Here is a 114,406-nt window from a genome sequence, read left to right as displayed (position 1 = left end):
TCCTGTGCGGGGATGTCGCCGCCCCGCGCGACCCGGAGCGCTACTGGCGCGACATCCAGCGCAGCCGGACCCGGCATCCGCTGTTCGGCCCGCTGACCAACAACGTCACTCCGTGCGCCTTCTGGGACCGCCCGCGCGAGCGGCCCACGCGGGTGCGGCACGACGCCCGCGCGCTGATCGTGGCCGCCACCGGCGACCCGCGCGCCCCGTACGAGGGAAGCGTCGCGCTCCGGCACCGGCTGCCGGGCTCGAAGCTGCTCACCCTCAAGGGCGCCAACCGCCACGGGATTTACGGGGAGTACGGCAACACCTGCGTGGACTCCAAGGTCAACGCCTATCTGGCCACGGGGCGGCTGCCCGCGAAGGACGAGACCTGCGCGCGGTGACCGCCGCACGACGCCGACACGGGAGCGGGCCCCCACCCCGCGAAGGGGTGGGGGCCCGCCTGCCGCGGCTGACGGCCGCCGTCACAGCGCCCGGTGCCAACCAGGGGAGCCCGCGAAGGCCTTACTTGGCGGCGCGCTCGCAGGCCATGGTGGAGCTGCCGGCCGACACCTGCGAGACGTAGCGCAGGCCGACGGGGCACACGACCTCCGACAGCACCGGGATCTTGGCAGCGCCCACGCCGCAGAACACGTTGCCGTCGGTGGTGCTCCGCCCGAGCGGGTCGGACAGGAAGGTGGCGCATTCGGGGCCGGTGGCCTGGGCCGCCGGAGCGGCGACCAGCATGCCGCCCGCCAGGAGGGCCACGACGCCAGCGGAGGCAGCGAGACGGGCCCGGAGATTGCGGTTCACAGAGTTCCTCACCGTAGAGGGATCGAAAGAGCCGGAGAGCCGGGCGAGAATTCGGAATATCTTCTTCCGGTCTGCCCGACCGGTCCTGTAACCCGCTCATGCGACTTTCGGTTACGGCTCCTCAGAGGGACGTTTCCCCACCTTCTCCGGACGCGGTTACTTCAGGGCCCACTTGATGGGCTCGTTGTAGAAGCCCTGGGAGTAGGTGACGGCCTTGACCGTGGCGTCGGCGGGGATCAGGTAGGGCTCGCACACGGTGCGCTCCTCGCCCTTCTTCCAGATGTCCTCGCCGCCGAGCGTCCTCTTGCCGTCGTTGCCCACGCAGTCCTTGGGCTGGCTGGAGAGGGTGCCGATGAGGATGAACTTCGTCGCCGGGTTGCCGTCGCTGGTCTCGGCGTTGACGTTGGTCATCACGATCGGCTGCTTCACCGCCTCGCCGCCGACGTGCTTGGCCTTGACGTAGATCCAGGCGACCTTCTTGCCGCCGTACTTCTTCTCGTCGTCCAGCTCCTTGAGGTCCCCGGGCTTGCCGAGCGTGACCTTCGTCGGCGTGATCGAGAACTTGCCGGTCTTGTTGTACTTGGTGATCTCCTGCGCCGGGCCCGGCTGGCCGACCTTGAGGTTCTTCGGCGCCTCGCTCGCCTCGGCCCCGGACTTCCCGTCCTTGCCCTTGCCGGAGTCGTCGGAGCCGCCGCAGGCGGTCATGGTGACGGCGGTGGCGGCCGCGACGGCCACGAGGCCGAGGCGTCGGCGGTACTGGGGTGCTCGCTGAGTGCTCATGCGCTGTGCTTCCTGATCTGTGCCGGGTGGGGGCTGTCCTGGTGGACGGGCAGCGCAGGGAGCCGGGCGCGGCGGTGCTGCATGACGGACACTCCCCCGTGTCGTTGTGCGTGTCGTTGTACGTGTCGTTGTGTGAAACGGCGGTCAGCCTAGAGAGCCGCTGATCCGGGGCGCCAACCGGTCCCCCCTCTACAGTCACTTCGTGACCCTTGGGATGATTTGCGCGCTTGGTTCGGCGGTCTGCTTCGGTACGGCCTCCGTGTTGCAGGCGGTCGCGGCGCGCTCCACGGCGCCCGGCACCGGGTCCGGCGTCGATCCCGCGCTGCTCCTGCGCGCCGTGCGGCAGTGGCGGTACGTCGCCGGACTCGCCCTGGACGGCGTCGGGTTCCTGCTCCAGATCGTGGCCCTGCGGTCGCTCCCCATCTACACCGTCGGCGCCGCGCTCGCCGCCTCGCTCGCCGTGACGGCCGTGGTCGCGGCGCGGCTGCTGCGGGTGCGGCTGAGCGGGGCGGAGTGGGGTGCCGTCGGCGTCGTCTGCGCCGGGCTCGCCATGCTCGGTCTCGCGTCCGGCGGCGAGGGCGACAAGGGCGGGTCCACGGGGCTGCGGTTCGCGATGCTCGGGATCGCGCTGGCCATCCTGCTGCTCGGCGCCGTGGCCGGTCGCCTGCCGGACCGGGCGCGGGCGGTGGTCCTCGGGCTCGGCGCGGGCTGTGGCTTCGGCGTGGTCGAGGTGGCCGTCCGCCTCATCGACGACGTCTCGCCGGGGGCGCTCGTCGCCAACCCCGCCGTGTACGCGCTCCTGCTCGGCGGGGGCGCCGCCTTTCTGCTCCTCACCTCCGCGCTCCAGCGCGGGTCGGTCACCGCCGCCACGGCGGGCATGGTCATCGGCGAGACCATCGGTCCCGCCCTGGTGGGCGTGGTCTGGCTCGGCGACCGCACCCGCGAGGGCCTCGGCTGGCTGGCCCTCCTCGGCTTCGCGGTGGCGGTGACCGGCGCCCTGGCCCTGGCCCGCTTCGGCGAAGCCCCGGAGGCCTCCCCCTGAGCCCCATCGTGAACAGGGCCGCCCGGAAGCCCACAGAATGGCGCCTCCGGGGCGGAAGTCAAGGGCGCCCTCCGGGCGTCGGCTCCGCCGATTCCGCTGCGCTCCACCCTTGACTGCCACCCCTCCAGCGCTAGGTGCAGTTGTCCGGGCGGCCCGGGGCCGGGGCGGCGGGGGGCCGCCCTGCTCCCTTCCGCTTCGTCGCCGGGTGCGGACCGGCCGCCCCCCTTCCCCTTTCCTTCTTCGAAGAAGTTGTGCGTGGCGCGCGGAGGTGGTGCGCCCCCACTATTCACGCCCCCCTGCACAACCAGCCCCTCCGGCGTTTGAGGAGCGGGGGTGCGGGGGCGGAGCCCCCGGAGCGGGAAGGGGTGGGCCTGGGGCGCCCCGCGAGGGCCGGTCCCAGTGGGATCAGCCCGTGCCCGTCAGGAGGCGGCGGGTGCGTTCCGGGGCCCATTCCGGGATTTCGGAGAGGAGGTCGGCCAGGGTCACCGCGGCGAGGCTCGTGCGCCAGGACGCGTGGGCTGCGGCCATCTTCGCCGCGATCGGGCAGGCCGCGCGGCAGTCCTCGGCGGGCAGCGCGCCCCGGCCCTGCTGGCGGATCTCCCGGCACTCGTAGGGCGGTGCCGTGCCGTCGACCGCCTCGACGATGTCCAGGAACGTGATGTCCGCCGCCGGGCGGGCCAGCCGGAAGCCGCCCCTCGGGCCCGTCGTGGCGGCGAGGACGCCCGCCTTCACCAGCGGCTGGAGCTGCTTGGCCAGATAGGCCTGGGGCACGTCGAAGTAGCCCGCGAGCTGTCCGGCCGACGCCGTCGCCCCCGGCTCCAGCTGCGCCAGCGACGTGGCGCAGTGCAACACCCACTCCGTACTCACAGGCAGCTTCATGGCGTCGAGTCTATCCCGGACATCCGAGATCCGGGATATTGCGGATAGTTTTAGTCCGAGATATGGTTCCGGTGTCGGACGGACCGTGAGAGACATCAGGGAGATCGTCATGCGCATCGCCGTCGCCGGAGCCACCGGGAGCATCGGGGCCCGCACCGTCGCCGTACTGGAGAAGGCCGGTCACGACGTCGTGCGCGTCAGCCGCTCGCTGGGCGTGGACCTGACCACCGGCGAAGGGCTCGACGCCGCCCTCGTCGGCGTGGACGCGGTCGTGGACACCACCAACTGCACCGCGAGCGACCCCGCCGAGACCGTCGCGTACTTCGGCACCACCACACGGAACCTGCTCGCCGCCGAGGAGAAGGCCGGGGTCAAGCACCACGTCCTGCTCTCCATCGCGGGCATGGACCGCGTCGAGGGCAACGCGCACTACGTGGGCAAGCGCGAGCAGGAGCGCCTGGTCGCCGCGGGCCCGGTGCCGTGGACCATCGTCCCGGCCACCCAGTTCCACGACTTCGCCGCCATGGTCGCGGGCTGGACCGAGCAGGACGGCGTCGCCACCGTCGCGCCGCTGCTCCTCCAGCCCGTCGCGCCCGACGACGTGGCGGGCGTCCTCGCCGAGGTCGCGGCGGGCGCGCCCCTGGGCCGCCACCAGGACGTGGCCGGGCCCGACCCGCAGGACATGGTCGACATGGCCCGGCGCACCCTCCAGGCCCAGGGCCGGGCGGTGAAGCTCGTCCCGACCTGGTCGGGCCTCTTCGGCCCGGACATGGCGGGCGACGCGCTGCTGCCCGGCAAGGACGCCCGCATCATGCCCACCACCTTCGAGGAGTGGCTGGCCTCGCAGGGCTAGGCCGGGGCGCCGCTCAGGGCAGGGAGCGGCAGAGCGCGTCCAGGGCCGGGGCCCAGGTGTGGTCGGTCGGCGTGCCGTAGCCGACCACCAGCGCGTCCTGGCCTGCCGCTGCCGCCTCGGGGTGGCGGAAGCGGGACAGGCCCTGGACCGCGAGCCGCTGCCAGCTCGCGGACTGCACCACCACCTGCTCGGTGCCGGGCGGCAGTTCGAGCACCGCGTGCAGGCCCGCCGCGATGCCGGTGACACGGACGTCGGGCGCGCGCTCGGCCAGGGCGGCGACCAGCTGGTCACGGCGGCGTCGGTAGCGAAGCCGCACCGAGCGCACATGGCGGTCGTACGCCCCGGACGTCAGGAACTCCGCGAGCGTCAACTGGTCGAGGGCGCCGCCCGACGCCCCTGCCCGGTCCTTCAGCTCGGCCACCTCCGACGCGAGCGCGGCCGGGAGCACCATCCACGCGATCCGCAGGCCCGGCGCGAGGGACTTGCTGGCCGTGCCCAGATAGACCACCCGGTCCGGGTCCAGGCCCTGGAGCGCGCCGACCGCCTGCCGGTCGTAGCGGAACTCGCCGTCGTAGTCGTCCTCCAGGATCAGCCCGTCCGCCCGCCGCGCCCACTCGACGGCCTGCGCCCGCCGGTCGGGATGCAGCGGTACGCCCACGGGGAACTGGTGGGCGGGCGTCATCAGGACCGCCCGGTGCGCGGCCAACCCGTCGGTGCGCGTGCCGAGTTCGTCGAGCCCTAGCGGGCAGGTCCTCAGGCCCACCCGTGCGAGCCGTTCCCAGTGCAGGTCCAAGCCGTACGACTCTACGGCGATCCGGCGCAGGCCGCGCGCGCCGAGCAGCTCGCCCAGCAGTGTCAGGCCGTGCACGAAGCCCGGTACGACGACGATCCGGTCCGGTTCGGCGTGCACGCCCCGGGCCCGTGCGAGGTACGCGGCGAGGGCGGCGCGCAGCTCGATCCTGCCGCGCGGATCTCCGTAGCCGAGCGCGTCGTTCGGAGCGGCGGCAAGCGCGCGCCGCGCCGCCTTCAGCCACTCCCCGCGCGGGAAGGACGCGACGTCCGGCGTGCCCGGCGTCAGGTCGTAGACGGGGGCGCCGCCGGTGCGCGGCGGGCGCGCGGGCGCCACCGGGCGCGGCACGTCACGGGCGGCGACCCGGGTGCCCGAGCCCTGCCGGGCTGTCAGCCAGCCCTCCGCGACGAGGTCCGCGTACGCGTCGGCGACCGTGTTGCGCGCGATGCCCAGATCGACGGCGAGCGTACGGGACGACGGCAGGCGCGTGCCCGGCGCGAGGCGGCCGCCGCGGACCGCGTCGCGCAGCGCGTCCGTGAGGCTGCGGCGCACGCCGGAACGGGAGCCCTTGCCGGGCGCATCGAGGTGGAGGTCCACGCTCCAGGCCCCGCTGCGACCGGCGCCGCCTCCTTCGCCTTCGCCCGAAGTGGCCCAAGATTTCTCCATGGGAATGGACCATACCGGCGGGCAAATCGCCTCGTAGGTTCAAGCCATGACGCACACGACGCAGGCCACCGCCCCGCACGCGCCCTCCCCCGCGCACGCCCACGACGAGCGGCTGCCCGAGCACACCCCCCGCCTCAACATGGCCGAGCTGGCCCCGGAGGCGTACAAGGCCATGATCCGGTTCGCCGCGGCGGCCAAGCGCGGTGTCGACCCGGTCATATTCGAGCTCGTCCAGATCCGGGCCTCGCAGATCAACCACTGCGCGTTCTGCCTCGACATGCACACCAAGGACGCGCTCGCCGCGGGTGAGAGCGTCGAGCGGATCGTGCAGCTGTCCACCTGGGAGGAGTCCAAGCACTTCTACACGGCCCGGGAGATCGCCGCCATCGAGCTGACGGAGGCCGTGACCGTCCTCACCGACGGCTTCGTCCCCGACGAGGTGTACGAGCGCGCCGCGCTCCACTTCGACGACAAGGAGCTGGCCCACCTCATCGCCACGATCACCCTGATCAACGGCTGGAACCGGTTCGCCGTGACCACGCGCATGGTGCCCGGGCACTACACGCCCGGGTCCACGGCGCACCGACCCGCCGAGTAGCACCGACGCCTCGCGTTCCCGTAGCCCCGAGAGGAAGAGCACCACCCATGAGCACGTGCACCGCCGAGGCCTTCGGCGCCCTCCACCACGGGCGGGCGCCGGGCGACCCGCTCGTCCTGCCCGGCCCCTGGGACGCGGCCAGCGCCCGCGTCTTCGAGGAGGCCGGGTTCCCCGCACTCGCCACGCCCAGCGCGGGCGTCGCCGCCGCCCTCGGCCACGCCGACGGATCGGTGCCGCCCCGCGAGATGTTCGACGCGATCGGGCGCGTCGCGCGGGCCGTGTCCGTGCCGGTCAGCGCGGACGTCGAGGACGGGTACGGGCTGCCCGCGCGCAAGCTGGTGGGGCGGCTGCTCGACGCCGGGGTCGTCGGCTGCAACCTGGAGGACTCCTGGGGCCGCAAGGACGCGCCGGCGGGCACGCTGAAGGACCCCCGGGAACAGGCGGACTACCTCGCGGCGGTGCGGGAGGTGGCCGGGCGCGAGCTGTTCGTCAACGCGCGCGTCGACACGTATCTGCGGGGGGCCGCGGACTTCGACGAGACCGTGGCGCGGGCGCGGCTCTACGTCGAGGCCGGGGCGGACTGCGTCTACGTCATCAAGGCCCCGGTGGAGGTACTGCCCGCGCTGCGCGCCGCGATCGGGGCCCCGCTGAACGTGCTCTGCCCTCCCGGCGGGCCCTCTCCCCAGGAGCTGGGGCGGCTGGGCGCCACCCGTGTCACCTTCGGGCCGGGGCTGCACCACCGGGCGATGGAAGCCTTGAGCGACATCGCGAAGGAGCTGGCCTAGCCCTCGCGGTGCGCCCCGGAGGGGCTGAAGGATTCAGCCCCTCCGGCGTTTGAGGAGCGGGGTCTGGGGCGGAGCCCCAGGTCGTTACCCGCGGGGCAGCCACGCCTTCCACTTGGCCTCGTTATCCGCGAGCCAGCGCTTCGCCGCGTCCTCGGGCGACATCTTCTTGTCCGCGATCATCAGGGAGACCTCGTTCTGGTCGGCCTCCGACCACTTGAAGCGCTTCAGGAAGGCCGCCGCGTCGCCGCCGTTCTTCGCGAAGTCCGCGTTGAAGTACTTCTGGAGCGGCGTGTGCGGGTAGGCGCACTTGATCTTCTCGGGGTCGGCGTCGCAGCCCTCCTTGTAGGCGGGCAGCTTGACCTCGGTCATCGGCACCTTCTTGAACAGCCACTGGGGCTTGTACCAGTAGGTGAGGAAGGGCTTCTGCTGCTTGGCGAACTGTTCGATCTGGGTGATCTGGGCCGCCTCGGAGCCCGCGAAGACGACCTTGTAGTCCAGGTCGAGGTTCTCGACCAGGGCCTTGTCGTTGGTGACGTAGGACGGGGAGCCGTCCATCAGCTGGCCCTTGCCGCCGGACTCCGGGGTGCGGAAGTCCTTCGCGTACTTGTTGAGGTTCTTCCAGTCGGTGACGTCGGGGTGCTTCTTCGCGAAGTACGTGGGGACGTACCAGCCGATGTGGCCGGTGACGCCGACGTCGCCGCCGGGGACGATGGTCTTCTTGTCCTTGATGTAGCGCTGTTCCTGGTCCGGGTGGCCCCAGTCCTCCATGATCGCGTCGACGCGGCCCTGGCTGAGCGCGTCCCAGGCCGGGATCTCGTCGATCTGGACCTTGTCGACGCGGTAGCCCAGCTTCTCCTTGAGGATGTACTCGGCCACCGCGACGTCGGCCTGCGCGCCCACCCAGGACTGCACGGACAGCGTCACGGTCTTGGCGCCCGCCGCGTTGGCGTACGGGGACGCCTGCTTGCTCATGTCGGCCTTGCCGCAGCCGGAGAGGGCGAGCAGGGCCGCGCCCGCGCCGACCGAGGCGATGACGCGCGTACACGTCGTACGTGTCGTACGCGTACCCATGTCAGGCTCCCTTCTTCGCGCGGCGTTCCGTCGGCTGCGTCACCCGGTCGAGCATCAGGCCGAGGCAGACGATCGCGATGCCGCCGACCAGACCGGTCGCCAGGTCGCCGCGGGCGAGACCGGCGAGGACGTCGTAGCCGAGCGCGCCACCGCCGACCAGGCCGCCGATGACGACGACGGCGAGGACGAGCACGACGCCCTGGTTGAGGGCGAGAAGCAGCGCCGGGCGGGCGAGCGGCAGCTGGACCTGGCGCAGGACCTGCCAGTTGGTGGCGCCGAGGGACTTCGCGGACTCCATCGCGGCGGGGCTGACCTGCCTCAGGCCCTGCGTGGTGATGCGGACGACGGCGGGCAGCGCGTACACGACGGCGGCGAAGACCGCCGGGGCGCGGCCGACGCCGAAGAGCGCGACGACCGGGATCAGGTACACGAACTGCGGCATCGTCTGGAAGACGTCGAGGACGGGGCGGAGCAGACGTTCCAGGCGTCGGCTGCGGGAGGCCGCGACGCCGATCGCGAAGCCGAGGACCAGCGTCACCGCGACGCCCGCGAGGACCTGCGAGAGCGTGTCGAGGGAGGCGTTCCAGACGTCGAGCACGCCGATCGCCGCCATCGCGAGGACGGCCGTGAGCGCGGTCTGCCAGGTGCCGATCACCCAGGCGAGGGCCGCGACGATCAGGAGCAGCGACCACCACGGCAGGCCCTGGAGGCCGTCGCGCACGGGGTCGAGCACGTACGTCGTGAAGTGCGCGGCCCAGTCGGCGGTGCCGCCCACCACGGGCACGCCCGTGTAGAGGTGGTCGACCATCCAGTCCTTGGCGGTGTTGACCGGCTCGGCGATCTGCACGACCCAGCTCGTCGGCCACTCCAGACGGTCGGCGAACCGGGAGGCGAGCGCGGCGGCGAGGGTCACGGCGGCGGCCAGGGACCAGCCGCGCCAGCCGCGGAACACGGAGGTGTCTTCCGTCTGCGCGCCGAGGCGTTCGCCCGCCGCGCCCGTGACGCGGTCCAGGACGACGGCGAGCAGCACGATCGGGATGCCCGCGGCGAGGGCCTGGCCGACGTCGACGGAGGCGAGCGCCTGGTAGACGCGGTCACCGAGGCCGCCCGCGCCGATCACGGAGGCGATGACGGCCATGGAGAGCGCCATCATGATCGTCTGGTTGAGGCCGAGGAGGAGTTCCTTGCGGGCCAGCGGAAGGCGCGCGGAGAGCAGCCGCTGGCGGCCGGTCGCGCCGAGCGAGGCCACGGCCTCCATCACGCCGCCGTCGGCGCCGCGCAGGCCGAGCGCCGTGAGGCGGGCCATCGGCGGGGCCGCGTACACGACCGTCGCGAAGACGGCGGCGGGCACGCCGATGCCGAAGACCAGGACGACCGGCAGGAGGTAGGCGAAGGCCGGGAGCACCTGCATGGTGTCGAGGACCGGACGCATCATGCGGAAGACCCGGTCGTTCAGACCGGCGGCGAGGCCGAGCAGCATGCCGAGGACCACGGACGCGAGGACCGCGACGGTCATCAGGGCGAGCGTCTGCATCGTCGGCACCCACATGCCGAGCAGACCGCAGATCCCGAAGGCGGCGGCCGCCGTCGCGGCGAGCTTCACGCCCGCCACGCGCCACGCGACCACGGCCGCGGCGGCGGTGACGCCCGCCCAGCCCGCGGCGAGCAGCACCAGGTAGACGCCGCGCACGGACAGCACGACGGCGTTGGAGACGTGGCCGAGGAAGTAGACGAACAGCGGGTGGCTGTCGCGGTTGTCGATGATCCAGTCGCTGGCCTTGCCGAGCGGCTCGGACAGGTCGACGGTGAGCGCGTCCGGCCAGGCCCCGGAGGCCCACTTGGCGTTGACGATCGGCACGGCGACCGCCGCGACGACGGCGAGCAACAGGAGCTTGGTGACCGCGCGGTGGCGCAGCAGGGCCCCGATGCCGGTATCTCGTACGGGAGTCGACGCGGTGGCGGTGGCCATTACTTGACCACCTCGCCGGTGGCGCCCCGGGCCGGTACGCCCGCGACCACGCCGAGCAGGTGCTCCTGGTCGACGACGCCGAGGCACCGCCCGTCGTCCATCACGCGCGCCGGGAAGCCGGTGCGGGCCACGGCCTCGATGGCCTCGGACACGGTGGCGTCGGGTGCGACCGCGGGGCCCCGCTCGTCGTCGCTGGAGGCGGGGTCGACCGGGCGCATGGCGCTGCGGACCGTGATGACCTGCTCGCGCGGCACGTCCCGGACGAAGTCGCGTACGTAGTCGTCGGCCGGGGAGCCGACGATCTCCTCGGGCGTGCCGAGCTGGACGACGCGGCCGTCGCGCATCAGGGCGATGCGGTCGCCGAGCTTGAGGGCCTCGCTGAGGTCGTGGGTGATGAAGACCATCGTGCGGCCCTCCTCCCGGTGCAGGCGGACGACCTCCTCCTGCATGTCACGGCGGATCAGCGGGTCCAGGGCGCTGAACGGCTCGTCGAAGAGCAGGACTTCGGGGTCGGCGGCGAGCGCGCGGGCCAGGCCGACGCGCTGCTGCTGGCCGCCGGAGAGCTGGCCGGGCTTGCGCGCCTCCAGGCCCTCGAGGCCCACCTTGGCGACGACCTCGGCGGCCCGCTCGCGCCGCTCGGCCTTGCCGACGCCCTGGATCTCCAGGCCGTAGGCGACGTTGTCGAGGACCGTGCGGTGCGGAAGCAGACCGAAGTGCTGGAAGACCATGGACGCGCGGTGGCGGCGCAGTTCGCGCAGGCGCGCCTTGTCCATGGCGAGGACGTCCTCGCCGTCGATGGCGACGGAGCCGGAGGTGGGCTCGATGAGGCGGGTCAGACAGCGCACGAGCGTGGACTTGCCGGAGCCCGACAGGCCCATGACGACGAAGACCTCGCCCTTGTTGACCTCGAAGGACACGTCCCGCACGGCGGCGGTGCAGCCGGTGCGCTCGCGCAGCTCGGCGGGGTCGAGGGCGGTCAGCTCCGGGTCGCCCGGTACCTGCTCGCACTTCGGCCCGAAGACCTTCCACAGGTTCTGGACACTGAAGACGGGGGCCGCTGACGTGGCGGGCTCTGGCACGGATCCGGTCCGGGGGGTCGTGGCGGCTTCGCTCATCGGCCGTCACCCCCAAGGATCTCGGCACATTTCTCCCCGACCATGAGCACTCCGATCATCGGGTTCACGGCCGGCATCGTCGGGAAGACGGATGCGTCCGCGATACGGATTCCGTTGAGGCCCCGGATCTTCAACTCCGGGTCCACCACCGCGAGTTCATCACCGGAAGCACCCATTCGGCAGGTGCCCGCCGGGTGGTAGACGGTGTGCGCGGCCTTGCGGACGAGCTCGCTGATCTCGGCGTCGTCGGTGATGTGCGGGCCGGGGAAGACCTCCCGCTTGAGCCACTTCTTGAACGGCTCGGCCTCGGCGACCCTGCGGGCCAGCTTGATGCCGTCGACGAGGGTCTGCCCGTCGTAGTCGCCCTCGTCCTCGAAGTACTTGAAGTCCAGGGCGGGCTTGACCTCGGGGTCCGCGGACGTGAGGTAGAGGCGGCCGCGCGCGCGGGACTTGGGGATGTTCGGGGTCATCGACACGCCGTGCTCGGGGCGTTCGTAACCGAGGCGCTCCGGGTTGTCGGTGAAGGGGATCTGGTAGAAGTGGAACATCAGGTCGGGGCCCTTGTGCTCCGGGTCCCGCTTCACGAACAGGCCCGCGTCGGAGTCCATCGCGGAGTTGCCCGGGATCGGCCCGTCGGTCTCCCAGACGATGACCGACTCGGGGTGGTCGATGAGGTTCTCGCCGACGCCCGGCAGATCGTGCGCGACCGGGATGCCGAGGGCCTCCAGGTCCGCCTTCGGGCCGATGCCCGAGTGCATGAGCAGCCGGGGCGTGTCCACGGCGCCCGCGCAGACGAGCACCTCGCGGCGGGCGGTGAGCAGCCGCTCCGCGCCGTCCTTGGTGCGCACGTGGACGCCGCGCGCGGTCTTGCCGTCGAGCTCCAGCTTGTACGCCCACGTCTCCAGGAACAGGTGGAGGTTCGGGCGGTCCCCGGCCTCCATGTGCGGGTGGAGGTAGGCGACGGACGCCGAGGAGCGCTTGTTGTTCTCCGGGTGGTACGCCAGGTCGAAGAAGCCGACGCCCTCGTCGAAGGGCTGGTCGTTGAAGCCGATGACCTCGGGGACGTCGAGGGCTTCCTTGACGGCCTCGATCCAGTCGCTCGCGATCTGGTTCTGGTCCTTCTTCGCGACGCGCACCACGTTGTTGCGCAGCTTGCCGTAGTAGGGGTCCATCGCCTCGGCGTTCCAGCCGGTGGCGCCCGCGGCCTCCCACTCGTCCCAGTCGGACGGCAGCGGCTTGAAGGAGATCAGCGTGTTGTGCGAGGAGCAGCCGCCGAGGACCTTGGCGCGGCTGTGCAGGATGTGCGAGTTGCCGCGCGGCTGCTCGGTGGTCGTGTACTCGTAGTCGAGCTCGCCGCCGAGCAGGCCGAGCCACTTGCGCAGCGTCAGGACGTCCTCGCGGTCGATGTCGCTCGGGCCGCCCTCGATCACCGCGACGGTGACGTCGGGGTTCTCGGTGAGCCGGGACGCGATCACCGATCCTGCGGTGCCGCCGCCGACGATCACGTAGTCGAACTCGGCGGGGGCCTGGGGGTTGTCAGACGTTCCAGTCATGGGGGTACTGCTCCTCGTCGCTGCCAAGGTGCTTGCGCGTAAGGGGGGATTGCGGTCGTACGGAATCGGGGGTGGGGCCCGCGGCCGGGACCTCCTGGGTCCCGGCCGGGGCCCTGGGCCTCAGCCCTTGAACCAGCGGACCGGGGCGGGCGCCAGGTTCTCGTAGACGTGCTTGGCCTCGCGGTACTCGGCGAGCCCGGCGGGGCCCAGTTCGCGGCCGACGCCGCTCTTGCCGAAGCCGCCCCACTCCGCCTGCGGCAGGTAGGGGTGGAAGTCGTTGATCCAGATGGTGCCGTGGCGCATCCGGCGCGCCATGCGCCGGGCGCGGCCCGAGTCGGTGGTCCACACGGCGCCCGCGAGACCGTACTCGGTGTCGTTGGCGAGGGCCAGGGCCTCGTCCTCGGTGCGGAAGGTCTCCACGGTCAGGACCGGGCCGAAGACCTCCTCGCGCACGACCTTCATCTCGCGGTGGCACTGGTCGAGCACGGTCGGCTCGTAGAAGTAGCCCTCGGCGGGCCGCGCGTCGCTCGGCTCGGGGCGCTTGCCGCCGCAGCGCAGCGCGGCGCCCTCGGCCAGGGCGGAGGCCACGTACGCCTCGGTCTTCTCGCGCTGCTCCTTGGAGACGAGCGGGCCGACCTCGACGCCGTCCTCGGTGCCGCGGCCGAGCTTGATCTTCTCGGCGCGGCGGGCGAGTTCGGCCACGAAGCGGTCGCGCACGGACTCCTCGACGATGAGGCGGCCGCCCGCCGAGCAGACCTGGCCGCTGTGGATGAACGCGGCGTTCAGTGCCTGGTCGACGGCCGTGTCGAAGCCCTCGTCGGTGGCACAGGCGTCGGCGAAGACGACGTTCGGGTTCTTGCCGCCGAGTTCGAGGGCGACCTTCTTCACGCCGAGGGCCGCGGCCTGGGCGACCTTGGTGCCGGAGGCGAGCCCGCCGGTGAAGGACACCAGGTCCACGTCGGGGTGGTCGGCGAGCCGGGCGCCGACGGTGTGGCCGGGCCCGGTGACGATGTTGGCGACGCCCTCGGGGAGACCGGCCTCGACGAGCAGCTCGATGAGCGCGACCGTGGTGAGGGGCGTGATCTCGCTGGGCTTGATGACGAAGGTGTTCCCGGCCGCGAGGGCGGGCGCGATCTTCCAGCTGGCCTGGAGCAGCGGATAGTTCCAGGGCGTGATCATCGAGCAGACGCCGATGGGCTCGTGCACGACGACGCTGTGGATGTCGTCGGACCCGGCGTCGACGACGCGGCCCGCGCCCTCGCCGATCACGAGGTCGGCGAAGTACCGGAAGGCGTCGGCCACGCAGTCGACGTCGACGCGGCCCTCCTCCAGGGTCTTGCCCGCGTCCCGGCTCTCCAGGAGCCCGATCTCCTCGCGGTCGCGGACCAGCAGGTCGGCGACGCGACGCAGGAGCGCGGCGCGCTCGGCGACGGGCGTGCCCGGCCAGGGGCCCTGGTCGAAGGCCCTGCGGGCCGCGGCGATCGCGGCGTCCGCGTCCTCGGCACCGCCCTCGGCGATGAGGGCGAAGGGCTTGGCGTCCGCCGGGTCGAGGATCTCGCGCGTTGCGCCGTTCGCGGCCGCGCGCCATTCGCCGCCGACGTGGATGGTCTGTTGTGCGGACACGTCCCTGTTGCCTTCCGTTCCTGGCACTCTGCTGCCTTGCGCCCCCCTGATCACTCGGGGTAGCCGGGTGCACCTGCCCTGGCCCTGGCAAAGCATGCGCATTCGATGGCCGAAAGTGCGCTGTGTCACTGCGTATGCGGGTACGCGAGGGGAAACGTACGCTCGAAGCACGTTCTGTCACCGGAGGTAACGTTATGAGGCGAATGTCTCTTAAGTCGGGGCGGGCCGCTACCGGGGTCTGCGCGGCGGCGGCCCTGGCGCTGCTCGTTCCCGCATGCTCGTCGGACGACGACGACGGCGACAAGAAGGACAAGACCTCGGACCTCAGCGCCCAGGAGATCTCGGACAAGGCGAAGCAGGAGCTGCTCGACGCCACGTCGGTGCACATCAAGCTGGAGGAGAAGGGCACCGACGCCGAGAAGGACGATCCGGCGTCGATGGACCTGACGCTCGACCGGGACGGCAACTGCACCGGCAAGCTCACGTTCGCCGCGGGCGGCGGCTCCGCCGACCTGGTCAAGCGGGGCGACAAGGTGTGGATGAAGCCCGACAGCGCCTTCTGGAAGAACCAGGTGCCGGGCGGCGACGGCGCGGCCGCCGCCGAGCTGTTCAAGAGCCGCTACGTCCACGGCAGCACGAGCGACCCGCTGCTCAAGGGCCTCTCCGAGGTCTGCGACCTCAAGAAGCTGCAGAAGTCGGTCGACGAGGACTCCGACGACGACACGGACAAGCTGAAGAAGGGCGAGGTCACCACGGTCGACGGCACCAAGGTCATCCCGCTCACGTCCACCGAGGACGGCAAGGAGAAGACGCTGTACGTGGCGTCCGAGGGGAAGCCCTATCTGATCCGCGCCACGGAGAAGGGCGACGGCGAGGACAAGACAACCACGCTGAGTGACTACGGCGACCCCGTGCCGACGAAGACGCCTTCGGCCGGCGAATCCGTGGACATCGGGAAGCTCCAGGAGCAGCTGCAGAAGACCTGACCTGCGGGTTCGTCGTGGCTGAGCGCGCAGTTCCCCGCACCCCTCCGGGGCGCGCTCAGCCCGCGGCCCCCGCCGCGACGTCGTCGGCCTCGTCGAGGGGCTCGTCGCGGGCCGTCAGGCCCGCTATCCACAGGGGCATCAGCCACTGGGCGATGAAGACGCAGAACGTCACCTGGAACACCAGCGCCTTGAAGTCCACGCCCGAGAACCCGGCGAGGCCCGTGCCGACCACGGCGGCGAGCAGCAGCCAGGTCATGGCCTGGTGGGCGCGGGCCCGCACCCGCTCGCGCTCGCCGCGCTGGCGCTCGTCGAGGGCGCGCGGCCGCAGCTCGAGCAGGCCGCGCGTGGCGCCGTTGATGACGCCGGTGGCCACGCACCAGGGCAGCAGCAGGCCGAGCATCGCCCACATCGCCCAGGACGACTCGCCGACGACCGTGCCGAGCCAGGCGGCGACGGCGGCGACGGTCAGCGCGATGTGCGCGACGACCACGGCGCGGCGCCGCCCGGCCGTGCGGTACAGCGGCTCCCCCTCGGTGCGGTTCATCAGGGCGTGCATGCGCCGGTCGTGCGGGGTCAACTGCTCCTGCTGTGCCATGACTTACTGATCCCTCCCGTACAGCTGGTCCGTGAGCGGGCGAAAGGGCTCCAGGGAGAACAGCGCCTCGACCGGCAGCCCGAAGTACTTCGCGATCTTCAGGGCGAGGTCGAGGCTCGGGTTGTACTGCCCGCGCTCGATGTAGCCGATGGTCTGGTAGTGGACGCCCACGGCCTCGGCCAGGCTCTGGCGCGACACCTTCCGCTCGGCGCGCACCACGGCCAACCTGTTGTGGACTTGCTCGCTCATGTATAAGAAGTACTACATTCGCGAGCAGGGGGGCAACAGTCGACGGCCCCTTTCCGGACGGATCCTCGAAGGTCACCCCCGGCGCGGCCACCCCGGCGCGAATCGTCCGGAAGCCGGGTTGACGCACCCTGGCGCACGCCGGGGCCCGCCCTCTACCTCGTACGCACGCGGGCCCGAAGCTCATGAAAAGCGAACCATGTCTTGTATAGGTTCCCTCACCCCGTCTCTCCGGTTTGTCCTGTTGTGCGGGTACCCAGAACGACGGGGCGGTACAAGGGTGTCGACCAGGCACCAGCCACTACGGCAAGCCCGAGAAGGCCCAGAGCCCGAGAGAAAGGGTGAAACAGGCATGACATCGTTCGCACCCGGCTTCAGCGGCGTCGGCACCTCGCCGCAGCAGCAGCACGGGCAGTCCCCGTTCCAGCAGCAGGGCCAGTCCCAGCTGCCGCCGCAACTCCAGCAGCAGCTCCAGCAGTTCGGTCAGCAGCAGCCCTTCCAGGGCCTGCTCCAGCAGATGGGCCAGCAGCCCGGCACGCAGCCGCAGACGCAGTTCCAGGTCGGCTACGCCCAGGCCGTCCGCGCCCCCATCGTCCCGTTCCCCGGCTACGAGCGCGCCATGATCCTGCTGGTCGACGGCCGCCCCGTGCAGCTGCTCGACCCGAGCGAGTTCGCCATCCAGTCCATCGTGTTCGCGATCCAGACCGGCCAGGCCGTCCGCGTCGCCTACGACGACCGGATGCTGGTGCGCGGCGTGGAGATCGAGGTGCCGCGAGGCGTCATCCAGCAGCACGCGCAGCAGATGCAGCAGTCGCAGCAATCCCAGCAGCCCCAGCAGTCGCAGCAATCGCAGTTCTGACAGCCCCCATCCCTCCGCGTGGACATCCGACCCGGGCCGCCCCCCAGCGGCCCGGGTCTCACCCGTCGCCCTGCCGCAGCCACATCAGGATCGCCAGGACGTACAGCGCGGCCATGAAGACCTTCACGGTCAGATACGTCAGCACGCAGCCCGCCGCCGCCAGGCTCACGCGCACCCCGCGCCGCTCCCGCGTCCGCGGCGCGAACCAGCTCCCGGCGACCAGCAGGAAGCCCGGCACACAGGTCAACGCGATCCAGAAGAAAGGCAGTTCGCCGTCGCCCACCCGCAGACACGCGCCGAGCAGCGCGGCGGCCGTGCCGACGGCGGGGGCCAGCCACCACCACTCGTCCCGCTCCGGGGCCCGCACGGCGTACCACGGCCGCTCGGGGGCCCGGACGGCGTACCACCGCGTGTCCTGGGTCTGTCGCATGCCTCCGAGTCCACCGCACGCGCGGCGCCCGGGACAGGGCGCGCGTACTCAGATCCGGTGCGCGCACCCGTACTCAGTCGCGTCGCACCAGGTCACGGACGCACCCGCGCAGCCACGCGTGGGCCGGGTCGGCGTCGTGGCGCGGGTGCCAGGCCATGGCCAGGCGCAGCGGCGGCAGCGGAAGGGGGATCGGGAAGCCGACGAGGCCCAGCTCGTCGGTCAGCGGCCGCATCCAGCCGGTGGCGAGCCCCACCAGGTCCGTGCGCAGCAGGATGAACAGCGACGCGGGGTACGTGCCCACGTTGCCGACCACCCGGCGCTCGAGGCCCCGCTCGGCGAGCGCCACGTCCAGCGGGCCCGCGAGGCGGCCCTTGCGGGACACCGTCAGATGGTCCGCCGCGGCGAACCTGCGGGGGGTCAACTCCCCTTCGAGGAGCGGATGTCCGGGCCTGACGAGGCCCATCATCGTGTCCTCCAGGAAGTGCTCGACCCGCACCTCGGGCGCGGTCGTGTCGATCACGCCGACCTCCAGGTCGGCGACGCCCTCGCGCAGCACCGGCGCGTCCAGATGGCTCTCCGACAGGAAGCGGAGCCGCACCCCCGGCGCCTCCGCCGCCGCGCGGGCGAACAGGTCCGGGGCGTAGGTGGCGGCCAGCGAGTCCTGCCCCACGATCGTGAGCGTCCGCTCGACGGTGCGCAGGTCCTGGGCGCCGGGCCCGGCGAACACCGCGCGGGCCCGGTCGAGGACCGCGCCGACCTCCGCCCGCACCGCGAGCGCGTACGGCGTGGGCACCATGTGCCGTCCCGCCCGCACCAGGACCGGGTCGCCGAGCGCCTTGCGGACGCGCCCGAGCGTGCGGCTCATCGCGGGCTCGGACAGATGGAGGCGCCGGGCGGCGCCGCGCACACTGCCCTCGTCGAGCAGCGCGTCGAGGGCGATCAGGAGATTGAGGTCGACGTCGGGGCGGCGCGCGGCGTCCGGGCCCGGGGAGTGCGGGGTGTCCGGGCTCGGCGGGTGCGGCGACTCGGGATCGCTGGATTGCGTCACACGCAATCACTCCTTGCAGAGATTGCACTGGAAAGCAGGTACGGGGCGAGCCTACGGTGGCCGTGCATCCCCCACCACACCCGCTCCGAGGAGGAGCCTTGTCTTCCCCTGCCCTCAGTGACGCGCCGGTCAAGGCCGCGTCGCCGCCGCAGCCGACACCCCTCAAGGGCATCACGCTCATCGTCCTGTGCGCCTGCGTCCTGGTCGCCCAGAGCATGGTCGCGGCCATCAACCTGCTGCTCCCCCAGCTCACTTCGTCGTCACTGCGCCCCGACGCGAGCGAACTGCTCTGGACCGTCGACGCGTACGTGATCGTGTTCGCGGGCCTGCTGATCCCGGCGGGCGCGCTCGGCGACCGCTACGGCCGCAAGGGCGCGCTGCTCACCGGGCTCGGCCTGTTCGCCGCGGGCGCCACGGTGAGCGCGCTCGCCACCACGCCCGCCCTGCTCATCGCCGGGCGCGGCGTCTCGGGCGCAGGTGCCGCCCTCGTCATGCCCGCGACCCTGTCCATCCTGATGCGCGTCGCGGCGCCGGCGGAGAAGCCCCGCGTCCTCGCCTACTGGGCGCTCTCGGCGGGCCTCGGCGGCCTCGCGGGCAACGTCGGCGGCGGCCTCATCGGCGCGTACCTGCCGTGGCGCGCCCTCTTCTGGATCATGCTCCCGCTCGGCGCGCTGCTCGCCCTCGCGGTGGCCCGCACGACGCCGCGCACGCCGGTGTCCCAGGAGGCCCCCGCCCTCGACCCGTTCGGCACGCTGCTGCTCATCACCGGTCTCGTCGCGGTCCTCTTCGGCATCATCGAGAGCCCGCTGTACGGCTGGACGTCGGCCCGCATCCTGTCCGCGTTCGCGGTGGGCGCGGCCCTGATCGCCGCGTTCGTCCTGCACGCGCTGCGGTCGAAGGCGCCGCTGTTCGACCCGCGCGTCTTCCGCTCCCGGCGGCTCAGCGCGGCGGCCCTCGGCACGGCCGCCAGCTTCTTCGGCCTCTTCTCGCTCTTCTTCGTCAACTCGCAGTACCTGCAGTACGTGAAGGGGTACGGGGCCGCGCAGGCGGGCTTCGCCATCGTGCCGCTGACCGTCGGCATGGTGCTCATCCCCCGGCTCGCGGCACGCTGGTCCGGCAGGCCGCGCCCGGTCGTCGGCGGGGGCCTGCTCCTCATCGGCACAGGCCTGCTCGCCACGTCGACGGTCGACGCCTCGACGCCCTACGCCCTGTACGCCTGCTGGCTCCTCGTCATCTCGGCGGGCACCGGCCTGAGCATGCCCGCCCTGACCCTGGGCGTCGTCACCTCGCTGCCCCCGCACCAGGCGGGCCTCGGCTCCGGCCTCAGCACGTCGTCGCGGGAGATCGGCGCGGCGCTCGGCGTGGCCGTCACGGGCACGGTCCTGGCCCACCACGGGGGCGACTTCGCCGGCGGCATGGAGTCCGCGCTGCGGGTGGTGGGCCTGGCCGTGGTCGCCGTCGCGGCCGTGGTCACCCTGTGCCTCGGCCGCCCGCGCGGCTGACCCCGCGCGGGCGCGGTCCGTCAGCCGGGGTCCTGGCAGACCGAGCCGGGCGGGCAGAACCAGGCCCGCGCGTTGCTGGCGAGCTGGCGCACCAGCGCCCGGTCCGTCGAGGTGGACCCGTACCCCACCACCGCGTACAGCTTGCCGTCGGCCGCCGTGAACCGGTCGTCCACCACGTACCACGGGCCGACGTCGGGCTCGTCCTCGATCCGGCCCGTGACGTACGTGAGCCGCTGGCCCTCGTCGATGGTCTCCAGGGAGAGCTTCTGGAACGAGGGTGACTTCGGCACCTTGGTGTCGTCCAGGAAGTCCCGGAACGACGCTTCCGGGGTCGGCTCGCTGACCTCGTACACCTGAAGCCGTTGCGACGCCCCGTAGTTGCGGTAGTTGACGACTCCTATGCCGCCCTGCCCGGCCGTCGAGGTGCGGCTCCAGCCGATCGGCAGGGCCACCCGGAAGCCCCGGGCGTCGGTCAGGGTCTCGTAGCCGGGCGGCAGCCCGTCGGCCACCGGGGACGGGCCGTCCGTCGGCGAGCGCTCCGCGGAATCGCCGCCCGCCCCCTGGCTGTTCTGGCTCTCCTGGCTGTTCGCCGAGGACTGCGGCGCCAGCAGGTACGCCGTCGGCTCCGGCTCGTCCTTCCAGCCGAGGGCCCAGGTGCCGAAGGCGAGCCCGCACACGGCGAGCACCGTGACGGCCCCGCGCCAGGCGGCCCGCTGGCGCGCCGCGTCCCGGTCGTGGAGCGCCACGGCCTGCCGCTCCTGCTCGTGCCCCACCCATTCCTGGCGGTCGTCGTCGAAGACGCGCACGTCTCAGCCCGGGAGCTGCGGCAGCTGGGCGAGGGCCTGGAGCACGGCCGTCACGGACGCGGCCGTCGCGGACGCGGGCGCGTACTGGGCGAGGCGGTCGCGCACCCGCGCGAGCCGCTCGGCGCGGCTGCGGCCCGTGCGGGCGATCTCGCCCTCCACGTCGGCCAGTTCGGCGTCCAGGGCCTCGTCCTCCGCGGCCCGCTCGCCCTGCTCCAGATCGCGGCGCAGGCGTCGTACGGACGCGAGGAGGTCGGCGTGGGCCGGACTCGCCACGACGGTCGTGGAGCTGCCCGACACGGCGATGCCGTCCTTGCCGAAGGCCTGCGAGCCTCCGCTGATCGTGTTGATGCTGACGTGCGAACCGCCGTCTGTGCTGACGCCGTTCCCCTGGTCGCTCATACCGTGCTCTTCTCCATGTGGGTGGCCTGGCCTTGGGCGCCGGTGGCGAGGGCGCCGCCGGACATCTCGTTGATGTAGACGCCGCTGTTGTTGATCTGCGTGATGTTCTGCTCCAGGCGGTCCGTGCGGTAGCCGCTGTCCTGCAACGCCTCGCGCACGCCTTCGCCGATGCGGTCCTGGAGGGTCTTCGTGTAGCGGGCGACGTCCATCTCCTGGAACAGGGACAGCTCGTCGGTGGCGGCGAGTTCGCGCAGGGAGACCAGCGGGGCGTCCGGGGGCGCGGTGCGCACCGGCAGCAGCCGGGCGCCGAGGGCGCGCAGCGCCCGCACGGCGCGCGGCAGCGGGCGCGCCCCGGCGTGCCGCGCGCCGTTCCCCGCCGGGCCCTGCGGGCCTTGCCCGTCCTGCTCGTCCGCTCCGGCCGCGCACCAGCGGCGTACCGCGGCCCCGAGCGACGGCAGCGCGCGCAGCGCGCCGATGCCGATCGCCACGCCGAACGCGGGCCCGTCCACGCACGCCCGCAGGGCGTCCCGCACCGGCCCCTCCGGCTCGCCCACCGCGACCGCGTCGGCCCTGCGGAACTCCGGCAGGACCGGACCGAGCACGTGCGGCACCACTTCGAGCACCAGCATGCCGCCCTGCGTGTGCACCCGGACCAGGAGCGAGACGACGACCTGCTCGTTCCAGGAGCCGACGCGCAGCCGCAGGAAGTGCCGCCGGGCCTCGCCGCCCTCGCCCACCGCGTCGACGAGGTGCCGCTCCGCCGCGCTCGCGTCGTACACCCGCGCGGTCTCGTGGCCGCGGCCGGTGTACAGCTTCTCGTCGCGGCCCGCCCCCGACGGCAGGTACACGAACTCGTCGATCTCCAGATGCCGCAGCCGGTCCTTGCTGGTGTCGCCCGCGGACCTGCGCAGCCCCTTGAGCCGGGGGTCGATCATGTCGATGACGTCACGCGCGGTCAGCGGCCCGCGAGGCCCCTGCGGCGGCACGCCCTTCGCGTCCGGGCGGTCGTCGCGCTTCAGCTCCAGGACGACCGACCACGGCTTGCGGGGCTTGCCCGCGCCGACGAAGGGGCGGTTGACGTCGTACAGGGTGAGCGGGGCCCGCTGCTCCCTGCGGACGCACTCGGCGATCCCGGCGTAGCGCGCGGGCAGCTCCGGCTGGTCGGTCTCGGCGAAGACCTGCCGGGCGAGCTGGGTGCGCAGCACGCGCTTGGCGCGGAACTGGTGGCGCCACACCACGACCGTGACGAGCAGCGGGAAGATCACCGGGTACGGCGTCTCGGCGATCCCGGTGAGCGCCGCGAACCAGTACGTGCTGCCGAACACCCAGGCCAGCACGGTCACCAGCCACCCGAACCTGCGCCGCAGCCAGACGAGCACCGCGGGCAGGCGCAGCGGTCGCAGCGGCTGCCCGGCACCGGTGTCCCGGCCGGAGACGATCCGCCCGCACCACAGCAGGAACACGACCGCCGCGAACCACAGGGCCCAGCCGCCGGGCAGCAGGGCACCGGACGCGTCGCCGGGTCCTTCCGCCGCGTCGCCGTCGAAGGCGAGCAGCAGGGTGTCGCCGAGGGAGAGTCCCGCGTCGCCGCCCGCACGGTCGTTCGCCGCGTCCCAGGCCATGACCGTATCGGCGGCGACGAACCCCGCCCAGACGGCGAACAGCAGCAGGGCGCTGACGATCTCCTCGCGCCGGGCGCGCAGCGCGTGCGCGAGCACCGGCAGGACGTCGGCGCCGAGCGGCGGCGCGACCGGGCGCTCGGCGTGGCCGACGAGTTCGCCGATGACACGGCGCCGGAAGTCCGCGTTCTGCCGGGCTCCGACGCTCAGCAGACGGGTCGATTCGGTGTGTTGGTACTCGCGTGGTGGGTCGCCTCGCATGGCGCGAAACCGTAGTGGCCGGGCGGCGGGGCTGTCCGGGGAATCGTCCCACTGCCCCTCGAAACAGTGACCGGAGGGGCGGCTGTTCCCTGAGGTCCTTGAGGAACGACGAACGCCCCCGGAGGCCGTGGTGAACGGCCGCCGGAGGCGCGGTGTGTCGGCTGTGCCGACCGTGTCGACTGTGTCGGCTCAGATGAGGCCGAGGGCGCGGACCGCCTCGCGCTCCTCCGACAGCTCCTTGACGGAGGCGTCGATGCGGGCGCGGGAGAACTCGTTGATCTCCAGGCCCTGGACGATCTCGTACTTGCCGTCCTTGGTGGTGACGGGGAAGGAGGAGATGATCCCCTCCGGAACGCCGTACGAGCCGTCGGACGGAATGCCCATGGAGGTCCAGTCGCCGGCGGCGGTGCCGTTCACCCAGGTGTGGACGTGGTCGATGGCGGCGTTCGCGGCCGAGGCGGCCGAGGACGCGCCGCGGGCCTCGATGATCGCGGCGCCGCGCTTGGCGACGGTCGGGATGAAGGTGTCGCCCAGCCACGCCTGGTCGTTGACGACCTCCGCGGCGTTCTTGCCCGCGATCTCCGCGTGGAAGATGTCCGGGTACTGGGTCGCCGAGTGGTTGCCCCAGATGGTGAGGCGCTTGATGTCGGAGACGGCCGCACCGGTCTTCTTCGCGAGCTGCGAGATGGCGCGGTTGTGGTCCAGACGGGTCATCGCGGTGAAGCGCTCCGCCGGTACGTCCGGGGCGGCGGCCTGCGCGATGAGCGCGTTGGTGTTGGCCGGGTTGCCCACGACGAGGACCTTGATGTCGTCCGCGGCGTGGTCGTTGATGGCCTTGCCCTGCGGCTTGAAGATGCCGCCGTTGGCCTCCAGGAGGTCACCGCGCTCCATGCCCTTGGTGCGGGGGCGGGCGCCGACGAGCAGCGCGACGTTGGCACCGTCGAAGGCCACGTTCGGGTCGTCGCTGATCTCGATCGAGTTCAGCAGCGGGAAGGCGCAGTCGTCGAGCTCCATCGCGGTGCCCTCGGCGGCCTTCAGCGCCGGAGTGATCTCCAGCAGGCGCAGGTTGACCGGCACGTCCGCGCCGAGCAGGTGGCCGGACGCGATGCGGAACAGCAGCGCGTAGCCGATCTGGCCGGCCGCGCCGGTGACGGTGACATTCACGGGAGTGCGGGTCATGGCGATCTCCGTAAGACAGCTGGCGGTGGGGGTCCCTGCCCCATGTGCTGGATCCCCTGCCGACGCCCTCGTCGATCGCCTCTCGATGATCGATCTCTTGGCATCAAGAGAGATCCGCGGTCAGGCTATCGCGCCGCCTCTCGCCGAAGTCGCCGGGGAGGTGTGGCTCACCCCACATGGCGGGGTCGGGCCTCCCGCTCGGCCCCGGGGAGGGCGGCCGCCACTTCGGGAGAGGGGAGGTGGCGGCCGCCGTGGGGGTGTGACCACTCCCGTGGGGGTACGGTGCGTCTGCCCGGCGCGGCAGCGGGCATTCCTCTTCGGGCCCCTCCAATTCCTCCGGGCCCCTGGCGGGGGGGGCTCGCCCACCCGCCCACCCGCAGCTCCCCTGCCTTGCCGGCCCGGCCCCGACGCGGAGCGCCGCCCGCCGGTGGGCGCGCCCGCCGCTACCGCGGCGGAGCCTCCCACCCACCCCCGCTGTGGGCAATCGTCCCGCAGGGCGGGACGGGTGGGCACAGCCCCAGGCGCCGAGCAACCGCTCCGCGGGGCCGGGCGCGACGCAGAGCCGGGTGGGGGCGGAGGGTGGGACCAACCCCGCACCGGCAAAGCCACCCCAGGGCTACGGGCACAGCCCAAGCGCCGAGCAACCGCCCCGCAGGCCCGGGCCCGACGCAGAGCCGGGTGGGGGCGGAGGGTGGGACCAACCCCGCACCGACAAGGCCGCCCCAGGGGCGCGGGCACAGCCAAGGTGCCGCCCCCCCCAGACCCGGGCCCGACGCAAAACCAGGCGGGGGCGGGCGGGCGGGACCAAACCCGCACCGACAAAGCCGCCCCAGGGGCGCGGGCACAGCCAAGGTGCCGCCCCCCCCAGACCCGGGCCCGACGCAAAACCAGGCGGGGGCGGGCGGGCGGGACCAAACCCGCACCGACAAAGCCGCCCCAGGGGCGCGGGCACAGCCAAGGTGCCGCCCCCCCAGACCCGGGCCCGACGCAAAACCAGGCGGGGGCGGGCGGGCGGGACCAAACCCGCACCGGCAAAGCCGCCCCAGGGGCGCGGGCGCAGCCGAGGTGCCGCGGATCGGTCCGGCGGGGCCCGGCCAGGGGCCCCTCAGCAAGCGGCAGCTACTTCGTGCAGGCCTTCAGGCCCGAGGCAAGCGTCGCGCAGGCCTTGGCCTGCGTACCCGACTTCACGGCCACCATGGGCGTGTACGCGTCCACGTCCGCGGCCCCACCAACGGTCCCGCTCTGCCGCCCCGCCGCACCCCCGTCCGAGCCCCTGATCTGCACCTTGTCCCCGGACTTCGCCTGGGTGATCCGCGCCCACGCGGCCCCGCAGGTCTTGCTGTAGCGCACCTCGACGAGGGTCTTCGTACCGACGGTGACCCGCGCCGTCGTGCGGGCGAACTCGCCGCCGCAGCCCATGTTCTCGGGGTCCTTGCCCGCGCACGCGGCGCCGTTGCACTCGACCCCGGCGGGCAGGTCCGCCGTGGACGTCGTGGGGGTCGCGGACGGCTTGGCCTTGTCGTCGTCCTTGTCGCCCCTGCCGACACCGGTGAGGAACGCCGCCGCCCCTATGACGACGAGCGCGCCGACGACGCCCGCGAGGAACATCGTCAGCTTCCGCTTGCGCCGCTGCCCGTCCGGCGACTTCCCGTCGGGGCCGACGGGGGCCGCGGGCACGCCCCGCGCCCCGCCGCCGTACGCCGTCGCGGCCGAGGCGTGCGCGGAGGCCGCCGCCGTGGGCGGTGCCGCCGACGCCTCGTACGAGGACGGCGCGGAGGAAGGCGACGACGCGGACGACGAGGGGGCGGGGAACGAGGAAGGAGCGGAAGGAGCAGAGGAGGCGGAGGGGCCGGCGGGAGTCGACGACGGCGCCGCTCCCGGGCCCGGGCCCCCGGCCGCTCCGGGCTGCGCCGCCGTCCGCGCCCCGTACCGCGCGCTCTCATGGCGCGGCGGCACCGTCGGGGACACCCCGGCGGGGCCCGCGACGCCGGTGACCGCGCCGACGCCGCCGCGGGCCTTGCCGGAGCCGCCCTTGCCCTTGGGCGGGCTTGGCGCGGCGGCCTCGCCGAGGGCCGCGCGGGCCTGGGAGATGCGGATGGCCTGCATCGTCATGTCGTGCCGCATCTCGGAGCGGCTCCAGGCGCGCTCCGCGAGCTCCCACATGGTGACGAGGTGGACGGCGGGCGTGCCGGTGACTTCGGCGAGCGCGACGATCGCGCCCTTGGGGGCGAGCAGCCGCCCGTTCAGATAACGCTCCCACGACGTCTTGCTGTAGCCGGTCCTGTCCGCCACGGCGGCGATGCTCAGCCCGCTGCTGTCGACGAGTCTGCGCAGCTGGCTGGCGAACTCCCTGACCTGCGGGTCGAGGTCGTCCGGCAGCGCTTTCCAACGAGGCATCGCTCCCCCAATCCCCCCGTGCGTGCAAGTACCCCACGCATCGTGCTCATTGACTCAGTGCCCCGTACGAGCCCCCGAACGCTCCGGCTCTGGACTACCCAGAGAGATGCGCCAAGCCAGGATGACAGTTCCCGGATTGGGGGCGCACGGGAGCATTTGGGCCAGATGCGCCCCGTCGCACGCTCCGCGGTCGACGCACAGTGTCCCACCGACGTCCCACTTCACGATGCGGAACCCCAGGTCCCGCACTGGGACGTCCCAGAACCGTCCCGGATGCGCCGCTTGACCCTTTTGCGGGGCGGTTCCGCGGCGGAGTATCGAACACGGCATTTCCGTGCCGGAACCGGCTTGAACCGGCTGGAACAGACCGGAACGGGCTGAACCAGAGCGAACCACGGGGGATTTCCATGCACCACACCACGACCACCGGCGGCCCGCGGCCCCGGCAGCCCCGACGGCAGCGGCTACGCGTACAACGACTGGGGCGAGGAGGGCACCTTGTCCATCGGCAGCCACGCACGGTGAGCGACGCCACCGCCCTGTGGCAGACGGTCCTGTACGCGGACGGAGTCGGCCACGTACAGGTGGCAGCGGCACGAGGACCTGGAGGAGGTCAACGGGGCCGCCGTCCGCTCCGGTCCCGGCGCGGGCGTCGTCCCGCCGCGCGGCCACACCCGCGCCGCGAGGTCCCGGGCCGCGAGCAGCCGGGCGGGGGCTGCCGGGCGTTGAGGTAACGCTGCCAGGAGGACTTGCTGTATGAGGCCCGCTCGCCGAGCCCGACGAGGCTCAGGCCCGTGCGGTCCTTGAGCCGCCGCAGCAGCTCCACGAAGTGCCGCACCTCCGACGGCAGTTCCTCCGGCAGCGGCTGCCAGGCGCTCGCGCGCGCACTCATCGTCCACCCCTCCTCGCGCGCCCTGGTTCCTCCCCATCCGGTTTGTCACGTGACGGGGGAACAGCCCTGTTTGGTTCCCGCCCCCGGGGCCTTCCCTGCCGGGTCGTCGCGCAGCCGTAGCGGGCCCCGCACACCGTTGCGGAATGGTCACTTCCGTGCCACAGGGAACCGGCCGCCCTTGAAGCGAAGACGGCGTGTCCATGACGCTGAAGACACACGGCGAGCGCGCATCCCGCTCCCGGACGTACGGCGGCGCCCGTCCTCCCACGGGGGAGAGGACGGGCGCCGTCCTTCGTCTTCGGACAGGCTCTGAACTGGGCCCGGACCGGGCCTTCGCGGGACTCAGCCGGAGAAGCAGGTCTTCGTCGCGGTCTCCGCGAACGTCACGCACACCGTCGCGTCCGCCGGATCCGCGCCCTTGAGCGCCGTCATGGGCGTGGCCAGATACCGACGGGTGTCCTCGGGCTCGTCCGCCCGCAGTTCCTTCGCCCGCGCGCCCGGCAGGGAGACCACCGCGCGATCGCCGGGCAGCAGGCCCGTCGCCCGCGCCCACACCGCGTTGCACGCCTTGCCGACGCGCAGTTCGACCCGGCGCTCCGGGGCGAAGGAGCGGGTGGCGAGCGAGGCCACCTGCCCCGGGCCGCCGCAGCCCATCTTCTGCGGCTGCCGGCCCTCGCAGGCCGCGCCGACGCAGCGCGGCTCGTAGGGGCCGGGCCCCGGCTCGGTCGCCACGCGGTCCCGCCGCCGGTCGTCGTCGCGCGTGACGGCGAGCCCGGCCGTCACGCCGCCCGCGACCACCACGACGGCGGCGATCCCGAGGGCGAGCGCGGACCGGCGCCGCCGCGCGGCCCCGGCGCCGCCCGGCACGGGCCCCGTGGACCCGACCAGCGTGCCGATGTCGTCCGCCGCCCCGTCACCGCCCGCCCCGTCACCGCCCGCCCCGTCACCGCCAGGCCGGTCCGCCGCGCTCGCGTCGTCCCCCCGCGCCGACCGCCCGCTCCACGCCGCGTCCGCGAGGTCCCAGAGCGCGAGGAGGCGGCCCGGCGGTTCGTCGGCGAGCGCGCACAGCGCGGCGACGGCCTTGCGCGGCACGGGCTTCTTGCCGTTGAGGTACCGCTCCCAGGACGACTTGCTGTACGCGGTCCTGCGGCCGAGGGCCTCCAGGCTCAGACCCGTGCGCTCCCGCAGCTCCCGCAGGGCCTCGACGAGGGGCAGGCCCGCGGCCGGCGGCGCCGGTGACGGCCCGCCCCGGCCGTCCCGCCCCGCGCGCCCCTTCATTTGCGCAGCGCTCCCCAGGTGTCCGGGCCGACGATGCCGTCGGTCACCAGGCCCCGCGCGCGCTGGAAGCGCTTGACGGCCGCCTTCGTACCGTCGCCGTACGACCCGTCGATCTTCCCGGCGCCGAAGCCGTGGGCCTTGAGCAGGCACTGCGCCTCGACGACCTCCCAGCCGGTGCTCCCCCGGTCGAGGATCGCGGTGGCCGTCGTCGAGTACCCGGCGTGGCGGACGCCGTCGGCGCGGCCGTTCTCGCACGAGTACGTCCGTTCCTGGGCGTACGCGAACACACCGCGGCCCTCGTCGCCCCCGTCCCCCGAGAGCGCCCGCCCGGCGAGCAGGCCGCCCGCGAACGCCGCGGCCACCGCGAGCACGAGCGCGGTGAGCGCGGAGCGCAGCCGCACGGTGCGGGCCGCGGGCGGCGCTTCCGCGGGCGGTCCCGGCGGCGCGCTCGCACGTGTCACCGGCTGGGCCGCGGCCTCGGGCGCGACGGCCTCGGCCTCGCTGTCGACCGGCTCCGCGTGCCCGTCCGCCGCCCGCGCCACCTCGTGCAGCACGAGGAGCCGGGTCGGGTCCGCGCCGCAGACCTGGGCCAGCTCCTCCACCGCCGCACGCGGCACGGGCTTCTTGCCGTTCAGATACCGCTCCCACGAGGAGCCGCTGTACGAGGTCTTGGCGCCGAGCGACGCCAGGCTGAGTCCACTGTGGTCCTTCATCCGCCGTAACTGGACGAGGAGCTGACGCTCCTGCTCCCCCAGCTGCGCGGGCAGCTCTTTCCAACGCGGCATGTCTCCCCCGGACGCGTCACAAGGTCTCCCGGGCGTATCGCCCCCTGTGACCCAAAAGAGGGCGGATGCATCAATTCCGGTTCCCCGGCGGCCGTTTCGCACCCCCGAACCGGCCACTCCGGCCGTGTCCCACGTCCCACGCCCGCGCCCCCGGCTCCCGCTCCGCCGCAGGTCAGCGGGTGGGACATCCCAAGGGCACCCACCGGGACCAGCCGCTCTGGCTGTTGACCGATTCCGCTCGGCACAGTCGAGAACGCCGCATCTCGCGGCACCACTTCCACGGGGGAGAACACCCATGACCAGCAGCACACGCATGCCTTGTGACACCACGGACACCGGCTGGGGCCGCAAGGCCCGGGGGCACGTCCGGGCCACCGCCGTGGGCCTCACCGCGGCCGCCGTCCTGGGCGGCGGCCTCACCCTCGCCCCGGCCGCGTCCGCCGCGCCGCAGGGCACGGCGCCCGCCTGCGTCGAGCGGTCCGTCAGCGGGCGCTCCGCCACCGCCACCAACAACTGCGGCCGCGTGCTGCGCGTGAAGATCGTCGTCAAGCACGGCCCCGACTCGCGCTGCACCTCGCTCAAGCACCGCGCCTGGGCGCGCCACAGCTGGCCCTTCGGCTCCTACGACAAGACCGTGACCTGCTGAACGGCCGGCCCACGAGCAGCGGTCCGCCCTCCCGGGGGAGGGGGCGGGCCGCTCCGTCCGCCGCTCCGTGCGAGCAGCTCCGTGCGGGTCAGAGGCCCTGGTCGCCCGGCGTGACCAGGCCCGACTCGTACGCCATCACCACGGCCTGCGCCCGGGTGTCGATGTCCAGCTTGTTCATCGTGCGGTTCAGATGCGTCTTGACGGTCGCCTCGCTGATGTAGAGGCGGTCGGCTATCTCCGCGTTCGACAGGCCTCGCGCTATCAGCTTGAGGACCTCCAGCTCGCGGCCCGTCAGGGACTCCAGGCCCGGCGGCGACTCGGAGCCCGCGAGCGGGGTGCTCCCGGACCGCTGCGCGAACGCCTCCACCAGGCGGCGCGTGACGCTCGGCGCGAACAGCGCGTCGCCGCTGCCCACCGCCGCCACCGCGGCGAGGAGCCGCTCCGGGCCCGAGTCCTTGAGCAGGAACCCGGCCGCGCCCGCGCGCAGCGCCCCGTACACGTACTCGTCGAGGTCGAAGGTGGTCAGGACGAGAACGCGCGGCGCCGGGTCGGGCGCCGCGGCCAGGATGCGCTCGGTGGCCGTGATGCCGTTCATGCCGGGCATGCGGATGTCCATGAGGATCACGTCGGGACGGGCCTCCGCGGCGAGCTCCACGGCCTCGGCGCCGTCACCCGCCTCGCCGACGACCTCGATGCCGGGCGCGGCCCGCAGCACACCGACGAGCCCGGCGCGGATGAGGAACTGGTCGTCCACGACAAGCACCTTGATGTGGGGGGTCATTCGGTGACGTCGTCTCCCGGCGGTGCGGCCCGCGCGGACGTGGGCAGAGTGAGCCTGACGGCGAACCCCCCGCTGCTGCGCGGCCCTATGCTGATCGTTCCGCCGTAGAGCTTGGCCCGCTCACGCATGCCAATCAAGCCATGTCCCCGCCCTCGTTCCACTCTGTCCTGAATCACCCCCTCCCCGTCGTCGGTGACCGACACCTCGATGTGGTCATGGTGATAGTGCAGCTCAACGGTGGCGCTCGCCTGCCGCGCGTGCTTCAGGACGTTCGTGAGCGCCTCCTGCACCACGCGGTACGCGCACAGTTCCACGCCGGAGGCGATGGGCCGGGGCGTCCCCACGACCCGGAACTCGACGGGCACGCCGCCCGCCCTGACCCGGTCCGTCATCTCCCCGATGCGGGCGAGCCCCGGCATCGGCGCGTCCGGCACCTCCCCGCCGTCCTCCTGCGCCCGCAGCACCCGCAGCATGCGCCGCATCTCCTCGAGGGCCTCGGCGCTGGTGCCGGAGATGGTGCCGAGCGCGGCGCGCGCGGTCTTCGCGTCGGAGTCGAAGACGAACTTCGCGAGGCCCGCCTGCACGGAGATCACCGACATGTGGTGGGCGACCACGTCGTGCAGCTCCCGCGCTATCCGGCCGCGCTCCTCCACCACCGCGCGCCGCGCCTTCTCCTGCTGCTCGGCGCGCGTCCTGCGGGCCAGTTCCTGGGAGCGGCGCGCCAGATAGCCCATGCGCCACACCATGGCGTTGAAGCAGACGCACTGGGCCACGACGGAGGGGATGAAGGAGTCGTCGAGGGTGAGCAGACTCCCGAACGCCCAGAGGGCGGCGAGCAGGACCGCGAGCACCGCCGAGACCCGGGTCGGGCGCAGCAGCGAGACCGTGTAGAGGCACAGCAGCGGCCCGAACGAGGTCACGACCGGCCAGTAGCCCGCGAGGATGTAGACGACCCAGACGCTGTACGTCACCAGACAGACCGTGATCGGCGCCTTGGAGCGGGCGAGCGTCGGCAGGATGACGAGCAGCCCGAGCCCGTAGCCCTGGGTGTCGAGCGGGGTCCAGCCGATACCGTTCGCGCTCGGCCCGATCAGCACCAGTGCTGCCACCTGCCCGAGGGCGAGCAGGAGATCGGTGGTGAACGGGCGGAGTCGCATCGCCGCAGCGTAACGCGCGTTCAGCGAGGCCACGTCAACCCGTCGCCGTACCGCAGAAGTTGTAGCTGACGGGCAGCTGCGCCCTACGTCGTACCCGAACGTCAACCTGGGACAGGACGACGCGGACCCCCCGCCGCCCGTAGTTTCTTGCCTCAGCACCACCGCCCGAGTCGCCCAGACGACCGGCGCGCACGGGGGAAGGGAGCGCGGGCCCGCTGACGGGGGATCGAAGGGGAGGCAGGTCCGCGCTCCACGAAACACCAGCAACGGCCGCCGGACGAAGGCGGCACGACGAGACCACTGAGGTCGAGGCTTCGTGCGCGGGGGCGCGCACGGGGGAACGGGCCCTCGACCGCGAGCACCACCCTGCCCCACCGCCGACGGCCCGTACTCTCCTGGCGAGTACGGGCCGTCGGTCTGTCCGGCGAAGCGCCTAGCTGCTGATCGTGAAGTGCAGCGTGTCGTCCAGGAACGGGATCACCAGCCACGGATTGGGCTGGGCCATCATCGCCAGCAGCACGATGGCGAGGCCGAGGATCCCGTACGTCACCATGTCGGTGAACCGCGAGCGCACCGCCAGCATGCCGACGCCCGGCAGCGTCCAGCGCATCACGGCGCCCGCGAGCAGCCCGAGCCCGACCAGTATCGTCCCCACCCGGAAGACGTCGAACGCGGTCAGGAGCAGCCCGAGGGCGACCACCGACACGACGACGAGCAGCGGCCACTGCCGCGCGGGCGCGGGCGCGTCCCCCGGCGCGGCCCGGCCGCCGCCCTCGGGCCGCGCGGTGTCCCGGGTGAACAGCGGGAAGCGCCGCGACGTCTTGCGCGGCACCCCGTCGGGCCCGGGCGCGCTCACGGCGCCCTTGGCGGTGGGCTGCTCCGACCGCTCGGTCCCGTCCTTGGCGTCAGCACTCATGGCGGCCACTCCCGGCTCAGGCCGCGGCACCGCGCTCGGCGGCCTCGACCACGTTCACCAGGAGCTGCGCGCGCGTCATCGGGCCCACGCCGCCCGGGTTGGGCGACAGCCAGCCCGCGACCTCGGCCACTCCGGGGTGCACATCGCCGACGATCTTCCCGCTCTCGTCCCGGGACACGCCCACGTCGAGCACGGCGGCGCCGGGCTTCACGTCCTCCGGCTTGACGAGGTGCGGCACGCCCGCGGCGGCCACGATGATGTCGGCCCGGCGCAGGTGCGAGGCGAGGTCACGGGTGCCGGTGTGGCACTGCGTCACCGTCGCGTTCTCCGACTTGCGGGTCAGGAGCAGCGGCATGGGCCGGCCGATGGTGACGCCGCGGCCGACGACCACGACCTCCGCGCCCTTGATCTCCACGTCGTGCTGACGGAGGAGACGGATGATCCCGTACGGCGTGCAGGGCAGCGGCGCGGGCTCGTTCAGGACCAGGCGGCCCAGGTTCGTCGGGTGCAGGCCGTCCGCGTCCTTGGCCGGGTCCATCAGCTCCAGGACGCGGTTCTCGTCGATGCCCTTGGGCAGCGGCAGCTGCACGATGTAGCCGGTGCAGGCCGGGTCCTCGTTCAGCTCCCGCACCACGGCCTCGATCTCCTCCTGCGAGGCGGTCGCGGGCAGTTCGCGCTGGATGGAGGCGATGCCGACCTGCGCGCAGTCGCGGTGCTTGCCCGCCACGTACTTCTGGCTGCCGGGGTCGTCGCCGACGAGGACGGTGCCGAGTCCGGGCGTGACGCCCTTTTCCTTCAGGGCCGCCACGCGGACGGCCAGTTCGGACTTGATCGCTGCTGCGGTGGCCTTGCCATCGAGAATCTGGGCGGTCATGCTCCCATCCTCCCGGATGACCACGCCCGCGTACCAATCCGGCCCACTCGCACGACGTCGGGTTCGCGTTGCGATTGCACTCGCACAACACCGGGAAAACGCGGCTGGACAAACAAGCGGGCGCTAAAGAACGATAAGCACCACAGTGCCGCGGCCGGTGTCGGGGGGACCGACGCATCTGTGAACGTTCCTCCGTGCGTGCCGTGACGTCCCCGCACTCCCCACTCCGACCGGAGGAACACCCCAGCATGAGCACGCCGCCGCCCAATCCCTACGGCCAGCCGCAGCAGCCCCAGCCCGGCTACGGTCCCGGATACGGCTACCCGCAGCAGGCCCCCCAGGGCGTCCCCCCGCAGCAGGGCGGCTACCCCGGGCAGAACTACGCCCCGTACCCGCAGGCACAGCCGGGCCAGTCCCCGTACGGCGCGTACCCGCAGGCGGCCGGGTACGGCATGGGCCACGACGGCCGCCCGGAGCTGGCGCACTGGGGCCTGCGCGTGGGCGCGACCCTGCTGGACGGGCTGATCACGATCGTGCCGCTCTATCTGGTCGTGGGGCTCGCCGTGGGCATCGGCGGCGAGGACATGTCCGCGGGCGCCTCCCTCGTCTCCGTGCTCGCCCTGGCCTACACGGTCTTCATGGGCTTCTACCAGATCCACCTGGAGGGCAAGACCGGCCAGTCGATCGGCAAGAGGATCGTCGGCATCCGCGTCCTGCGCGAGGCCGACGGCCGCTTCCTCGGCTTCGGCATGGCCTTCGTGCGCAAGCTCGCGCACTTCCTCGACAGCATCCCCTGCTACATCGGCTACCTGTGGCCGCTGTGGGACGACAAGAAGCAGTGCTTCGCCGACAAGGTGTGCGGCACGGTCGTCATCAAGGGCTGATCCGGTACGGATACGGCGCGGGCGCCGCCCCCCTGGGAGGGGTGCGGCGCCCGCGCCGTATCCGTACCGCTCAGTGGAAGAAGTGCCGCGTGCCCGTGAAGTACATCGTCACGCCGGCCTTCTTCGCGGCCTCGACCACCAGCTCGTCGCGGACCGAACCGCCCGGCTGGACCACGGCCTTGACGCCCGCGGCGGTCAGCACCTCCAGGCCGTCGGGGAAGGGGAAGAAGGCGTCGGACGCGGCGTAGGCGCCGCGGGCGCGCTCCTCGCCCGCCCGCTCGACCGCGAGCTTCGCGGAGTCGACGCGGTTGACCTGCCCCATGCCGACGCCGACGGACGCGCCGTCCTTGGCGAGCAGGATCGCGTTGGACTTCACCGCGCGGCAGGCGCGCCAGGCGAAGGCGAGCTCGGCCAGCTCGCCCGGGGACAGCGCGTCACCGGTCGCGAGGGTCCAGCTCGCCGGGTTGTCGCCGTCTGCCTGGAGCCGGTCGGTGACCTGGAGCAGCGCGCCGCCGTCGATCGGCTTGACCTCGACGGGCGCCGAGGGCGCCTGCGGGGCGCGCAGGACGCGGATGTTCTTCTTCTTGGTGAGGGCCTCAAGCGCGCCGTCCTCGTAGTCGGGCGCCACGATGACCTCGGTGAAGATCTCGGCGACCTGCTCCGCCATCTCCTTGGTCACCGGCCGGTTGACGGCGATGACGCCGCCGAACGCGGACAGCGGGTCGCAGGCGTGCGCCTTGCGGTGCGCCTCGGCGACGTTGCCGCCGATCGCGATGCCGCACGGGTTGGCGTGCTTGATGATCGCCACGCACGGGTCGTCGTGGTCGTACGCGGCACGGCGCGCGGCGTCCGTGTCCGTGTAGTTGTTGTACGACATCTCCTTGCCGTGCAGCTGCTCGGCCTCGGCGAGGCCGCCGCGGCCGTCCGTGTACAGGGCGGCGCTCTGGTGCGGGTTCTCGCCGTAGCGCAGCTGGTTCTTCAGGTCGAAGGCGGCACCGACGAAGGCCGGGAAGCGCTCGCCCGCGCCCTCCTCCGTCTCCAGGAACCAGTTGGCGACCGCGACGTCGTAGGCGGCGGTGTGCTGGAACGCCTCGGCGGCCAGGGCGCGGCGCGCCGCGAAGTCGAAGCCGCCCGCGCGGACCGCGGCGAGCAGGTCCCCGTACCGGGAGGGGCTCGTGACCACGGCGACCGACGGGTGGTTCTTGGCGGCGGCGCGGACCATCGAGGGGCCGCCGATGTCGATCTGCTCGACGCACTCGTCGACGCTCGCACCGGAGGCGACGGTCTCGCGGAACGGGTAGAGGTTCACCACGACCAGGCCGAACGGCTCCACGCCGAGCTCCTGGAGCTGCTTGCGGTGCGCCTCCAGACGCAGATCGGCGAGGATGCCCGCGTGCACGCGCGGGTGCAGCGTCTTGACCCGGCCGTCCAGGCACTCGGGGAAGCCCGTCAGCTCCTCGACCTTGGTGACGGGCACGCCCGCGGCGGCGATCCGCGCGGCGGTCGACCCGGTCGACACCAGCTCCACGCCGGCCTCGTGCAGACCGCGCGCGAGACCCTCCAGGCCGGTCTTGTCGTACACGCTGATCAGCGCGCGGCGGATGGGCCGCTGATCGGCGCCGGGGCTGCTCCGGGGTGTCTGGGGCGTCGTACCTTCGGCGGTCACGGGATAACTACCTTTCGTCCCTCGATGCTGTAGCCGTCGCGGGCGAGGCGACCCACGACGTCGACGAGCAGGCTTCGCTCGACTTCCTTGATGCGCTCGTGCAGAGCGCTCTCGTCGTCCTCGTCCCTGACCTCCACCACGCCCTGCGCGATGATCGGGCCGGTGTCGACGCCGTCGTCGACGAAGTGGACGGTGCAGCCGGTGACCTTGGCGCCGTACGCGAGCGCGTCGCGGACGCCGTGGGCCCCCGGAAAACTGGGCAGCAGCGCGGGGTGCGTATTGACGGTGCGCCCGCCGAACCGGGCGAGGAACTCCTTGCCGACGATGCGCATGAACCCGGCGGAGACGACCAGGTCGGGCTCGTACGCGGCGGTGGCCTCGGCGAGCGCCGCGTCCCACGCCTCCCGCGTCCCGTGGTCCTTCACCCGGCACACGAAGGTCGGCAGGCCCGCGCGCTCGGCGCGCTCCAGACCCGCGATCCCGGTGCGGTCGGCGCCGACGGCCACGATCTCGGCGCCGTAGGCGACGGGGCCGTGCTCCTCGATGGCGTCGAGCAGTGCCTGCAGATTCGTACCTGATCCGGAGACCAGCACGACGAGGCGCTTGGCCTTGGCCACGACGGGGCCCTTTCTCGGGAGTGCTCTTTGTACGGTCGTACGAAGGCTTCGCATCTCCCGATACGGGGAACTCTACGAAGCGGCCGACCGTCAGCAACGATACCGGCACACCCGGCGGCCCCTCACGGGACGGGGGCGCGGCCGGAAGGTAGCGTCTGTGGGGGCAGCCGCCCGAACGCCGAGTTGCCAAGCTCCACCACCGAGTTGCCCGGCTCCGCACAGCCGGGCCGCGGAGCGCCGCCAGCGCTCTGTGCCAGAGCTCTATACAAGGGGAAGACGCACACCTGATGCCGGACCGCAGCCTCCGCCTCACGCCAGCCCTCGCGTCCGCGCACGGACCGACGCACGACGGGCGCCGCGGCTCGACACCCGGCCCGGGTGCGGTGCTGCTCCGGGAGGGGCGGCCCGGCCCCTCGTCCCCGGCGCCGGAGGACCAGCGCGGCGGCCGCGGCTCCGGTGGGCAGGGTTCCGGCGGCCAGGGCTCCGGCGGGCAGGGCTCCGCGCAGGACGACAACCCGTTCGCGCCCCCGCCCGAGGGCACCCCCGAGCAGCCGTGGCGACCGCGGCACCCGAACGGGTCGGGCTCCGACGACCAGGGCTCCGGCGGCCAGGGCGACTCCCCCTGGGGCAGCCAGTGGAGCGACCAGCAGCCCGGCCGGGGCTCCGGCGGCTTCGGCGACCGGCCCCGCGGCCAGGGCCAGGACGGCCCCGGCGGGCAGAACGGCCAGGGCGGCGGTCTGCGCTGGGACCCCACCGACCCCGCCCAGCGCCGCGCGCGGTACGCGCTGCTCTCCGGCATGTGGGCCTTCTTCTTCGCCCTCTTCGGCTGGGACTACGTGGCGCTGCTGCTCGGCGCGCTCGGCATGTACTGGGCCGTCAGCGCGCTGCGGGCCAAGCCGCGGCGCCCCGACCCGACCGCCGCGGCCGCGCCGGAGCCGGCCGCCGCCCGCGGGTCGCGGCCCCAGACCACGGCGGCCATCAGCGGCCTGGTGACGGCCTCGCTCGCGCTGGTCATGGTGCTCGCGACGTTCGGAGCGCAGCTCATCTACCGCGACTACTACACCTGTCGTGACGACGCGCTGACGGGGGCCTCGCAGCAGGCCTGCGAAGACCTCCTCCCGAAGCAGCTCCGCCCCCTCCTCACCGACCGCGACTGACCCGCCCAGGGGCCGCCCCCCCCCCCGCTGTGGGCAATCGTCCCGCTGGGCGGGACGGGTGGGCACAGCGCCCAGGCGCCGATCAGCCGTTGCACAGGGGCCGCCGCCCAGGTCAGCCCCCGGTTCCGCTTCCCCCCGGCGGGCCCTCGTCGCGCCCCGGCAGGAAGTCGTACGGCTCGAAGGAGGGCGGCGGACCCGGGGCCTCCGGCTCAAAGGGCTCCAGGGGCTCCAGGGGTTCAAGCGGCTCCAGTGGCTCAAAGGGCTCGAAGAGCTCGGACAGATCCCCGGGCCCCGAGGGCTCAGGCACGGGGGCCTCAGGCGACGCGGCCCGGCCCGCCCAGGGCCGCCAGGCGCGGAGGCGCCCCGCCCAGGAAGCCCGGCCGGGCCGAGGCGCCCGTACCCGCCAGGCCCGCACCCCCAGCGCGACGGGCACCCCCAGACCCCCCACCCAAGCGACGGCCGCAACCCCCGTGAGCCACCCCACAGGCCCGAACTCCGCAAGCACCCGCACCCCCATCGCGCCCCCGGCCACCTCCGCGAGCCCCGCACACGCACCCCCGCACCCCACCGCCGCCCCCACCACCACGAGCACCGTCCGCCCCACCGGCCACGCCGCCTCCCGCTCCCCGAACGCCGGCGCCGCCGCCCCCGCCACGAACCACCCCACCGCACATCCCGCGAGCACCGGCACCACCCCCACCGCCCAGGTGAACGGCGACCCGGCCCCGGCCCCCGGCACCGCCGCGAGCAGCGGGAACTCCGGAAGCAGCGGCGCCGCCTGCGCGCCGAGCGGCCCGACCACGGTCCCCGTACCGAGCACGAACCCGGGCCCGAGCCCGTACGCCGCGCCCCACACCGCCGCGTTCGGCACCAGCGCGAGCGCGAGCAGGAGCACCGCGAACCGCCCCGACCACACCCCGGTGAGCTCCAGGAACGACTCCCGCACCGGACCGCCGTGCAGCACGAGCGACACCCCGACGAGCAGCGCGCCCCCGCCCACGAGCACCACCGTCCCGGCCGCCGCCGCCCGGCCCGCTGCGAGCACCCGTTCCCGTACGAAGAAGCGCCGTACCGCGGCGGGAAGCCGTTCCCACGCGCGCGTCACCGCGTCCGGCAGCGGCCCCCGCGGCCGCCCGTGCGCCGCCCACACGCCCGAACCCGCCGCCGCCACCGCGAGCACCGGCACGTGCCACGCCACGCTCGGCCACGAAGGGCGCAGCTCACCGCCCGCCGCGTACAGCGTGGCCGCGAACCCCACCAGGAGGTAGCCCGCGGCCACGCCCCACCACGCCGCCCGCACCCCCATCGCGCGCCCCTCCGGATCGGCGGCGTCCCGCGCGGCCCGGTGCAGCAGCCAGCACGGCAGCGCGAGCAGGAGCAGCGGTGTCACGCCGACCGGCGCGGCCGCCCCGGACAGCGTCTCGGTGCGGACGAGCTCCGTGCCGTGCGCGAGCAGCCAGAGCGCCGCCGCCACGTGCAGCGCGCCGTCGGGGCCGCTGTCCGGGTACGGCGAGCTGATCCACAGGACCATCACCAGGACCGCGAACGCGCCGAGCCCGAGCCCCGCCGCGACCGCCCCGCCCAGCACCCCCGTGGCAAGCCCTGACGATCCGTCATGCGTCCGTCCCGCCGCGTCTGACGGGTTCGGCTGCTCCCGCGGCGGCGGCCAGGAGCCGGAATCGGAGCCGGAGTCGGTGAGGTGCGTCACCCGGCCATGCTCCCAACGACACGCGCTTTCTTCGCGTAACACGCGAATACCGGATGTGTCGCCCAAGATACGTTTATGTTCTTTTTCGTACGGCGGGACGGCTAGCCATGACCCAGAGCCCGGCCTCCCCCAGACTCTCGGCCTCGACCGAGCAGGCAGGCCTCCCTTCGCTGCCGCCCCCCAAGGAGCGCCGCAGGCTGCGCGAGGCGAAGCCGCTCACCCAGGCCCAGCTCGCCGCGCTCGTGGGCGTCACCCGCGAGACCGTCCGCTCCTGGGAGTCCGGCCGCACGGAGCCGCGCGGCAGCAGACGCGCGGCCTACGCGAAGCTCCTGGAGTCCCTCGCGCGACCGGCGGCCCCGGCCCCCGACGCCCCGCCCCCGACGAGCAGCAGCCGGAACCCGCGCCCCCGGCCACCCCCGAAGCCGCCTTCGACGCCCTCTGCGCCCACACGGCCCCGGCCCTGCTCCGCCAGGCCTACGCCCTCACCGGCCATCGCGCCCTCGCCTCGGAGTCCGTCGAGCGCGCCTTCCAGCTCGCCTGGCAGCGCTGGCCCGAGGTCGCCGTGGACCGCGACCCGGCGGGCTGGGTGCGCGCGGCCGCCCACGAGTACGCGCTGTCCCCCTGGCACCGCTTCCGCCCCGGTCTGCGGCACCCGGACACACCGCCCGCCGACGCGTCCGACCGTGCCGTCCTCGACGTCCTGCTCGGCCTGCCGCCCGCGCAGCGCCGCACCCTGATGCTCTACGACGGCGTCGGGCTCGACCTGCCCGAGACCGCCGCCGAGACGGAGGCCAGCACTCCGGCCGCGGCGAGCCGACTGCTCAGCGCCCGCGGGACGCTGGCCGAGCGGCTGGCGGACCTCGGTCTCGCCGACCGGCCCGAGGCCCTGACCGAGCGGCTGACCGCGCTCGGCCGCGCGGAGCGGCTCGCCGTGCCGCGACCGGCCCGCGTCCGCACCGCGAGCGAACGCCGCGCCCGGCTGTGGACCCGCGCCGCCATCGCCTTCACCGCGCTGATCGTCACCGCCACCGCCCTGACGCTGCGCACGGCCCCCACCCACTACGAACCGCCCGTGCCCTCCGGCAAGGCCATCAGCGGCGTCCCCCCGAGGATGGGACCGGGCCCCCTGACCCCCGAGGACGAGACCCTCAAGCAGAAGCTCCGTTCGGCCCCCCACCCCGGCCCGGAACGGCTGACCCCCGATCCGTACTGACCGCCGGGAACACAGAAGCGGGCCCGCACCCCAGTTCTGGGTGCGGGCCCGCTTCTCAGGACCGTGGAGGTCAGCCGGCCAGGATCGCCCGGGCCAGCTTCGCCGTCTCGGTGGGGGTCTTGCCGACCTTCACCCCGGCGGCCTCGAGGGCCTCCTTCTTCGCGGCGGCCGTGCCGGACGAGCCGGAGACGATGGCGCCGGCGTGGCCCATCGTCTTGCCCTCGGGCGCGGTGAAGCCCGCGACGTAGCCGACGACCGGCTTGGTCACGTTGGCCTTGATGTAGTCCGCCGCACGCTCCTCGGCGTCGCCGCCGATCTCACCGATCATCACGATCAGGTCGGTGTCGGGGTCGGCCTCGAACGCGGCCAGGGCGTCGATGTGCGTCGTACCGATGACCGGGTCGCCACCGATGCCGACGGCCGACGAGAAGCCGATGTCGCGCAGCTCGTACATCATCTGGTACGTGAGCGTGCCGGACTTCGAGACCAGGCCGATGCGGCCCGGCTTCGTGATGTCGCCCGGGATGATGCCCGCGTTCGACTGGCCGGGGGTGATCAGACCCGGGCAGTTCGGGCCGATGATCCGCGTCGTGTTGCCCTTCTCCACGGCGTACGCGTAGAACGCGGCGGAGTCGTGGACGGCGATGCCCTCGGTGATGACGACCGCGAGCGGGATCTCGGCGTCGATGGCCTCGACGACGGCGGCCTTCGCGAAGGCCGGGGGCACGAAGAGGACGGAGACGTTGGCGCCCGTCTTCTCCATCGCCTCGGCGACGGTGCCGAAGACCGGGATCTCGGTGCCGTCGATGTCGACCGACTGACCCGCCTTGCGCGGGTTCACGCCGCCGACGATGTTCGTGCCGTCACCCAGCATGAGCTTGGTGTGCTTCATGCCCGTGGCACCGGTCATGCCCTGGACGATGACCTTGCTGTCCTTGTTGAGGAAGATAGCCATGGTGGTCTGAGTCCCTCGTCCCTTACTTCGCAGCCGCAGCGAGCTCGGCGGCCTTGTCGGCCGCGCCGTCCATGGTGTCCACGCGCTGCACCAGCGGGTGGTTGGCGTCGGAGAGGATCTTGCGACCCAGCTCGGCGTTGTTGCCGTCGAGGCGGACGACGAGCGGCTTCTCGACCTTCTCGCCCTTCTCCTCGAGGAGCGCGAGCGCCTGGACGATGCCGTTGGCGACCTCGTCACAGGCGGTGATGCCACCGAAGACGTTGACGAAGACGGACTTGACGGCCGGGTCGCCGAGGATGATCTCCAGGCCGTTCGCCATCACCTGGGCGGAGGCGCCGCCACCGATGTCCAGGAAGTTGGCGGGCTTCACGCCGCCGTGGTTCTCACCGGCGTACGCGACGACGTCGAGGGTCGACATGACCAGACCCGCGCCGTTGCCGATGATGCCGACCTCGCCGTCGAGCTTGACGTAGTTGAGGTCCTTGGCCTTGGCGGCAGCCTCGAGCGGGTCGGCTGCCTCCTTGTCCTCCAGCGCCTCGTGCTCCGGCTGGCGGAAGTCGGCGTTGGCGTCCAGGGACACCTTGCCGTCGAGGGCCAGGATGTCGCCGGAGGCGACCTTGGCCAGCGGGTTGACCTCGACGAGGAGGGCGTCCTCCTTGAGGAAGGTGTCCCACAGCGTCACGAGGACGTCGGCGACCTTGTCCGCGACCTCGGCCGGGAACTTCGCCGCCTCGACGATCTCCCGCGCCTTCTCCGGGGTCACGCCCTTGTTGGCGTCGATCGGGGTCTTGGCGACGGCCTCCGGGCGGGTGGCCGCCACCTCCTCGATGTCCATGCCGCCCTCGACGGAGGCGATGGAGAGGAAGGTGCGGTTGGTGCGGTCCAGGAGGAAGGAGACGTAGTACTCCTCCACGATCTCCGGGGCCGTCTCGGCGATCATCACCTTGTGGACCGTGTGGCCCTTGATGTCCATGCCGAGGATGTCCGTCGCGCGAGCGACGGCCTCGTCCGGCGTCGCCGCCAGCTTGACGCCGCCGGCCTTGCCGCGGCCACCGACCTTCACCTGCGCCTTCACGACCGACTTGCCGCCAAGGCGTTCAGTCGCCGCGCGCGCCGCCTCAGGCGTGTCGATGACTTCACCGGCCAGCACCGGTACACCGTGCTTGGCGAAGAGGTCCCTCGCCTGGTACTCGAACAGGTCCACGCGCGTCCGTCCCTTTTCAGTGATCTCGCGCCGCTGTCGCTAAGCGGCTTCAGTCTCTGCGTGCTCTGCGTGGGCGTGCCGCGAAGGGCAACGTGACTGCGCTGTCACAAGGGAGGCGTAGCCGAAGAGTCCGGTACGCGGCATGTCCGTCTCGCAGGTTATCGCCGCGGGACCTGCGTCCCTAAATCGCAGATCACATTTGCGCGGTGATGACGGTCACAGATCGTGCCCGCCGTGATAGAGCGGGCGGCTCCCGAGCCCCCTCTCGGGCGCCCCCTCACGGCCTCCGATGCCCCCGGGCCCCGCCGGAACCGGCCTCGCCGGAACCCCCGCGTTCGCTCTCGCGACCGGCCACCGCGTGTCGCGTCGGGCGCGCCCCCTTCGCCAACGGCCGACGTCCTGGCAGCGCCCCGCCCGTTACCGGTGAGTACTCATCTCCGGCACGGGCAGCGGACGGCGTTCGATCGCCGCGGCCATCACTTCGGGGAAGTGGTCGGGGGTGCAGGCGAACGCCGGAGCGCCGAGGGCGGCGAGCGCGGCCGCGTGGTCGTGGTCGTACGCGGGCGCCCCCTCGTCGGACAGCGCGAGCAGCGTCACGAACTGCACTCCGGAGGCCTTCATCGCCGCGACCCGCTTGAGCATCTCGTTCCGTATCCCGCCCTCGTACAGGTCGGAGATCAGGACCACGACCGTGTCGGCGGGGCGGGCTATCCGCGCCTGGCAGTACGCGAGCGCCCTGTTGATGTCGGTGCCGCCGCCGAGCCGTGTGCCGAAGAGCACCTCCACGGGGTCGTCGAGCTGGTCCGTCAGGTCGACCACGCTGGTGTCGAACACCACGAGCCGCGTACTGATCGACCGCATGGACGCGAGGACCGCGCCGAACACCGAGGCGTAGACGACGGACGCCGCCATCGAGCCGGACTGGTCGACGCAGAGGATGACGTCCTTCTTCACCGCCTGCGACGCCCGTCCGTACCCGACGAGCCGCTCGGGGACCACCGTCTTGTACTCGGGCAGGTAGTTCTTGAGGTTGGCCGCGATCGTGCGGTTCCAGTCGATGTCGTGATGGCGGGGCCGCCGCACCCGCGCGCTGCGGTCGAGCGCGCCGGTGAGCGTGGCACGGGTGCGGGTCGCGAGCCGCTTCTCCAGGTCCTCGACGACCTTCCGCACGACGGCTCTCGCGGTGTCCTTCGTCTCCTCCGGCATCGCCTGGTTCAGCGAGAGCAGCGTGCCGACCAGGTGGACGTCCGCCTCCACCGCCGCCAGCATCTCCGGCTCCAGGAGCAGCGCGGAGAGCCCGAGCCGGTCGATCGCGTCGCGCTGCATGACCTGCACGACGGACGAGGGGAAGTACGTCCGGATGTCACCGAGCCACCGCGCGACCGACGGCGCCGACGCCCCGAGCCCCGCGGCACGCCCCTGCCCCCGCTCCGTCTTGCCCCCGCCGCCCCCGTACAGCGAGGACAGCGCCCCGTCCATCGCGGCGTCCCGCCCGGTCAGCGCACGACCGGTGCCGTCCGCACCGCCCCCGCCCAGCACAAGCCGCCACCGCCGCAGCCGCTCATCCCCCACCACACCACCTACCCCACCGCCCGACACGCCACCTCCCGCGCCGCCCGACACGCCACCTGCCGCGCCGCCTGTCACCTCACCCGACGCGCCGCCCGTCACGTCACCTCCCGCACCGCTTGCCACGCCGCCCGACACGCCACTCGCCACGTCATCTGCGTCCCTCATCGAGCCACCCCCACAAGGCCACCGCCCAGCGGGGCCGCAGCCTCGCCGCCGCCACTCGTCGCTGCCACGCCACTCGTCACGTCACCTGCGGCTGTCATCGGCCCACCCCCACCAGGCCGCCGCCCAGCGGGGCCGCGGTCTTGCCGCCGCCGGAGCCGCTGCCGCGGCCGTCACCGCGGCCGCCGCCCCAGCCCGTGTCACCGTCACCGTCGCCCGCGCCGCCGTACACGACACCACCGCCCTTGAGTCGATCGTCCGCTTCCCCGAACCCGCCGTCGCCCAGCCCCAGCAGCAGCCCCACCACCGGCAGGACCGCGTCCGCCCGCTCCCGGTCGAGCTCCTGGGCGAACCCGGGCACCCCGGTGGCGGCCACGGCGGGGGCGCCTCCCCGCCGCACCAGCTCGCCCAGGGTGCGCCGCACCCCCGCCTCGTACGCGGAGAACGTCCGCCGCAGCAGCGGCAGTACGTCGACGAACGCCTCGGCCGACACCCCCGTGAGCCACTGGTCGACGAGCCCCAGCAGCCGCTCGTCGTGCACCAGCAGCATCCCGCCGCCCGCGCCCCCGCCGACGAACCCCTCGATCCACGCGGCCGCCTCCCCCGGCTCGCTCCCCCGCGACAGGGCAAGGCCCATCAACCGCGCGGCCTCCCCCTCCGCCAGCGCCCCGTCATCCATCAGCAGGCGCGCGCACCGCCCCCGCACGCCCCCCACGACCCGCTCCCCTTCGGCGAGCCCCCGCAGGACCCCGAGCCATCGCGGTCGCAGACCGGCCCCGGGCGCGGCCCGACCTCCCAGCAGCCCCACGGCACCGTGCACCGCGTCCACGCGGCCCCGCATCCGCTCCGCCGCATCCGCGTCGAGCCCCACACAGGCCGACGGCAACCCCACGCACACCCGCTCCGCGAGCCCGAGCGCCACCTCCCCCAGCGCCCCCGTGTCCGTGCCCCGCACGTCCCCGTACCGCAGCGACCGCACCAGCGCGGGCAGCGCCTCCGCCAGGTGCCCCACGTCCGCGTCCAAGGCCGCCCGGTCGGCGAGCACCCGCATCACCACCGGCAGGGCCGACTTCAGCCCGGCGAGCAGGCACCGCTCCGCCAGGGCCGTAACGTCGGCGAGGGCCTCCGCGCCCACCGCGTCCGCCTGCGCCTTGGCGGTCGCGGCGGCCGCGACCGTCGTGCCCCACACCCCGGCCTCGGCGACCCGCACCGACAGCTCCGGCTCCCACCGCAGCCGCCAGGTCTCCCGGAACGTACCGGTGCTGCCGCGCGCCTTAACCGGCTCGCCCCAGCCGACGCCGAGCAGCCGCAGCCGGTGCAGGAGCCTGCTGCGCGCCGCGTCGGTCTCCTTGCGCAGGTCGAGCTCCACCTCCCGCTCCAGCGCCTCCGGCTTGAGCCGCAGCTTGCGCTGGAGGCGGCCGAGGTCCCGTTGCAACGGCACCGCGGGGGCGGACTCCGGCACCTCACCGAGCACGTCGCCGACGACGAGCCGGTCGTGCACCAGGGCGAGCGGCACGTCCGACCCTTCACACATCACGGCCCGGACCGCGTCCAGCGTCTCGGTGAGCCCGGCAAGGGGCCGCCCGCGCATCGCGGCGAGCGTGTCGGCGAGCCGCACCGCCTCGATGACGTGCGCGGACGACACGATCCTGCCCTCCTCCCTGAGCAGCATCGCGACCCTGGTCAGCCAGCGCTCGACGGGCCGGTCGGGCGCGCCGAACAGATGGCCGTACCAGCCGGGCGAGTCGATGCCCGCGCCGTACCCGCTCGTACGGGCCAGACGGCGGTGCGTCCAGGGCACCCAGGTCATGTCGACCTTGACCTTCGGCAGTCCCTTGAGGAGCGCCCGGTCCGCGGCCGCCGTCGTCCGGTGCCGCAGCGCGGGCACGTGCCACGCCCCGCAGACCACGGCGACCCCCTCGGCCCCGAACTCCCGCTGCGCCGCCCGGACTTGCAGCCGCATATACGCCTCGCGCAGCAGGTCCCGTCCTACGCCGTCGCTCCCCGGCGTCTCGCGCAGCGCCCCCATGGCCTCGCCGAGCGCCCCGAACGGGGCGAACGGGTCGGCGCCCGCCCCCCGGTGCTCGACGACGTCCTCCCACCAGCGCTCCGGGTCGTCGTACCCCGCGGCCCCGGCGAGCGTGCCGATGGGGTCTCCCCTGCCGGGGCCCGACTCGTCCGGCGCCTCCTCGCGGCGCGCGAGCGTGTGCGCGGCCGGGAGGTCCATGAACCGCACCGGCGCCCCGCGCCGCACGGCCCACCGGATCGCCACCCACTCCGGCGAGAACTCCGCGAGCGGCCAGAACGCCGACCGGCCCGGCTCGTCCACCACGTGCGCGAGCAGGGCCACCGGCGGCCTCATGTCCGCGTCGGCGGCGAGCCGTACGAGGCCGTCGGCCTCCGGCGGGCCCTCGATCAGGACGACACGCGGCTCAGCGGCGTCCAGCGCGGCCCGCACCGCGCGCGCGGAGCCGGGACCGTGGTGCCGCACCCCGAGCAGCAGCGGCCCGCCGACCCTCTCCGTGGCGGTCGTCATGCGCTCACCTCGCGGCACGCGCGGTAGAAGTCCTTCCACCCGTCACGCTCGCGCACGACCGCTTCCAGGTACTCCTGCCAGACCATCGCGTCCGCCGCCGGATCCCGCACGACCGCGCCGAGGATGCCCGCCGCGACGTCACCGGGGCGCAGCACGCCGTCCCCGAAGTGCGCCGCGAGGGCCAGGCCGTTGGTGACCACGGAGATCGCCTCGGCCGTCGAAAGCGTGCCGCTCGGCGACTTCACCTTCGTACGGCCGTCCGTCGTGACGCCGTCGCGCAGCTCGCGGAAGACCGTGACGACGCGGCGGATCTCGTCGATGCCGTCGGGGGCGGCGGGCAGGTCGAGGGAGCGCCCGATCTGGTCGACGCGGCGCGCGACGATGTCGACCTCGGCGTCGGCGCTCTCCGGCAGCGGCAGCACGACCGTGTTGAAGCGGCGGCGCAGCGCGCTGGACAGGTCGTTGACCCCGCGGTCGCGGTCGTTCGCCGTGGCGATCAGGTTGAAGCCGCGGACGGCCTGCACCTCCTCGCCCAACTCCGGTATGGGCAGGGTCTTCTCCGACAGGATCGTGATCAGCGTGTCCTGGACGTCGGCGGGGATGCGGGTCAGCTCCTCGACGCGGGCCGTCATGCCCTCGGACATGGCGCGCATCACCGGGCTGGGCACGAGGGCGTCGCGGCTGGGGCCGTGGGCGAGCAGCCGCGCGTAGTTCCACCCGTAGCGAATGGCCTCTTCGGGTGTGCCTGCCGTGCCCTGGACCAGGAGCGTCGAGTCGCCGCTGACCGCTGCCGCGAGGTGCTCGGACACCCAGGTCTTCGCGGTGCCGGGCACACCGAGCAGCAGCAGCGCGCGATCGGTGGCGAGCGTGGTGACGGCGACCTCGACGATGCGGCGCGGGCCCACGTACTTGGGTGTGATCACGGTGCCGTCCGGCAGCGTGCCGCCCAGCAGATACGTGGCGACGGCCCAGGGCGAGAGCCGCCAGCGGGCCGGGCGCGGCCGGTCGTCCTGCCCGGCGAGCGCGGCGAGTTCGGCGGCGAAGGCGTCCTCGGCGTGCGGCCGCAGCTCCTGCGTCGCACCCTGCCCGCCGCTCTCCGCGGGCCTCGCTGATGCGGCGCGGCCGCCGGTCGGCTCCACGGAAACGGTCATGGTGGTCCCCCTCAAGCTCGGGCATGCGCGAGCCACCCGAAGCGCGCATGCGTCGGCAACGACGCGGCCTTGCCGACGGCTTGGCCGCGATGTGTTCCCACGGTGCACCACGCCACTGACAATCGACCCTGGCACGTCCGTGACCTGCATAGATGCCGTACTCGCGACTGATTGTCAGTGGCGGGACCTACCGTCGACGACATGACTCAGCAGGGGGTGCGCTGGACGGCGGACCAGGTGCTGGCACTGGCACCTGACGCCCCGTCACGCAAGGCGGGAAGCAGGCTCGGCGTCGCCGGGCCGTGGTCGCAGACGGGCAGTTCGGACGAGGGGGCGGTGTGGGGACTGTGCAAGGGCAGCGGCAGCAAGCCGTACCGGACGGTGATCGACGTGGCGGACGCGGCGGGCCCCGCGTCCGCATGCAGCTGCCCGAGCCGCAAGTTCCCCTGCAAGCACGCGCTCGGCCTGCTGCTGCTCTGGGCGGGCCCGGGCGGCCCCGCGGGTTCTGACGGGGCGGCGGACCCCGCCGTGCCGGCGGACGCCGTGCCGCAGGGCGCGCCGCCGGACTGGGCGCGGCAGTGGCTGGACGCACGGCGCGAGAGAGCGGGGACGGAGCGGGGTCCGGCCGCGGCGCCGCAGCGGGCGACCGCCGATCCGGAGGCCGCGCGCAAGCGGGCGGAGCGCCGCGCCGAGCGCGTCACGGCGGGCGCGACGGAGCTGGAGCGCCGCCTGGCCGACCTGCTGCGCGGCGGCCTGGCCACGGCCGAGCAGTCGGGGTACGGCCTGTGGGAGGAGACGGCCGCCCGCATGGTCGACGCCCAGGCTCCGGGACTCGCCGCGCGGGTGCGGGAGTTGGGTGCCATACCCTCCTCCGGCTCCGGCTGGCCCGCCCGGCTCCTGGAGGAGTGCGCCCTGCTGCACCTGCTCGCCTGGGGCTGGCTGCACCGCGACCGGCTCCCCGCCCCGCTGGCGGCCACGGTCCGCTCCCGCGTCGGCCTGCCCGCACCGGCGCGGGGCACGCCGGTCAGGGACCGATGGCAGGTCCTCGCGCAGTACGACACGGTGGACAGCAAGCTCACCACGCGCCGCGTCTGGGTGCACGGCGAGCGGTCCGGGCGCACGGCCCTGCTCCTGTCGTACGGGGCGGCGGGCCGCGCCCCCGCCCTCAGCCTGCCGGTCGGCCAGGCCCTGGACGCCGAACTGGTTCCGTACGCCGCCGATCCGGCGGCCCATGGGCTCCGCGCCGACCTGGGCGAGCAGTTCACCACCCCGGCCCCCGCCACGGGCCGCCCGCCGGGCCTGCCCCCGGCAGAGGCGACGGCGCGCTATGGCGAGGCGCTGCGCGACGACCCGTGGCTGGACACCTGGCCGGCCACCCTCACCCGGGTGATACCGACCCCCGGCCCCACGTCCAGCGGCGGGGACAGCGGCCGCGGCGCCGCCACGGCATGGCAACTGGCCGACGCCGACGGCGAATCAGCCCTGCCCATAGCCCCGTCCGCCGCGTCCCGCTCCGGCCTCTGGCGCCTGGTCGCCCTGTCCGGAGGCGCCCCCCTCACCGTCTTCGGCGAGTGCGGCCACCAGGGCTTCAACCCCCTGGCGGCCTGGGCGGACGGCACGACGGAGACCGTTCGGCTGTGAGAGGAGAGGGAGCGAAGATGACGACATCCACACCGACATCCACATCGGAATCCACATCGGAATCCACGCCGACATCTACGCCGGAATCCACACCGACGTCCACACCGGAATCCACATCCGCCACGCGCGCGTGGGCGCCGCGCACGCCCTGCGCGGAGCCGACCGCCCCGCCGCCGTCCCACGCCGCCCCGGCGGAGTCCCAGCCCCGCCCCCAGGCCGTGTCGACCGATGCCCAGACCGAGCCCCGGCCGCAGACACCGGCACCGGCACCGGCACCGGAGCCCGAGCCCCACCCGCAAGCACCGGCGGCCGCACTCCCCGCCCAGGCGGCCGCCGCCTACACCCGCACCCCGTGGGAAGAGCTCGTCACGACGGCGCTCCTGGGCACGGATCGGCGTACGCCGCACCTGGACGCGCCCGGCAAGGAAGCCCCCACCGCGCTCCTGGACGCGGCGGCCGTCCAGACGGTGCGCCGCCGGGCGGGCCTGCGCCCCGCACCCGCCGCCGCCGCGCGCCCCGAGCCCGCTCCCGACGACCCCCGGCCCGTCGTACCGCCCGCGGCACGACGTCGCCTCGCGAGCCTGCTCGCCGACCATCCGACCGCGGGCGGCGGCCGCCGGGGCACCGCGCCCGACCTGATGGAGCTGCTGCCCCAGTGGCTGGCCCTGGCCAACGACCGGGACTTCGCGGCCCCGCCGGAGCTGCTGCCCGCACTGTTGAACGCGGCCCGCGGCCGTACCGACCTGCGCCCCCAGGCCCTGGCCTTCGCGGGCCCGCGCGCCCGGTGGCTCGCGACGCTCAACCCGGACTGGAAGTTCGCGCTGCGCGCCGCCCCGCACGGCGCCACGACCACCGCCGCGCAGGGCGGACAGGACGAGACGGAGGTGGAACGCCGCTGGCAGGAGGGCCTGTTCGCGGAGCGCGTCGCGCTCCTGGCCACCTTGCGGGCCCACGACCCCGCCGCCGCGCGCGCCCTCCTGGCCGGCACCTGGACGACGGAGCGGGCCGAGGACCGGCTGATGTTCCTGGACTCGCTGCGCACGGGCCTGGGCCCGGCCGACGAGCCGTTCCTGGAGCAGGCCCTGGGCGACCGCAGCCGCAACGTCCGCGCCACGGCCGCCGAGCTCCTGTCCGCCCTGCCCACGTCGGCGCTCGCCGCCCGCATGGCCGACCGCGCCTCCTCCTGCGTGGCGCTCGACCGCACCGCGAGCACACCGACGCTCACCGTGGAGGCCCCGCACGAGTGCGACGCGGGCATGGAGCGCGACGGCGTCACCCCCAAACCGCCCGCCGGGCGGGGCGCACGCTCCTGGTGGCTGGGCCAGCTGGTGGAGGCCGCCCCCCTCGCGACCTGGCAGAGCAGACTCGGCGGCCGCGCCCCGGCCGACATCGTGGCGCTCCCCGTCACCGACGACTGGCGGGGCGAGCTGCACGCCGCGTGGTGCCGCGCCGCCGTCCGCCAGCGCGACGCGACCTGGTCACGGGCGCTGCTCGGCTCCCCTTCGGCACCGGACGCGGCGGGCCCGGGCGCGGTGTCCCTGGCGGAGCGCGCCAAGCTCCTCGCCGCCCTGCACGCGCCCGAGCGGGCCGCGTGGGTGGCGGGCTTCATCGACGCGCACGGCCTGTCCGAGGCCTTCCAGCTGCTCGGCGTGTGCGCCGTGCCCTGGGCCCCCGACCTCGGCCGCGCGGTGGTGGACGCGCTGAATATCGCGCGCGACGCGGGCAGTTACCCCTGGAGCTTCAGCGGTGTCATGGGCCTCGCGGAGCGCTGCCTCGACCCGGCCGAGGCCGTGCGGCTCGATGCCCTCACGGCCGTGCCGGACGAGCGCGAGGACGCCGCGCCCGGCGCCGGAGGCTACTGGTCGGAGGCCTTCCAGCGCCTTGTCACCACCCTGCGCCTGCGCGCGGTGATGCGGGAGGAGCTCACCCCTTGAGGCATACGCACGCCCGGCCCGGAAGAGCCCCGAGGGCCGGGGCGCGCCCGGGCCTAGGCCTCGCTGGGCTGCCGCACGTTCTCCCGGACCCACTCCACGATCGCCGTGGTCGTCGCCCCGGGCGTGAAGATCTCCGCTACGCCCATCTCCTTGAGCGGCGGGATGTCCTCCTCGGGAATGATGCCGCCGCCGAAGACCTGGATGTCCGCCGCGTCGCGCTCCTTCAGAAGCTCGATGACGCGGGCGAACAGCGTCATGTGCGCCCCGGACAGGATGGACAGGCCGATCGCGTCGGCGTCCTCCTGGATGGCCGTGTCGACCACCTGCTCGGGCGTCTGGTGCAGGCCGGTGTAGATGACCTCCATGCCGGCGTCGCGCAGGGCCCGCGCGATCACCTTGGCCCCGCGATCGTGGCCGTCGAGGCCCGGCTTGGCGACCACCACGCGGATCGGACCGGCTCCCACACCCATCACTGCCTCCATGTACCGACGTCCATGTACGGAAATACCGCTGTCCCAGCACGGATACCCCGCGCCGCGCCGGCCGGGTAGGTGAACGAACGTTATCTCCAGCATCCCGCAGCACGCAGTTTCGTGGTGGAGAGGGAGGGGGAAATCACACGGTGGGACACGTTCGCTGCGCGCCGCCCCCGTGTACTCACGGGGCGAGAGTCGGGGGCCGCGCGAGGGGAGCCGCTGCGAGGCCGCCGCACCACCATGCCGTCAGCCGCACGGCATGGTGGCGGCGGTGTGCCGCCCGCGGTGCGACGCATCGTGGTTCGTCATGCCTCGACCACGGCTTCCTCTGAGGGGCACACGGGGGACAGAGGTGTCTCCCCGTGTGCCGACCGGGAGGTCGACATGACGCTCACGAGGGTCCAGCCCTTTCGCCTCTGCGGAGCACTGCTGCCCGCGAGACTCGCGGGACTCCCCATCGCCCTGCTGAAGGCCACGGCCCTGGAGCTCGCGATCCTCGCCGGGCACCTGCTGCTGTACCCCTCGGGCATCGTCCAGGAGAGGCGCGCGGCCCCGCAGCCACCGCCCCCCGACGCCCCGCGGCTGCCGGCGCGGCACAAACCCCCGGTCCTGCTCCTGCACGGCTTCATCGACAACCGCTCCGTGTTCGTCCTGCTGCGCCGCAGCCTGGCCCAGCACGGCAGACAGCACCTCGAGTCCCTCAACTATTCGCCGCTGACCTGCGACATCCGCAAGGCCGCCGAGTTGCTCGGCCGTCATGTGGAGGAGATATGCGAGCGCACGGGACACGAGCGCGTGGACATCGTCGGCCACAGCCTCGGCGGCCTCATCGCCCGCTACTACGTGCAGCGGCTCGGCGGCGACGCCCGCGTCCGCACGCTGGTCACCCTCGGCACCCCGCACGCGGGCACCCGTGTGGTGCCGCTGGCGGACGCGCACCCGATCGTCCGCCAGATGCGGCCGGGATCGGACGTCATCGAGGAGCTGCGCGAGCCCGCGCCGGGCTGCCGTACGCAGTTCGTGAGCTTCTGGAGCGAGCTGGACCAGCTGATGGACCCGGTCGAGACGGCCTGTGTCGACCATCCCGACCTGATCGCGCAGAACGTCCGCGTCTCCGGCGTCGGGCACCTCGCCCTGCCGGTGCACCCCGCGGTCGCCTCGGCGATCCGGCAGGCACTCGACCTCACGAAACCGGCCGCCGACACCCCGGCGTCGACCGACGGCCTGACGGTCGCCTGACCCGCACGGCTCGACACGGCGCGCGGCCCGACCGTTCGGGGCGCGGCGGCACGGGCCGCGCCCGTCGCGCCACGGACCGCACGCCACGGTCCCCATGGCCCGCCCGGCCCCTCCGCGACGACGGCCGGACGGCCCGCCGAAGCGCGTGCACACCGGATCCCCACACCTCTGACCTCGAACACTCCTCGAACGCCAGGCCAAGCCTGTGCCCACAGTCCGCCGAAAGGCGGCCGAATGCCCGTTTCCTGCGAGCACGGAACCTGCCGAAGATTGTCGCGCCCGCATACCGCCGGGTACAGTCGCGGCACTGCGCTGCCAGCCCCCATGCTGTCGAGGCGAAAGAGAAGTTGGTGAACGACCGTCACCCGCCGGGGTCCCCCGCTCCGGCCCCGGCACCCGACGCCGACTACGCTCCCTACGGTTCCTACGACCAGAGCGCGCAGCACGTCGGCTACGGGTACGACGGCTACGCCACCGGCAGCTTCACCGCCACCGGGTTCAACGCCCCAGGTGCGCAGGACGGCACGGGCGTCTTCGACACTTCCGGCTCGGGATTCGCGGTCGGCGGAGGCTTCCCCTCCGACCCGCTCTTCGGCGAGCTTCCGGGCCAGGCCTACGACACCGGCCAGTGGGCCACGGCGGGCCAGCAGCCCCTGGGCCACGACGGGTTCAGCACCCCGCAGGGCCTCTCCCCGTACGACACGGGCAGCCACGACACGACGGGCATGTGGGACACCGGCGGGTACCAGCAGCTCGCGGACATCCCGGCCCAGCCGGGCCCGGATTCCACCGCCACCTGGTCCGCCACCACCTGGACCGACGCCCAGCAGACCGGCCAGTGGGCCACCCAGGTCTTCGACACCGGCGCGTACGACGCCACCGCCTGGAACTCCGACGGCGGCCACGAACCGTACGGCGACACGTACGGGAGCGACGGGACGGACGGAACCGGCGGCGCGGCTCCCGCCCCGGGCGACGCCTACGAGGCCGGCGACACCCTGTCCGGCACGTATGGCCAACCGACCACCGGCGAGCACGAGTTCGCCGCCGGCGACACGGCCGACGACACGCCCGGCGACGAACTCGGCGACGTCGAAGCGGGTGCGAACGTCAGCGAGCACGCCCCCGCCGAGCGCCCCCGCTCCACCCGCGCCGCCTCCCCGCGCACCCGCACCCGGTCACGCCGCTCCCCCGCCAAGCGCTCCGCGCTGCTCACCGTCGCCGTGCCGTCGGCGTGCGTGATGGGCGTCGCGGGAGTGGCCGCCGCCTCGGTGAGCGGCCTCAGCGGTGGCGACGACGACACCAAGGAGACGCGGGCGGCCTCCGCCCCGGACGCCGCGTCCGTGCAGCCGTCCGCCGCGAACAGCAAGCTCGACACCCAGCTCGCCAACCTCTCGGCCGACGCGGGTGACTTCGCCGACCGTGCGAGCCGTACGCAGGAACGTATTGACCTCAAGGCCGCCAAGGACGCCGCGCACCGGAAGGCGGTCGCCGAGGCCGCGCGCAAGGAGCGGCTGCGCCCCAAGTTCGCGCTCCCCGTCTCCCAGCACGGCCTGAGCGCGTACTACGGCCAGGCGGGCATCAACTGGATGTCGCAGCACTCCGGGATCGACTTCCCGGTGTCGTACGGCACCCCCGTGATGGCCGCGACCGACGGCGTCGTCTCCACGAAGTGGAACAGCGCCTACGGAAACATGGCGATCGTGACCGCCAAGGACGGCACGGAGACGTGGTACTGCCACCTCTCCACGCACAAGATCTCCAACGGCCCCGTGAAGGCGGGCGACGCCATCGCCTACTCCGGGAACTCCGGCAACTCGACCGGGCCCCATCTGCACTTCGAGGTCCGCCCCGGCGGCGGCTCTGCGATAGACCCCCTGTCGTGGCTGCGCAGCCACGGCCTGGACCCCACGTAGGCGGACGCGAGCGCACCGCCACGGCCCGCGCCCTCCTTGTGGAGGCGGCCGGGCCCCCTCCACAAGGTGTCACTCGGACTCCAGCAGTCCGAGGACCAAGCATCCGAGCGGAACGTCAGAGCTTCTCCACCGGCGCGTACCGCAGCAGCAGCCGCTTCGGCTTCTCCGCGCCGAAGTCCACCGTCGCCTCCGCGTTCGCCCCCGTGCCCTTCACGCCGACCACCGTGCCGAGGCCGAACTGGTCGTGCGTGACGCGGTCGCCCACGGCGAGCGACACCACCGGCTTCTCCGTCGCCCGGCGCGTGGCAAAGCCCTGCGCGCCCCCCGCGCGCGAACGCGACGACGACAGCGAGGACGCCACTCCCCCGGCGGGCCCCGACGAGGCGGGCGCGCCGACGGAACCCGTGCGCTTCCACTCCAGATGGGTCGCCGGGATCTCCTCCAGGAAGCGCGACGGCGGGTTGTACGACGGCTGGCCCCAGGCGCTGCGCACCGAGGACCGCGTGAGGTAGAGCCGCTCCCGCGCGCGCGTGATGCCGACGTATGCGAGGCGGCGCTCCTCCTCCAGCTCCTTGGTCTGGCCGAGGGCGCGCATGTGCGGGAACACGCCGTCCTCCATGCCCGTCAGGAACACGACCGGGAATTCGAGGCCCTTGGCGGTGTGCAGCGTCATGAGCGTGATGACGCCCGAGCCGTCGTCCTCCTCGTCCGGGATCTGGTCGGAGTCGGCGACGAGCGCCACCCGCTCCAGGAAGTCGGACAGCGATCCGGCCTCGCCCTCCTGGCGCTCCTGCTCGAACTCCAGGGCCACGGCGGCCAGTTCCTGGAGGTTCTCGATGCGCGTCTCGTCCTGCGGGTCCGTGGAGGACTGCAACTCGGCCAGATATCCGGTCCGTTCGAGCACGGCCTCCAGGACGACCGCGGGGCCCGCGCCCGACTCGACGACGGTGCGCAGCTCCTCCATGAGCGTGTTGAACCGCTTGACGGCGTTCACCGAGCGGGCCGCCATGCCGTACGCCTCGTCCACGCGCCGCAGCGCCTGGGGGAAGGAGATCTTCTCGCGCTGCGCGAGCACGTCGATCATGGCTTCGGCACGGTCACCGATCCCGCGCTTCGGCACGTTCAGAATGCGGCGCATCGGTACGCCGTCCTCCGGGTTGGCGAGGACCCGGAGATAGGCCAGGACGTCGCGGACTTCCTTGCGCTCGTAGAAGCGGACGCCACCGACGACCTTGTAGGGCAGTCCCACGCGGATGAAGATCTCTTCGAAGACACGCGACTGCGCGTTCGTCCGGTAGAAGATCGCCACGTCGCCGGCCTTGGCGTCGCCCGCGTCCGTGAGGCGGTCGATCTCGTCGGCGACGAACTGCGCCTCGTCGTGCTCGGTGTCGGCGACGTATCCGGTGATGCCGGCGCCCGCGCCCGCGTTCGTCCACAGGTTCTTGGGGCGGCGGCTCTCGTTGCGCTCGATGACCGCGTTGGCCGCGCTGAGGATCGTCTGCGTGGAGCGGTAGTTCTGCTCCAGGAGGATCGTCGTGGCGTCCGAGTAGTCCTCCTCGAACTGGAGGATGTTGCGGATCGTGGCGCCGCGGAAGGCGTAGATGGACTGGTCGGCGTCACCGACCACGCACAGCTCGCCGGGCGCCTCGCCGTCCTCGCCCTCCTGCGGGGAGGGGCCGACCAGCTCGCGCACGAGGGCGTACTGCGCGTGGTTCGTGTCCTGGTACTCGTCGACCATGACGTGCCGGAAGCGGCGGCGGTAGTGCTCGGCGACGTCCGGGAAGGCGCGCAGGAGGTGCACCGTCGTCATGATCAGGTCGTCGAAGTCGAGGGCGTTGGCCTCGCGGAGCCGCGACTGGTACATCGCGTACGCCTGGGCGAGGGTTTTCTCGAAGCCGTCGGCGGCCTGGGCGGCGAAGTCCTCCTCGTCGATCAGCTCGTTCTTCAGGTTCGAGATCTTGGCGCTGAAGGACTTGGGCGGGAACTTCTTCGGGTCCAGGTCCAGGTCCCGGCAGACCAGGGCCATCAGACGCTTGGAGTCCGCGGCGTCGTAGATCGAGAACGAGGACGTGAAGCCCAGCTTCTTGTACTCGCGGCGCAGGATGCGCACGCACGCGCTGTGGAACGTCGACACCCACATCGCGCCCGCGCGCGGGCCGACGAGCTGCTCGACGCGCTCCTTCATCTCGCCCGCGGCCTTGTTCGTGAACGTGATCGCGAGGATCTGGCCGGGGTGCACCCCGCGCTCGGCGAGCAGGTACGCGATGCGGTGGGTGAGCACGCGGGTCTTGCCGGAGCCCGCGCCCGCGACGATAAGCAGGGGGGAACCCGCGTGCACGACGGCCGCGCGCTGGTTTTCGTTCAGCCCGTCGAGGAGGGTCGCCGGATCGAGGGCCGGGCGCGGGGCACCGTCCCGGTAGTACCCGTCCCGGGGTGCGGGCGCGTCGAACTTCCCGTCGAACAGATCGTCCGGAATCGGCTCCGGAGCGCTGTCCTCGGGCGGCGGCGGCTCTTCCTCAGCGCCCTGCGAGGGCTTGAGGTCCGCCAGGAAGCTGTCGTCAAAGAGGCTGCTCATCGCCTCCCGAGTCTAGGCGGCCCCACTGACAGCCCGCCCCGGGTTCCGGCCACCGCCGCGGTCGGCCGGGCCCGCCCACGGGGCGCCACGGGGCGGTCACGCCGGGCCACGCCGCAGGTGAGCCGGGTCGGGGCGGCACCGGGGAGAGTGCGGAGGTGCGTAAAGTCACGAAAATGTATCGGGCATATCGAACATCAATCTTCCCTCGCGCCACAGGAGTTGGCTAGCGTGCTCCGCGGGCCGCACGTCCCCCCAAACCGGCGAACCCCGCCGGGCCGCGCGGCCTCCGCCGAGTCCGACGCGTTCGGAGCCGGGGACCCACCATGATCTTGGGGTGAATCCGTCCCGCCGCACCGCGCACGGGCCGGTAGGGCAGCCCTTCCGAACCGCCCGAACCCGACAGCTAACCCGGTAGGCGGTCCACGGAAGGAGTCGCCTCCCTTGGCGTCGCACCGCAAGCCGCGCACCCGCTCTCCCCTGGCACGCACCGCCCCGGCCCTCGGCATCACGACGGCCGCGCTCACCTCGGTGGCGCTCCTGTCACAGAGCGCGAACGCGGCCCCCTCCTCGGCCCCGGCCAGGCCCGCGGAGCCGAGTCTCGAAGAGGTCCAGAAGAAGGTCGACGACCTCTACCACCAGGCGGGTGTGGCCACCCAGAAGTACAACTCGGCCAAGGAACGCACCGACAAGCAGCGCAAGCACGTCGACAAGCTCCTTGACGACGTCGCCGAGCGCACGGACGACCTGAACGAGGCCCGGCGGCAGCTCGGCTCGTTCGCGGCCGCCCAGTACCGCACCGGCGCCGTCTCCGAGACCGCCGCCCTGATGCTCGCCGACGACCCGAAGGGGTTCTTCGACCAGAACCACCTCGCGGGACGGCTCACCAGCCGCCAGAAGAAGGCGGTCGACGAGTACCAGGCGCAGCAGGTGGCGGCCACCAAGCAGCGCGCGAAGGCCGCGAAGAACCTGAAGACGCTCAGTGACTCCCGCGACGAGCTGAAGTCGAGCAAGCGGACCGTCCAGACCAAGCTCGGCGAGGCCCGCACGCTCCTTTCGAAGCTGACCACCGAGGAGAAGGCGCGGCTCGCCGCGATCGAGAAGCGGAAGGAGGAGGCCGCCCGGCGCAAGGCCGCCGAGCTGGCGCGCAAGCAGGCCGAGGAGGAGCGCGAACGGAAGGCCGAGGAGGCGGAGCGTCGGGAGCGCGAGCGGAACCGGGACAGGGACCGGGGCCGGGACGAGGACCAGGGCTCCGGCGGTGGCTCGGGGACGGGTTCCGGCTCCGACACCGGCTCCGGATCGGGTTCCGGTTCGGGGAACACGGACAGCGGGTACGCCGCGAAGGCCGAGAAGGTGATCGCCTTCGCCGAGAAGCAGATCGGCAAGCCCTACGTGTGGGGCGCCACCGGGCCCGGTTCGTACGACTGCTCCGGGCTCACGCAGGCCGCGTGGAAGACCGCAGGGATCTCGCTGCCCCGCACCACCTGGGACCAGGTGAAGGTCGGCACCAAGGTGTCCACGTCCAGTGCCAAACGCGGTGACCTGGTCTTCTTCTACGACGACATCAGCCACGTGGGGATCTACATAGGCAACGGCAAAATGATCCACGCCCCCAAGCCGGGCGCGAACGTGCGCGTCGAGTCGATCTACTACATGCCGATCCACAGCGTGGTCCGCCCCGCGTGACCGAGGCCTCCGTAGAGGCACGACTGAAAATCGCCCTCTACGGAGGGGGCGCATACGCGTGGGGGCCCACACCCGGACCGGGTGCGGGCCCCCACGCGTACGGCGGGCGGTGGGCGGCTACGTCCACAGGACGGCGATGAAGATGTTCGCCGTCGTCAGCGCGCCGACCGCGCCGAACATCGCCTTGTCCACCCTCTCCTCGTCGCGCTTCAGGTACACGAGCCCGAGGATCACGACGAGGACGGCCATCTTGATGCCGATCTTGAGGTTGTTGACCTCGTTGTCGTCGGCCTGGTTCAGGCCGACCAGGGCCACGCCCGTGATCAGCATGGTGAGCGCGCCGTGCAGCATGGCGGGGCTGAAGCGGGCGGTGCCGTCACCCATCGCCTTCATCTGGGTCAGGAAGCCTCCCAGGAGCGAGGCGATGCCGATGATGTGCAGGCCGACGAAGAGATGGATGAGTACGTCCATGGGGCGGAGCCTAACCGGGCCCGTATCACCCCCCATCAGGCAGGTGGACCACGAACGCCACAACGGTCACAGGAACGGGCGAAGCGGGTGCCGACCGGCCGCCGGGGCGGTCGTGTCCGGTCACGAGCGGGCCGCGGGCGCCACTTCCGTACAACAGGTCACGGCCCGGTGACGGCGAGGTTTAGCGTCCATGACCGGTGACCGGCTCCCCACCGTCGTCCGGACCAGGGACGGCAGCCGGACATCACCGCCGAGAAGTCCGGCGGCGCCCCGTTCCCCCTGTGCGAGGCGCCGCCGGACCCGTACCGGACCTGGCCACTGTGGAAGGACGTGGAGCCTCCGTGGCACAGCACCGCAAGCCGAAACAGCGCTCGTTCAGCGGCCATACGGCCCGTACCGCCGCCACCCTCGCCCTCGCGTCCGCCGCCACGGCGACCGCCTTCGAGGGCACCGGACACGCCGAGCCCCGGCTCTCCGCAGGCGAGGTGAAGGCGAAGGTCGACGAGCTCTACCGCGAGGCGGAGGTCGCCACCGAGAAGTACAACGGCGCCAAGGAGAAGGCCGACCGGGCCGAGGAGTCGCTGCGGGACCTGCGCGACGAGGCCGCCCGCAAGACGGAGCGGCTCAACTCGGCGCGCCAGGGCCTGGGCTCCCTGGCCACCGCCCAGTACCGCTCCGGAGCCATGGACCCGTCCGTCCAGCTCGCGCTCTCCGCCGAGCCGGACGCCTTCCTCGACCGGGCCGCCCGCGCCGACCACGCGGGGCGCCGTCAGGCCGCCGAGGTCGCCGACGTACGACGGCAGGTCCGGGAGCTCGACCAGCTCCGCACCGAGGCCGACGACACCCTCGGCGACCTCAAGTCCCGCCAGGCGGACCTGAAGAAGCACAAGAAGACCGTGACCGGAAAGCTCGGCGAGGCCAAGCGGCTGCTCGCCCGGCTGACTGCCGACGAACGGGCCCGTCTGGCCGCCGCCGAGCGCGGCGAGGAGGCAGCGGACGCCGACGGCGCCGCGGGCTCCGACCGGGCCTCCCGGGCCGACACGCGCGGCACGGCCCCGACCGGTGCCGCGAAGGCCCCCAACGCCCGCGCCGCACGCGCCGTCTCGTACGCCTACAAGGCGCTCGGCAGCCCCTACGTGTGGGGCGCGACGGGCCCGAACGCCTTCGACTGCTCCGGCCTCACCCAAGCCGCCTACCGTGCCGCGGGCGTCTCGCTGCCGCGCACGACCTACGCCCAGATCGACGCGGGCCGCCGTGTCGGGCGCTCCGAACTCCAGCCGGGCGACCTGGTGTTCTTCTACTCCGGCATCAGCCACGTCGGCCTCTACGTGGGCGACGGCCAGATGATCCACGCGCCCAACCCCAGCGCCCCGGTCCGCCTGGCTCCCATCGACCAGATGCCGTTCGCGGGGGCCGCGCGGGTGGCGTGAGGGCCGCGCGGGGGCGGGCCGGGCCCAGTGCCCGGAACGGGCCGGACGGCGCGCCGGAGCGTGCGTGGCGGCCCGGGTCAGACCAGCCGTCGGGCCGTCGCCCAGCGCGTCAGCTCGTGCCGGTTCGACAGCTGGAGCTTCCTGAGGACCGCCGACACATGCGACTCGACCGTCTTCACGGAGATGTACAGCTGCTTGGCGATCTCCTTGTACGCGTACCCGCGCGCGATGAGGCGGAGCACCTCCCGCTCGCGCTGGGTGAGGCGGTCCAGGTCCTCGTCGACCGGCGCCGCGTCCGTCGACGCGAAGGCGTCCAGGACGAAACCGGCGAGGCGCGGCGAGAACACCGCGTCGCCCTCCTGCACCCGGAAGACGGAGTCGACCAGGTCGGTGCCGGTGATGGTCTTGGTGACATAGCCCCGGGCGCCGCCCCGGATGACGCCGATGACGTCCTCGGCGGCGTCCGAGACGGACAGCGCGAGGAACCGCACCGGGCTCTCCGCGTCCGCCATCAACGGCGCGCAGCGGCGCAGGACTTCCACCCCGCCGCCGCCCGGCAGGTGCACGTCGAGGAGCACCACCTCGGGCCGGGTCGCCGTGATCACCGCGACCGCCTGGTCGACGTCCGCGGCCTCGCCGACGACCTCGACGCCCGTGCGCTCGGTCTGGCCGATCTCCGCCTGCACTCCCGTGCGGAACATCCGGTGGTCGTCGACCAGGACGACCTTCACCCGCCGCGCGGCGGGTGCCCCTGCCTCCGCTGCCCCGGCGGCCGGATCCACGGGCCCGCTCGCTTCGGTCGCGTCGCTCATGTCGCCGCCGTCCTCTCCATCTCCAGCTCGACTTCCGTGCCGCCGCCCGGCACCGTGCGCAACCGCGCGGCACCGCCGTTGCGCTGCATGCGGCCGATGATCGATTCTCGTACGCCCATGCGGTCGTCCGGTACCGCGTCCAGGTCGAAGCCCGGGCCCCGGTCGCGGACGGACACGAAGACCGTCTCCCCCTCGACCTCGGCGAAGACCTGCACCGCACCGCCCTCGCCACCGTACTTGGCGGCGTTCACCATCGCTTCTCTCGCGGCCTGCATCTGTGCCGTCAGGCGCTCGTCGAGCGGGCAGTCGCCGACGACGACCACCTCGATGGGGACGCCGTGCTTGTCCTCGACCTCCGCGGCATTGCGCCGGACCGCCTCGGCGAGGGTGTCGGGCTCCTCCGCCTCCTCCTTGCCGGTGCCCTCCGGCTTGTACAGCCAGGCGCGCAGGTCGCGCTCCTGGGCGCGGGCGAGGCGGCGGACCTCACCGGCGCTGTCCGCGTTGCGCTGGATGAGCGTCAGGGTGTGCAGCACCGAGTCGTGCACGTGGGCGGCGACCTCCGCGCGCTCCTGGGCGCGGATGCGCATCAGCCGCTCCTCGGAGAGGTCCTGGGTCATGCGGACGAGATAGGGGCCCGCGAGCAGCGCTATGCCGACGAGCACCGCGAGGGCCGCCTGCAGGGCCGCGCTGAGGTCGGACGCGGAGCCGCGCAGCACGAAGATGCCGGAGACGCCGACGCCGACGAGGAGCACCCCGGCCGCGGTCCGGGCGATCGTCAGGGTGCGGCGCTTGCGGCCGACCTCCATCCAGCGGGCCCGCCGGGCGTTGTCCGCCTGGCGCCAGACGAGGGCGACACCGGCGGCGACGAGCAGCGTCGGCCAGAGATACGCCTTCGTCGGGCCGCCGAGGTCCATGCTGCCGACGAAGACCATGGCGACGGCGAGCATCGCGAGGAGCGCGACGATCTGCCCCTTGTCCGGCTTGCGGGCGACGAGTCTGCGGCGGCCGTCGGGCGCCGTCTCCGTCGTCACCATGGCGGCGCGCTGGGCCGCGACGCCGCCCACGCCGAGCGGCACGAAGAACCAGAACGCCGCGTACAGCAGCGCGCCCAGGCCGTTGGCCGTGAAGAGGCCGATGAAGATGAGCCGCACCCAGATGACGGGCAGCCCGAGGTGGCCCGCGAGGCCGCGTGCGACCCCGCCGAGCAGGCGGCCCTCACCGCTGCGATAGAGCTTCCGCAGCGGCCGCTCGTCTTCGATGGGTACAGCTGCGGCATCGGGCATGTCACCGATGGTCACACGCGGGCGGGGCCGGGGGCATCAGGGTCCGTCCCCGAGACTCCCCTGATCTCCGGGCCGGGCTCGGGGGCGGTCAGGGGCGATATCAGGGTTCGGCCAGGGTTGTCCCGACTGCCGCGGGCGGGGCGGGGCCGTCACCATGGAGTCATGACAGATCAGCAGCCCGCGCCGGGCCCACGGGCCCCGTCGCGCGATCATCCGTCCGCGGCGGCCGAGGAGCCGGGCGGTCCGGAGGTCATGCGCGAGCGGAAGTTCCGCCGCGACCCCCGGCACCGCAGGCTGGGCGGCGTGTGCGCGGGCCTCGGCCGGCACTGCGACATGGACCCGGTGATCTTCCGCATCGGCCTGGCCGTGCTCGCGGTCACGAGCGGCATCGGCCTGGTCTTCTACGGCTTCGCGTGGCTGCTCATTCCTTATGAGGGGGAGGAGGAGAACGAGGCGCGGCGCCTGCTGACCGCCCGCGTCGACGGCCACGCCCTCACCGCGGTCCTCTTCGCCCTCGTCGGCTGCGGTGTGTTCCTGACCCTGATCGGCAATGGCGGAGCGCTGACCTTCGCGGCCGTCCTCGGCCTCCTCCTCGCGGGCGCGGGGTACTGGTCGCGGCAGCGCGGCACCCCCGACCCCGACCCGGCAGCCGCGCAGGCCGTCGCGGACGCCCCGCCGGAGACGAAGGCGCCGCCCGTCACCGGGGCCCCGTCCTGGTGGCGCACGCCCCTCGGCGAGGAGGGGACGCCGAAGTACTTCTGGGGCCCCGAGCCCATCGCGATGGAGTATCAGCCGGCCCCGGGGCACACCTCGGCATGGGGGGCGCCCCCCTTGGACAAGGAGCCGCGCGGGCGCCGCGGGCCGCGCTGGATCGGTGGCTGGGTGTTCCTGGCCGCCCTGCTCACGGCCGGCCTCGGCACGGGCCTGACTTGGGAGGACCAGCCGCTCGGCACCAGCTTGCAGACGGGCTTCGCCTGCGCGCTCGCCGTCTTCGGCCTGGGCATCGCGGTCAGCTCGTTCCTGGGGCGCACGGGCGCGGGCTCCCTCCTGCTCGCGGTGATCACCGCCGCCCTGGTCGCCACCTCCGCGGCCCTGCCGAAGAACATCTCGACGGACTGGATGCGCAAGGACTGGACCCCCGCCACAGCCGACGACATCCGCCCGCAGTACGAACTGGGGACGGGCGTCGCCACCCTGGACCTGAGCCGGGTCGACCTCCGCAAGGACCAGACGGTGCGCACCTGGGCGGAGGTCGGCGCCGGGAAGCTGAAGGTGATCGTGCCCAGGGACGCCAAGGTGGACCTGAGGGTCGAGGTGGGTGTCGGGGACATCCAGCTGCCGAGCGACAACAGCCAGGACGTGGACATCGCCCCCGACAAGCACAAGAGGGTGACGTTGGACCCGCCCGCGGGCGTCAGGAGTGAGGGCACGCTTGACCTGCGGCTCGAGGTCGGCGTCGGACAGGCGGAGGTGGCACGTGCTGCGTCATGAGTTCCAGCCGGGCCGGCTGGTCGCGGGTTTCTTCGTGGCGGTCGCCGGACTCGTCTACGCGGGCGACGCGGGCGGTCTGTGGGACACGCCCTGGTTCGTGATCATCCCGATCGTGACGGGAGGTCTGTGCCTCGCGGGCGCCGCGGCGACCGTGGCCCACGGCATACGCAAGAGGCGCGGGCCCCGCGTCGGCGGCCGGGCGGACGGGCCACGCACCGTGGACCCGGGCGGGACGCGCGCGTCCGAGGCGGGCGAGTCGGGCCGCGGCTGAGCGGTCCGGTGGCCCGGAGGCCCGGTGGTCCGGCGAAGCGCTCAGCGCAGCCGCAGCCCGGAGGCTTCGCGGCGTTGGGCGAGCCAGGCGTCGACGGAGAGGACGGAGGCACCGGCGAGCACCAGAGGCAGCCAGGCCATCAGATAGGCGAGGTCGTTGCCGTAGTAGTACGGCTCGGCGGACCAGCTCATGGTCAGCCAGAGGCTGAGCGAGATCAGCGCCCCGCCGAGCGCGGCGATCCGGGCGAGCAGGCCGATCAGGGTGCCGATGCCGACGGCCAGTTCGCCCAGGGCGATGGCGTAGCCGAAGCCGACGGGGCTCTTCAGGGCCAGGTCGACGAGCTCGGGGATGGCGGAGATGTCGCGGATGTTGCGCATCTGGTCGCCGATCGAGCCGGGGCCGCTCTCCTTCATGAAGGCGCTGTCGGTCAGCTTGTCCAGGCCCGCATAGATGAACGTGACACCGAGGAAGATCCTCAACGGGAGCAGGGCGTAGCGGGTGGCGGTGTCCCGCCAGTCGTTCCGCCGCGCATAGCCGCTGTGGGTGTCCGTGCGCATGCCGTGAACCATGGCTGTCCGCCGCCTCTCCCGTTGAGCCGTCAACTGACGATACGTAGGAAAGGGAGTCGCCGCTCAGTGGCGTGCGGCGGATTCCGTGAGGTGTGCCCGGAAACCACTGGGGGTCGGCGGTTCCGGGCCTGTGGAAGGGGGGAGCGCATGCGTCCATTCGACGCGGTGCGGGGTGTCGGGCGGTGGGTCGCGCGGTCCGTGCGGAGGCTTGTGCGGCGGGGCGGTCAGTCGGTCACGTCGATGGTGCAGCGGTTGGTCTCGACACCCGCCGCCGTGATCACTTGGACGTCGACGCGGCCGGGCTCGACGTCGACGGGGACGGGCACGGTCAGGACGGTGTCGGACGGGTTGGTGAAGCCCCCGGCGACCGGCACGAGCGGCACGTGGACGTGGACGGCGCCGATGCGGACGGCCATCCGGGCGAGCCGGTCCGCGCTCTGCGCGCCGGGCGGTACGAAGCCCGCGCCGCGGATCTCGATGTCGTCGCCGGTGCGGATCGGCGCGTCCAGATCGCCTGCCTCCCGGGCCCGGACGACGGACAGGATCACGGGCCGGCCGCCCTCCGAGTACTTGCCCGCCACGTATGTGGCGGCCGATACGAGCACGAGGAGGGCGAGGCCCCACGGCAGGTCGGGCAGCTGCTCGGGGCGGCGGGCGAGCCGGACGGCGACGAAGACGACGGCGGCAGTGCTGACGAGGAAGTACTGGACGTCCGCGAAGTGGCCGCGGCCCGAGTCGTCGGTGAGGAGGTCGGCGGCCCTCGGCCGGTCGGCGCGCACCTTCTGGAGCTTCTGCCCGAGGACCCTGAGGCCCACGACACGGCGGACGAGCACGGCGACGGCGCAGACGACGGCGAGGACGGTCACAAGGCCCGCGACGCGGTCGAGTTGGAGGCCGTCGATGAGGGCGTCGCGCCGGCCGTCACCGGAGGCCGCGGCGAGTTCACCCGCGAGGACGAGCACGGCGAAGACGACGAGCAGCACCCAGGAGGCGGCGACGGCACGCGAGGTGGACAGGCGGTTGTCCTCGCCGATGACGGGCGCGAGCACGCCCCCGCGCGCGCGGTGCAGATACGCGGCGCCCGACAGCAGGAAGGCCATCGCGAGCGCCGCGAGCAGCCCGGCCGTGCGCGTGTCCGTCCAGCCGCTGCCGACCGCCGTGAGGGCCTGCACGAGCAGCAGTGCGACGACGCCCGCCCAGACGGCGCCGAGGGTGTACCGCCACAGCCGGGCGAGCCAGGCCGCCCCCTCGGCGCGCCCGCGTTCGGCGACGGCCTTGGCGGACTGGGTCAGCTCGTCCGAGACCCACTGGCGGGACGCGCCCGCCGAGTGGACGACGGCCGCGGGCACGCCCTGCCCCGCCGCCAACTCGTCGCGCTTGGCGAGGAACGCGGCCACGGCGCGCCGATGCCCCTCGCGTGCACCGTGCGGGCAGTCCCCGCACGTGCAGCCACCCCCGTGCGTGCTCTGCCTGGCTTCCTGCACCGCCACCGCGTACCCCGCCTTCCCCGCCCTCGGCCGAGGCCGTGATCGAACCCGTGACCGGCTCTGCCGCCGCCCACGTGCCCGCGAACTACCCTGCAATGACTGGGAATTGTGCCGTACGGACGCCTGTGCGCGTTCCGCGGGTCAGGTCAGCGGGGGTGGACTGGCGGCACGCGTGTTGACGCGGGCCCCGGTCGGGCACCGACGGGGGACGGGCGCGGCGGGTTCAGGCGAGCAGATCGGGTTCGGCGCGGCTGATGTCCTGCCACAGGGGCTGGTAGTTGATCCAGGCCACGAGGTCGCCGCCGAGCTGGTCCCGGGTCCGCACGGCCTCCTCGTGGTCGATGAGGACCGGGCGCCCCGCCGCGCGGGCCGCGAGCTGGACCTGGCTGGCGCGCTCCATGGAGATGAACCACCAGGCGGCGGCGTCGACGGAGCCGCCCACGGCGAGCAGCCCGTGGTTGCGCAGGATGAGCGCCTTGTGGTCGTCAAGGGCGGCGGCGATGCGGCGGCATTCCTCGGCGTCCACGGCGACACCGGTGTAGGCGTCGTACAGCGCGTGGCTCTCGTAAAAGGCACAGGACTCCTGGGTGATCGGTTCGAGGAGTTCACCGAGGGCGGCGAGGGCGCGGCCGTGCACGGAGTGGCAGTGTGCGACGGCGACGGCGTCGGGCCGGGCCCGGTGGACCTCGGCATGGACGGCGAACGCGGCCTGGTTGACGTGGTGGCGCCCCTCAACGACCTGCCCCGCCCCGTTGGCGAGGACGAGGTCGCTGACGGTGATGTGCTTGAAGGGCATGCCGAAGGGGTTCACCCAGAAGCAGTCGGGGTGTTCGGGGTCGCGCGCGGTGATGTGGCCGGAGACGCCGTCCTCGTAGCCGAGGCGGCCGAAGACGCGCAGGGCACCGGCGAGCCGCTCCTTGCGGTGGCGCCGTTCGTCCTCCGGCGTGTCGTGTGCCGGGGGCATCGCGAACTGGAGCCGCTCGACGGGTATGGGTGTGGGCGCCCGCATCTGTCCTCCGTCCCTGGCCGTCCTGGTCGTACTGGTTGCGCTGGTTGCACTGGTTGCACTGGCCGTACGCAGCGGAAGTTACCGCCGGTCAGCGAAGGGCGACAGGGGCCTTCTGTGAAGAGAGTCTGGAGCCGTACGTGGCGGACGCGGCGGGCGGGGGCGCGGCACCCCGGAAAGAGGGACAGGAGGTGTCCGGTATGGGCGTCAGGCTGTCGGTATGACATGCAACTGGGAGGCGTTCGCGACCGCGGAACCCGAGCTGGCGCGGACGGCCGAGGAGAGGTTCGGGCTGTTCACGCACCACGTCCTGGCGACGCTGCGCAAGGACGGGTCGCCGCGCACATCGGGCCTGGAAGTCCGTTTTCTGAACGGCGAGTTGTGGCTCGGGATGATGCCGGGCTCGCTCAAGGCGCTGGACCTGCGGCGCGATCCGCGGTGCACGCTCCAGGCGAACCCGGGACCCGGCACGGAGATGAGCGGCGGGGACGTGCGGATCTCCGGCCGGGCGGTGGAGGTGCGGGACCCGGAGACGCTGCGGCTGTACACGGACGAGGTGCGGCCGCCGGACCCGTCGGCGTTCCACCTGTTCCGGATGGAACTGACGGAAATCGTGCGGACGTTCATCGAGGACGAGACGTATCTGGTCGTGCGGCTGTGGAAGCCGGGGCAGCCGACGCGCACGACACGGCGGACGTGAGAACGCCGGTGCCGCCGTCCCCGGCGGGGGCGGCGGCACCGGCGTTCAGGCCTGGGGGCGCGGGCGGGCCGTGCGGCCCGGACCGACCGTGGGGCTCGGCCCCTGCGGTCGGGTCACTCCCACTCGATGGTGCCCGGCGGCTTGCTGGTCACGTCGAGGACGACGCGGTTGACGTCGGCGACCTCGTTGGTGATGCGGGTCGAGATCTTCGCGAGCACGTCGTACGGCAGACGGGACCAGTCGGCCGTCATGGCGTCCTCGGAGGAGACGGGGCGCAGCACGATCGGGTGGCCGTAGGTGCGGCCGTCGCCCTGGACGCCCACGGAGCGGACGTCGGCGAGGAGCACCACGGGGCACTGCCAGATCTCGCGGTCGAGCCCGGCGGCGGTCAGCTCCTCGCGGGCGATGGCGTCGGCCTCGCGCAGCAGGTCGAGGCGCTCGCGCGTGACCTCGCCGACGATGCGGATGCCGAGGCCGGGGCCCGGGAAGGGCTGGCGCTGGACGATCTCGTCGGGCAGGCCGAGCTCCTGGCCGACCATGCGCACCTCGTCCTTGAACAGCTTGCGCAGCGGTTCGACGAGCTGGAATTCGAGGTCCTCGGGGAGGCCGCCCACGTTGTGGTGGGACTTGATGTTGGCGGTGCCCGAGCCGCCGCCGGACTCGACGACGTCCGGGTAGAGGGTGCCCTGGACGAGGAACGCGACGTCCTCGCCAGCGCCCGCCGACTCGGCGACGATCTCGGCCTGCGCCTGCTCGAAGACGCGGATGAACTCCCGACCGATGATCTTGCGCTTGGTCTCCGGGTCGGAGACGCCGGCCAGCGCGGTCAGGAAGCGCTCCTGGGCGTCGACGACCTTCAGCTGCACGCCGGTGGCGGCCACGAAGTCCTTCTCGACCTGCTCGGTCTCGCCCTGGCGCATCAGGCCGTGGTCGACGTACACGCAGGTCAGCTGGGAGCCGATGGCCTTCTGCACCAGGGCGGCGGCCACGGCGGAGTCGACGCCGCCGGACAGGCCGCAGATGGCGCGCTTGGTGCCGACCTGGGCGCGGATGGCGGCGACCTGCTCGTCGATGACGTTGCCGGTGGTCCAGTTCGGCTTCAGGCCGGCGCCGCGGTAGAGGAAGTGCTCCAGGACCTGCTGGCCGTGCGTGGAGTGCATGACCTCGGGGTGGTACTGGACGCCGTAGAGCTTCTTCTCGTCGTTCTCGAAGGCGGCGACCGGGACGACGTCCGTGGAGGCGGTGACGGCGAAGCCCTCGGGGGCCGCGCTGCACGCGTCGCCGTGCGACATCCACACGGACTGGTCGGCCGGGGTGCCCTCGAAGAGGGTCGAGCCGGGCCTGGAGACGCTGAGCGGGGTGCGGCCGTACTCACGGGCGCCGGTGTTGTCGACGGTGCCGCCGAGGGTGGTGGCCATCAGCTGGAAGCCGTAGCACATGCCGAAGACAGGGACGCCCGCCTCGAACAGGGCGCGGTCGACCGAGGGGGCCTCCTCCGCGTACACCGAGGACGGGCCGCCGGAGAGGATGATCGCCGCGGGGTTCTTGGCGAGCATCTCGGAGACCGGCATGGTGCTCGGCACGATCTCGCTGTAGACCCGGGCCTCGCGGACGCGGCGGGCGATGAGCTGGGCGTACTGCGCTCCGAAGTCGACGACCAGAACGGTGTCGGGAGCGGCGGCAGCGGGAGTCGCTGAGGACACGGCGGCGGCCTTCCGGCGTTGAGCGTGCGCAGGAGGTTCGTGAGCGGAAGGGTGCACGAGGGGTGCGCGCGCGGTTGGAGCTGGGGTTGTTTTGTCGATTCTAACGGGCCCGGGCGTGGCGCCTTCGTCGTATCCGACGGACCCCGGGCCCGCGACCCCGGTGGCGGGGGCTCATCGGCGGCCGCTCCTGCCCTGCTCCGGGGCCCGCGGGACCCCGCGCCGAGGCCCGCCGCGGTGGGGGTCGGGGCGGGTCACGGCTGCGGCGGCGGCCTCCCTGTGGACAGGCAGGCCGCCCACAGGGAGGGGGTGGGAGACAGGGAAGGGCGGCGGGCGGGCCGCACCCGCGTCTCACCATGCGAGCCGGCTCACACCCCCGGTTTGACCCGCCCGGCGCGCCTGGGGGCATACTGACCCCGTGACCAAGCACCTCAGCTTCCTCTTTACCTATGGCATCCGGCCCGCCGGCTGCCATGGTCGAGCTGCTTGATCACCTGACAAGCGACTTCCCAGGCGCCCCGGGCCGACAAGGCCCGGGGCGTCCTGTCGTTTCCGGGTCCTTGCCACCACCCCGGGGCACCGCCGCCACCGAATCCAGCGAGGAGCCCCACCATGACCGCCACCACGCAGCAGCCCACCGCCCCGGCCCGCACGACCACCGCGCCCGAGCGGACCGGCGCCCGTACGCCCGAAGCCGCCGAACTGATCGGCGGTGCCCGTGAGCGGATCGACGCGCTCGATGACCGGATCATTGGTCTGGTCCAGGAACGGATGGCGGTCTCTGCGGTGATCCAGGAGGCCCGCATCGGTTCGGGCGGGCGGCGCGTGAACCTCTCGCGCGAGATGGAGGTCCTCGCCCACTACCGGGACGCGCTCGGCAAGCCCGGCACCGCGCTCGCGATGACGCTGCTCGAACTGTGCCGCGGCCGCGTCTGAAGCCGCCCGGCGGCGGCCGCCGACAGCCGCAGGCGCCGCCCGGCGAGGGCACGTGCGCACGCGGAACCGCTGCGCCACGGACCTGAGTTCGGACGGCTTCTCACCCGTACGGCGCGTGACCGGTTCCCGACGGTCTTCGTTGGTCCCGGTGTCCGTGCCAGCCAGGCGCGGGCCCGAAAGAACCACGCGTGGCTCCTCCGCTGGGGCGATGAGGCGTACGGATCATTCGTACGCCGTGGGACCTCGCCCCAGAGATGTGACCGGACGGCAGGGGACAGCAGCCCGGTCACCCAGGGAACGGTCGGCTCCGGGGACGCCCGGGGCCGACCGGCCTCAGACCCTTCCGCTCGGGTGTTCCCCTCGGGCACAAGTGGATGTAGTCGAAACGGTTGCGCGGAGAACCGGCCATCCTCCACGATGCGTAAGAGGGCGAGCGAGAAGCCCGTCCGTGCAGAATTTCATTGCCATTGGTCTAGACCAGATGTGCGCCCCTTGCGCGCCGGGTCGGCCACCGGCACACGAGCCAGCGGCGCACTCCCCCCGGCGCCGCCCCGAAGCACCGACGCTGCCCTGACGTCGGTGCTGACAGCCAAGGGCCCCGCGGTTCCGTCCCGCGGGGCCCTTCGCTCGTGCGGTGGGAGACGCACCCGGCCATGGCCGAGGCGGGCCCGGCGCCTACTTCACCTTGGCCAGCTGCGCGTCCAGCACCGCCGCGGGAACCTTCGGCTGCTCGTCCGCCCTGTCCGCCGTCGGCAGGTCCGCCCCGCCGTCCTCGCGGCTCTCGTCGTCCCTGACCACGCTCTCGGGGTCGTAGTGGCTCGACGCGGCGAAGGAGACGAGCGTGGAGCCCTTGCGCACGACGGTGACCGTCCAGCGCTTCACGAACACGTCCTGGCGGCCGCCGACGCGGTAGCTGACGGCCTCGTCGCCCTTGTCCGGCGCGGCCAGCGCCTTGACGCCCGAGTAGCGCAGATCGCCGGTGCGGAAGGCGGCGCACTTCTCGTTCTTGGCCGCCGTACGCAGCTCCCCGAGGGCGCGCGCGGCCGCGCGCTCGCTGCCGTACGCGTACAGCTCGACGTCCGTCATCGCCACGACACGGGCGTCCTTGGCGATGACCGTGCGGCCGACGTGGCCCTTTGCTCCGGGCGGCGTGGCGGACGTCAGGAGGTCCGCCAAGGGGGCGCAGGCAGCAGGGGAGGCCGGCGCGTCCGCCCACGCGACCTCCAGCTTGTTCGGCCTGCGCGTCTTCACGTCGTGGCCGCGGACGTCACCCTTGGCCAGGGACGCCGCCGTCAGCTCGGCGGGGGCGCCTCCGCCGTCACGCGCGCCACCACCGCCACCTGAGCCGCGTGAGCCGTCGGTGTCCCGTGCGCCGTCGCCGTCGCCGTTCGGGGCGCCACCGTCCCGCCCCTTCGGCTTCGCCTGCTCCGTCGACGACTTGCCACCGTCACGGCCGTCGCCGTCACCGCCGCCGCACGCGGCGGTCAGGCCCAGCGTGGCCGCGACCGAGACGGCCACCACCAGACGCGACACAGCTGACTTCACGTTCCCCCACCTTCGCCTTGCCCGTTTCCGCGGACGCGGAATGCGGAGTCACCCGCACCCCTTCTACGACCGAAGATCTCCGCGGGCGGTTCCACGGATCGGCGCCGAATCGGCGCCGAACTGCAAACGGTCACCTCTGCCAGGCCCAGAACCGGTACGGACTCAGAAGCAGGATCGCGAGGACCATGAAGCCCACGACGATCACCACGCTGCGGACCTGGCGCCACCGCCCCGAACCGGCGCCGCCGCGGCGCGGCCCGGTGGGCGCGGCCCGCCAGTCGTCCGGGCGCCAGGGCTCGGCGGCCGCCTCCTTGCGCTTGCGGCGCTTGCGCCCCACCGTGCCCTCGGCCTGCTGCCGAGCCGCTTCCTCGTCCAGCTTGCGCAGCCTTTCGGCCACCATGCGCGCCCGCGCCGACGGCTCCTTGGGCGCCGAGGCGCGGATCTCCCGCTCGCTGTCCTGAGCGAACCTCCGCCACACCTCGTCGGGTATGGACGCCTCGTCATCGGGCTCACGCGGCGACTGCACGGACACTGTGCCCCCTCCCCCGCCCGTTGCCCGGCGGCGGTTCCATCTCGCTTGCAAACGGGGGAAGTTCTACGACACCCCACGAGGGCCGCACAAGCCCGGACCCTCCACATCCTCCAGAGGTGTGACCCAAACCACATAAAGTTTCCGTGAGTTCGACTGCAACCATTCACAGGAAACACAAGTCATGCATGCGTAACTACGGCCACTTCCGTGCCCCGGCGCGGAGGCCCCAGCTTCGTGCCACGCGGGGACGCGCGGTACGCCGGACTCACCGAGGTCTTCATGAAGCTTCGCCGTGCCCTGGCCACCGCGGCCGCGACCGCCGCGCTCGCCCCGCTCGCGCTGCTCTCGGCCCCGGCCGCGCTCGCGACCGAGGGCGATGTCACGACGCCCGGCACGAGCGTGAGCGAGACCCCGGACCCGGCCGACACTCCTCCGCCGGGCACGGGGGACCCGGCGGAGAAGCCAGGCGACGAGCCCGGCGAACCGGGTGGGCCCGGTGGCCCTGGTGACCCCGGTGCCGAGCCGGGCGAGCCCGGCGGCAAGCCCGGTGACGCGGAGAAGCCCGGTGAGAAGCCGGGCGGCGGTGAGAAGCCGGGTGCCGGTGAGAAGCCGGGCGAGAAGCCCGGGGAAGAGCCCGGCGGCAAGCCCGGTGGCGAAGAGGGCCCCAAGCCCCCGGCCAAGGACAAGGACCACGAGGAGAAGCCCTCGCCCGAGCCCTGCGAGGTCGACGACGAGACCGGCGACGACCTCGACAGCCGTCTGGAGCTGAGCCTCAAGGGCCTGCCCGGCAAGATCGCCGCGGGCAGCGGCTGGCACGAGTTCACGCTGATCGCGGCCAACCCCAGCGACGACGAGCTCGGCGAGGTCAACTGGCTCGCGGCCGTGGACAACTTCTCCAACAGCGAGCACGAGCGGAACTGGCTGAGCACGTACGCGCGCATCCAGTACCTCGACCCGGGGGCCGGCGGCTGGAAGTCGATCGTCGACGAGGTCTCGGACGGCAGTTACTTCGGGAAGACGACGCTCGGCGCCCAGGAGCGGATCGAGCTCAAGCTGCGCCTCGACATCAGCGCCAAGGCCCCGGCAGGGCCGGGCTACGCGCTCGGTCTCGGCGGCTACACGGACGCCGAGCTCGGGTGCACGCACAGCTCGTTCGACTTCTTCGAGTTCACGGTCCTGAGGCCGGGCAGCGGCATCGACTACCCGGGCGAGGCCATCGAGCTGCCGGACAAGCCCGCGCCGCGCCCCGCGCCCAAGCCGCAGGGCGGCGTCAAGCCCATCAAGCACACCACCGTGACGACGGCCCCGACGCCCACCGGCAGCCTCGCCGAGACCGGGTCGAGCTCCGCGCTCCCGACCATCGGCATCGTGGGCGGCATCGCCGTCGTCGCGGGCGCGGGCGCCGTGTTCGTGGTGCGCCGCCGTGGTAACTCGGACGCCGCGTAACGCGCTCCGCGCGCGCATGTGATCACGAGACCACCGCAAGACGCGAAGGACCTGCACTCGGAGGGGGGTGCAGGTCCTTTCGCCATTCCGGCGGCCCCTGGCGGGCCATGAGCCCCGGAACTCCGCCCGGTCACCCCTTGGGCGGCACCACCGGCATCCCGAGGAACGGCAGCCGCAGCGCCCCGAACGCGTCCGCCGGTACCGCCGGGGACTTCGGTTCGACCGGCGCGAGGCGCGCGTACGCCGTGCCCTGCGCGGGACGCGGATCGGCGCCGCCCTTGTTCGGCCAGAACGACATGGCGCGCTCGGCCTGCGCGGTGATCGTCAGCGACGGGTTCACGCCGAGGTTCGCCGACACCGCCGAGCCGTCGACCACGGAGATCCCCGGATGGCCGTACAGCCGGTGGTACGGGTCGATGACGCCCGTCTCCGGAGAGTCGCCGATCGGGCAGCCGCCCAGGAAGTGCGCGGTGAGCGGGGTGCCCATCAGCTCGCCGACGTTCGAGCCGGGGAAGCCGTTGATCTCCTCCGCGATGAGGGTCGCGGCGCGGGTGGCCTCCGGGATCTGCTCCGGATTGGGGGCGCCGTGGCCCTGCCGGGCCGTCAGCAGGCCCTTGCCCAGGCCCTTCTCCTTGCGGTACGTGGTCAGCGAGTTGTCGAGGGTCTGCATGACCAGGCCGATGATGGTGCGCTCCGACCAGCGGCGGTTCGACAGGGAGCGCAGGGTGAGCACCGGGTGGCGGGCCGAGTTGGCGAGCCAGCCCGCGACGCGCGCCTTGCCGCCCTTGGCGGTGTACGGCACCTGGAGCAGGGTCAGGCTGCCCATCGCGTTGGACTTCTTGCCGTAGCGGACGGGTTCGATGTGGGTGGTGCCGTTCGGGTGGATGGACGAGGTGATGGCCACGCCCCGGCTGAAGTCGGCCCGGCCGCCCGGGGCGCCCCCGTGGCGCTTGCGGTAGCGCCGGTCGGAGGTCTGCGCGCCCACCAGGGCCTCCGAGTTGGTGCGGGTCAGCTCGCCCAGGCGCCGGGAGACGCGCGGCAGCAGATGGCCGTCCTTCATGCGGTGCAGCAGCGTCTGCGTGCCGTACGTGCCCGCGGCCAGGACGACGCGGCGGGCCCGGAAGGTGCGCCCCTTGCCCTTGCGCTTGTTGTCGGTGGGCAGCGTGGCCACCGCATAGCCGCCGCGCGAGTCCTCGGTGAGGGTGACCACGGTCGTCATCGGGTGGATGACCGCGCCGGCCTTCTCGGCGAGGTACAGGTAGTTCTCGGTGAGCGTGTTCTTCGCGCCGTGGCGGCAGCCCGTCATGCACTCGCCGCACTCGGTGCAGGCCCGGCGCGCGGGTCCGGCGCCGCCGAAGTACGGGTCGGGAACTTCCTTGCCGGGCCCGGCCGTTGACTCACCGGTGGCGTCCCGTCCGTCACCGAAGAAGACACCGACCGGTGCCATGTGGAAGCTGTCGCCCACGCCCATGGCCTCGGCGGCCGCCTTGAGATGGACGTCGGAGGGAGTCGTCGTTGGATTGAGCCGCACCCCGAGCATGCGCTTGGCCTGCTCGTAGTACGGACGCAGTTCGTCCCGCCAGTCCGTGATGTCCTTCCACTGCGGATCGTCGAAGAACGCCGCAGGCGGTACGTAGAGCGTGTTCGCGTAGTTCAGCGATCCGCCGCCCACGCCCGCGCCCGCCAGGACCATCACGTTGCCGAGCAGATGGATGCGCTGGATGCCGTACAGACCGAGGGCCGGGGCCCAGAGGTAGTTCTTCAGGTCCCAGGAGTTCTTGGGCAGCGTGGCGCGCGTGAAGCGGCGGCCCGCCTCCAGGACGCCGACGCGGTAGCCCTTCTCGGTGAGCCGCAGCGCGGCCACGGATCCGCCGAAGCCGGACCCTACGACGATGACGTCGTAGTCGCTGCCGTCGTCGCCCTCTCCGCCCTTGTTGCCCTCGTGCTGGACAGAGGTGTCCTGCGACATGGGGTCTCCTCCGTGCGAGTCGAATCCGTGCGAGTCGAATCTGCGGGCGCGCGGGGGCTGAGCGCGCAGTTCCCCGCGCCCCTTCGGGGCGCACCTAGCGCAGGCGCAGCGCCTTCATGATCCGCAGGCTCCGCGTCATGAAGGCCGCGTACTTCTCGTCGTCCATGCCGAACGACGGCGCAAGGGGGATGAGGCGCTGGTGGGCCACGGTCTGGGCCTCGGTGTACTTGAGGATGCCCTCGGAGCCGTGGCGGCGGCCGAGGCCGGATTCCTTCATGCCGCCCATCGGCGACTGCACGCTGCCGTAGGCGGGCGCGAAGCCCTCGTTGACGTTGACGGTGCCGGTGCGCAGGCGGGCGGCGACGGCGCGGCCGCGCCTGCCGTCCTTCGTCCAGACCGAGGAGTTCAGGCCGTAGGGCGTCGCGTTGGCGAGCTCCACCGCCTCGTTCTCGTCGGTGAAGCGGTAGATCGAGACGACCGGGCCGAAGGTCTCCTCCGTGCACACGGCCATGGGCGGTTCGACGCCGTCGAGGATGGTGGGCTCGTAGAAGTACGGGCCGATGTCGGTCCGGGCCACGCCGCCCGCGACGAGCGTCGCGCCCTTGGCGACGGCCTCGTCGACGTGGCGCCGGGTGGTCTCCAGCTGCCGCTCGCCGACCAGCGAGCCCATCTCGGCGCCGTACGCGAGCGAGCGTCCGAGCCGCATCGCCCTGGTGCGCGCGGCGAACCGCTCGACGAAGACGTCCGCGATCGACTCGTGGACGTACAACCGCTCGATGGCGATGCACAGTTGACCGGCGGACGAGAAACAGGCGCGCACCGCGCCGGCGGCGGCCTTCTCCACGTCGGCGTCGTGCAGGACCAGCATGGCGTTCTTGCCGCCGAGTTCGAGGGAGACGCCGACGAGCCGGGCGGCGGCGCCCGTGGCGACCTCGCGCCCGGTGCGCGTCGAGCCGGTGAAGGAGACGTAGTCGGCGTGCTTGACCAGCTCGGGGCCCACGACGGGCCCTTCGCCGAGCACGACCTGGAACACCTCGGACGGCAGCCCCGCCTCGACGATGAGGTCGCGCGCCCAGAGCGCGGTCAGGGCGGTCTCCGTGTCCGGCTTCATCACCAGCGCGTTGCCCGCGACGAGCGCGGGCAGGGCGTCGCCGATGGACAGCTCCAGGGGGTAGTTCCACGGCGCGATCTGGCCGACGACGCCGCGCGGCTGGCGCAGTTCGGTGACCTTCGTCAGGGCCGGTACGACACCGGTGTGGCGCTTGGGGTTCAGATAGGCGGGAGCGCGGCGGCCGTAGTGGCGGGCCGCGACGACGACGGCCTGTATCTCCTCGTGCGCGTGAAGGCGCGCCTTGCCGGTCTCCAGCTGGATCAGGTCGAGCGCCTCACCCTGGCGCTGGAGCAGCAGGTCGTGGAAGCGCAGAAGCACGGCGGCGCGCTGGCGCACGGGCGTGCGCGCCCAGGCGATCTGCGCGGTACGGGCCCGCTCGAAGGCGGTGGCGACGTCCTCGGGCGTGGACTCCGGCAGGTCGGCCAGCTTCTCGCCGGTGAACGGCGTGTGGTTGGCCGTGCGGCCCGAGCCGAGCACGTCACGGGTGAGCTGGGCGACCAGCTCCGGCGTGACCACGTCGGCGGCGGTGCGGGCACCGCGCGGGGCCTGAGCGATCGGGTTCGTACCGAGGGGTGCCGCGGGGGCCTGCGAGTCCGTCATGACGGTGAGCGTATGCCTGGGCGGACGCTTTGGGTACCCATGGGTAACGAGCTTTCACGGACCTCGCACGCGGGCCGGGCGACCCTCCGGCACCGCGCCAGTGCCCGCTGGCAGCAAAGCCGCTGATCAGGGCGTTAGCCGGAGCCGGTCGCGCCCGTGTCCACCTTCAGACGGTCCCGCGCGGCCTTGAAGAGCGCGGTGCCCCGCTTCTCGTGCTCGGCGACGCCCTTGGGCATCCGCACCATCAGCTCGTAGGCCTCCCCGGCATCGGTGACGATCATCAGCCGCATCTCACGGGTGACCGTCGAATCCGCCTTCCGCTCGCCCTCCTTGTACGTGGCGTCGAGCAGCGCCGCGCCCTGGTCGTGGAAGCTCGTCGGGGACATGGACGTGGTGACCGCGTCGTAGGGCGGGTCCTCGTACTCCCGGCGCTCCTGGTCCGCCCAGGCGAGCGCGTTCTTCGCGGGCGCCTTCGCGGGTTTGGTGAGCCGCAGGAGGACGCGGCCGCCCGGCTCGGAGTACTCGACGATGGGGTTCGCGGGATCGCGGACGACCTCGGTGTACGAGGCGGGCACGGAGACCTCGGCGGACAGCTCGCGCTCCTTGTGGGCCGTCCAGCGGGTGCCGGAGGACGAAGGGCCCGGCCCCTTCGGCGGTACCTCGACGGGCGGGAACACGCCCTCCTCGCCGACCTCCTCGCCCACGCCGGTGACCGACTCCGCGTCCTCGTACAACTCCCCTCCGCCGTCGCCGTCCGTCAGGGAGGTGCCGAGCCAGACTCCGCCGCCGACGAGCAGGGCGCCCACGAGGGCTGCCGCCAGCAGGGCGAGGGTGCGGCGGCGCCCCGCCGCCGCGGGAGCCTCGGGCGCGGCCCCTCCCGAACCGGGGGCTTCGCCCCCTGGACCCCCCTCATCGGCGCTCCGCGCCTCGTCCTCAAACGCCGGACGGGCTGGATCCTGCCGGTGCGGTCCGGTCTCCCCCCGAGCAGCACCCACGGATGCCCCCGCCACCTCCCCGAGCGCCGTCGCCACCTCCGCCGCCGTCGGGCGCTCGTGCGGGTCGCGGCGCAGCAACGCCTCGATCAACGGGCGCAGTTCACCCGCGCGCTGGGGCTTCGGCGGCTGTGCCGCGAGGACGGCCGCGAGGGTCGACTCCAGCGACGTACGGCGGAACGGGGAACGGCCCTCCACGGCCGTGTACAGCAGGGCTCCCAGGGACCACAGGTCGGAGGCCGGGCCCGCGCCGGGGCCCGACATCCGCTCGGGTGCGACGAACTCCAGCGAGCCGACGAACTCACCACTGGCCGTCAAGGACTCCTCGCCCTGGATGCGGGCGATGCCGAAGTCGGTGAGCACGACGCGGCCGTGCGGCCCGAGCAGCACGTTCGCGGGCTTCACGTCGCGGTGCACGATGCCCTTGGCGTGCGCGGCCGCGAGCGCGCCGACGAGGGCGAGGCCGATGCGGGCGGACTCGGCGGGCGACAGGGCGCCGCGCCCGAGCACCTCGTGCAGCGACTCGCCGCGGATCAACTCCATGACGATCCAGGGCAGTTCGTCGTCCTCGACGACCACGTCATGGACGGCGACGGCCGCCGGGTGCTCGACCCGCGCCGCCGCCCGCGCCTCGCGCCGGAGCCGGGCGTACGCGCGCCGCCGCTCCTCGCCCTGCGGATCGCCCGGAAGCCGCGGTTCCTTGACGGCGACCTCACGGTCCACCAACGCGTCGACGGCACGCCACACGGTGCCCATGCCCCCGGAGCCGATGCGCTCGACGAGCCGGTAGCGGCCCCCGATCACACGTCCGCCCTCAGTACTCATGTGTCATGTACTACCGTGCGCGGGCGCGCGGGGGCCAGCCCGGTGATCACCTCGTGACCGAGCGTCAGCACCCGTCGCGTCAGGGCTTGCTGATCTCCAAGTCCGCGATGGCCTTCTTCGCCACCTCGCGGCCGCGCTCGGTGAAGTCGCTCTTGGCCGGGTAGTCGATCCACAGCTTGTACATGTCCCCGGACTTCGTCCGGTAGTAGAAGATCGTGGCCTCGCGCGGATACTCCGTCTCGCTCTCCTTGTTCGTGTACGGAACGACGTTCTCCGCGGACTGACTGCCCTGGTAGTCGCCCTGCGTGGTCTTCTTGCCCGGCCTCAGCTCGTCCGGGCTCAGCGCCGAGCCGAGCACCGAACTGCCCTGGTCCAGGTCCTTCATGTCCTCGTACGCCTCGGCCATGGAGGTGCCCGCGATGTAGTTCAGATCGTCCTCGGCCTTCTTGTCCAGGGTCAGCGTCACCGAGATCTGGCCGCTGGAGTCCCGGTAGGAGACCCAGTGCTCCTTCGGTGCGGCGTCGTCGCCGGGCATCCATGTCGCATAGCCCTTGGGCGCCCACACCGTGGCGCCGAGCTTCTTCTCCTCGTGCTTCTCCCAGTCCCCCGCGTCCGACGCGTCGCCGCCGAAGGGGTTCACCGCGACGAGCACGCTCGCCACCACCACCGCGGCCACCGCGGCACCGGTCACCGCGAGCGCCTTGCGGCTGAGGAACACGCCCTTGCCGCGCGCCCCGCCCTGGTCGCCCGCGACCGTGACCACCCGCGTCGGCGGCAGCTGCGGGGGCTGCGGCGGCCGCAGCGCCTCGTCCAGGAGCGCCCGCACCCGCGCCGCGTTCGGGCGGTGTCCGGGGTCCTTGTGCAGCAGGCCGTTGATGGCGTCGGCGAGCGGGCCCCGCGCGGAAGCGGGCGCGGCGGGCGTGGCGTTCAGGACGGACTGCAGCGTCGCGGGCGTGTTGCTGCGGCGGAAGGGCGACACGCCCTCCGTCGCCGCGTACAGGACGACGCCGAGCGACCACAGGTCGGACGCCGGTCCCGGCCGCTGGCCGAGGACGCGCTCGGGTGCGATGAACTCGGGCGAGCCGACGAAGCCGCCGGTGTCCGTCAGATTCGTCTCGCCCTCGATCTGGGCGATGCCGAAGTCGGTGAGGACGACGCGGTCGTGGTCGCCGAGCATCACGTTGTCCGGCTTCACGTCGCGGTGCAGGATGCCCGCCGCGTGCGCGGCCTCCAGGGCGCCGAGCACTTCGAGGCCGACGCGCGCCGCCTCGCGTGCGCCGAGGGTGCCCTCGCGCAGCGCCGCGCCGAGCGAGCGGCCCCGTACGAACTCCATGACGATCCACGGCTGGCCGTCCTCGACGACGACGTCGTGGACGTTCACGACCGCCGGGTGGTCGAGGCGGGCGGCGGCGCGCGCCTCGCGGCGCATCCGCTCGAAGGCGTTGGCGCGCTCGCGCTCGGGCAGGTGGTCGGGGACGCGCGGCTCCTTCACGGCCACCTCGCGGTCCACGGTCTCGTCCTTCGCCCGCCAGACCGTGCCCATGCCGCCGTGGCCGAGCTTGCTGAGCAGCCGGTACCGGCCGCCCACGAGACGGCCCGCGCCCGGTTCGGCCTCGGTGGGCCGCGCGGCGGGCGCCTGCTGGCCCGGGACGACCTGCGTCGGCTCCGCGTACGGATGGGGGTGCGGCGTCCCGCCCTGCTCGGCGGGGCGCGGCGGCTGCAGCCCGTAACTGGTGGTGTCGTGCGGGCCGTGGCCGGCTCCCCCGTCGTTGCTCATGGACCCATGACTACCTTGCCGGACGTGTCTGATTCCAGCCGGGGGCCGTACTTGTGACCGGGGTGATGCACGCACCGGGAACTCACGCCCCCGCCGGGCGCTTCAGCGGCGTACGAACGTGTCGACCGCGGTGTCGAAGTACCGCCGCCCCTGCCCGGCTTCGGGCAGCGGCGCCGACACCCACACGTCGTACATCCGCCCGCCCTCCTGCCAGCACAGGTCGTAGGTGCGCCGCGCGTCGTCGGCGGCGCCGGGGGCGTCCCAGGTGAACTGCCGCAGCGCGGCGGGACGGCCGTTGCGCGTGGTCTCGGTGACCTGTCCGTCGCGGTAGCCGGGGCTGCGTTCGGGGCCGTCGGCGTGCGCGCGGCGCTGGGCGGCGAACGGGCCGCCGGGCACCGGGTCCGCGGCCTCGATGCCGACGCGGAAGGCGCCGTCCGGGGAGCTGTAGTAGGTGCGCGGCCCGTCCGTGGTGCGCCGGTAGCCCGTGGGCACGGCGAGCGCGAAGCCGCGCGGGTCCTTCGCCAGGCGGTAGCCGCGCGGGGCGTCGGGCGTGGAGGGCCGCACGGAGTCCGGCGTCTTGGTGACCGTGGAGGTGGCCGTGGGCCGCGGCGCGCTCGTGGCCGCGGTGCCGGGCACGTCCCGCGTGGCCGACGTGGCCGGATTTCCCCCCTCCCCTTCGCCGTCGCGGCCGAGCAGGAGCGCGGCGGCCGAGACCGCGCCGCCCGCGACGGCGGCCACGAGGAGGGCGGCGACGAGCATCGTGCGGGCCTGGCGGCGGTTCGGCCGCCGCTGCCCGCCGGACGGTTCCGGCTCGTAGGGGTCCGCCGGCAGCGGAAGCAGCACCGCGGCCCTGGTCCGCGGATATCTGGGCAGGTCACGCGGGGTGGGCGGATGACGGCCCGGCCGTAACGCGGCGGGCAGCAGGCCGGGGCCCGCCCGGTCCCCGTTGAGCCGCGGCATCGTGCCGGTCACGACGTACGCCCGCAGCAGCCGCTCGGCGGCGGTCACGTCGAGCCGCCGCTCCGGGTCGCGTTCGAGCAGACCGAGGACGACGGGCGCGATCGGCGCCGCGGCGGGCGGCGGGCGGATCTCGTCGAAGACGACGGCGTGCAGCACCCCGCCGATCGAGTCGCGGCGGAAGGGCGACTCGCCGCTGACCGCCGCCACGAGCAGTGCCCCGAGCGACCACAGGTCGGACGCGGGCCCGGTCCGCTCGCCTGACATCCGCTCCGGCGCGGTGTACTCGGGCGAGCCGACGAAAGACCCGCTCTCGGTGAGCGTCGTAGCCCCGCTGACCTGTGCGATTCCAAAATCCGTGAGGACGACGCGCCCGGTGGCCTCCTCGATGAGGACGTTCGCGGGCTTCAGATCGCGGTGCAGGATCCCGGCGGCGTGCGCGGTGCGCAGCGCGCCGAGCAGATCGAGGCCGACCCGGGCCGCCGCATGCGGGCCGAGCGGCCCCGAGCGGGCGATGCGCCCCGCGAGTGACCCTCCGTCGACGTACTCCATGACGAGGTACGCGCGACCGTCCTGGACGACCACGTCGTGCACCACCACGATGTGCGGATGCCGCAGGCGCGCCACCGCCCGGGCCTCGTGCAGGGTGCGCTCGCGCTGCCGGGCGGCCTCCTCGTCGGGGAGCGTCTCGTCGACCGCGAGCTCCTTGACGGCGACCCGGCGGCCGAGGAGCTGGTCACTGGCCCGCCACACCACACCCATGCCGCCCCTGCCGAGCCGCGCTTCGAGGCGGTAACGACCGGCGATCACACGGGTGCTGTCACCCAGGCTCCCCATGCGGCCATCATGCCCCAGAGGTGTGGCCATCGATCCGGGCCGCCGCAGGTGGGGCCGGAGACCGGCCAGTTCAGGCCGCCCGCGCGGCGTACGCGAGCGGCGCGTACGGCGGGCGGGGGGCGCTCGCGCGGCGGGGTGGAGCGGTCAGGTCCGCCAGCCCCGCAGCACCGCGTCGAACTGCTCCCGCGTCTTGTCCCACCCCTCCTCGGGCGCCGACATGTAGATCACGTACTCGACACCGTCCCGGCTGATGTACGACTGCGAGATGGCGTGCCGCGGGCCCTTGGTGGTGTCGTTCGAGCCCGCCGTCCAGCTGAACTCCCACAGCGCGCCCGGCCGGTCGCGGAAGGTGTTGGAGTTCAGGTGCAGGCGTTGGTAGTCGGGCAGCTTGAGCTGCCGTTCCAGATCGACCTGGTGGGCGTAGGGGGTGTCGAAGTCCGGGCTGCGGTCGACGGCGATGCGGACGAAGTGACGGCCGTTGTCCGGCGTGTAGTCGATCTGGTTGCCGTCCACGCGCCGCGACCAGCCCTTGGGCAGCATCAGGCTGAAGCCCTCGGCGTCGCGCACCGGCACCCAGTCGGCGGGGATGCCCCCGACAACCTTGTCACCGTCCTTGCCGCCCTTGCCGTCCTTCTCCTCACCGGCCTCGGCGCGGGGGCGGCCACCGCCGTCGCCTTCGTACTGCACGTACCCGAACACCGCGCCGCCGCCGAGCAGCGCCGCCGCGGCGACCAGCGCGAGCCGTCGGATCCAGCGCCTCGGCCCGGGCGCCGCGGGGGCCGGTTGCGGCGCCGTCGCGGGCTGCGGCGCGGTCGCGGGCCGCGGAGTCGCGGGCGGCGGCAGCTGGTTGGTCCGCGTCGGTACGTACGCCTGCGCCGCACTGGGGCGCCGGCCGTCCGCGGCCTCCGCGAGCATCTGCTCCGCCTCGTCCGCGCTCGGCCGCGCGGCCGGGTCCTTGCGCAGCAGGGCGGCGATGACGGGGCCGAGGGCACCGGCGTGCGCGGCGGGGGCGGGCTCCTCCGTCACCACGGCCTGCATGGTGCCGAGCGGTGAGGTGCGGCGGAACGGCGAGGTGCCCTCCACCGCCGTGTACAGCGTCGCGCCGAGCGCCCACAGGTCGGCCGCGGGGCCGGGGTTGGCGCCGCTGACCCGCTCGGGCGCCAGATAGTCGACGGACCCCACCACTTCGCCGGTGCGGGTGATGGTCTTGTCGCCCTCGATCGCCGCGATCCCGAAGTCGGTGAGCAGCACCCGGCCGTCGTTCGAGAGCAGTACGTTGCCCGGCTTGATGTCGCGGTGCAGGACGCCCGCGGTGTGCGCGGCGCGCAGGGCGCGCAGCACCCACAGGCCGATGCGGGCGGCCTCGCGCGCCTCGACGCGGCCCTGTTCCTTGACGGCGTCGGCGAGCGAGCGGCCCTCGACCAGCTCCATCACGATCCACGGCCGGTCGTCGTATTCGAGCACGTCGTGGACGGTGACGACGGCGGAGTGGTTGATCTGCGCCTGGGCCCGCGCCTCCGTCTGCGTGCGGGTCAGCAGGACCGCGCGGTCGGCCTCCTGCACCCACTGGGCGGCCGTCAGTTCCTTGACGGCGACGGCCCGGTGCAGCACCTCGTCCCGCGCGCGCCATACCCGCCCCATGCCGCCGCTACCGATGGACTCACCGAGCCGGTAGCGGCCGGCGAGGAGCAGGCCCTGCATCTGATTCACGTTCCCCCGCAGTTGGTCTTGACAGGGCCCAGGTTCTGACAGAGCCAAGGGTAAGGAGGCGCGGGGAGGCAGGGAACGGGAGGGGGTGGCCGGAAGCCGCACTGTGACGCATGCGGCTCCGCTTCTTCGCCGTTCCCCCGCGATTCGCCGCATTACCCCCGCGTCCGGAAGAGCCACTTCCGATTGTGTCCGCCGCGGGCGGCTGGAGCGGTGTGCGGCGGCGGCTCGGTGCGGTGTGCGGCGACGCGGTGCGAGGCGGCGGGGCGGCGCGGTGCGAGGCGGCGGGGCGGCGGGGCGGCGCGGTGCGAGGTGGCGGCGCGGTCAGCCCGCGGCCTGGTACGACTTCGACGCCTGCTCGTACAGCCGGTCCACCTCGTCCCGCTCGGCCTCCGGGCCGCGCACCTGCACCACGTGGTACTTGCCGTCCGCGATCAGCACCAGATTGCGGACGAAGACCTCCGTGCCGTCGGAGCTCTGCCAGGTGAACTGGCCCTCCGCCATGGCACGGCCGCCCACGTCGACCCGGCGCATCCCGCTGGACGTGGCCCAGGACGAGTCGCGGAACGGCTGGAGTTCGCGCTCGTCCTCCTTCTGGTACTTCATCGGGTCCGTGCCGTACTCACCGGTGCTGTCCCGGCCCGGAACGACGAGGAGCTCGAACTTGCCGTGGGTGTAGAGCACTTGCTCCCGGCCGTTCATGGGCGTGCGCTGCCAGCCGCTGGCCACGGCGACGCGGAAGCCCTCCGTGTCCTTGCGCAGCGTGAAGCCTGGCGCCAGGTCGGACGCGGTGGTCTGCGGCTCCTGCGAACGGGGGCTCTCCTCGCCGTCCGGCGACTCGCCCGCCCCGCCGTCCTGGCCCTTGCCGTCGCCCGGCTTGCCGTCCCCGGCGGGGCGGTCGTCCGGGGCGGTGCTGGACTCGCCCGCGTTCCCGGTGCGCCCCGCCCCCTCGTTCTCGTCGGCCTTGGGCATGAACAGCATCGCGTACGTGACCGCGGCCACGAGCCCCGCGAGGATCACCAGGAGCAGCACCCGGCCCAGCGAACGCGGCCCCTGCGCGGGGCGCGGCTCCCGCTCGGGCCGGGGCGCCCGCACCGGCCTGGTGTCCCTGACGTGCTCACGGCCGCGCTTGTGGCGGCCGTGGCCGTGGCCCGTGGCGACCGGCGCGGGCGGGCGCCGCTTGCGCACGACCTCGCCCCGGCGGCGCACGACGGGCAGCCTGCCGCCGTCGTACGGCGGTGCCGGGACCACGTGCACGCCCGCGTCCGGCTCCGGCGCCGACCGCACCAGGGAGCGCAGCCAGCCGCTCAGCTCCTCGAAGTCGATGCGCTCGGTCGGGTCCTGACGCAGCAGCGACTCCACGACCGGCCGCAGCGGCCCGCACTCCTCGGCGAACGCGGGCGGCTCCGCGCACACCATCTGCACCAGCTCGGCGGTGCTTTCCTCGGGATACGGCGCGTGCCCCTGGACGGCGCGGAAGAGCAGCGCGCCGAGCGCCCACAGGTCGGTGGCGGGCCCGATGGGCGCGGCGAGCTGCCAGTTCTCGTGCACGGGACCGGCCTGCTCGGGGGCCCAGCGCTCGGTGACCGCGCCGACGACGGTCATCCGCGCGTGCCGGGCCCGCTCGGCGGCGAGCGCGGTGGTGGGGCCGCGCCGGGGGCGCCGCTCGGCTGCGGGGTCGTCCCAACGGCCGCTGAGGGCATGCCCGTCCGGATCGCCGCTCCTGTCGTTCCTGTCGTAGGTGTCGTACGCGTCGTCGTCCGGAGGGGCCTGCCGCTGCGGGGGCGCCGATCGCTTGGCCAGGCTCGGGGACGCGGATTCGCCCTGCGCGGGCGCTCCGCCACGCGGCACGGCACCGTGCCACTGCTTGCGCCCTTCGCTGCCCCAGCCCTCCCGCGCGCCCCTGCCGTTGCCGTAGGTCTCGCGGCCGCCGTGCACGCCGTACGGGTCCGCGATGCGGCCGGTGGCGCTTCCGGCGTCCGCCTCGCTCACTTCGCCGACCTGGGCCGCCGCCCGTGCCGCACCCGCGCGGTACGCCGCGATCGCACCGGCGCGCGCCGCCCGCAGGTCGGACTCGTAGTCGGGCGCGGGCCGGGCATCCGGCTCGTACGCGGGATCACTCTCGTACGCGGCGTCCGGCTCGTACGTGTCGGCCGCGTACGGCGTGTCCGACGCGTACGGCGGATCCGACGCGTAGGGCGGGTCCGGCTCGTACGCGGGCTCCGGGGCCGCCTCCACGCCCCGGGCCTCCTCGTCCGCGAGCGCGCCCACGGGCTCCGTGAAGCCGGAGAAGTCCTCGCCCTCGGGCCGCGGGTCGTACCCGCACAGGGCCTCTTCCGCCGCGCCCGCCGCGAGCCCCGTGAGCAGCACGCGTCCGTCGTCGCAGACGAGCACCGTGCGCGCGGTGATGTTCCGGTGGACCCAGCCGTGCGCGTGCAGCACGCGCAGCGCGGTCACGACGTCGGCGGCGACCTCCGCCGCGCGGAACGGGTTCAGCGGTTGGTCGGCGAGCAGCGCCGCGAGCGGCCGGGCCGCCACCAGCTCGCTCACTATCCACAGCGAGCCGTCCTCCGCGAACACGTCGAAGACCTGGTCCAGACGCGGGTGGTCGGGGATGCGCGCGGCGGCCTGGGCGGCCTCGACGGCCCGGCGCACGGCGGGGTCGCTGGGCCTGCGCGTGGCCCGCGCGCCGGGGCGCCGAGGGGTCCGCGCGCCGGAGCCCGCGCTCCTGAAGCCCTCGGGCAGCCCGCCGGGCAGGACGTCACTCAGGTCGCCGTCGCCGTAGCCCTCGTCGCCGACCACTTCCGCCTCGACGACCTCGGGCAGGGGAACCTGCCTGACCAGGACTTCCTGGCCGCTGTAGGTGTCGAAGGCGCGGGTCTCGGCGAACTCGTACTCATCGGTCGGGGGCAGCGGCAGGCGGTAGCGGTCGGCGAGCACCCGTCCCGCATAGTCGTCCACGATGCCTCCCCCAACCGCCCGGTGGTCAATTCCGTTCGTTTTACGGCTCGTTGCGCTTGCTTACCCTCCGCAAGCACTCACGATACGTCTCCAGGCCGGGCCGTATTGACGGGATGCCAGATCTCACCGGATCGTCAACCACCGGTTCCGGCTCACTTCTCGGGTCACTTCTTGGGTCACTGCTCGGGTCACTTCTTGGGCTCGAACGTGCGCGTGAACGTCCGCCAGGTTTCCCGGCGCTGGTCACCGCCCCAGTCCCCGGCCTTCGCCGTGTACATCAGTCCGTAGCCGAGACCGCCGTTGACCACGAAGCCGCGGTCCACCGAGCGGTACTTGGTGCCGCCGTCGACATAGGTGAACTCCCAGTCGGCCGTGAGCCAGCCGCGGAAGTCCACCTTCTCTATTCGGAGCCGCTTGTACTCCGCCCGGCGCATGAACGACTCCTGGTACTTCCAGTCCGCCACCGGGTTGTCCTTGGGCGTCGTGGTCCAGCCGACGAGCAGCCGCTGGCCGTCCGGTCCCGCGAAGCGCGCGCCCGCGCGGTCCGTGGACTTGAACTTCCAGCCCTTGGGCAGCCCGATCGAGAAGCCCTGCGGGTGCTTGTGCGTCGTCTCGGCGGCGTCACCCTTGCCCTTGTCCTTCTCCTTGCCGTCCCCGCCGATGGGTGCGCCCTGGCCCGCGCCGTCGTCCTTGCCGGAGCCCTGGCCTTCGCCCTTGCCCTGGTCGCCCTTGGCGCCGTCGTCCTTGCCCGGGCCGGATCCGCCGGACTTCTCCTCGTCCGTGTCCTTGCCCTTGCCCTCGCCGCCCGCGCTCGCGCCGCTGGAGGCCGAGGTGTCGCCGCCCTTGCCGCCCTTGCCGCTCTCGTCGCCGTTGAGCGCGAAGGCGAGCACCGTGCCGAGCACGGCGAGCAGGACGACCACCGCGATGATCACCAGCGTGCGCCGGGGCACCACGTCCGTGAGCGGCGCCCTGGCGGGCGGTCTGGGCGGCGTCCCGGGCGGAGTGCCGGGCTGGGCGGGGACGCGGGCGCCCTGCGGGGAACCACCGCCCATAGCGGAGGAGTTCATTCCGGCACCGGCACCAGCACCGACACCGGCGCCAGTGCCGGCTCCGGAACCGATGCCCGCGCCGTGGCCCGTCGCGGTGACACGGGTCGCCGCCGAGCCGGTCACGGCCCGCGCCGGCGCACCGGCACCACCGCCGGAGGCGCGCTCGCCCCTGCCCGAGCCCGAGCCCGTACCCGTCCCCGTCGTACGGTTCCCCGAAGTGACCGCTCCGGCGCCCGACGCCCCGGTCGCGCCTCCGGCCGGGTTGCCCGTCGCGGGTGTGCCGCTGCCGGTGCCCCGGTCCGTGGCCGAACCGCCGAGTGCCGTACCGCCACCGGCCGCCGCGGCGGCCTTCTTGCGCACCGAGCGGAACGCGCCCTTCAGCCGCTCCGCGGCCTCCTCGCCCTTGCGGCCGCCGGAGCTTCCGGGCGCCTGCGCGGGCACCGGCGGCAGGGGCACGACCTTCGTGGCGTCCGCCGGGTCCTCGGGGCGCTTGTCCACCGAGCTGTCCGGGGCGTTGATCACTTCCAGGAGCAGCGCCCGCGCGCTGCCGTCGTCGAGCCGCTGCTCGGGGTCCTTGGCGAGGAGGCCGTAGATGACCTTCTCCAGCAACGGGCCCGCGTTCTGCGGAGGTTCGACCGCCTCGGTCATGACGGCGGTGAGCGTCGCGATGGCCGAGCCCTTGTCGTACGGCGGCACGCCCTCCACCGCCGCGTAGATGAGCCCGCCGAGCGACCACATGTCGGCCGCGGGGCCGGGCTTGTGGCCGCGCGCCCGCTCCGGCGAGATGTACGAGGGAGCGCCGACGAGCATGCCCGTCGAGGTGATGGACGGGTCGCCCTCGACCTGGGCGATGCCGAAGTCGGTGAGGACCACCCGGCCGTCCTCGGCGATGAGGACGTTGGACGGCTTCACGTCGCGGTGCAGGATGCCCTCGCGGTGCGCGGAACGCAGCACGTCGAGCACGGCGAGCCCGACCTCGGCCGCGCGCCGCGGCGTGAGCAGCCCGTCCTCACGGACGGCCTCGGCGAGGGACTTGCCCTCGACCAGCTCCATCACGATCCACGGGCGGTCGTCCTCGTCGACCACGTCATAGACCGTCACCGCGCCGGTGTTACGGATCCGGGCGATCGCCTTGGCCTCGCGGAGGGTGCGGGTGATGAGGCGCCGCTTCTCCTCCTCGTCGATGCTCGACGGGAAGCGCAGCTCCTTCACGGCGACCGTGCGGCCCAGCGTCTCGTCCTTCGCCCGCCAGACCGTGCCCATGCCGCCCCGGCCGAGCACGTCACCGAGCCGATACCGGCCCGCGAGGAGACGCGCGCTCTGATCCTGACGGGCCCCGCCCGTCTGCTCCGCCTCCGACATGCGTCCCCTCAACTACCCGCACAACCAGCCCTGACAGAGCCTTCATTGTCCCTCACCCGTGGACCGGTCAACGCCGCGGGTCGGATGTCCCACATGGTGGACTTCGTCGCCACGCGAACCCCTGCGCACCACCCCAAACCTCCCTGGCCATACCCCCCTTGGCCACCCCGCTCCGGTCAAACCATCCGATCTCTGGCGTGTCCTTCCTTGACAAGTCCGGGCTCGCGCCCTAAAGCGGCACGATGTCCGGCGCCCCGAGGCGGGCCGCGTCCGCCGTCAGGTCGTCCGGCTGGCGCTGGGACTCGCGCTCGGCCTCCACCCGCTTCTCGTAGTGCTGGACCTCGCGCTCGACCTGGTCCTTGTCCCAGCCGAGCACGGGCGCCATCAGCTCGGCGCACTCGCGGGCGCTGCGCGTGCCCCGGTCGAAGGTCTCGATGGAGATGCGGGTGCGGCGGGTGAGCACGTCGTCCAGGTGCCGGGCGCCCTCGTGCGACGCGGCGTAGACGATCTCGGCGCGCAGATAGTCCTCGGCCGCGTGCAGCGGGGCGCCGAGCGAGGCATCGCCCTCGATCAGCTCGATGACCTCTTCGGCCAGCGAGCCGTAGCGGTTCAACAGGTGTTCCACGCGCACCACGTGGAGTCCGGTGCGCGCGGCGATGCCCGCGCGGGCGTTCCACAGCGCGCGGTAGCCCTCGGCGCCGACCAGGGGGATGTCCTCCGTGACGCACTCCGCGACGCGCTGGTCCAGACCGTGCACCGCCTCGTCCACGGCGTCCTTGGCCATCACGCGGTACGTCGTGTACTTGCCGCCCGCCACGACGACGAGGCCGGGCGCGGGGTGCGCGACCGTGTGCTCCCGGGAGAGCTTGCTCGTGGCGTCCGACTCCCCGGCGAGCAGCGGGCGCAGGCCCGCGTACACCCCCTGGACGTCGTCACGGGAGAGCGGGACCGCGAGGACCGAGTTCACGTGCTCCAGGAGATAGTCGATGTCCGCGCTGGAGGCCGCCGGGTGGGCCTTGTCCAGGTCCCAGTCGGTGTCGGTGGTGCCGACGATCCAGTGCCTGCCCCAGGGGATGACGAACAGGACGCTCTTCTCCGTGCGCAGGATCAGGCCCGTCGTCGAATTGATCCGGTCCTTCGGTACGACCAAATGGATGCCTTTGGACGCCCGGACATGGAACTGGCCGCGGTCGCCGACCATCGCCTGGGTGTCGTCGGTCCACACCCCGGTGGCGTTCACGATCTGCTTCGCCCGGATCTCGTACTCCCCGCCCGCCTCGACGTCCTGGACCCGGGCGCCGACGACCCGCTCGCCCTCGCGGAGGAAGCCGGTCACCCGCGCGCGGTTGGCGGCGCTCGCGCCATAGGCCGCCGCGGTGCGCACGAGGGTGGCCACATAGCGGGCGTCGTCCATCTGCGCGTCGTAGTACTGCAGGGCCCCGACGAGGGCGTCCTTCTTCAGGCAGGGGGCCACGCGCAGGGCGTGACGCCGGGTCAGGTGGCGGTGCATGGGCAGGCCACGGCCGTGGCCACGCGCCATCGACATCGCGTCGTACAGCGCGACGCCCGATCCGGCGTAGAGCCGCTCCCAGCCCTGGTGCTGCAGGGGATACAGGAACGGCACCGGCTTCACCAGATGCGGGGCGAGGCGTTCCAGGAGCAGGCCGCGCTCCTTGAGGGCCTCTCTGACCAGCGCGAAGTCCAGCATCTCCAGATAGCGCAGGCCGCCGTGGATGAGCTTGCTCGACCGGCTCGACGTGCCCGACGCCCAGTCCCTGGCCTCGACCAGGCCCGTGGTCAGGCCGCGCGTCACGGCGTCGAGCGCGGTGCCCGCGCCGACCACACCGCCGCCCACCACGAGAACGTCCAGTTCGCGCTCGGCCATGCCCGCAAGTGACTCGGCACGCTCCGCCGGCCCCAGAGTCGCTGTCCTCACCGCTGCCTCCCGTGGTCGTCGGGTGTGGTCGCGCTCACATCATGCCCAGATTCTTGTCGCGCTCGCCGAGTTCAGCCACCGCCTGTGGACAACACTCCGGCGACGGACGGAGTCCAATGCCGCATATCGGTCATATTTACTCCTAGTCTGACATTGCGCTGCCCCATCTTGTCCACAGGGCTTGCGCCATCGTCCCGCTCCGGCTATTGGGAAGGACGGCTCACCGCCATGCCAGCAGACCTCGCCGTCATCGGCCTCGGCCACCTCGGCCTGCCCCTGGCCCAGGCCGCCGCCCACAGCGGCATCGCCACCATCGGCTACGACCCCGCCCGCGCGCCCGAGCTCGCGGGCGGCCGCCTTCCCGGCGACGGCGCGGAGGGCACCCTCACCGCCGCCGATGTCCGCCGCATGCTCGCGGGCGGCTTCCGGCCGACGACCGACCCGGCCGAGCTCGGCCGGGTCCGCACCGCCGTCATCTGCGCGCCCACACCGCAGGCGGCCGACCGCACGCTCGACCTCGGCCCGGTGGCCGAGGCCGCCCGCGCCCTGGCCGCACGCCTGCGCCCGCACACCACGGTCATCCTCGAATCGCCCGCCTACCCGGGAACCACGGAGGAATTCCTGCGCCCCCTCCTCGAAGAGGGCTCGGGCCTCCGCGCCGGACGCGACTTCCACCTCGCCTACTCCCCCGGCCGCCTCGACCCCGGCAGCCGCACCCACGGCTACGCGGGCACCCCGAAGGTCATCGGCGGCCTCACCCCCGCCTGCACCGAGTCGGCCGCCGCCTTCTACGGCCGCCTCACCGACAAGGTCGTACGCGCGCGTGGACCTCGGGAGGCCGAAACCGTGCACCTCCTGGAGACCAACTACCGGCATGTGAACATGGCGTTGGTCAACGAGATGGCCGTGCTCTGCCACGACCTCGGCATCGATCTGTGGGACGTCATCCGCTGCGCCGAGACCAAGCCGTTCGGCTTCCAGGCCTTCCGCCCGGGCCCCGGCGTCGGCGGCCACGGCGCGCCCCTTGAGGTGCCGGGCCCGGCCCACGGCGCCCGCCCCCTGCGCATGGTCGAGCTCGCCCAGCAGGTCAACGACCGCATGCCCGGCTATGTCATCCAGCGCGCCGCGACCCTGCTCAACGAGCACGGCAAGTCCGCCCGCGGCGCGCGCGTGCTGCTGCTCGGCGTCACGTACAAGCCCGACGTCGCCGACCAACAGGGTGCCCCGGCCCAGGAGATCGCGGTCCGCCTCATGCAGCTCGGCGCCGCCGTGAGCTACCACGACCCTTATGTGGCCCACTGGAACGTTCTCGGCCATCCTGTCCCGCGCGCGGACAGCCTCTACGAAGCGGCCGCCGACGCCGATCTGACGATCCTGCTCCAGCACCACCGCACCTACGACCTCCAGGGCCTGGCCGTGAAGGCCCAACTCCTGCTCGACACCCGGGGCGCGACCCCGGCGGGCGCCGCGCACCGCCTCTGATCCCCCGCCCGATCCCCTGGGGTGCGTCCGCCACTGCTGCTACCGTGCGGATCCAGCCATTTACCGCACACCAGTGCACTCATGTCCCAGGGGGAAACCACATGACGCAGCCCACGCCTCCAGGCCAGCCCGGCTACCCGTACGGCCAGGGCGGAGCCGATCCGTACGGCCAGGGCGGCGCTCAGCAACCGTACGGCCAGCCGGGTTACGGCTACCCGCAGCAGCCTCAGCAGCCGCAGCCCTACGGCCAGCAGCCCCAGCAGCCCTACGCGCCCTTCCCGCAGCAGCAGGGCTTCCAGCCCCCGTACACGGTGCCCGCGCCGCCCGCTCCCAGCCGGGACAACGTGGGCCTCGGCATCGTCGTCGCCGTCGTGACCGCCCTGGTCGCGGCCGGGATCTACGGCGGCGTCATCGGGGCCACGGAGCACGAGATCGGCTGGGCGGCCGTGGGCGTCGGCTTCGTCGTGGGCCTCGCCACGGGGAAGGTCGGGGGCCGCAACCCCGCCCTCGCGGTGATCTCGGCCGCGCTGTCCCTCGGCGCGGTCTACCTGGGCCAGCTGGTCGGCGCCGCCATGATCGCCGCGGACAAGCTCAACATCGGCTTCTCGGAGATCTTCTTCGACCACTTCGACCTCCTCCAGAAGGGCTGGAAGGAAGACGCCGACGCGATGACGTTCGTGTTCTTCGCGATAGCCGCCATCGCCGCCTTCGGCGGCGCCAAGCGCGCCGGACAGTAGCGAGCACACGAAAAGGGGTCCGGGGCCGCCCGCGGGCGGCCCCGGACCCCTTTTCGTGTGCTCAGTCCGGTGCGGACGTCACCGCTTGTGCTGCGAGTCCGCCACCGTCACCTCGACGCGCTGGAACTCCTTGAGCTCGCTGTAGCCCGTCGTGGCCATCGCGCGGCGCAGGGCGCCGAAGAAGTTCATCGAGCCGTCCGGGATGTGCGACGGGCCGGTGAGGATCTCCTCGGTCGTGCCGACCGTGCCCAGGTCGACCTTCTTGCCGCGCGGCACGTCCTCGTGGACGGCCTCCATGCCCCAGTGGTGGCCCTTGCCGGGCGCGTCCGTGGCGCGCGCGAGCGGGGAGCCCATCATCACGGCGTCCGCGCCGCAGGCGATGGCCTTGGGCAGGTCGCCCGACCAGCCCACGCCGCCGTCCGCGATGACGTGGACGTAGCGGCCGCCGGACTCGTCCATGTAGTCGCGGCGGGCGGCGGCGACGTCGGCCACGGCGGTGGCCATCGGGACCTGGATGCCCAGGACGTTGCGCGTGGTGTGGGCGGCGCCGCCGCCGAAGCCGACGAGGACACCGGCCGCGCCGGTGCGCATCAGGTGCAGGGCGGCCGTGTACGTGGCGCAGCCGCCGACGATGACCGGGACGTCCAGCTCGTAGATGAACTGCTTCAGGTTCAGCGGCTCGGCGGCGCCGGAGACGTGCTCGGCCGACACGGTCGTGCCGCGGATCACGAAGATGTCCACGCCCGCGTCCACGACGGCCTTGGAGAACTGCGCGGTGCGCTGCGGGGAGAGCGCGGCGGCGGTGACGACACCGGCGTCGCGCACCTCCTTGATGCGCTGCCCGATCAGCTCTTCCTTGATGGGGGCGGCGTAGATCTCCTGAAGGCGGCGCGTCGCGGCCTCGGCGGGCAGCTCCCCGATCTCGTCGAGCAGCGGCTGCGGGTCCTCGTACCGCGTCCACAGGCCTTCGAGGTTCAGCACGCCGAGGCCGCCGAGCTCGCCGATGCGGATGGCGGTCGACGGCGACACCACGGAGTCCATGGGCGCCGCGAGGAAGGGCAGCTCGAAGCGGTAGGCGTCGATCTGCCAGGCGATCGAGACCTCCTTCGGGTCGCGGGTGCGCCGACTCGGTACGACGGCGATGTCGTCGAAGGCGTACGCCCGGCGGCCGCGCTTGCCGCGCCCGATCTCGATCTCAGTCACGTGTGTGGCCCTTCAGCTTTCCTACGGCACTCCGTATGCCGTTCCAGTATCCCCGACACGCGCGTGTGGGGGCGGCCCAGGATTCCGGGCCGCCCCCACGCGCGCGTGGCCGCTACTTGTTGCGGCTGTAGTTCGGTGCCTCGACGGTCATCTGGATGTCGTGCGGGTGGCTCTCCTTGAGGCCCGCCGACGTGATCCGCACGAAGCGGCCGTTGGCCTGGAGCTCGGGGACCGTACGACCGCCCACGTAGAACATCGACTGGCGCAGGCCGCCCACCAGCTGGTGCACGACCGCCGACAGCGGACCCCGGTAGGGCACCTGGCCCTCGATGCCCTCGGGCACCAGCTTCTCGTCGGAGGCGACGCCCTCCTGGAAGTACCGGTCCTTGGAGAAGGACCGCTGGTCGCCACGGGACTGCATGGCGCCGAGGGAGCCCATGCCGCGGTACGACTTGAACTGCTTGCCGTTGATGAAGAGCAGCTCGCCCGGGGACTCCTCGCAGCCCGCGAGCAGCGAGCCGAGCATGACCGTGTCCGCGCCGGCGACGAGCGCCTTGGCGATGTCACCGGAGTACTGCAGACCGCCGTCGCCGATCACCGGGACACCGGCTTCCTTGGCGGCGAGCGACGCTTCGTAGATGGCCGTTACCTGCGGTACGCCGATGCCGGCGACGACGCGGGTCGTGCAGATGGAGCCCGGGCCGACACCCACCTTGATGCCGTCGACACCGGCGTCGATGAGGGCCTTGGCGCCGTCACGGGTGGCGATGTTGCCGCCGATGACGTCGACGCCGCCGGAGTTCGACTTGATCTTGGCGACCATGTCGCCGACCAGGCGGGAGTGGCCGTGCGCGGTGTCGACGACGATGAAGTCGACGCCCGCCTCGATCAGCGCCTGGGCGCGGTCGAAGGCGTCACCGGCGACGCCGACGGCGGCACCGACGATCAGACGGCCCTCGGAGTCCTTCGCGGCGTTCGGGTACTTCTCGGCCTTCACGAAGTCCTTGACCGTGATGAGGCCCTTGAGGACGCCGCTGTCGTCGACCAGCGGCAGCTTCTCGATCTTGTGGCGGCGCAGCAGCTCCATGGCGTCCACGCCCGAGATGCCGACCTTGCCGGTGACCAGCGGCATCGGCGTCATGACCTCGCGCACCTGGCGCGAGCGGTCCGCCTCGAAGGCCATGTCGCGGTTGGTGACGATGCCGAGCAACTTGCCCGCGCCGTCGGTCACCGGGACGCCGCTGATGCGGAACTTGGCGCAGATCGCGTCGGCCTCGGCGAGCGTGGCGTCCGGGTGCACCGTGATGGGGTCCGTCACCATGCCGGACTCGGAGCGTTTGACCAGGTCGACCTGGTTCGCCTGGTCGGCGATCGACAGGTTCCGGTGCAGTACGCCGACGCCGCCCTGGCGGGCCATGGCGATCGCCATGCGGGACTCGGTGACCTTGTCCATCGCGGCCGAGAGCAGCGGGACGTTCACCCGGACGTTCTTCGAGACGTGCGAGGCGGTGTCGATGTCACCGGGCGCCATGTCCGACGCGCCCGGCAGCAGCAGCACGTCGTCGTAGGTCAGCCCGAGTGTCGCGAATTTCTCGGGCACTCCGTCGACGTTTGCAGTCATGACACCTTCCCCAAATGGCCTTGATCGGTGCGGATGTCCATGCTAACGGGAAGCGCGGCTCTCTCATTCCACGATCAGGGCCGCCCCGAGGCTTCGTAGGTTCACACAGGGACCCCGGAGGGGGGAGACCTACTGCTCGGCCAACGCCCGCAGACGGCTCAGCGCCCGGTGCTGCGCCACCCGGACCGCTCCGGGCGACATGCCCAGCATCTGCCCGGTCTCCTCGGCCGTGAGGCCCACGGCGACGCGGAGCAGCAGCAGCTCGCGCTGGTTCTCCGGAAGGTTCGCCAGGAGCTTCTTGGCCCATTCGGCGTCGCTGCTGAGCAGCGCCCGCTCCTCGGGCCCGAGGGAGTCGTCGGGCCGCTCGGGCATCTCGTCCGAGGGCACGGCGGTCGACCCCGGGTGGCGCATGGCCGCCCGCTGGAGGTCCGCGACCTTGTGTGCGGCGATGGCGAAGACGAAGGCTTCGAAGGGCCGCCCGGTGTCGCGGTAGCGCGGCAGCGCGAGCAGGACCGCGACACAGACCTCCTGCGCGAGGTCCTCCACGAAGTGGCGGGCATCACCCGGGAGTCGGGAGAGCCGGGTGCGGCAGTAGCGCAGGGCGAGGGGGTGCACATGGGCCAGAAGGTCGTGCGTGGCCTGCTCGTCACCCTCGACAGCGCGAAGGACGAGGGCACCGATCACCGTCGTCCTGTCCTCGCGCATCGGTCCATGGTGCCTCGGCGATGACTGATCTGTGGCACCGCGTCCATAGTTGTGCACCGAAGCGTTATGAGCAGGTGCGCCGAAACTCATCTCCCGCACCCTCCCCTTGCGCTCGGCCGACTCGTCCCCAAGGAACTCCACACCTTCAAGGATGCGGCATCGGCGGCGAAGCGCCACAAGCCGCTCCCTCGGCGGGCCGTTGCGGACGTCCATGGCCCCGTCCGCCGCACGGCGGACGGGGAACGCCATGCCCCCCGCGACAGCCCGGCTAGCGGACCAGGCCCCAGCGGAAGCCGAGCGCCACCGCGTGTGCGCGGTCCGAGGCGCCGAGCTTCTTGAACAGCCGCCTGGCGTGCGTCTTCACCGTGTCCTCGGAGAGGAAGAGCTCGCGCCCGATCTCCGCGTTGGACCGGCCGTGGCTCATGCCCTCCAGGACCTGGATCTCCCGCGCGGTGAGCGTGGGAGCGGCCCCCATCTCGGCCGACCGGAGCCGCCGCGGCGCGAGCCGCCAGGTCGGGTCGGCGAGGGCCTGGGTCACGGTCGCGCGCAGCTCGGCCCGCGAGGCGTCCTTGTGCAGATAGCCGCGGGCGCCCGCGGCGACCGCGAGCGCGACCCCGTCCAGGTCCTCGGCGACGGTGAGCATGATGATGCGCGCGCCGGGGTCGGCGGAGAGCAGCCGCCGCACGGTCTCCACGCCGCCCAGTCCGGGCATGCGCACGTCCATCAGGATCAGGTCCGAGCGGTCGGCGCCCCAGCGGCGGAGGACTTCCTCGCCGTTGGCCGCTGTCGTCACGCGCTCCACGCCGGGCACGGTCGCGACCGCGCGGCGCAGCGCCTCTCGGGCGAGCGGGGAGTCGTCGCAGACGAGGACGGATGTCATGGCCGTCCTCCGCAGCTGATGCGCGTCACCTTGAGCCTCCAGGCTGGTACAAGTCGTCACCTGTGCGATTGACGCCCTCGGACACCTGCCCGAGCGCTTGTTGTTTCAACCGCCTCCGCACTCTCAACGACGGTCACTCGAAAGAGTTACGGGTCGGACTGCCGCCTTCGGCACTCTACGTGAGGGCACGGACACGGCACAGGCGGCATGAAACAGCACATACCTCATTGAGGGCTATGCCCCATTTAGCGGCTTTTCTTCCCTTTTCACGGTGTCTGTGGCTAGATTCGCAATGAGTCATATTTTCATCTCCTTAGATAGTAGATGTACGGTCATGGGCACCGTATCCGCGTCACGACGGCTACCAGGAGACACGCAATGGCAGATTTCTCCCGCCTCCCCGGACCGAACGCAGATCTGTGGGACTGGCAGCTCCTCGCGGCCTGCCGCGGGGTGGACAGCTCGCTCTTCTTCCACCCGGAGGGCGAGCGCGGCGCGGCACGGAGCGCACGCGAGAACTCGGCCAAAGAGGTCTGCATGCGCTGCCCGGTGCGCGCGGAGTGCGCCGCGCACGCGCTCGCCGTACGGGAGCCGTACGGCGTGTGGGGCGGCCTCACCGAGGACGAGCGGGAAGAGCTGATGGGACGCGCGCGCAATCGACTGGTCGCGGCGTCGGCCGGGGGCGGGGGTGCCGCCGCCCCCTGACATCGAGAAGGAACGTTTCCCCTGAAGCGCGCGTACGCAGAGCACGCACGCCGGGCGCGTACGGAAGCGCGCGGGAAGCGGAGCGCCCCGCACGACGGCGGGGCGCTCGCTGTTCGGTGGCACGCTCGCTGTTCGGTGGCGCGCCCGCCGCCCGGTGGTGCGCTCGGCGGCGCCCTCAGCGCTCGGCGGCGCGGGCCAGCCGGTCGAGCGTCGCCGCGACCGCCGGCACCTGGGCCAGGTCCGGCAGCGTGAGCGCGACGATCTCCCGGCGCACGGCGGGCTCCACCACCACCGCACGGGCCCCCTTGGGACGCACCGACTCAAGGGCGAGCTCGGGCAGGACCGCGACGCCGAGGCCCGCGCCGACCAGGCCGATCACCGCCGGGTAGTCGTCGGTCGCGAAGTCGATGCGGGGCTCGAAGCCCGCGCCGCGGCAGACCTCGACGAGCTGGCGGCGGCAGCGCGGGCAGCCCGCGATCCACGACTCGTCGGCCAGCTCGCCGATGGTGACGGCGTCCGCCTTCGCGAGGCGGTGCCCCTCCGGCACGAGGCCGACGAGCCGGTCGGCGAGCAGGGGCCGCACGACGAGGTCGTCCCACTCCTCCGCGGCGCCCGCCCCCTCGTACCGGAAGGCGAGGGCCACGTCGCAGTCGCCCTCGCGGAGCATCTCCACCGAGCGCGGCGGCTCGGCCTCCTCCAGGGAGACACGGGTGCCGGGGTGGGCGGCGCGCAGCGCGGCGAGGGCACCGGGCACGAGCGTGGAGGAGCCGCTGGGGAAGGAGACGAGCCGGACCCGGCCCGCGCGCAGGCCCGCGATCGCGGCGACCTCCTCCTCGGCGGCGGTGAGCCCGGCGAGGATGCCCGCGGCATGCCTGACCAGGGCCTCGCCCGCCTGCGTGAGGCGCATCTCGCGGCCCGTGCGGATGAGCAGCGGGGTGCCCGTGGACCCCTCCAGGGCCTTCATCTGCTGGCTGACGGCGGGCTGGGTGCAGCCGAGCTCGCGGGCCGCCGCCGAGAAGGAGCCGGTGGCGGCCACGGCGCGCAGGACACGGAGATGACGGGCTTCGATCACGTCTTGAGCATAAGTGACCCTTGGGAACAATGCACAATATTGCGTAGCTGCTTTGAGCACGCTCCCCTTAGCCTGACCGCATGAAGCTTCTCTCCGTGAATGTCGGCCGCGCGAAGTCCGTCCCGTACACCAACTCCCCCGGCAAGCTCACCGGGATCGACAAACAGCCCCTGGACGGACCCGTTCGGGTGACGGCGCCGGGGCCCAAGGGGATCGGCGGCAGCGGGCTCGCGGGGGACTCGATCGGCGAGCTGCGCCACCACGGGGGCAACGACCAGGCGGTGTACGCCTTCGCGCGCGAGGACCTCGACGAGTGGGGGCGGCAGCTCGGCCGCGAGCTGCGCAACGGCATGTTCGGCGAGAACCTCACGACGATCGGCGTCGACGTGAACGGCGCGCTGATCGGTGAGCGTTGGCGCGTCGGGGCGGAGCTGCTCCTGGAAGTCACCTCGTCCCGCATCCCCTGCCGTACGTTCCAGGGGCACATGGGCGAGCAGGCCTGGGTGCGACGGTTCACCCAGTCGCTGCGGCCCGGCGCGTATCTGCGGGTGCTCGAACCGGGCGAGATCCAGACGGGCGACGCGGTCGAGATCACGCACAGGCCGGACCACGACGTCACCGTCGCGCTGCAGTTCAGGGCAGTGACCACGGAGCGCGCGCTGCTGCCGCGGCTGCTCGCGGCGGGGGACGCGCTGCACCCCGAGTCGACGGAACAGGCCCTCAAGTATCTGGAGAAGCACGGCGATTGACGTGCGCCGGGGCGCCCGCGCCGGCGCCCTGCACGGGGCGCGTGGCGCGGGGGCGGCCGCGGCCTCACTAGCCTTGGTCCATGACTACGGCTCTCATCACGGGTGCGACCTCAGGGATCGGCGCTGCCTTCGCACGACGCCTGGCCACGGACGGCCACAACCTCGTCCTGGTGGCGCGCGACACGAAGCGACTGCGGGAGCAGGCGACCGAGTTGCACGACCGGCACGGCATCGAGGTGGAGGTCCTGACGGCGGACCTCGCCACGGACGACGGGATCGAGGCCGTCGAGCAGCGGCTCGGCAACCGCCGTGACCCGGTCGACCTGCTCGTCAACAACGCGGGCTTCGCCAACAAGGGCCGCTATCTGGAGGTCCCGATCGCCGACGAGCTGACGATGCTGAAGGTGCACTGCGAGGCGGTGCTCCGGCTGACGTCGGCGGCGACGGAGGCGATGCGGGAGCGGGGGCGCGGGGGCATCGTGAACGTCGCGTCGGTGGCCGCCTTCGTGCCGCGCGGCACCTACGGGGCGTCGAAGGCGTGGATCGTGCAGTTCACCCAGGGCGCGGCGCGGGACCTCGCCGCGTCGGGGGTGCGGCTCATGGCCCTGTGCCCCGGCTTCGTCCGCACGGAGTTCCACGAGCGGGCGGGCATGGGCACGGACAACATCCCCAAGTGGATGTGGCTGGACGCGGACAAGCTCGTCGCCACCGCCCTCACCGACCTGGCCCGCGGCAAGTCCCTCTCCGTGCCGGACCCCCGCTACAAGGCGATGATGGGCGTGGTGAAGGTGACCCCGCGCGCCCTCCTGGGCGGAGTGACATCGCGGACGGGCCGCAAGTACGGTCCGCGCTAAGGCCCCACGGAAGCGCGCCCCGAAGGGGCGCGGGGAACGGCGCGACAAGCCACCGACGACCTGCGGTCGGCAGGACACCACAGCCCGGCAGACGCAGAGCCGCAAACGCGAAGGCCCGGCACCCCGCGACGGGGTGCCGGGCCTTCGGTCAGCCCGAGCCTGCTCGGCTCAGGTCACGCTCAGTGAGAGTGACCGTGCCCGTGGCCGTGACCGGCCTCGCCCTCGTCCTCGGCCGGCTTCTCGACGACCAGGGTCTCGGTCGTGAGCAGCAGGGAGGCGATGGAGGCCGCGTTCTCCAGGGCGGAGCGCGTGACCTTCACGGGGTCGATGACGCCGGCCTTGACCAGGTCGACGTACTCGCCGGTCGCGGCGTTGAAGCCGTGGCCCTTCTCCAGCTCCGCCACCTTGGTGGTGATGACGTAGCCCTCGAGGCCGGCGTTCTCGGCGATCCAGCGCAGCGGCTCGACGGCGGCGCTGCGGACGACCGCGACACCGGTGGCCTCGTCGCCGGCCAGGTCGAGGTTGCCCTCGAGGACCTTCGCGGCGTGGACGAGCGCGGAGCCACCACCGGAGACGATGCCCTCCTCGACCGCGGCGCGGGTCGCGGAGATGGCGTCCTCCAGACGGTGCTTCTTCTCCTTCAGCTCCACCTCGGTGGCGGCGCCGACCTTGATCACGCACACGCCGCCGGCCAGCTTCGCGAGGCGCTCCTGGAGCTTCTCGCGGTCCCAGTCGGAGTCGGTGGACTCGATCTCGGCCTTGATCTGGGCGACGCGGCCCTCGACGTCGGCGGAGTTGCCGCCGCCGTCGACGATCGTGGTGTCGTCCTTGGTGATGGTCACGCGGCGGGCGGAGCCGAGCACGTCCAGGCCGACCTGGTCGAGCTTGAGGCCGACCTCCTCGGCGACGACGGTGCCGCCGGTGAGGGTGGCCATGTCGCCGAGCATCGCCTTGCGGCGGTCGCCGAAGCCGGGGGCCTTCACCGCGACGGCGTTGAAGGTGCCGCGGATCTTGTTCACGACGAGGGTCGAGAGGGCCTCGCCCTCGACGTCCTCGGCGATGATCAGGAGCGGCTTCGAGGAGCCGGCCTGGATGACCTTCTCCAGGAGCGGAAGCAGGTCCTGGATGGAGGAGATCTTGCCCTGGTGGATGAGGATGTACGGGTCCTCCAGGACGGCCTCCATGCGCTCCTGGTCCGTCACGAAGTACGGCGACAGGTAGCCCTTGTCGAAGGCCATGCCCTCGGTGAAGTCCAGCTCGAGACCGAAGGTGTTGGACTCCTCGACGGTGATGACACCGTCCTTGCCGACCTTGTCCATCGCCTCGGCGATGAGCTCGCCGACCTGCGTGTCCTGGGCGGAGAGCCCGGCCACGGCGGCGATGTCGGACTTGTCGTCGATCGGCCGCGCGGTGGCGAGCAGCTCGTCGGAGACGGCCTTGACGGCGGCGTCGATGCCCTTCTTCAGGGCGGCCGGGGAAGCACCGGCGGCGACGTTGCGCAGGCCTTCCTTGACCAGGGCCTGGGCGAGCACGGTGGCGGTGGTGGTGCCGTCACCAGCGATGTCGTTGGTCTTGGTCGCCACCTCCTTCACCAGCTGGGCGCCGAGGTTCTCGTACGGGTCCTCGACCTCGACCTCACGGGCGATGGTGACGCCGTCGTTGGTGATGGTCGGGGCGCCGAACTTCTTGTCGATGACGACGTTGCGGCCCTTGGGGCCGATCGTCACCTTGACCGTGTCGGCAAGCTTGTTGACGCCGCGCTCAAGGGCGCGACGGGCGTCCTCGTCGAACTTCAGGATCTTCGCCATGGGAGCGATTCAGCCCTCTCGGAAAACTCGGGTGAAAGAACTGCGCCCCTCGCCGCCCGGCAATCAGCGGGGTGACCAGGGGCGCAGCGCGAAACAAATCTGCTGGGTGAAGCAGGTGACTAGCGCTCGATCACTTCTCGATGATCGCGAGCACGTCGCGGGCGGAGAGCACCAGGTACTCGTCGCCGTTGTACTTCACCTCGGTGCCGCCGTACTTGCTGTAGAGCACGACGTCGCCGACCTTCACGTCGAGCGGCAGGCGCTCGCCGTTCTCGAAGCGGCCCGGGCCCACGGCGAGGACGGCGCCCTCCTGGGGCTTCTCCTTCGCGGTGTCCGGGATAACCAGGCCAGAGGCCGTGGTCTGCTCGGCGTCGAGCGGCTGGACCACAATGCGGTCCTCGAGCGGCTTGATGGCAACCTTGGAGCTGGCGGTCGTCACGATCCGACCTCCCCCTTCGGAGATCTCGCGGGGTTAACTGATCTAGAGGTGGCGACCAGGTCGATCCGTCGTCGCGGGTGCCGGACCTGCCCGTCGCTTCTGGCACTCTCCAGGTGGGAGTGCCAGGCCCGAGACTAGGACGGCGATTAGCACTCGGTCAAGCGGAGTGCCAATCGGCTGCCGCCGGCTTGGCAGGTTTCCCTCCGGCGGGGGCTAGCGCGGGGGTGTCTTCGGGCAACGTTTCGCGGTCCGGTCGGGTTCCGCGCGCGGGGCGTGGATGTCCGGGCTTCGCCCGGCGTTCGGCCACGTGGCCCGGGGTCCGGCCAGCGGCTGCTCGGGGCCGCGCACGCAGCGGGGAGACATCTTTTCGGCCGCCTTCCTCCCCAGCCTCTCGATCGGGTCCACCGACTGGGCGCAGCCCGTCAGGAGGAGCAGGAGCGTCGCCGCGGCGGCGGCGCGCCTCACAGGTAGTCCTCCAGGCGGGCCACCGCGTACCCCCTGTCGGTGACCGTCTTCAGGACCGTGCGGACCATGTCGGGCATCGTGCCCTTCCAGTCCTCGCGGCCCCGGAAGTGCGTGAGGATGATGTCGCCGGGGTGCAGGTCCTTGTCCCATTCGCGCCACTCCATGTGGTCGGCGAAGCCCTCGGACGCCCACAGCGGCACCGCCTTGACGCCGCAGGACCTGGCGGCGCGCAGGGTGTCGCGGTTGTAGTTGCCGTACGGCGGCCGGAACAGCTCGGGGCGCTTGCCGTAGCGCCGCTCGATGACGTCCTGCATGCCGCAGATCTCGCGCCGCTGCGCCTCGTACGAAAGGGCGGGCAGATAGCGGTGGTTGAGGGTGTGGTTGTTCAGCGCGACGCCGTGGTCCCGCATCCGCTTGAAGTAGCCGTAGTCCTCCTTGACCAGGTAGTCGCTGAGGAACGCGGTGTACGGGATCTTCAGGTCGCTCATCATCCGCAGGAAGGCCGGGTCCTTCTCGGCGCCGTCGTCGACGGTCAGGAAGACGACCTTGTCCTTGGTCGGCACCGTGGTGAACACCGGCGGCAGCTCAGCCTGCCCCCGCACCTCGAAGCCCTTGCGCGTGGTGAGGAGCGGCTTGGCGGCGGGCCCCGCGGGCGCCGTGAGCGGCGGCTTCGCAAGCCCCCAGCGCTTCGCCGCGGCGGCCCGCGCGGCCTGGCTCGCGCGCAGCCGCTGGGCGTACTCGCGCAGGGCCTGGGCGGGCGGGGCGAGCCGGGGCTGCTGGCCGTGGGCGGCGGGCGCGCCCCGGTCGCGCTCCGCGCCCGTGTCCGCGGCGCAGCCCGAGGCGACCGCGCCGACGCCGAGCGCGGCGAGGGCGAGCAGCGCCCGCTTCTTCGCCTTTCCTGCCAACTTTCCATTTTGTCGTACTAGTCGCATGGCGCCGGATCCTCGCAGTTCACGGGCGTGCCGAGGGCTCGACACCGCCGCCAGACGCGCACCTTCCACCGACTGGCCCACAATGGGCCGGTGAACGCTCCGCACGATCCGCAGCCCGCCACGACGGCCTTCGCCGCGCTCCTCACCGACGAGGGCACCGCCCTCCTCGACGCCGTACGGGACGTCGAACCGGCCGAGGAACTCGCGGTCGCGACCCGGCTTCGCCGCGACCACCCCGCCGAGCTGGTCTCGGCTGCGCTCGCACAGGCGCGGCTGCGGCAGCGGGCGGTGGCGAAGTTCGGCGCCGCGGACGCCGCGCGGATGTTCTTCACGCCGAACGGCGTCGAGCAGTCCACGCGCACGTCCGTCGCGACGTACCGGGCGGAGCGGTTCAAGGAGCTGGGCGTGCGGCGCGTGGCCGACCTGTGCGGCGGCATCGGCGGTGACGCGCTCGCGTTCGCCCGCGCCGGGATCGAGGTCCTCGCCGTCGATCGCGACCCGCTGACCTGCGCGGTCGCACGCGCGAACGCGATCGCCCTCGGTCTGGAGGACCTCATCGAGGTCCGCGAGGCGGATGTCACGGAGGTGGACACGGCCGGGTACGACGCGGTCTTCGTGGACCCCGCGCGGCGCGGCGGCCGCGGCCGGATCTTCGACCCCGAGGCGTACTCGCCCCCGCTGTCCTGGGCCGTCGCCGCCGCCCGCGAGGCCCCGCGCGCGGCCCTGAAGATCGCCCCCGGCATCCCGCACGAGGCGGTGCCCGAGGAGGCGGAGGCCGAGTGGATCTCGGACGGCGGGGACGTGAAGGAGGCGGTGCTGTGGTTCGGCACCGACGCGCCCGGCTCGCACCGGGCCACCCTTCTGCCGGGGCGCGCGACCCTGTGCGCGGGGCGCGCGACGATGCTCCCCGACCCGGCCGTACGCCCCGTCGGCCGCTATCTGTACGAGCCCGACGGCGCCGTCATCCGCGCCCACCTCGTCGCGGAGGTCGCCGCGCGGGTCGAGGGCGGGCTCGTCGACGAGACGATCGCCTACGTCACCTCCGACGTCGCCCGGACGACGCCCTACGCCAGCGCGTACGAGATCACGGACCGGCTGCCGTTCAACGTGAAGAAGCTGAAGGCGCTGCTCCGGGAGCGGGAGGTCGGCGTGCTCACGGTCAAGAAGCGGGGCTCGGCCGTGGAGCCGGAGGAACTCCGCCGCAAGGTGAAGCCCCGGGGCCCCCACTCCGCCACGGTCTTCCTCACGCGGGTCGCGGGGGCTCCCACCATGCTGGTGGGCCACCCGGTCCACTGACGCCCCGCCCCAGGCCGATCGGCCTTCGGCCTCGTCCTCAAACGCCGGACGGGCTGGATCGCTGCCGCGGCCGCGCGTGAGCGTCCTCGGCCCGCCCGGCGCCCCCGTGCAGCAGCCCTGCTGCCACCGCGGCCGCCGCGAGCAACGCCGCGGCCACCGCGAACGCGGCCCCGTAGCCGTCCGCGAGGCCCGCGCGGCCCGGCCCGGTGGCGCTCGCCGCCACGGCCACGAGCACCGCGAGCCCGATCGAGCCCCCGAGCTGCCGCGAGCTGTTGAGCAGCCCCGACGCCATGCCGGTCTCCCCCGGCGCCACGCCGGACGTCGCGGACGTACCGAGGGGGACGAAGCACAGGCCGATGCCGACGCTGGCCACCAGGGACGGCCCGAGGACGGAGCCCACGAAGGTGCCGCCCGCCCCGACGGCGAGCGCGAACCACGCGAACCCGGCGGCACCGAGAAGGCCGCCCGTCACGAGCAGCACCCGCGCGCCCACCCGCCCGACCGTGCGGGTCGCGACGACCGTGCCCACGACGACGCCCACGCAGAACGGCAGGAAGGCCACCCCCGCGCGCGTGGGCTCGTACGCCATGACCTCCTGGAGGTAGAGCGAGGTGAAGTAGAACGCCGCGAACTGGCCTGCGGACATCAGCAGCGCGAAGACGTTCGCGGCGAGCACCGGCCGGTGCGCGAGCAGGCCGAGGCGCAGCAGCGGCTGCCGGGCGCGCCGCTCGCCGCGTATCTCCACGGCGCAGAAGACAACGAGCAGTACGACGGCCGCGGCGAGCGTGGAGAGCGTGGAGACCGAGCCCCAACCGTGGCTCTCGGTGCGGACGAGCCCGAGGACCAGGGCGGACGTGCCCGCGGTGACCAGGAGGGCGCCGACGACGTCCGGGCGCGGCCCGGAGGAGGCCGCGCGGCGGTCGGCGGGGACGCCGGATCCGGTGACGGCGAGCGCGGCGAGGACGACCGGGACGTTGATCAGCATCACCGAGCGCCAGCCCGCCCAGTCGGTGAGCAGCCCGCCCGCCATCACGCCGACGGCGCCGCCGAGCGCGCCCGAGGCGCCCCACAGGCCGAGCGCCCGGGCCCGGGCCCGGCCCTCCGTGTAGTGGACGGTGATCAGCGCGAGCGCGACCGGCGCGAGGGCGGCGGCGCCCGCGCCCTGCACGGCGCGTGCCGCGACGAGCTGCGCCGGGCTCTGGGCGAGGCCGCCCGCGAGGCTCGCGGCGCCGAAGACCACGAAACCGGCGACGAGTGTGCGCCGCCGCCCCATGAGGTCGGCGAGCCGCCCGCCGAGCATGAGGAGCCCGCCGAACGCGAGCGCGTAGGCGTTGACGACCCAGGTCAGTGACTCGGGCGCGAAGCCGAGGTCCCTGCCCACGTCGGGCAGGGCGATGTTGACGACGGAGACGTCGAGGGAGACGAGGAACTGCACGGTGAGGAGGACGGGCAGCAGCAGCGAGCCGCGCGCGGCTCCCGTCGTGGCCGAGTGCGTCATGCGTCGCAGATTACTATACGCGTATAGAAAATAAGCAAGGGTCAGAGCGGCGCCCGGAGGACGCGACAATGAGGCCGTGGCAGCCGAAGCGAATGCGGAAGAACCCCCGGAGCCCGGCGCGGGCGAGCGGAAGCGGCGGGTCGGGCGGCCGCGCCGCATCCAGCCGGAGGCGATCGTCGACGTGGCGCGGCGCATCCTCCAGGAGGAGGGCGTCGCGGCCCTGAGCATGCGGCGGGTCGCCAAGGAGATCGGGGCCACGCCCATGGCGCTCTACCACCACGTGCGCGACAAGGACGAGCTGCTGATGCTCGCCCTGTCCGGCACGGCGGCGACGCTGCCGCGCCCGGAGCTGCCCGCGGACCCGCGCGAGCGGCTGCTCGCCGTCTCCCTGCACATGCACGGCGTCCTGCTGCGGCTGCCGTGGGTCGTGGAGGTCCTGAGCCTCGGCGACCTCAGCGACAAGGGCGCGATGTGGATGGTCGACGAGATCATCGGCTCGGGCATCGCGTGCGGCCTCACCCCCGAGGAGGCCGTGCACGCCTACCGCACCGTCTGGCACTGCGTGTACGGCGACCTCGTGTTCCGGCGCGCGATGGCGCGCCGCGCCGAGGAGCCCGAGCGCAAGCGGTACTTCCCCGACATGCTCACCGAGGCGGACGCCGCCGAGCTGCCCCATGTGACCCCGCTGGCCCCGCGCTGGGAGGAGCTCGCCGGGACGTACGACATCGGCCGCCAACTGGCAGCCGTGATCGACGGACTGCTGGGCAGGGCCTAGGAGTCGACCGGCTCGAAGCGCCAGCGGTGCGGCGGCCGGGACACCAGGTCCCCGGGCGGCTCGGGCAGCTCCGGCAGGTCGGCGTCGTACGCGGCGTCCCACCAGGTGATGACGAGGACCCGGTCCCCCGGCGCCCGGAACGTCTCACGGCGCACCGGCGCCACCGCCAGGCCCTGGGCCCGCGCCCAGGCCAGCAGCTCCGCCCCGCACCCCTCCGCCGCCCGGGCCTCCCACATCAGCGCGACGCTCATGAGTAGAGGTTGTCCTTGCTGACCTCGTGCACGTGGTCGTGGTCGTGGGTGTGGGCGTGCGCGCCCGGCACGTGCGGCTCCGTCACCGGCAGGGAGGAGTCCGCCGAGAGCCCCAGGTCCGAGGAGGGCCGGTTGCGGGCCACCATCTCCGCGCCGAGCGCGGCGACCATCGCGCCGTTGTCCGTGCACAGCTTGGGCCGCGGCACCCGAAGGCGGATGCCGGCGCGCTCGCAGCGCTCCTGGGCGAGCGCGCGCAGGCGCGTGTTCGCGGCGACGCCGCCGCCGATCATCAGGTGGTCGACGCCCTCGTCCTTGCAGGCCTTGACCGCCTTGCGGGTGAGCACGTCGACGACCGCCTCCTGGAAGGACGCGGCCACGTCCCGCACCGGCACGTCCTCGCCCGCGGCCCGCTTGGCCTCGATCCAGCGGGCCACGGCCGTCTTCAGGCCGGAGAAGGAGAAGTCGTACGCGGGATCGCGCGGCCCGGTGAGCCCGCGCGGGAAGGCGATGGCGGTCGGGTCGCCCTCGCGCGCGTACCGGTCGATGACGGGGCCGCCGGGGAAGCCCAGGTTCAGCACCCGCGCGATCTTGTCGAAGGCCTCCCCCGCGGCGTCGTCGATGGTCGCGCCGAGCGGCCGGACGTCGGAGGTGATGTCGGTGGAGAGCAGCAGCGACGAGTGCCCGCCGGACACGAGCAGCGCCATCGTCGGCTCGGGAAGCGCGCCGTGCTCCAGCTGGTCCACGCAGATGTGCGAGGCCAGGTGGTTCACGCCGTACAGCGGCTTGCCGAGCGCGTACGCGTACGCCTTCGCGGCCGAGACGCCGACGAGCAGGGCGCCCGCGAGCCCCGGCCCGGCGGTGACGGCGATCCCGTCGAGGTCGGAGGCGGCGACGCCCGCGTCCTTCAGGGCGCGCTGGATGGTCGGGACCATCGCCTCCAGGTGCGCCCGCGAGGCGACCTCGGGCACGACGCCGCCGAAGCGCGCGTGCTCGTCGACGCTGGAGGCGACGGCGTCGGCGAGCAGCGTGGTGCCGCGCACGATGCCGACGCCGGTCTCGTCGCAGGAGGTCTCGATGCCGAGGACGAGGGGCTCGTCGCGGAGGTCAGCCATGGATCTCGGTTCCTTGTACGCCGTTCACGGGGCCGTCGGCCCGGCCGTTCGGGGAGGGGTGCGGGGCGCGCGACAGGGCCGAGGGGTCCGAGAGACGCATCACCAGCGCGTCCACGTTCCCCGGCTGGTAGTAGCCGCGCCGGAAGCCGATCGGCTCGAAGCCGAAGCGCTCGTACAGCTTCTGCGCCCGGGTGTTGTCCACGCGCACTTCGAGCATCACCTCGGTGGCCTCGAAGGCGGTCGCGTGCCGGAGGAGTTCGGTGAGCAGCCGCGCGCCGAGCCCGGTGCCCCACTGGTCCCGGGCCACGGCGATGGTCTGCACGTCGGCGGCCACCGCGTCGCCGCCTTCGGAGTCGGTGCCCGCGACCGCGAGCCCGCCGTACCCGACGAGGCGCTCGCCGTCGTACGCCACCAGATAGCGGCGCGTCGAGCCGGGACCGCGCGCGTGCGCGAGCTCCGACCAGAACATGCCGCGCGACCAGGCGTCCTCCGGGAAGAGTGCCTTCTCGAGCGCGAGGACGGGATCGATGTCCCACCAGCGCATCTCGCGCAGCACGGCGGCTTGGGTCGTCACGGTGGTCACTTGGGGGTGACCACCTTGTAGTTCTTGGGCACCTGCGCGTCCGGGCGGCGCAGATACAGCGGGCGCGGCTCCAGGAGCTCCTCGCCCGCGGCCAGCTTCTCGGCGGCGACCGCGGCGAGGGCGGCGGCCGCCACGTGCTCGGGCCCGCGGGCGTCGGGGAAGGCCTCCGGGTAGAGCGTGGCGCCCGCGCCGACGGCCGGGAGCCCCGCGACCTGCTCGGCGATGTCGGCGGGCCGGTCCACGGCGGGCCCCGTGACGCGGGTGCGCGCGTCGTCGTACCGGGCCCAGTAGACCTCCTTGCGGCGCGCGTCCGTGGCCACGACGAACGGGCCGTCCTCGATCCCGGAGGCGTACGCCAGACCGTCGAGCGTGCACACCCCGTACACGGGCACGCCGAGCGCGAGGCCGAAGGTGTCGGCCGTCATCAGGCCCACTCGCAGCCCGGTGTACGGCCCGGGGCCCACCCCGGCGACGACGGCGGTGACCGCGTCGAGTCTCACGCCCGCGTCGGCGAGGACGCGGTCGACGGCGGGCAGCAGCAGCTCGCCGTGGCGGCGCGCGTCGACCTGACTCGACTCGGCCACGACGGACGTGCCGTCGTGCAGCGCGACGGTGACGGCGGGGGTTGCGGTATCCAGAGCGAGCAAGAGCACGCGAACAGCCTACGGCTCCGAGGCCCCGCGCACGGCCGCACCGGCCGCGGGTGCGCCTGCTGCTACCGTCACTCCATAGCCGTACGTAGGGAAGGTGGCTCAGTGTCCAGGACCAGCTCGGGATTCGTGGCCGGGCTCACCGCCGCCGCCCTCGCCGCGGTCGGATTCCTCGCCTACCAGGCCTCCGCGAGCGCGCCGGACGATCTGAACGCGCGGCCGGACAAATCCCCCACGACCCCCACGAAGTCCCCCAAGGGCAAGGGCGACGCGCTGGCGCTGCCCGACCGCTCGGGCACCGGAAAGCGGGTCGTGTACTCACTGGAGGGCGACCGGGTGTGGCTGGTCGGCGACTCCGGCAAG

95 protein-coding genes, 2 pseudogenes and 1 riboswitch (2 of these 98 running past the window's edge) are annotated in these 114,406 nt (G+C 73.0%); of the genes and pseudogenes, 31 read left to right on the top strand and 66 right to left on the bottom strand.

Annotation, left to right across the window (positions count from 1 at the left end; translation table 11 throughout):
- A protein-coding gene (locus tag CP982_RS25885; protein WP_150512679.1) for an alpha/beta hydrolase crosses the window boundary here: on the top strand, nucleotides 1-386 show its end. Its footprint begins 1,165 nt before the window's first position; the window shows 386 of its 1,551 coding nt (coding positions 1,166-1,551); the start codon falls outside the window, past its left edge; the stop codon is at nucleotides 384-386.
- Between the two features lie 121 nt (nucleotides 387-507).
- Here the strand turns inward: CP982_RS25885 and CP982_RS25880 are convergent, their stop codons facing one another.
- Both CP982_RS25880 and CP982_RS25875 read right to left on the bottom strand, forming a co-directional pair.
- Complete coding sequence (locus tag CP982_RS25880) at nucleotides 508-795, bottom strand: hypothetical protein (protein WP_150512678.1); 288 nt, start codon at nucleotides 793-795, stop codon at nucleotides 508-510.
- Between the two features lie 156 nt (nucleotides 796-951).
- The gene (locus tag CP982_RS25875) at nucleotides 952-1,575 is read right to left on the bottom strand and encodes a hypothetical protein (RefSeq protein WP_150512677.1); all 624 of its coding nucleotides are present in this window, start codon (nucleotides 1,573-1,575) and stop codon (nucleotides 952-954) included.
- 214 nt (nucleotides 1,576-1,789) lie between these two features.
- On the opposite strand from CP982_RS25875, the gene CP982_RS25870 reads away from it, so the two are divergent.
- Nucleotides 1,790-2,617, top strand: coding sequence for a DMT family protein (locus CP982_RS25870; protein ID WP_150515703.1), 828 nt, complete (start codon nucleotides 1,790-1,792; stop codon nucleotides 2,615-2,617).
- A gap of 405 nt (nucleotides 2,618-3,022) precedes the next feature.
- Here the strand turns inward: CP982_RS25870 and CP982_RS25865 are convergent, their stop codons facing one another.
- A complete protein-coding gene (locus tag CP982_RS25865; RefSeq protein ID WP_150512676.1) occupies nucleotides 3,023-3,496 on the bottom strand; it encodes an RrF2 family transcriptional regulator in 474 nt (157 codons plus the stop codon).
- Nucleotides 3,497-3,605: 109 nt separating this feature from the next.
- On the opposite strand from CP982_RS25865, the gene CP982_RS25860 reads away from it, so the two are divergent.
- A complete protein-coding gene (locus tag CP982_RS25860; protein ID WP_150512675.1) occupies nucleotides 3,606-4,349 on the top strand; it encodes an SDR family oxidoreductase in 744 nt (247 codons plus the stop codon).
- A 13-nt stretch (nucleotides 4,350-4,362) separates the two neighbouring features.
- Here the strand turns inward: CP982_RS25860 and pdxR are convergent, their stop codons facing one another.
- Nucleotides 4,363-5,805, bottom strand: a complete 1,443-nt coding sequence (gene pdxR, locus CP982_RS25855; RefSeq protein WP_150512674.1) for a MocR-like pyridoxine biosynthesis transcription factor PdxR — start codon at nucleotides 5,803-5,805, stop codon at nucleotides 4,363-4,365.
- 46 nt (nucleotides 5,806-5,851) lie between these two features.
- On the opposite strand from pdxR, the gene CP982_RS25850 reads away from it, so the two are divergent.
- Nucleotides 5,852-6,403 (top strand): carboxymuconolactone decarboxylase family protein, encoded by a 552-nt coding sequence (locus CP982_RS25850; RefSeq protein WP_150512673.1) that lies wholly within the window; start codon nucleotides 5,852-5,854, stop codon nucleotides 6,401-6,403.
- A gap of 47 nt (nucleotides 6,404-6,450) precedes the next feature.
- Nucleotides 6,451-7,188: an isocitrate lyase/PEP mutase family protein gene (locus CP982_RS25845; RefSeq protein WP_150512672.1), complete on the top strand. Its 738-nt coding sequence runs from the start codon at nucleotides 6,451-6,453 to the stop codon at nucleotides 7,186-7,188.
- Between the two features lie 84 nt (nucleotides 7,189-7,272).
- On the opposite strand, the gene CP982_RS25840 is transcribed toward CP982_RS25845, so the two are convergent.
- The 5 genes from CP982_RS25840 to CP982_RS25820 all read right to left on the bottom strand — a co-directional run bounded on the left by CP982_RS25840 (nucleotide 7,273) and on the right by CP982_RS25820 (nucleotide 14,519).
- On the bottom strand, nucleotides 7,273-8,259 hold the full coding sequence (locus CP982_RS25840; RefSeq protein ID WP_184926477.1) for an ABC transporter substrate-binding protein: 987 nt from the start codon (nucleotides 8,257-8,259) through the stop codon (nucleotides 7,273-7,275).
- Nucleotide 8,260: 1 nt separating this feature from the next.
- Nucleotides 8,261-10,228: an ABC transporter permease gene (locus tag CP982_RS25835; protein WP_150512671.1), complete on the bottom strand. Its 1,968-nt coding sequence runs from the start codon at nucleotides 10,226-10,228 to the stop codon at nucleotides 8,261-8,263.
- On the bottom strand, nucleotides 10,228-11,343 hold the full coding sequence (locus CP982_RS25830; protein WP_150512670.1) for a quaternary amine ABC transporter ATP-binding protein: 1,116 nt from the start codon (nucleotides 11,341-11,343) through the stop codon (nucleotides 10,228-10,230). Before CP982_RS25830 ends, CP982_RS25835 begins: the two co-directional genes overlap by 1 nt.
- Nucleotides 11,340-12,896, bottom strand: coding sequence for a GMC family oxidoreductase (locus tag CP982_RS25825; RefSeq protein ID WP_150512669.1), 1,557 nt, complete (start codon nucleotides 12,894-12,896; stop codon nucleotides 11,340-11,342). Before CP982_RS25825 ends, CP982_RS25830 begins: the two co-directional genes overlap by 4 nt.
- Nucleotides 12,897-13,016: 120 nt before the next feature.
- The gene (locus tag CP982_RS25820) at nucleotides 13,017-14,519 is read right to left on the bottom strand and encodes an aldehyde dehydrogenase family protein (protein ID WP_150512668.1); all 1,503 of its coding nucleotides are present in this window, start codon (nucleotides 14,517-14,519) and stop codon (nucleotides 13,017-13,019) included.
- A 203-nt stretch (nucleotides 14,520-14,722) separates the two neighbouring features.
- On the opposite strand from CP982_RS25820, the gene CP982_RS25815 reads away from it, so the two are divergent.
- Nucleotides 14,723-15,505, top strand: coding sequence for a LolA-like protein (locus CP982_RS25815; RefSeq protein ID WP_150512667.1), 783 nt, complete (start codon nucleotides 14,723-14,725; stop codon nucleotides 15,503-15,505).
- A gap of 55 nt (nucleotides 15,506-15,560) precedes the next feature.
- Here the strand turns inward: CP982_RS25815 and CP982_RS25810 are convergent, their stop codons facing one another.
- Together CP982_RS25810 and CP982_RS25805 are read right to left on the bottom strand one after the other, a co-directional pair.
- Nucleotides 15,561-16,100, bottom strand: coding sequence for a hypothetical protein (locus CP982_RS25810; RefSeq protein ID WP_150512666.1), 540 nt, complete (start codon nucleotides 16,098-16,100; stop codon nucleotides 15,561-15,563).
- A gap of 3 nt (nucleotides 16,101-16,103) precedes the next feature.
- Entirely contained in the window at nucleotides 16,104-16,349 is a 246-nt protein-coding gene (locus tag CP982_RS25805) for a helix-turn-helix transcriptional regulator (RefSeq protein WP_030668867.1), read from the bottom strand.
- 349 nt (nucleotides 16,350-16,698) lie between these two features.
- Between CP982_RS25805 and CP982_RS25800 the strand changes: the two genes are divergently transcribed.
- Nucleotides 16,699-17,205, top strand: a complete 507-nt coding sequence (locus CP982_RS25800) for a hypothetical protein (protein WP_150512665.1) — start codon at nucleotides 16,699-16,701, stop codon at nucleotides 17,203-17,205.
- A gap of 58 nt (nucleotides 17,206-17,263) precedes the next feature.
- On the opposite strand, the gene CP982_RS25795 is transcribed toward CP982_RS25800, so the two are convergent.
- Both CP982_RS25795 and CP982_RS25790 read right to left on the bottom strand, forming a co-directional pair.
- Nucleotides 17,264-17,635, bottom strand: coding sequence for a hypothetical protein (locus tag CP982_RS25795; RefSeq protein WP_150512664.1), 372 nt, complete (start codon nucleotides 17,633-17,635; stop codon nucleotides 17,264-17,266).
- Nucleotides 17,636-17,708: 73 nt separating this feature from the next.
- Nucleotides 17,709-18,578, bottom strand: a complete 870-nt coding sequence (locus CP982_RS25790) for a LysR family transcriptional regulator (protein ID WP_229879823.1) — start codon at nucleotides 18,576-18,578, stop codon at nucleotides 17,709-17,711.
- A gap of 203 nt (nucleotides 18,579-18,781) precedes the next feature.
- Here CP982_RS25790 and CP982_RS25785 point away from each other — a divergent pair, with 203 nt between their 5' ends.
- Nucleotides 18,782-20,185, top strand: coding sequence for an MFS transporter (locus CP982_RS25785; RefSeq protein WP_150512662.1), 1,404 nt, complete (start codon nucleotides 18,782-18,784; stop codon nucleotides 20,183-20,185).
- Between the two features lie 20 nt (nucleotides 20,186-20,205).
- Here the strand turns inward: CP982_RS25785 and CP982_RS25780 are convergent, their stop codons facing one another.
- From CP982_RS25780 to CP982_RS25745, 8 genes and pseudogenes are all read right to left on the bottom strand, one after another.
- Nucleotides 20,206-20,991, bottom strand: a complete 786-nt coding sequence (locus CP982_RS25780; RefSeq protein WP_150512661.1) for a hypothetical protein — start codon at nucleotides 20,989-20,991, stop codon at nucleotides 20,206-20,208.
- 3 nt (nucleotides 20,992-20,994) lie between these two features.
- Nucleotides 20,995-21,390, bottom strand: coding sequence for a hypothetical protein (locus CP982_RS25775; RefSeq protein ID WP_150512660.1), 396 nt, complete (start codon nucleotides 21,388-21,390; stop codon nucleotides 20,995-20,997).
- Entirely contained in the window at nucleotides 21,387-23,270 is a 1,884-nt protein-coding gene (locus tag CP982_RS25770) for a hypothetical protein (RefSeq protein ID WP_150512659.1), read from the bottom strand. The genes CP982_RS25775 and CP982_RS25770 overlap by 4 nt, the downstream gene beginning before the upstream one ends.
- 189 nt (nucleotides 23,271-23,459) lie before the next feature.
- A complete protein-coding gene (locus CP982_RS25765; RefSeq protein WP_150512658.1) occupies nucleotides 23,460-24,449 on the bottom strand; it encodes a malate dehydrogenase in 990 nt (329 codons plus the stop codon).
- A gap of 1,119 nt (nucleotides 24,450-25,568) precedes the next feature.
- Nucleotides 25,569-26,846 (bottom strand): helix-turn-helix domain-containing protein, encoded by a 1,278-nt coding sequence (locus CP982_RS25760; protein ID WP_150512657.1) that lies wholly within the window; start codon nucleotides 26,844-26,846, stop codon nucleotides 25,569-25,571.
- A gap of 706 nt (nucleotides 26,847-27,552) precedes the next feature.
- A pseudogene (locus tag CP982_RS25755) lies at nucleotides 27,553-27,738 on the bottom strand (helix-turn-helix domain-containing protein); the annotation flags it as partial.
- Between the two features lie 342 nt (nucleotides 27,739-28,080).
- Entirely contained in the window at nucleotides 28,081-29,016 is a 936-nt protein-coding gene (locus CP982_RS25750) for a helix-turn-helix domain-containing protein (RefSeq protein WP_150512656.1), read from the bottom strand.
- The gene (locus CP982_RS25745) at nucleotides 29,013-29,801 is read right to left on the bottom strand and encodes a peptidoglycan-binding protein (RefSeq protein WP_150512655.1); all 789 of its coding nucleotides are present in this window, start codon (nucleotides 29,799-29,801) and stop codon (nucleotides 29,013-29,015) included. Before CP982_RS25745 ends, CP982_RS25750 begins: the two co-directional genes overlap by 4 nt.
- Nucleotides 29,802-30,096: 295 nt before the next feature.
- On the opposite strand from CP982_RS25745, the gene CP982_RS41840 reads away from it, so the two are divergent.
- Nucleotides 30,097-30,447: a hypothetical protein gene (locus tag CP982_RS41840; protein ID WP_170316491.1), complete on the top strand. Its 351-nt coding sequence runs from the start codon at nucleotides 30,097-30,099 to the stop codon at nucleotides 30,445-30,447.
- Nucleotides 30,448-30,535: 88 nt separating this feature from the next.
- Here CP982_RS41840 and CP982_RS25735 read toward each other — a convergent pair whose 3' ends face one another.
- The 4 genes from CP982_RS25735 to CP982_RS25720 form a co-directional block, all read right to left on the bottom strand.
- A complete protein-coding gene (locus CP982_RS25735; protein WP_150512653.1) occupies nucleotides 30,536-31,228 on the bottom strand; it encodes a response regulator in 693 nt (230 codons plus the stop codon).
- On the bottom strand, nucleotides 31,225-32,385 hold the full coding sequence (locus CP982_RS25730) for a sensor histidine kinase (RefSeq protein ID WP_150512652.1): 1,161 nt from the start codon (nucleotides 32,383-32,385) through the stop codon (nucleotides 31,225-31,227). The genes CP982_RS25735 and CP982_RS25730 overlap by 4 nt, the downstream gene beginning before the upstream one ends.
- Nucleotides 32,386-32,818: 433 nt before the next feature.
- Nucleotides 32,819-33,301, bottom strand: a complete 483-nt coding sequence (locus CP982_RS25725; protein ID WP_150512651.1) for a DUF3017 domain-containing protein — start codon at nucleotides 33,299-33,301, stop codon at nucleotides 32,819-32,821.
- Nucleotides 33,302-33,317: 16 nt separating this feature from the next.
- On the bottom strand, nucleotides 33,318-34,175 hold the full coding sequence (locus tag CP982_RS25720) for a bifunctional methylenetetrahydrofolate dehydrogenase/methenyltetrahydrofolate cyclohydrolase (RefSeq protein WP_150512650.1): 858 nt from the start codon (nucleotides 34,173-34,175) through the stop codon (nucleotides 33,318-33,320).
- A gap of 248 nt (nucleotides 34,176-34,423) precedes the next feature.
- Between CP982_RS25720 and CP982_RS25715 the strand changes: the two genes are divergently transcribed.
- On the top strand, nucleotides 34,424-35,059 hold the full coding sequence (locus CP982_RS25715; RefSeq protein WP_150512649.1) for an RDD family protein: 636 nt from the start codon (nucleotides 34,424-34,426) through the stop codon (nucleotides 35,057-35,059).
- Between the two features lie 70 nt (nucleotides 35,060-35,129).
- On the opposite strand, the gene purH is transcribed toward CP982_RS25715, so the two are convergent.
- Nucleotides 35,130-36,725: a bifunctional phosphoribosylaminoimidazolecarboxamide formyltransferase/IMP cyclohydrolase gene (purH, locus tag CP982_RS25710; RefSeq protein WP_150512648.1), complete on the bottom strand. Its 1,596-nt coding sequence runs from the start codon at nucleotides 36,723-36,725 to the stop codon at nucleotides 35,130-35,132.
- Entirely contained in the window at nucleotides 36,722-37,396 is a 675-nt protein-coding gene (gene purN, locus CP982_RS25705) for a phosphoribosylglycinamide formyltransferase (protein WP_150512647.1), read from the bottom strand. Before purN ends, purH begins: the two co-directional genes overlap by 4 nt.
- 233 nt (nucleotides 37,397-37,629) lie before the next feature.
- Between purN and CP982_RS25700 the strand changes: the two genes are divergently transcribed.
- Nucleotides 37,630-38,499, top strand: a complete 870-nt coding sequence (locus tag CP982_RS25700; protein ID WP_150512646.1) for a hypothetical protein — start codon at nucleotides 37,630-37,632, stop codon at nucleotides 38,497-38,499.
- Between the two features lie 112 nt (nucleotides 38,500-38,611).
- On the opposite strand, the gene CP982_RS25695 is transcribed toward CP982_RS25700, so the two are convergent.
- Nucleotides 38,612-40,207: a cell division protein PerM gene (locus tag CP982_RS25695; RefSeq protein ID WP_184926479.1), complete on the bottom strand. Its 1,596-nt coding sequence runs from the start codon at nucleotides 40,205-40,207 to the stop codon at nucleotides 38,612-38,614.
- A gap of 107 nt (nucleotides 40,208-40,314) precedes the next feature.
- Between CP982_RS25695 and CP982_RS25690 the strand changes: the two are divergent.
- Nucleotides 40,315-41,420: pseudogene (locus tag CP982_RS25690) on the top strand (helix-turn-helix domain-containing protein).
- A 70-nt stretch (nucleotides 41,421-41,490) separates the two neighbouring features.
- Here CP982_RS25690 and sucD read toward each other — a convergent pair.
- The 5 genes from sucD to CP982_RS25665 all read right to left on the bottom strand — a co-directional run bounded on the left by sucD (nucleotide 41,491) and on the right by CP982_RS25665 (nucleotide 49,000).
- Nucleotides 41,491-42,375, bottom strand: a complete 885-nt coding sequence (gene sucD / locus CP982_RS25685; RefSeq protein WP_150512645.1) for a succinate--CoA ligase subunit alpha — start codon at nucleotides 42,373-42,375, stop codon at nucleotides 41,491-41,493.
- A gap of 22 nt (nucleotides 42,376-42,397) precedes the next feature.
- The gene (gene sucC, locus CP982_RS25680; RefSeq protein ID WP_150512644.1) at nucleotides 42,398-43,579 is read right to left on the bottom strand and encodes an ADP-forming succinate--CoA ligase subunit beta; all 1,182 of its coding nucleotides are present in this window, start codon (nucleotides 43,577-43,579) and stop codon (nucleotides 42,398-42,400) included.
- Nucleotides 43,580-43,996: 417 nt separating this feature from the next.
- Entirely contained in the window at nucleotides 43,997-45,226 is a 1,230-nt protein-coding gene (locus CP982_RS25675) for a VWA domain-containing protein (RefSeq protein ID WP_372503521.1), read from the bottom strand.
- A 184-nt stretch (nucleotides 45,227-45,410) separates the two neighbouring features.
- Nucleotides 45,411-47,849, bottom strand: a complete 2,439-nt coding sequence (locus CP982_RS25670) for a DUF5682 family protein (RefSeq protein ID WP_150512642.1) — start codon at nucleotides 47,847-47,849, stop codon at nucleotides 45,411-45,413.
- The gene (locus CP982_RS25665) at nucleotides 47,846-49,000 is read right to left on the bottom strand and encodes an ATP-binding protein (RefSeq protein WP_150512641.1); all 1,155 of its coding nucleotides are present in this window, start codon (nucleotides 48,998-49,000) and stop codon (nucleotides 47,846-47,848) included. Before CP982_RS25665 ends, CP982_RS25670 begins: the two co-directional genes overlap by 4 nt.
- A 201-nt stretch (nucleotides 49,001-49,201) precedes the next feature.
- Here CP982_RS25665 and CP982_RS25660 point away from each other — a divergent pair, with 201 nt between their 5' ends.
- Together CP982_RS25660 and CP982_RS25655 are read left to right on the top strand one after the other, a co-directional pair.
- The gene (locus CP982_RS25660; RefSeq protein WP_150512640.1) at nucleotides 49,202-50,641 is read left to right on the top strand and encodes an SWIM zinc finger family protein; all 1,440 of its coding nucleotides are present in this window, start codon (nucleotides 49,202-49,204) and stop codon (nucleotides 50,639-50,641) included.
- A 218-nt stretch (nucleotides 50,642-50,859) separates the two neighbouring features.
- Nucleotides 50,860-52,575: a DUF5691 domain-containing protein gene (locus CP982_RS25655; protein ID WP_150512639.1), complete on the top strand. Its 1,716-nt coding sequence runs from the start codon at nucleotides 50,860-50,862 to the stop codon at nucleotides 52,573-52,575.
- Between the two features lie 53 nt (nucleotides 52,576-52,628).
- On the opposite strand, the gene icmB is transcribed toward CP982_RS25655, so the two are convergent.
- A complete protein-coding gene (gene icmB, locus CP982_RS25650) occupies nucleotides 52,629-53,045 on the bottom strand; it encodes a coenzyme B12-dependent isobutyryl CoA mutase small subunit (RefSeq protein ID WP_030681615.1) in 417 nt (138 codons plus the stop codon).
- Between the two features lie 390 nt (nucleotides 53,046-53,435).
- Between icmB and CP982_RS25645 the strand changes: the two genes are divergently transcribed.
- Nucleotides 53,436-54,290, top strand: coding sequence for an esterase/lipase family protein (locus CP982_RS25645; RefSeq protein WP_150512638.1), 855 nt, complete (start codon nucleotides 53,436-53,438; stop codon nucleotides 54,288-54,290).
- Nucleotides 54,291-54,640: 350 nt separating this feature from the next.
- Entirely contained in the window at nucleotides 54,641-56,206 is a 1,566-nt protein-coding gene (locus tag CP982_RS25640; RefSeq protein WP_150512637.1) for a M23 family metallopeptidase, read from the top strand.
- 115 nt (nucleotides 56,207-56,321) lie between these two features.
- On the opposite strand, the gene pcrA is transcribed toward CP982_RS25640, so the two are convergent.
- Complete coding sequence (gene pcrA / locus CP982_RS25635) at nucleotides 56,322-58,781, bottom strand: DNA helicase PcrA (protein WP_150512636.1); 2,460 nt, start codon at nucleotides 58,779-58,781, stop codon at nucleotides 56,322-56,324.
- A 277-nt stretch (nucleotides 58,782-59,058) separates the two neighbouring features.
- A riboswitch (cyclic di-AMP (ydaO/yuaA leader) is annotated at nucleotides 59,059-59,214 on the top strand.
- An 8-nt stretch (nucleotides 59,215-59,222) separates the two neighbouring features.
- Here pcrA and CP982_RS25630 point away from each other — a divergent pair.
- Nucleotides 59,223-60,464, top strand: a complete 1,242-nt coding sequence (locus tag CP982_RS25630) for a C40 family peptidase (RefSeq protein WP_150512635.1) — start codon at nucleotides 59,223-59,225, stop codon at nucleotides 60,462-60,464.
- A 117-nt stretch (nucleotides 60,465-60,581) separates the two neighbouring features.
- Here CP982_RS25630 and CP982_RS25625 read toward each other — a convergent pair whose 3' ends face one another.
- Entirely contained in the window at nucleotides 60,582-60,935 is a 354-nt protein-coding gene (locus tag CP982_RS25625; protein ID WP_030681628.1) for a hypothetical protein, read from the bottom strand.
- 341 nt (nucleotides 60,936-61,276) lie between these two features.
- Between CP982_RS25625 and CP982_RS25620 the strand changes: the two genes are divergently transcribed.
- Nucleotides 61,277-62,365, top strand: a complete 1,089-nt coding sequence (locus CP982_RS25620) for a C40 family peptidase (RefSeq protein WP_150512634.1) — start codon at nucleotides 61,277-61,279, stop codon at nucleotides 62,363-62,365.
- Between the two features lie 77 nt (nucleotides 62,366-62,442).
- Here CP982_RS25620 and CP982_RS25615 read toward each other — a convergent pair whose 3' ends face one another.
- Together CP982_RS25615 and CP982_RS25610 are read right to left on the bottom strand one after the other, a co-directional pair.
- A complete protein-coding gene (locus CP982_RS25615; RefSeq protein ID WP_150512633.1) occupies nucleotides 62,443-63,177 on the bottom strand; it encodes a LuxR C-terminal-related transcriptional regulator in 735 nt (244 codons plus the stop codon).
- Entirely contained in the window at nucleotides 63,174-64,460 is a 1,287-nt protein-coding gene (locus tag CP982_RS25610; RefSeq protein ID WP_184925805.1) for a PspC domain-containing protein, read from the bottom strand. The genes CP982_RS25615 and CP982_RS25610 overlap by 4 nt, the downstream gene beginning before the upstream one ends.
- Before the next feature lie 162 nt (nucleotides 64,461-64,622).
- Here CP982_RS25610 and CP982_RS25605 point away from each other — a divergent pair, with 162 nt between their 5' ends.
- Nucleotides 64,623-65,951 carry a PspC domain-containing protein gene (locus CP982_RS25605; protein WP_150512631.1) on the top strand — a complete coding sequence of 443 codons (1,329 nt, stop codon included), beginning with the start codon at nucleotides 64,623-64,625 and terminating at the stop codon, nucleotides 65,949-65,951.
- Complete coding sequence (locus tag CP982_RS25600; RefSeq protein ID WP_229879055.1) at nucleotides 65,938-66,222, top strand: hypothetical protein; 285 nt, start codon at nucleotides 65,938-65,940, stop codon at nucleotides 66,220-66,222. The genes CP982_RS25605 and CP982_RS25600 overlap by 14 nt, the downstream gene beginning before the upstream one ends.
- A gap of 41 nt (nucleotides 66,223-66,263) precedes the next feature.
- On the opposite strand, the gene CP982_RS25595 is transcribed toward CP982_RS25600, so the two are convergent.
- The 3 genes from CP982_RS25595 to CP982_RS25585 form a co-directional block, all read right to left on the bottom strand.
- Entirely contained in the window at nucleotides 66,264-66,791 is a 528-nt protein-coding gene (locus CP982_RS25595) for a DoxX family protein (protein ID WP_170316490.1), read from the bottom strand.
- A gap of 224 nt (nucleotides 66,792-67,015) precedes the next feature.
- Nucleotides 67,016-68,281, bottom strand: a complete 1,266-nt coding sequence (locus CP982_RS25590; RefSeq protein ID WP_150512629.1) for a hypothetical protein — start codon at nucleotides 68,279-68,281, stop codon at nucleotides 67,016-67,018.
- A gap of 220 nt (nucleotides 68,282-68,501) precedes the next feature.
- Nucleotides 68,502-69,359: a class II aldolase/adducin family protein gene (locus CP982_RS25585; RefSeq protein ID WP_260423159.1), complete on the bottom strand. Its 858-nt coding sequence runs from the start codon at nucleotides 69,357-69,359 to the stop codon at nucleotides 68,502-68,504.
- Nucleotides 69,360-69,504: 145 nt separating this feature from the next.
- Here CP982_RS25585 and CP982_RS25580 point away from each other — a divergent pair, with 145 nt between their 5' ends.
- On the top strand, nucleotides 69,505-69,984 hold the full coding sequence (locus CP982_RS25580) for a pyridoxamine 5'-phosphate oxidase family protein (protein ID WP_150512627.1): 480 nt from the start codon (nucleotides 69,505-69,507) through the stop codon (nucleotides 69,982-69,984).
- Between the two features lie 113 nt (nucleotides 69,985-70,097).
- On the opposite strand, the gene guaA is transcribed toward CP982_RS25580, so the two are convergent.
- Entirely contained in the window at nucleotides 70,098-71,687 is a 1,590-nt protein-coding gene (gene guaA, locus CP982_RS25575) for a glutamine-hydrolyzing GMP synthase (RefSeq protein WP_150512626.1), read from the bottom strand.
- A gap of 609 nt (nucleotides 71,688-72,296) precedes the next feature.
- On the opposite strand from guaA, the gene CP982_RS25570 reads away from it, so the two are divergent.
- On the top strand, nucleotides 72,297-72,620 hold the full coding sequence (locus CP982_RS25570; protein WP_150512625.1) for a chorismate mutase: 324 nt from the start codon (nucleotides 72,297-72,299) through the stop codon (nucleotides 72,618-72,620).
- 675 nt (nucleotides 72,621-73,295) lie between these two features.
- Here CP982_RS25570 and CP982_RS25565 read toward each other — a convergent pair.
- Complete coding sequence (locus tag CP982_RS25565) at nucleotides 73,296-74,165, bottom strand: hypothetical protein (RefSeq protein WP_150512624.1); 870 nt, start codon at nucleotides 74,163-74,165, stop codon at nucleotides 73,296-73,298.
- 130 nt (nucleotides 74,166-74,295) lie between these two features.
- A complete protein-coding gene (locus CP982_RS25560) occupies nucleotides 74,296-74,691 on the bottom strand; it encodes a hypothetical protein (RefSeq protein ID WP_229879054.1) in 396 nt (131 codons plus the stop codon).
- 285 nt (nucleotides 74,692-74,976) lie between these two features.
- Here CP982_RS25560 and CP982_RS25555 point away from each other — a divergent pair, with 285 nt between their 5' ends.
- Nucleotides 74,977-76,143 (top strand): LAETG motif-containing sortase-dependent surface protein, encoded by a 1,167-nt coding sequence (locus CP982_RS25555; RefSeq protein ID WP_229879053.1) that lies wholly within the window; start codon nucleotides 74,977-74,979, stop codon nucleotides 76,141-76,143.
- A gap of 130 nt (nucleotides 76,144-76,273) precedes the next feature.
- Here the strand turns inward: CP982_RS25555 and CP982_RS25550 are convergent, their stop codons facing one another.
- The 9 genes from CP982_RS25550 to CP982_RS25510 all read right to left on the bottom strand — a co-directional run bounded on the left by CP982_RS25550 (nucleotide 76,274) and on the right by CP982_RS25510 (nucleotide 94,226).
- The gene (locus tag CP982_RS25550) at nucleotides 76,274-78,112 is read right to left on the bottom strand and encodes a GMC oxidoreductase (RefSeq protein ID WP_150512622.1); all 1,839 of its coding nucleotides are present in this window, start codon (nucleotides 78,110-78,112) and stop codon (nucleotides 76,274-76,276) included.
- A 94-nt stretch (nucleotides 78,113-78,206) separates the two neighbouring features.
- The gene (locus CP982_RS25545) at nucleotides 78,207-79,823 is read right to left on the bottom strand and encodes a succinic semialdehyde dehydrogenase (RefSeq protein ID WP_150512621.1); all 1,617 of its coding nucleotides are present in this window, start codon (nucleotides 79,821-79,823) and stop codon (nucleotides 78,207-78,209) included.
- A 134-nt stretch (nucleotides 79,824-79,957) separates the two neighbouring features.
- On the bottom strand, nucleotides 79,958-81,640 hold the full coding sequence (locus CP982_RS25540; RefSeq protein ID WP_150512620.1) for a serine/threonine-protein kinase: 1,683 nt from the start codon (nucleotides 81,638-81,640) through the stop codon (nucleotides 79,958-79,960).
- 79 nt (nucleotides 81,641-81,719) lie between these two features.
- Nucleotides 81,720-83,417 carry a serine/threonine-protein kinase gene (locus CP982_RS25535; RefSeq protein WP_150512619.1) on the bottom strand — a complete coding sequence of 566 codons (1,698 nt, stop codon included), beginning with the start codon at nucleotides 83,415-83,417 and terminating at the stop codon, nucleotides 81,720-81,722.
- A gap of 102 nt (nucleotides 83,418-83,519) precedes the next feature.
- Nucleotides 83,520-85,211: a serine/threonine-protein kinase gene (locus CP982_RS25530; RefSeq protein WP_150512618.1), complete on the bottom strand. Its 1,692-nt coding sequence runs from the start codon at nucleotides 85,209-85,211 to the stop codon at nucleotides 83,520-83,522.
- Between the two features lie 144 nt (nucleotides 85,212-85,355).
- Nucleotides 85,356-86,912, bottom strand: coding sequence for a serine/threonine-protein kinase (locus CP982_RS25525; RefSeq protein WP_150515700.1), 1,557 nt, complete (start codon nucleotides 86,910-86,912; stop codon nucleotides 85,356-85,358).
- A 330-nt stretch (nucleotides 86,913-87,242) separates the two neighbouring features.
- Complete coding sequence (locus tag CP982_RS25520; RefSeq protein ID WP_150512617.1) at nucleotides 87,243-89,879, bottom strand: protein kinase; 2,637 nt, start codon at nucleotides 89,877-89,879, stop codon at nucleotides 87,243-87,245.
- A 188-nt stretch (nucleotides 89,880-90,067) separates the two neighbouring features.
- Nucleotides 90,068-92,290: a serine/threonine-protein kinase gene (locus CP982_RS25515; RefSeq protein ID WP_150512616.1), complete on the bottom strand. Its 2,223-nt coding sequence runs from the start codon at nucleotides 92,288-92,290 to the stop codon at nucleotides 90,068-90,070.
- 229 nt (nucleotides 92,291-92,519) lie between these two features.
- Entirely contained in the window at nucleotides 92,520-94,226 is a 1,707-nt protein-coding gene (locus tag CP982_RS25510) for a glycerol-3-phosphate dehydrogenase/oxidase (RefSeq protein WP_150512615.1), read from the bottom strand.
- A gap of 228 nt (nucleotides 94,227-94,454) precedes the next feature.
- Between CP982_RS25510 and CP982_RS25505 the strand changes: the two genes are divergently transcribed.
- The gene (locus CP982_RS25505; protein ID WP_150512614.1) at nucleotides 94,455-95,708 is read left to right on the top strand and encodes a nucleotide sugar dehydrogenase; all 1,254 of its coding nucleotides are present in this window, start codon (nucleotides 94,455-94,457) and stop codon (nucleotides 95,706-95,708) included.
- A gap of 101 nt (nucleotides 95,709-95,809) precedes the next feature.
- Nucleotides 95,810-96,445: a hypothetical protein gene (locus CP982_RS25500; RefSeq protein WP_150512613.1), complete on the top strand. Its 636-nt coding sequence runs from the start codon at nucleotides 95,810-95,812 to the stop codon at nucleotides 96,443-96,445.
- A gap of 78 nt (nucleotides 96,446-96,523) precedes the next feature.
- On the opposite strand, the gene CP982_RS25495 is transcribed toward CP982_RS25500, so the two are convergent.
- From CP982_RS25495 to CP982_RS25480, 4 genes are all read right to left on the bottom strand, one after another.
- The gene (locus tag CP982_RS25495) at nucleotides 96,524-97,648 is read right to left on the bottom strand and encodes a GuaB3 family IMP dehydrogenase-related protein (protein ID WP_030681695.1); all 1,125 of its coding nucleotides are present in this window, start codon (nucleotides 97,646-97,648) and stop codon (nucleotides 96,524-96,526) included.
- A 112-nt stretch (nucleotides 97,649-97,760) separates the two neighbouring features.
- Nucleotides 97,761-99,269, bottom strand: a complete 1,509-nt coding sequence (guaB, locus tag CP982_RS25490; RefSeq protein WP_150512612.1) for an IMP dehydrogenase — start codon at nucleotides 99,267-99,269, stop codon at nucleotides 97,761-97,763.
- Nucleotides 99,270-99,398: 129 nt separating this feature from the next.
- The gene (locus CP982_RS25485) at nucleotides 99,399-99,974 is read right to left on the bottom strand and encodes a sigma-70 family RNA polymerase sigma factor (RefSeq protein ID WP_144320491.1); all 576 of its coding nucleotides are present in this window, start codon (nucleotides 99,972-99,974) and stop codon (nucleotides 99,399-99,401) included.
- Between the two features lie 268 nt (nucleotides 99,975-100,242).
- Nucleotides 100,243-100,854, bottom strand: coding sequence for a response regulator transcription factor (locus CP982_RS25480; protein WP_003948568.1), 612 nt, complete (start codon nucleotides 100,852-100,854; stop codon nucleotides 100,243-100,245).
- A gap of 378 nt (nucleotides 100,855-101,232) precedes the next feature.
- Here CP982_RS25480 and CP982_RS25475 point away from each other — a divergent pair, with 378 nt between their 5' ends.
- Nucleotides 101,233-101,559: a WhiB family transcriptional regulator gene (locus tag CP982_RS25475; RefSeq protein ID WP_150512611.1), complete on the top strand. Its 327-nt coding sequence runs from the start codon at nucleotides 101,233-101,235 to the stop codon at nucleotides 101,557-101,559.
- A gap of 175 nt (nucleotides 101,560-101,734) precedes the next feature.
- Here CP982_RS25475 and CP982_RS25470 read toward each other — a convergent pair whose 3' ends face one another.
- Nucleotides 101,735-102,631 carry a LysR family transcriptional regulator gene (locus CP982_RS25470; RefSeq protein ID WP_030681710.1) on the bottom strand — a complete coding sequence of 299 codons (897 nt, stop codon included), beginning with the start codon at nucleotides 102,629-102,631 and terminating at the stop codon, nucleotides 101,735-101,737.
- 80 nt (nucleotides 102,632-102,711) lie between these two features.
- Between CP982_RS25470 and CP982_RS25465 the strand changes: the two genes are divergently transcribed.
- Nucleotides 102,712-103,380 (top strand): MOSC domain-containing protein, encoded by a 669-nt coding sequence (locus CP982_RS25465; RefSeq protein WP_150512610.1) that lies wholly within the window; start codon nucleotides 102,712-102,714, stop codon nucleotides 103,378-103,380.
- An 80-nt stretch (nucleotides 103,381-103,460) separates the two neighbouring features.
- Nucleotides 103,461-104,234 (top strand): SDR family NAD(P)-dependent oxidoreductase, encoded by a 774-nt coding sequence (locus CP982_RS25460; protein WP_150512609.1) that lies wholly within the window; start codon nucleotides 103,461-103,463, stop codon nucleotides 104,232-104,234.
- A gap of 179 nt (nucleotides 104,235-104,413) precedes the next feature.
- Here the strand turns inward: CP982_RS25460 and groL are convergent, their stop codons facing one another.
- The 3 genes from groL to CP982_RS25440 form a co-directional block, all read right to left on the bottom strand.
- Nucleotides 104,414-106,042: a chaperonin GroEL gene (gene groL, locus CP982_RS25455; protein WP_150512608.1), complete on the bottom strand. Its 1,629-nt coding sequence runs from the start codon at nucleotides 106,040-106,042 to the stop codon at nucleotides 104,414-104,416.
- Between the two features lie 130 nt (nucleotides 106,043-106,172).
- Nucleotides 106,173-106,481 carry a co-chaperone GroES gene (gene groES, locus CP982_RS25450; RefSeq protein WP_004955293.1) on the bottom strand — a complete coding sequence of 103 codons (309 nt, stop codon included), beginning with the start codon at nucleotides 106,479-106,481 and terminating at the stop codon, nucleotides 106,173-106,175.
- A 461-nt stretch (nucleotides 106,482-106,942) separates the two neighbouring features.
- Nucleotides 106,943-107,878, bottom strand: coding sequence for a polysaccharide deacetylase family protein (locus tag CP982_RS25440; protein WP_150512607.1), 936 nt, complete (start codon nucleotides 107,876-107,878; stop codon nucleotides 106,943-106,945).
- Nucleotides 107,879-107,968: 90 nt separating this feature from the next.
- On the opposite strand from CP982_RS25440, the gene CP982_RS25435 reads away from it, so the two are divergent.
- Nucleotides 107,969-109,174, top strand: a complete 1,206-nt coding sequence (locus tag CP982_RS25435) for a THUMP-like domain-containing protein (RefSeq protein ID WP_229879052.1) — start codon at nucleotides 107,969-107,971, stop codon at nucleotides 109,172-109,174.
- 37 nt (nucleotides 109,175-109,211) lie between these two features.
- On the opposite strand, the gene CP982_RS25430 is transcribed toward CP982_RS25435, so the two are convergent.
- Nucleotides 109,212-110,672 (bottom strand): MFS transporter, encoded by a 1,461-nt coding sequence (locus tag CP982_RS25430; RefSeq protein ID WP_150512605.1) that lies wholly within the window; start codon nucleotides 110,670-110,672, stop codon nucleotides 109,212-109,214.
- 76 nt (nucleotides 110,673-110,748) lie between these two features.
- On the opposite strand from CP982_RS25430, the gene CP982_RS25425 reads away from it, so the two are divergent.
- A complete protein-coding gene (locus CP982_RS25425; protein ID WP_150512604.1) occupies nucleotides 110,749-111,447 on the top strand; it encodes a TetR/AcrR family transcriptional regulator in 699 nt (232 codons plus the stop codon).
- Here CP982_RS25425 and CP982_RS25420 read toward each other — a convergent pair.
- From CP982_RS25420 to tsaB, 4 genes are read right to left on the bottom strand one after another with little or no spacing between them, the layout of a single operon-like run.
- Complete coding sequence (locus CP982_RS25420) at nucleotides 111,444-111,698, bottom strand: hypothetical protein (RefSeq protein WP_150512603.1); 255 nt, start codon at nucleotides 111,696-111,698, stop codon at nucleotides 111,444-111,446. The genes CP982_RS25425 and CP982_RS25420 overlap by 4 nt on opposite strands.
- Entirely contained in the window at nucleotides 111,695-112,810 is a 1,116-nt protein-coding gene (gene tsaD / locus CP982_RS25415) for a tRNA (adenosine(37)-N6)-threonylcarbamoyltransferase complex transferase subunit TsaD (RefSeq protein WP_150512602.1), read from the bottom strand. Before tsaD ends, CP982_RS25420 begins: the two co-directional genes overlap by 4 nt.
- On the bottom strand, nucleotides 112,803-113,354 hold the full coding sequence (gene rimI / locus CP982_RS25410) for a ribosomal protein S18-alanine N-acetyltransferase (protein ID WP_150515699.1): 552 nt from the start codon (nucleotides 113,352-113,354) through the stop codon (nucleotides 112,803-112,805). The genes tsaD and rimI overlap by 8 nt, the downstream gene beginning before the upstream one ends.
- Before the next feature lie 35 nt (nucleotides 113,355-113,389).
- Nucleotides 113,390-114,046, bottom strand: coding sequence for a tRNA (adenosine(37)-N6)-threonylcarbamoyltransferase complex dimerization subunit type 1 TsaB (gene tsaB / locus CP982_RS25405; RefSeq protein WP_150512601.1), 657 nt, complete (start codon nucleotides 114,044-114,046; stop codon nucleotides 113,390-113,392).
- Between the two features lie 102 nt (nucleotides 114,047-114,148).
- Between tsaB and CP982_RS25400 the strand changes: the two genes are divergently transcribed.
- Nucleotides 114,149-114,406: the 5' portion of a hypothetical protein gene (locus CP982_RS25400; RefSeq protein WP_170316489.1), read on the top strand. It continues 291 nt past the right edge of the window; the window shows 258 of its 549 coding nt (coding positions 1-258); its start codon is at nucleotides 114,149-114,151; the stop codon falls past the right edge of the window.

The sequence above is a fragment of the Streptomyces spectabilis genome (assembly GCF_008704795.1).
Taxonomy (GTDB): Bacteria; Actinomycetota; Actinomycetes; order Streptomycetales; family Streptomycetaceae; genus Streptomyces; species Streptomyces spectabilis.
This window is presented reverse-complemented; position numbering and strand designations above follow the sequence as displayed.

Coding starts and splice junctions, on each gene's coding strand:
- CP982_RS25875 (WP_150512677.1), bottom strand. CDS start 1,575: ATGAGCACTCAGCGAGCACCCCAGTACCGCCGACGCCTCGGCCTCGTG.
- CP982_RS25870 (WP_150515703.1), top strand. CDS start 1,790: ATGATTTGCGCGCTTGGTTCGGCGGTCTGCTTCGGTACGGCCTCCGTG.
- CP982_RS25865 (WP_150512676.1), bottom strand. CDS start 3,496: ATGAAGCTGCCTGTGAGTACGGAGTGGGTGTTGCACTGCGCCACGTCG.
- CP982_RS25860 (WP_150512675.1), top strand. CDS start 3,606: ATGCGCATCGCCGTCGCCGGAGCCACCGGGAGCATCGGGGCCCGCACC.
- pdxR (WP_150512674.1), bottom strand. CDS start 5,805: ATGGAGAAATCTTGGGCCACTTCGGGCGAAGGCGAAGGAGGCGGCGCC.
- CP982_RS25850 (WP_150512673.1), top strand. CDS start 5,852: ATGACGCACACGACGCAGGCCACCGCCCCGCACGCGCCCTCCCCCGCG.
- CP982_RS25845 (WP_150512672.1), top strand. CDS start 6,451: ATGAGCACGTGCACCGCCGAGGCCTTCGGCGCCCTCCACCACGGGCGG.
- CP982_RS25840 (WP_184926477.1), bottom strand. CDS start 8,259: ATGGGTACGCGTACGACACGTACGACGTGTACGCGCGTCATCGCCTCG.
- CP982_RS25835 (WP_150512671.1), bottom strand. CDS start 10,228: ATGGCCACCGCCACCGCGTCGACTCCCGTACGAGATACCGGCATCGGG.
- CP982_RS25830 (WP_150512670.1), bottom strand. CDS start 11,343: ATGAGCGAAGCCGCCACGACCCCCCGGACCGGATCCGTGCCAGAGCCC.
- CP982_RS25825 (WP_150512669.1), bottom strand. CDS start 12,896: ATGACTGGAACGTCTGACAACCCCCAGGCCCCCGCCGAGTTCGACTAC.
- CP982_RS25815 (WP_150512667.1), top strand. CDS start 14,723: ATGTCTCTTAAGTCGGGGCGGGCCGCTACCGGGGTCTGCGCGGCGGCG.
- CP982_RS25810 (WP_150512666.1), bottom strand. CDS start 16,100: ATGGCACAGCAGGAGCAGTTGACCCCGCACGACCGGCGCATGCACGCC.
- CP982_RS25805 (WP_030668867.1), bottom strand. CDS start 16,349: ATGAGCGAGCAAGTCCACAACAGGTTGGCCGTGGTGCGCGCCGAGCGG.
- CP982_RS25800 (WP_150512665.1), top strand. CDS start 16,699: ATGACATCGTTCGCACCCGGCTTCAGCGGCGTCGGCACCTCGCCGCAG.
- CP982_RS25795 (WP_150512664.1), bottom strand. CDS start 17,635: ATGCGACAGACCCAGGACACGCGGTGGTACGCCGTCCGGGCCCCCGAG.
- CP982_RS25775 (WP_150512660.1), bottom strand. CDS start 21,390: ATGAGCGACCAGGGGAACGGCGTCAGCACAGACGGCGGTTCGCACGTC.
- CP982_RS25770 (WP_150512659.1), bottom strand. CDS start 23,270: ATGCGAGGCGACCCACCACGCGAGTACCAACACACCGAATCGACCCGT.
- CP982_RS25765 (WP_150512658.1), bottom strand. CDS start 24,449: ATGACCCGCACTCCCGTGAATGTCACCGTCACCGGCGCGGCCGGCCAG.
- CP982_RS25760 (WP_150512657.1), bottom strand. CDS start 26,846: ATGCCTCGTTGGAAAGCGCTGCCGGACGACCTCGACCCGCAGGTCAGG.
- CP982_RS25750 (WP_150512656.1), bottom strand. CDS start 29,016: ATGAAGGGGCGCGCGGGGCGGGACGGCCGGGGCGGGCCGTCACCGGCG.
- CP982_RS25745 (WP_150512655.1), bottom strand. CDS start 29,801: ATGCCGCGTTGGAAAGAGCTGCCCGCGCAGCTGGGGGAGCAGGAGCGT.
- CP982_RS41840 (WP_170316491.1), top strand. CDS start 30,097: ATGACCAGCAGCACACGCATGCCTTGTGACACCACGGACACCGGCTGG.
- CP982_RS25735 (WP_150512653.1), bottom strand. CDS start 31,228: ATGACCCCCCACATCAAGGTGCTTGTCGTGGACGACCAGTTCCTCATC.
- CP982_RS25730 (WP_150512652.1), bottom strand. CDS start 32,385: ATGCGACTCCGCCCGTTCACCACCGATCTCCTGCTCGCCCTCGGGCAG.
- CP982_RS25725 (WP_150512651.1), bottom strand. CDS start 33,301: ATGAGTGCTGACGCCAAGGACGGGACCGAGCGGTCGGAGCAGCCCACC.
- CP982_RS25720 (WP_150512650.1), bottom strand. CDS start 34,175: ATGACCGCCCAGATTCTCGATGGCAAGGCCACCGCAGCAGCGATCAAG.
- CP982_RS25715 (WP_150512649.1), top strand. CDS start 34,424: ATGAGCACGCCGCCGCCCAATCCCTACGGCCAGCCGCAGCAGCCCCAG.
- purN (WP_150512647.1), bottom strand. CDS start 37,396: ATGCGAAGCCTTCGTACGACCGTACAAAGAGCACTCCCGAGAAAGGGC.
- CP982_RS25700 (WP_150512646.1), top strand. CDS start 37,630: ATGCCGGACCGCAGCCTCCGCCTCACGCCAGCCCTCGCGTCCGCGCAC.
- sucD (WP_150512645.1), bottom strand. CDS start 42,375: ATGGCTATCTTCCTCAACAAGGACAGCAAGGTCATCGTCCAGGGCATG.
- CP982_RS25670 (WP_150512642.1), bottom strand. CDS start 47,849: ATGACGACCGCCACGGAGAGGGTCGGCGGGCCGCTGCTGCTCGGGGTG.
- CP982_RS25665 (WP_150512641.1), bottom strand. CDS start 49,000: ATGACCGTTTCCGTGGAGCCGACCGGCGGCCGCGCCGCATCAGCGAGG.
- CP982_RS25660 (WP_150512640.1), top strand. CDS start 49,202: ATGACTCAGCAGGGGGTGCGCTGGACGGCGGACCAGGTGCTGGCACTG.
- icmB (WP_030681615.1), bottom strand. CDS start 53,045: ATGGGTGTGGGAGCCGGTCCGATCCGCGTGGTGGTCGCCAAGCCGGGC.
- CP982_RS25645 (WP_150512638.1), top strand. CDS start 53,436: ATGACGCTCACGAGGGTCCAGCCCTTTCGCCTCTGCGGAGCACTGCTG.
- pcrA (WP_150512636.1), bottom strand. CDS start 58,781: ATGAGCAGCCTCTTTGACGACAGCTTCCTGGCGGACCTCAAGCCCTCG.
- CP982_RS25625 (WP_030681628.1), bottom strand. CDS start 60,935: ATGGACGTACTCATCCATCTCTTCGTCGGCCTGCACATCATCGGCATC.
- CP982_RS25615 (WP_150512633.1), bottom strand. CDS start 63,177: ATGAGCGACGCGACCGAAGCGAGCGGGCCCGTGGATCCGGCCGCCGGG.
- CP982_RS25610 (WP_184925805.1), bottom strand. CDS start 64,460: ATGCCCGATGCCGCAGCTGTACCCATCGAAGACGAGCGGCCGCTGCGG.
- CP982_RS25605 (WP_150512631.1), top strand. CDS start 64,623: ATGACAGATCAGCAGCCCGCGCCGGGCCCACGGGCCCCGTCGCGCGAT.
- CP982_RS25595 (WP_170316490.1), bottom strand. CDS start 66,791: ATGGTTCACGGCATGCGCACGGACACCCACAGCGGCTATGCGCGGCGG.
- CP982_RS25580 (WP_150512627.1), top strand. CDS start 69,505: ATGACATGCAACTGGGAGGCGTTCGCGACCGCGGAACCCGAGCTGGCG.
- CP982_RS25570 (WP_150512625.1), top strand. CDS start 72,297: ATGACCGCCACCACGCAGCAGCCCACCGCCCCGGCCCGCACGACCACC.
- CP982_RS25555 (WP_229879053.1), top strand. CDS start 74,977: ATGAAGCTTCGCCGTGCCCTGGCCACCGCGGCCGCGACCGCCGCGCTC.
- CP982_RS25550 (WP_150512622.1), bottom strand. CDS start 78,112: ATGTCGCAGGACACCTCTGTCCAGCACGAGGGCAACAAGGGCGGAGAG.
- CP982_RS25545 (WP_150512621.1), bottom strand. CDS start 79,823: ATGACGGACTCGCAGGCCCCCGCGGCACCCCTCGGTACGAACCCGATC.
- CP982_RS25540 (WP_150512620.1), bottom strand. CDS start 81,640: ATGAGTACTGAGGGCGGACGTGTGATCGGGGGCCGCTACCGGCTCGTC.
- CP982_RS25535 (WP_150512619.1), bottom strand. CDS start 83,417: ATGAGCAACGACGGGGGAGCCGGCCACGGCCCGCACGACACCACCAGT.
- CP982_RS25530 (WP_150512618.1), bottom strand. CDS start 85,211: ATGGGGAGCCTGGGTGACAGCACCCGTGTGATCGCCGGTCGTTACCGC.
- CP982_RS25525 (WP_150515700.1), bottom strand. CDS start 86,912: ATGCAGGGCCTGCTCCTCGCCGGCCGCTACCGGCTCGGTGAGTCCATC.
- CP982_RS25515 (WP_150512616.1), bottom strand. CDS start 92,290: ATGTCGGAGGCGGAGCAGACGGGCGGGGCCCGTCAGGATCAGAGCGCG.
- CP982_RS25505 (WP_150512614.1), top strand. CDS start 94,455: ATGCCAGCAGACCTCGCCGTCATCGGCCTCGGCCACCTCGGCCTGCCC.
- CP982_RS25500 (WP_150512613.1), top strand. CDS start 95,810: ATGACGCAGCCCACGCCTCCAGGCCAGCCCGGCTACCCGTACGGCCAG.
- guaB (WP_150512612.1), bottom strand. CDS start 99,269: ATGACTGCAAACGTCGACGGAGTGCCCGAGAAATTCGCGACACTCGGG.
- CP982_RS25485 (WP_144320491.1), bottom strand. CDS start 99,974: ATGCGCGAGGACAGGACGACGGTGATCGGTGCCCTCGTCCTTCGCGCT.
- CP982_RS25480 (WP_003948568.1), bottom strand. CDS start 100,854: ATGACATCCGTCCTCGTCTGCGACGACTCCCCGCTCGCCCGAGAGGCG.
- CP982_RS25475 (WP_150512611.1), top strand. CDS start 101,233: ATGGCAGATTTCTCCCGCCTCCCCGGACCGAACGCAGATCTGTGGGAC.
- CP982_RS25465 (WP_150512610.1), top strand. CDS start 102,712: ATGAAGCTTCTCTCCGTGAATGTCGGCCGCGCGAAGTCCGTCCCGTAC.
- CP982_RS25460 (WP_150512609.1), top strand. CDS start 103,461: ATGACTACGGCTCTCATCACGGGTGCGACCTCAGGGATCGGCGCTGCC.
- groL (WP_150512608.1), bottom strand. CDS start 106,042: ATGGCGAAGATCCTGAAGTTCGACGAGGACGCCCGTCGCGCCCTTGAG.
- CP982_RS25440 (WP_150512607.1), bottom strand. CDS start 107,878: ATGCGACTAGTACGACAAAATGGAAAGTTGGCAGGAAAGGCGAAGAAG.
- CP982_RS25430 (WP_150512605.1), bottom strand. CDS start 110,672: ATGACGCACTCGGCCACGACGGGAGCCGCGCGCGGCTCGCTGCTGCTG.
- CP982_RS25420 (WP_150512603.1), bottom strand. CDS start 111,698: ATGAGCGTCGCGCTGATGTGGGAGGCCCGGGCGGCGGAGGGGTGCGGG.
- tsaD (WP_150512602.1), bottom strand. CDS start 112,810: ATGGCTGACCTCCGCGACGAGCCCCTCGTCCTCGGCATCGAGACCTCC.
- rimI (WP_150515699.1), bottom strand. CDS start 113,354: ATGCGCTGGTGGGACATCGATCCCGTCCTCGCGCTCGAGAAGGCACTC.